Raw genomic sequence first — 112,643 nt, 5'->3', positions numbered from 1 at the left:
CCAGGGTCAGCAAATGTCCCTCGGGCGACAGGCGGGCCGGACCGCGCGACGCCTGCAGCAGCATCAGTGCCCATAGCCCCTGCACTTCCGGCTGGCCGGGCTGCAGGCTGTCAAGCAGCCGCCCCAGGCGCAGCGCCTCCGCGCACAGGTCGGCGCGCAGCAGGGTGTCGCCGCCGCTGGCGCAATAACCCTCGCTGAACACCAGATAAATCACGTGCAGCACTTGCGCCAGCCGTTGCTGCAATTCTTGCTCAGGTGGCAACTCGAAAGGAATGCGCGCTTCGGCGATCTTGCGCCTGGCGCGCAATAAGCGCTGCGACAGGGCCGCTTCCGCCACGCCGAAGGCGCGCCCGATCTCGGCCGTGGACAAGCCACACAGAGTGCGCAGGGCCAGCGCCACCTGCGCCTCGGGTGCCAGCGCGGGATGGCAGCAGATGAACAGCAGGCGCAGGCGGTCGTCCCCGATGGCGTGCGCTTCTTCAATCACGGCCGCCGGCAGGCAGGACAGCACGGCTTCGGCCTCGCTGACGCTCTTGCCTGCCCGGCGCACGTGATCGAGGCCCGCATTGCGCGCCACGGCACTGAGCCAGGCGGCGGGATTATCGGGGATGCCCGTCCGCGGCCACAGTTCCAGCGCCTTGCGGCACGCTTCCTGCAACACATCTTCCGCCAGACCCAGGTCGCCGAAGCGCCGCATCAGGCCGGCCAGCACCCGGCCCTTTTCCCGGCGAAAGACGTGCTCGACGGCCGCAATGGCGTCGCCGGCCATGTTTATGCCGTGACAGGCCGCACTTCGATGGTGCCCAGGGAGGCGGCCGGACAGCGCCCGGCCCAGGCCAGCGCCTCGTCCAGGTGGGCGCAATCCAGCAGATAATAGCCGCCCAGCTGCTCCTTGGTTTCCGCGAACGGCCCATCCGTGATGACAGGCTTGCCGTTTTGCACACGCACGCTGGTGGCGCTGCGCACGGGCGCCAGTTCCGCGCCCCCCCGCAGCACGCCGGCGGCCTCCAGGTCTTGCGTATAGCTGGCAAAGTCGGCCATCAGGCTGGCCATCTGGCCCTCCTCCATGGCTTCATAGCGCGCCTCGTCGGCGTAGATCAGGATCATGTATTCCATAGTCTCTTCTCCAAAAGAAAAATGCCCGCAAGCGCGGGCATTCATACGACGAATGGATATGCGGCAATCCGACAAGCTTACCGCATTATTTTTTTGATTTAGTGTTTGTGCCCGCAGCTGGGTCCATGGACGTGTCCGGAAGATTGCTTGACCGTCATGTCGGCCTTGGCGTCGCGGCCGCTGTCGCCCGGATAGCCGGCTGCCGTCAGGCGGTCCAGATAATCCTGCCACAGGGTCGCCTGCTCCGCGCCCAGCTTGTACAGATAAGCCCAGGTGTACAGGCCGGAATTGTGGCCATCGCTGAAGGTGGGCTGCACGGCGTAGTTGCCGACCGGCTCCAGGCCCGTGATGCCGACCAGGCGTTTTCCTAATTGCAAGGTTTCCTGGCCCTTGCCATGGCCTTGCACTTCGGCCGATGGCGAGTACACGCGCAGGTATTCGAACGGCAGCGCAAATTCGCTGCCATCATCGAAAGCCACGTCGAGCACGCGCGACTGGTTATGCACGGTCAAGCCGGTGGGTTGGGGCGTTGCTACTTTTTCAGTCATGACAATACTTTATGCGGATAAACGTTGAATGATGGCGTCGCGCAAGGCCGGCAACAGGGCGCGGCGCGCGGCCAGCACCTCGGGCGCCGTCTCGCGCTGGATCACCGCCCAGCTGGGATTCGGAAAATGCGCGTCGTCGCGGTAGCGGGGAATCACATGCCAATGCACGTGCGGCGTCATGTTGCCAAAACTGGCCACGTTGACCTTTTCCGGCTGCATCACTTCCCGCACGGCCAGTTCGACTTGCCACACGACTTCCATCACATAGTTGCGCTCACCGGGCGTCAGGTCCGTCATTTCCTTGACGTGCTTGTTCCAGATCACGCGGCAAAAGCCGGGATAGGCGGCGTCATCAACCGCCACCACGGACAGGCGCTCGCTGCGCCATAGCAAGGCTTCACAGCCCTGCTTGTTGGCAAAGCCGTCGAGCAGTGTGCACAGATCGCAGGTCACACCAACACCCGTTCAATGCCGCCGTCATTGGCGCGTTTCACGTAATCCGGCATCCAGTTCTCTCCCAGCAAATGTTTGGCGATCTCGACGACGATGTAGTCGGCCGTCGTGCCCGAATCGTCATTGTAGCGCGACAAGCCTTGCAGGCACGACGGGCAGCTGGTGAGGATCTTCACGTCACCCGTGAAACCGTCGCCGCGCAGCTTGTCGGCGCCCTTGACCATCTCTTCTTCCTTGCGGAAACGCACTTGCGTGGAAATGTCGGGGCGCGTGACGGCCAGGGAACCCGATTCGCCGCAGCAACGGTCATTCTTCTCGATCTTCACGTTATCCACCGTGCTGATCAGGGAATTGATGGTCTTGCCCGATTCCTGCAGCTTCATCGGATTGTGGCATGGCTCGTGGTACATATAACGGGTGCCGTTGACGCCTTCCAGCTTGACGTTTTTCTCCAGCAGATACTCATGGATATCCATGATGCGGCAGCCAGGGAAAATCTTTTCAAACTGGTAGGTGGCCAGCTGGTCGTAGCAGGTGCCGCACGAGACGAGCACCGTCTTGATGTCCAGGTAATTGAGCGTGTTGGCCATGCGGTGGAACAGGACGCGGTTATCCGTCATCATCTTCTCGGCCTTGTCGAACTCGCCCGCGCCCCGCTGCGGATAACCGCAGCACAGGTAGCCCGGCGGCAAGACCGTCTGCACGCCCACTTCCCACAGCATCGCTTGCGTGGCCAGGCCCACTTGCGAGAACAAACGTTCCGAACCGCAACCAGGGAAGTAGAACACGGCTTCCGTATCGGCCGTCGTCGTCTTCGGATTGCGGATGATCGGGATGACCTTGTCGTCTTCGATGTCGAGCAGCGCGCGCGCCGATTTCTTCGGCAGGTTGCCCGGCATCTTTTTGTTGATGAAATGGATCACCTGCGCCTTGACGGGCGGCTTGCCCGTCGATGGCGGCGGCGCCTTGGTTTGCTTCTTGGCAAACTTCTTCAGCAAGTCATGGCCCAGGCGCTGCGCCTTGTAACCCCAGCCGATCATGACCTTGCGCGTGGCGTTGATGGTCACGGGATCGGTGGCGTTGAGGAACATCATCGTTGCCTTGGTGCCCGGATTAAAGCTCTTCTTGTCCATCTTGCGCAGCAAGTTGCGCATGTTCATCGACACGTCGCCGAAGTCGATATTGACGGGGCAAGGCGTGACGCACTTATGGCACACCGTGCAATGGTCAGCCACGTCTTCGAACTCTTCCCAATGCTTGATGGAAATACCGCGGCGCGTCTGCTCTTCGTACAGGAACGCTTCGATCAGGGACGAGGTCGCCAAGATCTTGTCGCGCGGCGAGTACAGCAAATTGGCGCGCGGCACGTGGGTCGAGCACACGGGCTTGCACTTGCCGCAACGCAAGCAATCCTTGACGCTGTCGGCGATGGCGCCGATATCGCTTTGCTGCATGATCAAGGATTCGTGGCCCATCAGGCCGAACGATGGCGTGTAGGCATTGCGCAAGTCGGCGCCCATGCCCGGCAGGTTCAACAATTTTCCCTTGTTGAAACGGCCTTCCGGATCGATGCGCTGCTTGTAGCTGCGGAACTCGCCGATCTCTTCTTCCGTCAAGAATTCCAGCTTGGTGATGCCGATACCGTGTTCGCCGGAAATGACGCCATTGAGCGAGCGGGCCAAAATCATGATGCGGCCCACGGCTTCATGGGCGTCCTGCAGCATTTCGTAATTGTCCGAGTTGACGGGCAAGTTCGTGTGCACGTTGCCGTCGCCTGCGTGCATGTGCAGCGCGACAAAGACGCGCGAACGCAGGATGCGCGCGTGGATGGCGGTGGCCTCATCGAGGATCAGCTTGAACGCGGCGCCGTTGAAGATCTGGCGCAACTGGGCGCGGATTTCCTGCTTCCAGGTGATGCGCACGGTGCGGTCCTGCACCACGTCGAACAGGGTGGCGTCGGGCTGCGTTTCCAGGCGCGCATCAAACACGGGCAGCAAGCGTTCCATGCCCAGTTCGGCCAATTCACCCTTTACGTCCGCCAGCGGACGGTCCAGCTGGGCCAGCAGATAGGTCCAGCGACTCGTCACTTGCGCCAGCAACTGCTGTGCCTGCTCGGCGCGGTCGCCCAGCATTTCCGCATCGTCGACCCGGTCGTCCGATGCATCGTCGCTCTTGCCTACTGGCAAATTACCCTTGCCAAAGAATTCGCTCAGGGCATCCGCCAGTTGCAGCTTGTTCTTGATCGACAGCTCGATATTGATGCGCTCGATGCCATCCGTGTATTCGCCCATGCGATTGAGCGGAATCACCACGTCTTCATTGATCTTGAACGCATTCGTGTGCTTGGCGATCGCCGCCGTGCGAGCCCGGTCGAGCCAGAATTTCTTGCGCGCTTCCGGGCTGACGGCAACAAAACCTTCGCCCACGCGGGTGTTGGCGATGCGCACCACTTCCGACGCCGCTTGCGCGACGGCGTTTTCATCGTCGCCGACGATGTCGCCAAACAGGGCCATCTTCGGCAGCACGCCCCGCTTCGACTTGGTGGCGTAGCCGACGGCGCGCAGGTAGCGCTCGTCCAGGTGCTCCAGACCCGCCAGGCGGATGGTCGTGTACTGCTCGCCCTTGGCCGGCAAGCCATCGAGGTAATCCTTGATTTCCACGATCGACGGGATCGCATCGCGCGCCTGGCCGAAGAATTCCAGGCAGACGGTACGGGCGAACTTCGGCATCTTGTGCAGAATCCAGCGCGCCGACGTGATCAGGCCATCGCAACCCTCTTTCTGGATGCCCGGCAAGCCGGCGAGGAATTTGTCCGTCACGTCCTTGCCCAGTCCCTCTTTACGGAACTTGCGGCCAGGAATTTCCAGGATTTCCGTCTTGAACGGTGCGTTCGGCTTCGTCGCGTCGCGCGTGCTCGGGTGGCGCCATTCCAGCTGGAAACGTGCCAGCGCGATATCGTGGATCTTGCCCAGGTTATGGTCGAGGCGCGTGACGTCGAGCCAGTCGCCGTTCGGGTCGACCATGCGCCACGAAGCCAGGTTATCCAGCGCCGTGCCCCACAGCACGGCCTTCTTGCCGCCCGCATTCATGGCGACGTTGCCGCCGATGCAAGAGGCGTGCGCGGACGTCGGGTCGACGGCAAACACGAAACCGGCCTTCTCGGCCGCTTCCGACACCTTGTTCGTGATCACGCCCGCGCCCGAATTGATCGTCGCGTATTCGTGCGTGAGGCCCGGCAAGACCGTCATTTCCACAGCGCCCAGGGTAATGAGTTTTTCCGTGTTGATGACGGCCGACATCGGCGTCAATGGAATCGCGCCGCCCGTGTAGCCGGTGCCGCCGCCGCGCGGGATGATGGTCAGTCCCAGCTCGATACAGCCTTTCACCAGGCCGGCCATTTCCTCTTCCGTGTCGGGCGTCAGGACGACGAACGGGTATTCCACACGCCAGTCGGTGGCGTCCGTCACGTGCGACACGCGCGTCATGCCGTCGAAGCGCACATTGTGTTTTTCCGTGTAGCGGCCCAGCACCTTGACCGTGCGCTTGCGCAAGTCGTAGGTCTTGCGGAATTCGTCGCCAAAGTCGGCCACGGCCTTGCTGGCCGCTTTCAGCAGCAACTCCACATTGGCGCTACGCGCCTTGGCAACTTCGGGCGATTCGCCACTGGCGGCCACGTCGCCGCCGGCCGCATCGATGGACAGGCGGCGCTTGTCGACTTCGGCCAGGCGGTGATGCAAGGCATCGATCAAGCCCTGGCGGCGCTTCGGGTTGTCGAGCAAGTCATCTTGCAGATACGGATTGCGGCGCACGACCCAGATATCGCCCAGCACCTCGTACAGCATGCGGGCCGAACGGCCTGTCTGACGGGCGCCGCGCAGCTCGTCGAGCAGGCGCCAGGAGTCCTCCCCCAACAGGCGTATGACGATCTCGCGATCGGAAAACGACGTGTAGTTATACGGGATTTCGCGCAGGCGGCTTGCTGCGGGACCATTCGGCGTTTCTGCCAGTAAAGCTTGGATATGTGCGGGAGCGTTCATGGAGTGTGGTGACGATGTGGACTGGACCCTAAAGGCCCATTTTATCTTATTGCGCCGCACCATGCCGGAACAGCCTTAGGCCGCCTAAGGTTTAAACACCCCATCCGCTACCATAGCAAATACGGAAAAGCCTTCTTTTGCATGAATAAAAAATCAGTCTTGGTGATTTTTTGACGCAAAAATGCCAAGAATCGGACTCTGCTGCAAACTATCGAACTGCCCAAAAATGGGGCAAACTGGCGTTGCATTACGCCCGTTTGCCTGCCGTTTACGCCAGCATTTGTCCAATCCTGTGCCATACGCCATCGGGCACGTACAGCAGCAAGCCCGTCATGGTCAGGTAGCGCGCGCACTTGCCGACGGCCATGTAGGCCACGCTGGGCCAGAACGGCAGCTTGAGCCAGCCGGCCAGCGTGCACAGGGGGTCGCCCACGAGCGGCAGCCAGGCCAGCAGCATGGTCTTGGCCCCATAGCGGGCCAGCCAGCGGAACCAGCGCGTGTCGCGCTCCTTGGCAAACGCCTGCTTGGCCCGGTAGCCCATCCAGTAGTCGACGATACCGCCCAAGGTATTGCCCAGGGTGGCGACGCCGATGGCGGCCCAGAACAGCGCGGGATTGGCCTTGATGACGGCAAAGACGGCCGGTTCCGAGCCGAGCGGCAACAAGGTGGCGGAAATAAAGCTGATCAGAAAGACCGATGTCAGCCCGACTTCCGGCGCTGCGATCAGTTGCAGCAGCCAGGCGATTGCGGATTCGATCATGGAACACTTCGCGATGCAGTAAGGCTCTCCATTATAATGAAGAGCAGCTTGCGCGCCGCACAATCCGCGCCGGCCGGCAAAGGCCTACCCGCCCGCAGTTCCATAGAGCATTATTGTCGCCAGGCTATCCGCCGCCGCGCCGCCGCTATCGCCCGACACGTTCCAGACCCTTTCTGGCCCAGAATCACTTGCTTGCAGACTATGAACATCGACTACCTCAAGAAAATCCTGACCGCCCGCGTCTATGACGTCGCTACCGAAACGCCACTGGAACTGGCCCCTGCCCTGTCGCAGCGCCTGAACAACCAGATTTACTTCAAGCGCGAAGACATGCAAAGCGTGTTCAGCTTCAAGATTCGTGGCGCCTACAACAAGATGTCCAAGCTGAGCGAAGCGGAACGCAAGCGCGGCGTGATTTGCGCCTCGGCCGGCAACCATGCCCAGGGCGTGGCCCTGTCGGCCGCGCGCATGGGTTGCCGTGCCGTCATCGTCATGCCGACCACCACGCCGCTGGTCAAGGTCGAGGCAGTCAAGGGCCGCGGCGGCGTGAATGTGGAAGTGGTGCTGCACGGCGAGTCCTACACGGATGCCTACAACCACGCGCTGACCCTGGAAAAGGAACAGAAGCTGACCTTCGTGCACCCGTTCGACGATCCGGACGTGATCGCCGGCCAGGGCACGATCGGTATGGAAATCCTGCGCCAGCACGCCGGCCCCATCCACGCCATCTTCGCACCCATCGGCGGCGGCGGCCTGATCGCCGGCATTGCCGCCTACGTGAAACAGATCCGTCCCGACATCAAGATCATCGGCGTGCAAAGCGTCGATTCGAACGCCATGGCCCGCTCGCTGAAAGCGGGCGAGCGCGTGACCCTGAACGACGTGGGCCTGTTTGCCGACGGCACGGCCGTGCGCCTGGCCGGCGAGGAAACTTTCCGCCTGGTGCAGGCGTATGTCGATGAAATCATCACCGTCGACACGGACGCCATCTGCGCCGCCATCAAGGATGTGTTTACGGATACGCGCAGCATTCTGGAACCGTCCGGCGCGCTGGCCATCGCCGGTGCCAAGGCCTATGTGGAACGGGCCAGCCTGACCAAGCATCCCGTCAACAATGAAACGCTGGTCACCATCGCCAGCGGCGCGAACATGAATTTCGACCGTTTGCGCTTCGTCGCGGAACGGGCCGAACTGGGCGAATTCCGCGAAGCCGTGTTTGCCGTCACCATGCGCGAACAGCGGGGCAGTTTTAAACGTTTCTGCTCGCTCATCGGCGCGCGCAACGTGACGGAATTTAATTACCGCATCAGCGATGAAAAAGCCGCGCACGTGTTCGTCGGCATCCAGATTGCGGACCGGCATGAATCGAGCGTGCTGGCAAAGACCTTCGAGGAACACGAATTCAAGACGCTGGACCTGACCCACGACGAGCTGGCCAAGTCGCACATCCGCCACCTGGTGGGCGGCAAGAGCCGGCTGGCGCAAGACGAGCTGCTGTACCGCTTCGAGTTCCCCGAGCGCCCGGGCGCGCTGATGCGCTTCCTCGACAGCATGGCGCCGAACTGGAATATTTCACTTTGCCATTACCGCAGCCAGGGCGGCGACGTGGGCCGCATCCTGATCGGCTTGCAAGTGCCGCCCGATGAAATGGGAGAGTTCGCCCGCTTCCTCGATACCCTGGGGTACCGTTACTGGGATGAAAGCAGCAATCCTGTGTATAAGCTGTTCCTGGGTTAAGCATCACCTCCCGGCGGCGGCTACTCGCCGTCGGGGGAATTAGGCTACCATGCGTGCTTGACTGAATTCACGCCACACGACCATGACCACCACCAACGACCTCGCCGAACAATCCCCCTTGGGAAAAAGCTCCGCCTACCGCACCGATTACGCGCCGGAACTGCTGTTTCCCATTCCGCGCCAGGGCAAGCGCGACGAGCTGGAATTGCACGGCACCTTGCCGTTTTTCGGCCTCGATATCTGGAATGCCTATGAACTGTCGTGGCTGAACCAGCGCGGCAAGCCGCAGGTAGCCATCGCCAAGGTCAGCGCGCCGGCCGATTCGCCGAACATCATCGAGTCGAAATCATTCAAGCTGTACCTGAACTCCTTCAACCAGACCAAACTGGACAGCCCGGATGCGCTGGTGGCCTTGCTCAAGCAGGATTTATCGAACGGTTTCGGCGCGCCCGTGCAAGTGGAACTGACTTTGCAGGAAGATTTCGGCAAGCTGAAAATGGGCGAATTCGATGGCGTGCTGCTGGACCGCCTGGACCTGGAAATCACGCAATACACGCCCTCGCCGCTGCTGCTGAAGGCAGCGCTGGACGAAGCGCCAGTGGAAGAAAAACTCGTCTCGCACCTGCTCAAATCGAATTGCCTGGTGACGGGCCAGCCCGACTGGGGCAGCGTGCAGATCGAGTATGCGGGACCGCAGATCGACCAGGAAAGCCTGCTGCGTTACCTGATCGGTTTCCGCGAGCACAATGAATTCCACGAACAATGCGTGGAACGCATCTTTGTCGATATCTTGCGTCAGTGCAAGCCGCAAAAACTGTCCGTGTATGCGCGCTATACGCGCCGCGGCGGCCTCGATATCAATCCTTGGCGCAGCAACTTCAGCACGGGAGCGATGCCGGGCAATCTGCGCAACGCCCGTCAGTAACATTAGGCAACACCGCGCAACACCATGAAACCATGCCAACAGGAATGTTGGCTGTGTTTTAAAACAACGTTGCAGTAGTGCCGCAGAGCATGTCAAAGACGCTGAAAAATCGGAAAATCGGCATTCGGCGGCGGAAAAACCGGCGCGCCGCGTGTTTTTAATCAAGAAATAGCCGATACACGCCGATGTTATTTTTTTGCTAAAATGATGGTGACATGGGCTGTAGCGCCCACTGCGCCCGCAGCGGGCGTATACTGTTGAGAATTGGCGTTACAGGCCGCGGAAACAGGCCTATAATTCGGCTCGCAAGCCCTCTGCGCATTGCACCATTTCATTGAGTGTCATGACTAATCTTAGCAAAATACTATCCCTCGAAAACGTCCTGCTGGACCTGGAAGTCTCCAGTAAAAAACGTGCCTTCGAGCAAGCCGGCCTGATCTTCGAAAACAATTACGGCATCGCCCGCTCTACCGTCTCGGACAATCTGTTTGCCCGCGAACGCCTGGGCTCGACTGGTCTGGGCCATGGCGTGGCCGTGCCGCATGGCAGGGTCAAGGGCAGCAAAACCTTGAAATCGCCGCTGGGCGCCTTCGTCCGCCTGGCCGAGCCGATTCCGTTCGAGTCGCCCGATGGCAAGCCTGTCAATCTGCTGTTTTTCCTGCTGATTCCCGATCATGTCACCCAGCAACATCTGGAAATCCTGTCGGAAATCGCTGAAATGTTTTCCGATGACGCCTTCCGCACGGCACTGGCCACGGATCCGGAACCGAAATCCGTACATTCGCGCATCGTCAATTGGCAACCTAGTCTGCAAGCGGCGGGTTAAACTTCAGGTATTCCTCCACTCCTGAAGAAGAAGACTGCCATGTTGCAAACGCCACTGACGATACAACGCCTGTACGACGACAATCGTGAAAGTCTGCAACTGGGCTGGTTCGCCGGCTTCCCCGGCGGCGAGCGCCTGATCTCGGGCGATGTCTCGTCGGCCGCCGACCAGGTGGGCCACTTGAACCTGATCCATCCGGGCCGCATCCAGGTCTTCGGCCACCAGGAAATCAATTACTACCAGCGCCTGAAGGTCAACACGCGCACCCACGTGATTGGCGAGCTGATCGCCGGCGGTCCGCCCGCGCTGATCATCGCGCAAGGACTGGAAACGCCGCCCGACATCCTCGCCATCTGCGACGAGCAAAACATTCCCCTGTTCTCCACCCCGCTGCCGGCCGCGCAAGTGATCGACTTCCTGCGCGTCTACCTGTCCAAAAAGCTGGCGCAACGCATCATCATGCATGGCGTGTTCATGGACGTGCTGGGCGTGGGCGTGCTGATCACGGGCGATTCGGGCCTGGGCAAGAGCGAACTGGGGCTGGAACTGATTTCGCGCAGCCACGGCCTGGTGGCCGACGACGCCGTCGAATTCTCGCGCATCGCGCCCAACATGATCGAAGGCCGCTGCCCGCCTTTGCTGCAAAACCTGCTGGAAGTGCGGGGCCTGGGCTTGCTCGATATCAAGGCCATCTTTGGCGAAACGGCCGTGCGCCGCAAGATGCGCCTGAAACTGATCGTGCATCTGGTGCGCCGCAACGCGCTGGAAGAGGAAGTCGAGCGCCTGCCTTTCCTGTTCCCCACGGAAGACGTGCTGGGTTTGCCCGTGCGCAAGGTCGTCATCCCCGTCGCCGCCGGCCGCAACATCGCCGTACTGCTGGAAGCGGCCGTGCGCAACACGATTTTGCAATTGCGCGGCATCGATACCTTGCAGGAGTTCATGGAGCGGCAGAGGTTGGCAATGAGTGGCGATTAGCAAGTAGGTCGGATTAGCGCGGCAACGCCGTGCGTAATCCGACGACATTGTTGGCCCATGCCGCAGTGTCGGCTTACGCGCGACGCGCTAAGCCGACCTACGGTCGTGACGAGAGCGCCCTGCCAATCCCGGCAATATCACATTCCAAATTGCAATAATTTGTAAAGATAATTGCCTTGGAAGCAGAGCGCCGATCTTTATTGTATGATCGGCGTATGCATATCGTCCTTATCACCGGAATATCCGGCTCCGGTAAATCCGTTGCGCTCAATGTGCTGGAAGATACCGGCTACTATTGTGTCGACAACCTGCCGCCGGCCTTGCTGCCCAGCCTGGTGCAGACCCTGCTCGACGAAGGTACACCGCAACTGGCCGTCGCCGTCGATGCGCGCAGCGCCGAGTCGCTGACCAGCCTGCCGCACAATGTGGCCCTGCTGCGCGACCAGGGGCATGACGTCAAGGTCATGTTCTTGACGGCCACCACGCATTCGCTGGTGGCGCGCTTCTCGGAAACGCGGCGCAGCCATCCGCTGTCGCACGAATTGCGTCCGAACCAGAATCCGGCCAGTCGCCGCACGCTGATCGAGTGCATCTCGGAAGAACGCGAACGCCTGTCAGCCATCGAACAGCTGGGCCATGTGATCGACACGTCGGAACTGAGCGCCAACAAGCTGCGCGCCTGGATCAAGGATATCGTCGCCTCCGAACGCGCGCCGCTGACCCTGTTCTTCGAATCGTTCGCCTTCAAGCTGGGCGTGCCGCTGGACGCCGATTTCGTCTTCGACGTGCGGGCCTTGCCGAATCCGTATTACGACCTGGCGCTGCGCCCGCTCGACGGCCGCGATGCGCCCGTGATCGCCTTCCTCGACGCGCAGCCGAGCGCGCTGGAACTGCTGGCCGACATCCGCGCCTTCATCGAGAAATGGTTGCCGTCATTCAAGTCCGACAACCGCAGCTACCTGACGGTGGCCCTGGGCTGCACGGGCGGCCAGCACCGCTCCGTGTACATGGCGGAGCGGCTGGCGCAGTATTTCGGCCCGAATGAACGCGTCGTCCTGCGCCACCGCGAACGCAGCTAATTAGTCGAGGTGGCACAGCGGATGCGCCGCGGCTGGCCAGACGGGGGCAAAGAAGCGCGCCACCATGGCCGCATCGACGTCGTCCAGGCTGGCAGGGTTCCAGCGCGGTGCATTGTCCTTGTCGACCACCAGCGCGCGCACGCCCTCGAGCACTTCGCCATGTTCGAAATTGTGGCGCACCACCGTGCGCTCCATGCGCAGGCAATCGGCCACGCCCAGGTGGGCGCCCCGCTGCAGCAATTCCAGGGTCACCGACATCATCAAGGGCGAACGCAGGCGCATGGCCGCCAGCGCCTTGGCCGCGAACGCGCTGTCATCCTGCGCCAGCGAGGCCATGATGGCGGCCACGGAAGGGGCGCCGAAATGGCGGTCCAGCGCCGCGCGCGCCGTGGCCAGGGGAGACACCCCCGCCTCGGCCTGGAAAGGCGCCGCCAGCGCCTTGATGGCCACAGGCAAGGCCTCGCCCCGCGTCGATTCGAACAGGTCCAGCAGCGCCCCCATCTGCGCCTCAGGCAGGTAGACATCGGCCAGCCCCGTGTACAGGGCATCGGCCGCGTTGATCGTCAAGCCCGTCAAGCCCAGGTACAGGCCCAGCTGGCCCGCCAGGCGGGATAGAAAATAACTGCCGCCCACATCGGGAAACAAGCCGATATTGACTTCCGGCATGGCCATGCGCGTGCGGCCCGTCACGATGCGCAGGCGGTTGCCCGGCCCGGCTTGCGCCACGCCCATGCCGCCGCCCATCACCACGCCATCCATCACGGCGATATACGGTTTTGGGTAGAAATGAATTAAATGATTTAAAGCATATTCTTCCGTAAAGAAATCTTCCAGCATGGCGCTGCCGCCTTGCGGCGTGGCCAGGCCCGCATCGTAAAAGAAACGGATATCGCCGCCGGCGCACAGGGCTTTTTCACTGCTGGAGCGGATCACCACGGCGTCCACCTGCGGATCGTCGCGCCAGGCCAGCAGGACCGCGCTCAGGGCGCGCACCATCTCCAGCGACAGGGAATTCAAGGCTTTCGGACGGTCGAGCACGATATGGCCCGTGCGGTTGCGGATGGAAGTCTGGACGAAGTCGCTCATGGCAGGCAGGAAAGAAGTGAAAGTGCAAACATTTTAGCCCCTGCGCGGCGAACATTGCGCTCAAAAGGTCCAGGCGCAAAAAAGGGCGCAAGATGTGCGCCCTTAGTTGATCACAACTGCTGGAAGCGGGTGGCCTTAGACGGCGACGACGGCTTCTTCCTCGGAGTTGTCTGGCAGATGCTTGATCGCCTCTTTACCGTGCCCTTGCACTTTGGTTTTGTATTTCATCACTTGCCTATCGAGCTTGTCGATCAGGGTATCGATCGCGGCGTACAGGTCGTGCGCCAAGCTTTCCACATAGACAGTCTTGCCGCTCAAACGCAGGTTGACTTCAGCCTTTTGACGTTTTTCTTTCTCTTTGAGGTTATCCACGGTCAGAATCACGGCGATATCGATGACTTGATCGAAATGACGTTTCACGCGCTCCAGCTTCGTTTGTACGTATTCACGGATGGCTGGTGTCACTTCGAGATGATGTCCGCTGATGGTGAGATTCATACACACTCCTAAAGATGATCGGGTTCGTGCGGTCCATCCTATCCGGCCCGCAGAGGAACCGAAAAAAACTTACAAACACTTACGCAGGCTCACTGGCGGAATTTTCAACGCTTCCCGGTATTTGGCAACAGTACGTCGCGCAATCACCATGCCTTGTTCCCCCAGCATGTCCGCAATCTTACTGTCGGATAAAGGATTTTTAGGGTCTTCTGCTCCTGTCAGTTGCACGATCAATGCCCGTATCGCCGTCGATGACGCTTCGCCCCCCGCTTCGGTGGCGACGTGGCTACCAAAGAAATATTTCAACTCGAACATGCCGTGCGGGGTCAGCATGTACTTTTGAGTTGTTACCCGCGAGATAGTACTCTCGTGTAAACCCAGTGTATCAGCTATTTCACGGAGCACAAGGGGACGCATGGCAACGGCCCCATGCGAGAAAAAGCTCTTTTGTCTTTCTACTATCGCCTGCGCCACGCGCAGGATCGTGTCGAAGCGCTGGCGCATATTCTTGATCAGCCACTTGGCTTCCTGCAACTGTGCGCCCATGGCGCCCTCACCCTTGCCCTGCTTGAGCAAGTTGGCGTACATGGCATTGACGCGCAGGCGCGGCATGACATCGTTGTTCAACGTGACTTGCCAGCCATTGCGCGCGCGCTTGACGACGACGTCGGGCACCACGTAATCGGACACGTCCGAGGCGAACACGGCACCCGGATGCGGATTGCACTGGCGAATCACCGTCTGCGCTTCGCGCAAGTCTTCATCGTCGCAATCGAGGGCTTTTTTCAGCTTGTTGAAATCGCGCTGGGCAAACCAGGCCAGGTGCTTTTCCACGATGACGAGGGCCATGCGGCGCGTCACCATGGCGATGTGCGGCAAGCGCTTGATTTGCAGCGCCAGGCATTCGGAGGCATTGCGCGCGCCCACGCCAGGCGGATCGAAACTTTGCAAGAGAGACAAGGCCGTGCGCATCTCGTCCGCATCGATTTCCAGCTCTTCCGGCAGGCGCGCCAGGATGTCCTCAAGCGACTCTTCCAGGTAGCCATTGTCGTCGAGCGCATCGATGATCAGCTCGACCAGCGCGCGGTCGCGCAATTCGAGCACCGTCACGCGCATCTGCTCCATCAGGTGTTCGCGCAGGGTGCAGTGATGGGCTTCGAGTTGCGGGCGCGAATCCTCGTCGTCGGGCGCCTTGCCGCGGCTCGCCTCGCTCCAGTCGCTGTCGCCGCCATCCGCGGCGGCCGGCCCCTCGCCGGCATCGCCATCAAAGGTTTCCGCTTCGGCAGGCGCTGCGGGCGCTTCCTGGCCTGGCGGCTGGGGCGGCGCTTCGGCCGGTGCAGCCGTGGAACTCAAGGCGCCGTCGGAAAGCAGGCGCAACGAACGGTCGAGCGGGTCATCGAGGCGTTCGAGCAAGGGATTGTCCGTCAGCAATTGCTCTAGTTCCTGATGCAATTCCAGGGTAGACAATTGCAACAGGCGTATCGATTGCTGCAACTGCGGCGTCAGTGCCAGGTGCTGCGAAGTGCGCAGCTGCAATGATTGTTTCATTGGCTTACATGCGGAAGTGTTCGCCCAGATAGACCCGGCGTACCGACTCGTTCGCGATGATGTCGTCGGGGCGTCCCGACGCCAGTACCGAGCCCTGGTTGATGATGTAGGCACGGTCGCAGATACCCAGCGTCTCGCGCACATTATGATCGGTGATCAGCACGCCGATATTGCGCTCCTTCAAGAACCGCACGATGCGCTGGATCTCGATCACGGCGATCGGATCGACGCCGGCGAACGGTTCGTCGAGCAGCACGAAACGGGGATCGGTGGCCAGCGCGCGGGCGATTTCCACGCGGCGGCGCTCACCGCCCGACAGGGACAGGGCCTGGTTCTCGCGCAGCTTTTCAATCTGCAAATCGGCCAGCAATTTATCCAGGCGCACCTCGATCTCGGCCTTCGTCAGCGGACGGCCTTCGACGGTCTGGATTTCCAGCACGGCGCGGATATTGTCTTCCACCGTCAGCTTGCGGAAGACGGACGCTTCCTGCGGCAGGTAGGACAGGCCCATCTGAGCGCGGCGGTGGATCGGCAGGCTGGAGATGTCCACGCCGCTGATATCGATGCTGCCGCCATCGGACGGCACCAGGCCGACGATCATGTAGAACGAGGTGGTCTTGCCGGCGCCGTTCGGGCCCAGCAAACCCACCACTTCGCCGCATTCGACTTGCAGCGAGACATCATGCACGACTTGCCGCTTGCCATAGGTTTTTTGCAGCCCGCGAACGATCAGGGTGCTGCCGCAACGAGTATTATCCATTATTTCTTTCCTGGCGCAGGCGTGGCCGGCGCTTTCTCCGCCGCCGGTGCCTTGGTTTTCGGCTGGATCACCATGCGCACACTGCCGCCATCCGGGGTGCTGGTGCCGCTGTTGGAATTTTCCATCGCAAACACTTCCTTGCGGCTGTCATACGAGATGAAGGCGCCATTGGCCACGTCGGTCACTTTCGTGCCTTCCAGGCGCGTCAGCTTGGCCCGGGAAAACAGTTTCACCACTTCCGTCTTGTTGTCGTATTCCACGCGCTCCGCTTCGCCTTCCACCCACAGGTCGCCCGCGCCATCGCGCTTCTGGCGGAAGGTGGCGAGCTTGCCGGGATCGGCCCAGAAGGTAATGAACTGGTAGCCTTGCGGATCTTCCGTGATCACGGCGCGACCCGCCTTCATGGTCAGGGTCCCCTTGACCAGCACGACGTCGCCCGTCAGGGTGCGCACCTGCTTGATATCATCGACGTGGCCGCTACGTGCCGTGATAACGGCTTCCTTCTCGGAATCGGCCTTCTCGGCATGCGCCACGCCCATGATGGCCAGGGAAAATACGGTCAACAGCAAGATGTTCTTCATAGTATGGTTTCCTTGTTTCATTCTTTCATTTTGCCGCCGCGGCCGGGTGCGGTTTCGGCGGGAGGACCATGCGCAGCGCATTCTGCACTTCCACCACGCCGGTGGCGTTATTGGCCTTCATGCCGATGCCATTGAGGCGCGAGGTGCCCGTCAGGATATCGACAGGCACGTCCGTCTCCATTCTTTCCTCATCCGGGAACACCGTCAGCGCTTCCGTCTTGACCGTCAGGTTCTGCGCCTTCGGACTGGCCACGCGGTCGATCACGACATTGCGGTGCAGTTGCAGCCGGGTATTGTCCTGGTCGATATGCGCCAGTTCCGCATTCATGTTCATCGGTGGCATGCCTGGCGTGAGCTTGCGCACGAAGGGCCGGTCGATGTCGGACGAATCGTCCAGCGGATAATGCGTGAGCTTGGTGCCCGACACGATATAGCTGGGTTTTCCCGTCAAGTCCATGCGCACCAGGCTGAAATTGGTGATGAAATAGTCGGGCTCATCCAGATGCTTGCTGGCCGTGATGTCCTGGCTATTCTTGTTCATCACCTCGAGCAGCCAAAAGCTGCCCAGCGCGACAACAACCGCGCCCAGCACGGTAAAAATCATGCGCCAGCGATGGGCGCCTCCTGGCTTACGCATAGGGCTTCACTCTTTCAAATGTCACTGGCGAGGCGGCGCGCCTCACTCCAGGAACGGCGCCATGACGCGCGCATAATTGTCCTGGGCACGCAGCAGGAATTCGCAGATCTCGCGCACCGCGCCGCGGCCGCCGCCGGCCTGCGTCACATGGTGGGCCAGGCCCTGCACTTCCGGGCGTCCGCCCGGCACGCTGACGGCAAAGCCGACGCGTTTCAGGATGGGCGCATCGATGACGTCGTCGCCGATATAGCCGCATTGCTCTTCCGTCAAGCCCGTCAGCGCCAGCAGTTCGCGAAACGGCGTCAGCTTGTCGTGGCCGCCTTGGTGCACGTGGGTAATGCCCAGGTCTTGCGCGCGGCGCGCCGTGATGGCCGAGCGGCGCGCGCTGATGATGGCCGTCTGCACGCCCGATTCCTGCAGCAGCTTGATGCCCAGGCCATCATACACATTAAACGTTTTCATCATCTCGCCGTCCGGGCCGAAATGCAGGCTGCCGTCGGTGAGCACGCCATCGACGTCAAAGATCATCAGTTTGACCTTGGCCGCGCGTGCCAGGTTGTCCGCGACGCTATCCATCAGATCACCTTCGCTTGCGTCAGATCATGGATATGCAGCGCGCCCACCAGTTTGCCGTCGGCATCGACGACCAGCATCTGGTTGATGCGGAACTGCTCCATCACGGCCACGGCGTCCACGGCCAGGCGTTCGGGCGCGATGCTGCGCGGCTGCGCATGCATGACGTCGCGGATCGCCACTTGCGTGAAATCCTGCACGCGCTCGAACATGCGGCGCAAGTCGCCATCCGTAAACACGCCCACGGGGCGGTTGTCCGCGTCGACGACGGCCGTCATGCCCATGCCTTTCTTCGTCATTTCTTCCAGCGCCTGCAGCAAGGAAGCCTGCACGGGCACTTTCGGCACGCGTTCGCCGCTGCGCATGACATCATGCACGTGCGTGAGCAGGCGACGGCCCAGGGCGCCGCCCGGGTGCGAGCGGGCAAAATCTTCTTCCTTGAAGCCGCGCAAGTCGAGCAAGGCCACGGCAAGCGCGTCGCCCAGGGCCAGAGTGACGGTGGTGCTGGCCGTCGGCGCCAGGTTCAGCGGACAGGCTTCTTTCTCAACAGAAATATCCAGGTGCACGTCGGCCAATTGCGCCAGGCTCGAATTCGGCTTGCCCGTCATGGAAATCAGCACGCCACCCATGCGCTTGACGACGGGCATGATGGCCATCAGTTCCGACGATTCGCCGGAGTACGATATGGCAATAAAAGCATCTTCCGAGGTGACCATGCCCAGGTCGCCATGGGCCGCTTCGGCCGGATGCACGAACAGGGCCGGCGTGCCGGTGGAAGCGAGGGTGGCGGCAATCTTGCGCGCGATATGGCCGGATTTGCCGATGCCGGAGACGACGACTCTTCCTTTGCATTGCAACAACATCGCCACGGCGCGGCCCACGCTGTCGTCCGTGGCCAGGCGCGCGTGCAGCGCAACGATGGCGTCGGACTCGATCTGCAAGGTGGTGCGGGCCAGCGCGACGGCGCGCTCGGTCGTCGCTTGCATGTCAATTCGATCAAAAGCTTTCAGCATTGTTTTTTCATGGGTTACACTCATGCCCAAAGTATAAACGAATTAGGAAAGCAAAAAACTTGCCAGTCACAACAAACAACGATTTCCATTGACCGCACCGGGCAACCCATGTTTTCCTCGCTTGAACTGACCCTGATGTTACTCGGCAGCGCCGTGCTGGGCGTGGTCGCTTTCAGAATGTTGCATTTGCCGCCCATGCTGGGCTACCTGGCCGTCGGCATCGTCATCGGCCCCCACGCGCTGGGCCTGGCGGCTGAAAACGAGGCCAGCCACACCCTGGCCGAGTTCGGCGTCGTCTTCCTGATGTTTTCCATCGGGCTCGAGTTTTCCCTGCCCAAGTTCCTCGCCATGCGGCGCATCGTCTTCGGCCTTGGCATGGCGCAGGTGGTCACCACCATCATCGCCACCGTCTTCTTCGGCTGGTTCGTCGGACATTACCTGTCCGCCTACATCCACCTGAGCTGGCAAGCCGCCTTCGCCCTGGGCGGCGCGCTGGCCATGTCGTCGACGGCCATCGTCTCGAAAATGCTCACGGAACGGCTGGAACTCGAAAGCGAACACGGCCGCAAGATCATCGGCATTCTGCTGTTCCAGGACCTGGCCGTCGTGCCCCTGCTGATCCTGATTCCCGCCCTCACGCGCGATTCGGACAACTTGGCCGAAACCCTGGCCTGGGCCGGCGGCAAGGCCCTGGTGGTGCTGATCTTGCTGCTTTTCATCGGCCAGAAGCTGGTGCGCGGCTGGCTGACCATCGTCGCCAAGCGCCGCTCGCAAGAGTTGTTCATGCTCAACCTGCTCCTGATTACCCTGGGCGCGGCCTGGATCACGGAACGGGCCGGACTGTCGCTGGCCCTGGGAGCGTTTGTTGCCGGCATGCTCATTTCCGAGACGGAATTCAAGCATCAGGTGGAAGAGGATATCAAGCCCTTCCGCGACGTGCTGCTGGGCCTGTTCTTCATCACCGTCGGCATGCTGCTCAATATCCGTGTGGTGTTTGAGAACTGGTGGCTCGTCCTGCTGCTGCTGTGCGGCCCCGTGCTGCTGAAATTCGCCCTGATCGCGGGCCTGGCCCGGCTGTTCGGCTCCAGCAACGGCGTGGCCTTGCGCACGGGGCTGGGACTGGCGCAGGCGGGCGAGTTCGGCTTCGTGCTGCTGAACCTGGCTGGCGGCATCAAGCTGATGGACCCGTTCGTCGTGCAGGTGGTGCTGGCGTCGATGGTGCTGTCGATGCTGGTGGCGCCCTTCCTCATCGCCAAGTCCGACGCCATCGTCATGAAACTGGCGGCCAACGACTGGATGATGCAATCGTTGGCACTGACCAAGATCGCCACGCGCACCATGGCGTCGCAGAAACACGTGCTGATCGCCGGCTTCGGGCGCAGCGGACAAAGCCTGGCCACCCTGCTGGCGGAAGAAAAGATCGAATACCACGCGCTGGACCTGGACCCGGAACGGGTGCAGGAAGCGCAGCTGGCCGGCGCCCACGTGTCGTATGGCGACGCGGGCCGGCGCGAAAGCCTGGTGGCGGCCGGCATCTACCGGGCCAGCGCCGTGGTGATCACGTATGCGAATACGCCTTCGGCACTGAAGTTATTGCATTTGCTCAACGAAATGGCGCCAACCCTGCCCGTCATCGTGCGCAGCCACGACGATACCGACCTCGACCAGCTGAAGAAGGCGGGCGCGGCCGAAGTGGTGCCGGAATTGATGGAAGGCAGCCTGATGCTCGCTTCGCATGCGCTGATCATGATGGGCGTGCCCCTGCGCCGCGTGGTGCACCGGGTGCAGGCGGCGCGCGAAGAACGCTATGCGTCCTTGCGCGGCTATTTCCATGGTTCCAGCGACGCGGGCGACGATGCCGAACTGGAACGCCTGCATACGGTCACCGTCAACGAGGGCGCGCACTGCGTGGGACTGCCCTTGAGCACGATCGACGTAGCCGGCTGCGGCGCGTTTGTGACCGCCATCCGCCGCGGCCGGGGCCGCCTTGATGTCACCCCGGAGACGCAGCTGGCCAGCGGCGACGTGGTGGTGCTGCGCGGCACGGCAGACGCCGTGGCCAAAGCAGAAACCTTGCTATTGAAATAATTAGCCGGGCTGCGCCTGCCAGCTGACGACCTTGTTGCGGCCATCGGCCTTGGCCTGGTACAGGGCCTGGTCGGCGTGCGCCACCAGCTGCTGCGCCACCGTTTCGATGGGGAGTAGCGCCGCGTCCGCTTCCAGGCTGGCCACGCCGATCGACACGCTGACCCACGCTTGCGCGCTGCCCGGCAAGTCAAACATGGTGCCGGCGATGCTGGCGCGAATGCGTTCGGCAACAAAGGTCGCGCTATCGAGGTCGGCGTCGATCAGCAGGACGACGAATTCCTCGCCGCCGAAACGGCCCAGCGCATCGGAGCGGCGCAATTCCGTGCGGATGCGCGTGGCAACCTCGCGCAGCACTTCATCGCCGCCCTGGTGGCCATGCGTGTCATTGACCAATTTAAAATGGTCGATGTCGATATACATGCATGAGATGCAATAATTCTGGCGCCGCGCGCGGGCGATTTCTTCCAGCAGCCGGCGGTCGATATAGCGCCGGTTGTAGACGCCCGTCAAGGAATCGGTCAAGCCGATGTATTTGAGCATTTCATTGCTGATCACGTTTTCCAGGCATATGGCGATGATGGACGCCATGTGCTTGATGAAATCCGTGCCCAGCGCGGGCGTAAAGCGCGTCACGTCGCTGCTGGCCAGGTTCAGGCTGCCAATCAGGCGCTTGTTGCGCAGCAAGGGCACCAGCGCCACGCTGCGCAGGGCGTCGATCTGCGGAAAACGCGGGCCATGCACGGCCGCGTCGAAGGCACCCAGCAGCGGCAACGGCGGCAAGGCCGCCTCCCCCTCGGCCACGGACGCCGGCGGAGCAAAACCCAGCTCCGCCACGGCATGCACAAACAGCAACTGCGGGAAGGCGCTGAAATCGACGCCCAGCTTTTCCATCACCAGCACGATATCGTCATCCTCGTCGAGCAGGCTCAGGGTGACGCCGTCGAGGTCGGAAATCACGGGCAAAGTGCGGAAGATGGTGCCGATCAATTCGGGAAAGGTGGACGCGCTGACGATTTCCAGGTCGAACGCCTGGTGCCGGCACATGATGTCGTGGTTGCGCTCGACCTGTTCCAGCAGGAAGGCCATGCGCGCGCGCAAAGCCTGGTTTTCGGCTTCGAGGCTGGCAATGCGCGGGTCCGGCGGTATTGCTTGATTCATAGAAACCTTAAACCCTTGTGTGCGGGCGCCATGCTTAAAATGCCAGTTCGAAACCGATGTCCTGCCCCACCACGATACGCTCATCGCCGCCTTCGGTGACGATGGCGTTCATGCCGAAGCAGATGGCGCCGTCGAGCTCGGGTTTGGCGCGATAGCCATGCATGACGTCGAGCGGGTCCGGGCCGGGCACGCCCGTGGCCTGGTCCACCGACGGGATCGGGCAGCGCGAACACGGCTTGACGGGTTTCAAGGTGGTCGCGCCGAATTGCAGGAAGTCCGCGTAGTCTTCCTCGAAGGCGCCGATGTCGCCAATGACGAGGTTGGGACGGAAACGGTTCATCGGCAGCGCTTCACGGCCGGCGGCGCGCAGCTTGTCATTGACATCGGCTAGCGAGGCGGCACCGGCGATCAGCACGGGATAGCCATCGGCAAACATGGTCGAGGCAGCCACGCCATCCGTCCATTTGGTGCTGGTGGCGCGCACCACGTCCGGGTGAAAGCGCGCCAGGCGGCACGGCACGCCGATGGCCTTGGAAAACCACGTGGCCGTGACGTCGTCGCAATCGTAGGCGCGCACGGTATCGTCCCACACTTGCACGTCCAGCATCGGTGCCAGTTGCGGGTGCGGCAAGCCCAGCTCGATTTCCAGGCGCAGCATGCCCGGCGCGCGTAATTCCAGGGTCGTGGCCTTGATGGATGGCACGATCAGCGCCATGCGCGGATATTCGCGCTGGGTCAGGAAGCGGCCTTGCGCATCCACCACCATCCATTCGCGGTCGAACACGTGCTCGCTCATCAGCCCGGAGCGCGTCAGGACGGCCTCGCGCAAATGGATGCCGGCGCACGATTTGATCGGATACAGAATGATGTCGGACAGGATAGCCATGGACAGGGGAGAAGGAACAGTATTGCTGCTTCTGCCAGGAAATTATTCAGAAGCGAAGTATGGCAGCAAAGCGGGCAAGCGTAAATCTACCAGGCCCAGCCGAAGCGACCGGGCCGGCGTGACAGCGATCAATAGGTATAGAAGATACGCTGGATTTCTTGCGTGCTATTCGTTTTGGTCAGGGCCAGCATCAGCAGGATGCGGGCTTTTTGCGGGTTCAGGGTGTCGGATACGACACTGTCGAGTTCATCGTCGTTGGCTTCGCCATTGCGCGCCACGATGCCCTGGCCGACGCGGCTCGAACGCACGATCAGCACGCCCTTCTGGCGCGCTTCCACCAGGGCCGGCTTCATTTGCGCGGCCACGCTGCCATCGCCCACGCCCGCGTGGATGATGCCCTTGGCGCCGGCAGCAATGAAGGCATCGATGCCGACACGGTTCATGTTCGCGTAGCCGTAGACGATGTCCACTTGCGGCAGAGCATCGAGCTTGCTGATGTCAAATTCCGATTCCAAGGTGTGCTTGCGCGTCGACTGGCGGTAAAAGAAGGCCTTGCTGCCCTGGATATAGCCGAGCATGCCCAGTTCCGGCGACTTGAAGGTGTCGGTGGTGGACGTATTCGTCTTTGTCACTTCGCGCGCCGCGTTGATCTGGTCGTTCAAGGCCACCAAGACGCCCTTGCCCACGGCTTCCTTGCTACCCGCCAGCATCACGGCGTTGTACAGGTTGATGGGGCCGTCAGCCGAGATGGCCGTCGATGGACGCATGGCGCCCACGACCACCACCGGTTTGTGGCTTTTCACGGTCAGGTTCAGGAAGTACGCCGTTTCCTCGATGGTGTCGGTGCCGTGCGTGACGACCACGCCATCGACATCGTTCGAGGCCAGCAGCACGTTGATGCGCTTGGCCAGGGTCAGCCAGTGGCTGTTGCCCATGCTTTCGCTGGCGATCTGGAACACTTGCTCGCCTTTCACATTCGCCACTTTCTTCAATTCCGGCACGGCCGCGATCAGGCGCTCGACGCCCACGGTGGCCGAGGTGTAGCCGACGGTGGTGGTGCTGTCGGCGCCGCTGCCGGCGATGGTGCCGCCCGTGGCCAGGATCACCACATTCGGCAATTTGACGGCTGCCTGCTGCGCTCGCGCCGGGGAGGCGGCGATAAAGCCCATCAGCAAGGTAGCCAGCATCAGCTGTGCACAAGAATGGAATTTGCGTGAAAACATGGTGCTCCCGTGAAGTGTACTGTCAAAAATAACAAAGTCGTGTGCAAATTATATGTCATCCATGCCGGGGCAAATCCCGAATTCATGCGTATCGCGCAAACGTGCGCGCCTTCCCATGCGCTACAGTGGCGCCATGTCCACACTGCTCCCCTTCCGCTCTTGCCTCGTCCTGCCGCTGGTCTTGATGACGCTGGCAGCCTGCGCCACGCAGGTGGAACTGCGCATGGCGGCGCAGCAGGAGCAGTTCGGACGCGAGGCGGCCAGCCAGGGCGACTGGGCGCAAGCCATGCGCAGCTACGCGGACGCCGTCGGGAATGTCGAACTGGGCCATGGCGATCTCGCTTGGCAGGCGCGGCTGCACCACCAGGCGGGACGCGCCGCCAGCGGAGCCTGCCGCTACGATGCGGCCGAATTTCATTTCCGCCAGGCCATCGCGCTGGCGCAACGCAGCAAACAATCGAGCGCCCTCAGCTACAAGGCGCTGATCGACCAGTATGAACGCCAGGGCAAGGCGACGGAAGCCTTGGCCGTGCGCAATGAACTGGGCTGGCATCAATCGCAGGCGCTGGGTGCCTTTGCCGACCTGGAATCGCTGCCGGAGGGCAAACCTTGCGGAGTCCCCCGATGAATATCGCACGCACCTTGCTGGCCGCCACCTCCCTCTGCACTGCCATGGCGCCGGCGCGCGCCGCCGAAGCACCGCTGCCCTTATGGGAAGCGGGCGTATTTGGCGGCACGGCCGTCACGCCCGCCTATCCCGGCGCCAGCGAACGCTCGACGCGCAGCCTGGCCCTGCCCTATCTGATTTATCGGGGGAAAGTGCTGCGCGCCGACCGCTCCGGCGTGGGCGCGCGCCTGCTCAACACGGATCGCCTCGACTTCGATATCGGTTTTGCCCTGTCCTTGCCGGCCCGCTCCAGCGACGTGCCGGCCCGGCGCGGCATGCCGGACCTGGGCACCCTGGTGGAATTTGGTCCGCGCCTGAAAATCAAGCTGGCCGAGCCGACGCAGCACAGCCGCCTGGGGCTGGAATTGCCCTTGCGCGCCGTCATCGAAGCGCGCGGCGGCCTGCGTCGCCAGGGCGCCACGTTCGAGCCCCGCTTCGTCTACGCGCTGCAAGGCGGGCAGCAGGCATGGCATGTCGATGCCAGCCTGGGCGCCGTGCTGGGCAATGCCGCCATCAACGATTACTTGTATGGCGTGCGCCCCGCGTTTGCCACCGCTCAGCGCCCGGCGTATGCGGCAAAAGGCGGGCTGATGCTCACGCGGCTGGGCCTCGGCGGTTCGTACCGGCTGCACCCGGACTGGCGCGCCTTTGCCTTTGTACGCTACGATACTTACACAGGCGCCGCCAACCGCGCCAGCCCCCTGTTGCGCCAGAACAGCGGCACCTCGGCCGGCATCGGCCTGATGTGGACGTGGCAACGTTCAAGCAGCCTGGCACGGGGCCCGGACGAATAGGCTTAAAACTCCGTCGTGGCCGACAGCATGACGGTACGCGGCGCGCCCAGGCCCAGGCTGGTCCATTGCGGCAGTGCCCAGTACGCCCTGTTGCTGACGTTCGTCACGCTGGCGCGCACGGTCAGGGGCCGGCCAGCCGCCTGAGTCGCATAGCGGGCGCCCACGTCAAACACGGTACGGCCCGGCACGGACATCGAATTGTCGGCATTGATGTATTGCTTCGATGCCGCCGTCGCGTTCGCGGTCAGGGTCACGCCGGGAATGGCAGGCGTATCCCATTCGACACCGAGCTTGGCTTGCAGCTTGGGCACGCCCGTGGCCTGTTTGCCCTGGTTGGCGCCGCCCACCGTCTTGCTCAAGACGGGATCGACATACGCCACGCCGCCCATCAGGCGCACGTCGCGCAAGGGCGAACCGAAGAAGCCCCAGTCGATGCCGCGGTTGCGCTGTTCGCCGCCAAAGGAAAAGATATTGCTGACCGGGTCGATATAGCTGCTGGGCCGCTTGATTTCATACACGCTGACCGTATGCGCGAACTCGCCCAGGTCGACCTTGAAGCCCAGTTCCGCCTGCTTCGACTTGTACGGCGCAAAGACCTCGCCCGAATTGGCCGCCGTCAACGGCGCCGTGGCGCCCTGGCTCAAGCCTTCGATGTAGTTGCCGTACAGGGAAATCGTCTTGCTGGCCTTGACCAGCACGGCGACGGCCGGCGTGGTGGCGCCTTCGTCATAGCGCGAGGTGCGCGCGCCCGTCTTGATGTTGAAGTTATCACTGAGCACTTCCTGGCGGCGCAAGCCCACCGTCAGCTGCACGGTGTCTTGCGCAAAAGAAAGCGTATCGACCAGGCCGACACTGGTCAGGCGCAGTTCTGCCTTGGAAATCTGCGGCGCCTCGAAGCGCGTCGCCGGACCCCAGACGGGGTTGTAGATATTCGTGATCCAGTCTTTCGCCAGGGTATTCCTGCGGCCGTACTGCTTGTCCGTATGGTGATAATAGGTGGCGTTGACGGCCCATTGATGGCCGATATCGCCCGTGCGCAGCTTGCCCCGCAAGCCCGCTTCCGCCGATTGCTTTTCCACGTCGAAGCCCAGGTCGGCGACGTTGGTGCGGTAATCGCCGGCCGTGTTGAATACCTGGATCAGGTAGGCGCCCGTCGACTGGTAGTCGGCCCGGCTGGCGCCCACGGCGGCATACGCCATCATTTGCGCGTTCAAGTCCAGCTCACCGCGCAGCATGGCGCCCTTGTCCCTGGTATCGTAGAACGCCCAGCTGGGATTTAATAAGGTTTCCGCTTTCGGCGGACGCGGCACGGGCAAGCCGGCGGCCAGGTTGACGCCCCGGTTCAAGCCATCGGCGCGGTCCTCGCTGTGATACAGGTCGGCGGACAGGCGCGCACCGTTGCCACGCCAGTCCAGGCCCACGGAGACGAGCTTGGTCTTCTTTTTCTGATGGTCGATGGCGCCGTCGCCATCGCGGTAGACGCCGTTGACGCGGATGCCGAACTGTTGATGCTCGCCGAACCGTTGGCCCAGGTCCACATGGCCGCCCCATTGCGCGTCCGACATATACGACGCCGTCACCCGCGCCAGCGGCGCATCGCCCGCGCGCTTGGGCACGAGGTTGATGCTGCCGCCCACGGAACCGCCCGGCGGCATGCCATTGAGCAAGGCTGACGGTCCCTTCAGCACCTCGATGCGCTCGAACATTTCAGGCGAGGTGCGGTAGTAGGGCGAGATGCCGTACAGGCCGCCAAACGCGACGTCGCCGATATTCGAACTGAAGCCCCGTATCGAATAATTCTCACCGATGATGCCCGTCATGCCGCTGCTGAAGACGGTGGGGTCGGTGGCGGAAATCACATCGGTGATGTCGCGCGCCTGCCGGTCTTCGATGAATTTATCCGTATAGCTGATGGTGTTGAACGGGGTTTCCATGAAGTCCTTGTCTCCCAGGAATCCCACGCGGCCGCCGGACGCCACTCGGCCGCCTGCGTAGGCATCCGTCACCGCATTGCCCTTGCCCCATACCGTCACGGCCGGCATGGTGGCGGCAGCCTCGGCGGCGGCGCTATGTGCCGCTTCGCGGCGCACCGTGTAGCTGCCATTACCCTCGCGCACGGCTTGCAAGCCGTGGCCGCGCAGCAATTCGTAAAAGCCTTCAGGCACGCTGTAGCTGCCGGACAGGCCGGTGCTGCTCTTGCCTTGCAGCAGGTTAGCCTCGACCGTCAATTCAACGCCCGCCTCGGCGGCAAAGGTATTGAGGGCCAGGCCCAGTGTACCGGCCGGCACGTTGAACGCTTGCCGGGCCTGGCCCGCCCCCGCTTGCGCGTAGGCTGACGGGGCCGCCACGCCCAACGCCCCTACGGTCAAGCCCGTGATAAGCGCCAGTTGCACGGCGGTGGCGATGCGGCTCAGGTTCAAGGCGGGAAGGTGGCGCGTTGCCATGCGTTGGGTCATACAGTAAATCCTTTCAGATGGGATGATTGCTTGCTCTCACCCTATCTCCCGAACGAAAAGGCAAAACCCTCAATGCAAATACGAATCATTACGAAAACTATTGATTACTGATAGCCCTTCAGCACATCGTCGATCACCCGCTTCAGCGACGTCACGCTGGCCGCCGTGATGTACCAGGCGTCGGCATCGACAAAGACCACGCGGCCATTCTTCCAGGCATTGGTCTGGCGCAGTAGCGGATTGGCCATCTGCTCGGCCGTCATGACGGGACGGTGTTCCATCACGGCCGTGCGGTCCACCACATAGATGATGTCGGGATTGGCTTGCTGGATGAATTCGCTGGAAATCGGCTGGCCATGCAAGCCCGCCTCGACGGCTGTGCTGGCAGGTTTCACGCCCAGCGCATCGAAGACAAAACCGTAGCGCGACTGCACGCCGAACGCGCTGAAGGCGCCATTGTTGTGCAGCACGATGAGCGCCTTCTCGGGACGGTCCTGAATCACCTTGCGCGCGTCCGCCACCTTGGCGTCGAGCTCCTGCGCTTTCCGGCTGGCGATATCTTCCTTGCCGAAGATGCTCCCCAGGGTCAGCAAGTGTTGCTTGACCACCTCGATGTGCTTGCTCTCGCTGTTCTGGTAATCCACGTCGAAATGCAAGGTGGGCGCGATCTGGCTCAGTTCCTTGTAGTGGTTGGCCTGGATCGACGTCATCAGCACCAGATCGGGCTGGAGCGCATGGATGTGCTCGAGATTCGGCTGCACGATGGCGCCCAGGTCGCGGATACCCTGGTCTTCCTTGTAGCGCGTGAGGAAATGCGGCACGTAATCCTTCACCATGCCGGCCACGGGCACGCCCAGCTGGTCGAGAAAATCAACTTCGTTCATGTCGAGCACGGCCACCCTCTGCGGACGATGTGTGAGCACCGTCGTGCCCAGCTTGTGCTCGATGGTGATGGGGGTAAATACCTGCTCTGACGCGGAAGCGGCGGGCGCTGGCGGCGCCGTGGCCGCCTTGTCGCTGCAGCCTTGCAGGGCGGCCATGGCGGCGAGCAGCACGGCCAGCGCGCAGCGGGATTTGTTCCAGATCATCTCAAGCTCCTGTGGGGGTAAAGTAATTGCAGACACAGCCGCGCTCGTTGCGCACGATGTGAAAATCGATGTCGTACAGCGCCCGCAAGCGCTGTTCCGTCACGACCTCGTGGGCGGGACCGGAAAAGCGCACGGCGCCGCCCTGCATGGCGACGATGTGGTCGGAATAATTGGCGGCGAAATTGATGTCGTGGATCACCAGGACCACGGTGCGGCCCTGCTCGTCGCACAGGCGCCGCAGCGCGCGCATGATCTGCACGGCGTGCTTCATGTCGAGGTTGTTGAGCGGCTCGTCAAGCAGCAAAATGTCCGTCTGCTGGGCTATCGTCATGGCCAGGAAAGCCATCTGCCGCTGGCCGCCGCTCAACTCATCGACATACGCCAGGCGCAGATGCTCCAGCGAAAGGAAGGCGATGGCGTCATCGATGGCTTCCCGGTCTTGCGGCGTCAAGCTACCTCGGCTGTAAGGAAAGCGCCCGAAGGCGACCAGCTCTTCCACCGTCAGGCGCAGATGAAAATCGGGCGACTGGCGCAGGGTGGCCACCAGTCGCGCATAGTCCTGGATCTTGATGTGCGCGATGCTGCGCCCGTCTATCGTAATCTCGCCGCCATGCGCTTCCTGCAGGCGCGCGATGAGCATCAGCAAGGTCGTCTTGCCGGCGCCATTCGGGCCGATCAAGGACGTCACTTTGCCCTTGGGAAACTGCGCGCTGACGTTGTCCAGCACGCGCCTGGCGCCGTAGCTTTTTTCGATATGGTTGACGTGGATCATGCGGTGCCCCGGGTTCGGACCATGAGCGCGAGGAAATACGCGCCACACACCAGGTTGACGAGGATGCCAACCGTGGTCCGGTAGTTGAAAACGTGCTCGACCAGCAGCTGGGCGGCCAGGAAGATGGCGATGGCGATGGCGCAGCCCAAGGGCAAGGTGACGCGATGGCGTGCCGTGCGGGCCAAGGCGTAAGTCGTGTTCGCTACAAAGATGCCCATAAAGGCCGTGGGCCCCAGCAAGCTTGTCGATACGGCCACCAGCACGGCGATCAGCGCCAGTTGCAGCCGCACCATGCGCCGGTAATCGATACCGAGCGAGATGGCCTGCTCGCGCCCCAGCGCCAGCACGTCGAGCGCCGGCAGGGTTTTCACCACCGCCACGCAGGCAGCGCCCACCAGCAAGGCCGAGTACAGCAATTGTGCGGGCTGCGCCTTGTTGAACGATGCCTGGCTGAAACCCTGCAAAATGGCAAATTCACCGGGACTGATGCGCAGCTGGATGAACTGGGTCAATGTGCCGATCACCATCGTCAGCACGAATCCCAGCAGCAACAGGAAATACACGTTGTTCTTGCCATCACGAAACAACCAATAGTGGATGGCCCAGGAATACGCGAGCATCAGCGCGATGGACAGCACGAAGTTGCCGTTCTGCCCCAGCAGCACCACGCTGTGCATGCCCATCGCGAGGATCAGCAGCGATTGCAACAGCAAATACACGGCTTCATAGCCCATGACGGCCGGCGTCAGGATGCGGTTGCCGGCGATGGTCTGGAACACAATGGACGACACGGCCACGCAGACGCCGCCGATGACGATGGCGGCCAGGCGCGATAATCGCTTCGGGATGACGTAATCGAAGTCGAGATTTGCGCCGATGAAGAGGAAAGCGAGCCCCAATGCAAACACGGCCAGCCACAGCGTCCGTTGCTTCAATACACGCCTCATCGCCGCCCCCGGATGATCAGGACAAGGAACAGCACCCCGCCCACGCCGCCCGCCGTCAGGCCGATCGGCACTTCGAATGGATAGATCAGCAGGCGCCCGGCGATGTCGCAGGCCAGCAGCAGCGCCGCGCCGCCCAGCGCCACGATGGGCAGGGTGCGCGCCAGGTTGTCGCCGTAACGCAAGGCCACCAGGTTGGGAATGGCCAGCCCAACAAACGGGATCGCCCCCACCGTGATCACCGTGGCCGCCACCGTGACGGCCACCAGCATCAAGCCCAGCGCCACCGTACCCGCATAGTTCAAGCCCAGGCTGGTGGCCATGCCCTCGCCCATGCCCAGCACGGTAAAACGCTGCGCGTACACATACGTGAGGGCAACGATGGGCAGGGTCAGATAAATGATTTCATAATTGCCCTGCACGATGCGGGAAAAATCGCCGAGCAGCCAGCCCTGCATGCTTTGCAGGATGTTGTGGCGGTAGGCATAGAATTCGGCCAAGGCGCTGAGCACGCCGCCATACACGAGGCCGATGACGGGGACGAGGATCGTGTTCTTGAAGCGGATGCGGCGGATCAGGGCAACGTACAGTACGCTGGCGGCAAAACAGAAGGCCAGCGCGAACGCCATCTTGCCGGCAGTGCCCGCCGCGGGCGCCATGGTCAGCGCCACGAGGATGCCCAGCTTGGCCGCGTCGAGGCCGCCCGAGGTGGCCGGTTCGACGAATTTGTTGCGCACGATGTGCTGCAGGATGACGCCGCAGACAGCCAGGCCCACACCCGTCAGCACCAGCGCTGCCAGGCGTGGCAGGCGGCTGGCCGTCAGGGTCAACCAAGCATCGGCGGACAGCGCGTCGGACGAGGACAACAGCTGCGCCCACTCCATCTGCCTTGCACCGACCAGCAAGGACGCGCAGCACAGCAGGAAGAACAGGCACAGCAGACTCGCGCGTGTCAAATCGTCATCCCGTTCATTGCTGCGGCGCGGCGGAGGCGATGCGCCAGCCCTTGGCCGCCTGGCGCTGCGCCAGGAAGTGCGCATACAGGCCGTCCTGCGCGCGCAAGGCGCTTGGCGTGCCATGCTCGCAAATCGTGCCACCGTCCAGCACGACGATCTGGTCGGCCATGGCCACCGTCGACAGCTGGTGCGCGATGACGATCACCGTGCGCCTGCCGCGCAGCCGCGCCAGCGCTTCGGCGATGGCGGCCTGGTTTTCCGCGTCGAGCGCGGCTGTCGCCTCGTCGACGAGCAGAATCGGCGCATCCTTGACCAGCGCGCGCGCAATCGCGATACGTTGGCGTTCGCCGCCGGACAGGCGCGCGCCGCCCTCGCCCACCAGGGTATCGAGCCCCTGCGGCAAGCGGGCGATGATTTCGGTCACACCCGCCTGCCGCGCCGCTTCCAGCACCTCGGCATCGGTGGCATCCGACTTGCCGATGCGGATGTTGTCGCCGATGCTGCCCTGGAACAGATAACTGTCCTGGAAGATCTGGCTGATCTGGCCGGCCAGTTGCTCGCTGGACATGTCGCGCACATCGACGCCGCCCACCAGCACCGTGCCGGCACTGGCGTCAAAGAAGCGCGCGATCAGGCGCACCAGGGTCGTCTTGCCGGAGCCGGAGGCGCCGATCAGCGCCGTCATGCTGCCCGGCGCAATCTGCAGGTTGATGTCCGTCAATACGTCGGTCTGATCCTGTGCATAGCGGAAAGCCACGCCGCGCAGTTCAACGGAACCATCGCGCGGCGCCTGCGGCTTGTGTGCTTCCGGCAAGGGCTGCACGGCGAAAATCTCGCGCGCCGCGTCCAGCGGGCCGCGCGCGCCGCGCAGCACTTCGCCATAGCTGGCCACTTCCTGCAGCGGGTCGACAAAGCGCACCACCAGCAGCAAGGCCACGATGACGGCGATGGAGTCTTGCGCAGCGGCGGCTCCGCCCGGCAGACGATTGAAGCACAGCGCGGCGGCGGCCAGCAAGGCGGCGAAGATGGCTTGCACGGTCCAGGCGTTAAGCACGGACGACAGCGCCGACAGATAAATGAGCCGCGTGCCCGCGTGGCGCTGCGCGTCGATGGCTTGCTGCAGGAAACGCGTGCCGCCGTCAGCCGCACCACCGCCGTTACCATTGAAGGCGCGCAACACCGATTGCGCTTGCGCAAACTCCACCAGGCGCTGGCTGGTCTGGGCAAAATGATGGTGGTAGGCATCGTCGGCGCGCTGGCCCAGGTATGCCGTGAGCCGCAAGGCGCCGGCCAGCAGGGGCAGCGCCAGCAACGCGATGACACCCAGCTGCCAGTGCAGCGCAAACAGCGCGGCAAGCATCACCACGGGCGTGACGGCACCGCAGATGACAGGCGTGAGCACGTGGGCGGGCAGCTGCGCCACATTCATCATGCCTTGCGTGATGACGTGGCCCAGCTTTGCCGTATTCTCCGGCGTGAACCAGCCGACGGGAAGGCGCGCCACGTGGTCGCCCAGGCGCTGGCGCGCCCCTTGCAAGACCGTCACGCCCACGCGCACGCCGGCTTTTTCCACCTGGCGCCGCCAGGCCCAGCAAGCGACCAGCCCGGCCAGCAGCACGATTAGCCACAGGGCCGCACCGCCCGTATCGCCGGCCAGCAAGCGTCCCAGGGCCAGCACCAGCGCCGTGATCGTCAGCCCGCTGAGCACGCCGTACGCAAGCGCCATGGCAACATAGCGGCGAAACACGGGCGCATCGTCGCCCAGCAGTTGAATGAATGTTTTCAGCATGGAAGCACCGTTTCTTTCGAGGTGTCTTGATAGCCGCCCAGCGCCCACAGTTGCGCATAGCGGCCCTGGTGGGCAAGCAAGCCGGCATGGCTGCCCTGCTCGACGATGACACCGTTCTCGACAACGACGATATTGTCGGCATGCATGACCGTGTCGAGCCGGTGCGCGATCACCAGCAGGGTGCGGCCTTGGGCAAAGCGCGACAGCGCGTCCTGGATCGCCACTTCGTTTTCCGCATCGGCCGCGGCCGTCGCCTCGTCGAGCACCAGCACGGACGGGTCGAGCAGCACGGCGCGCGCGATGCTCACGCGTTGCAACTCGCCGCCGGACAGTTGCGCATCCTCGCCGATGACGGAATCGTAGCCGCGTGGCAAGGCCAGGAGGCGCTCGTGAATGTTCGCCAGGCGCGCCGCCGCTTCAATTTCCTGCAAGCTGGCCGACGGCCGGCCCAGCCCGATGTTCTCGCGCACGCTGGCGTGGATCAGCCGCACTTCCTGCAGCACAAAACCGATGCGCCGGTACAGCTCGGGCGTGGCGATGTGCCGCAGGTCGACGCCACCGAGGGTGATGCGTCCTTCGGTCGGGTCGAAAAAGCGCAGCAGCAACCGTGCCAGGGTCGACTTGCCGGAACCGGAGGCGCCGACGATGGCCGTCACCGTGCCAGGACGCAAAGTGAGCGTGATGTCCGACAGCACCTTGTTGTGTCCATCGTAGGCATAAGCGACGCCTTCCAGGCGAATCTCGGTGCCAGCTGGCAATTGCTGCTCATCCGGTGCCGGCTGCGCCAGTACGGACGTGTCGAGCAAGGCTTGCACGCGCTGGGCGGCACCCGTGGCATTGTTGAGGTCATGCGTCAGGTAATGCAGCAATAGCATGGGCGCGGACATGCCGGGTGCCATCAGGGCGAACGGCAGGATATCCACAGGCGCCATCGCCTCCAGCGCCACGAAGGCCGTGCCGGCAATCACCACCACGCCCAGCACGGCGACGGGCGCGATCAGGGCATTGGCATTCGCCATCGAGCCGACCAGCGGACGCGTAAACGCGGCGAATGCCGCGGCAAACGCATCGACGGCAGTGCGGTAGCTGCCATGCGCGCGTCCCGTGGCGCCAAAGGCCTTGACCACGGGAATGCCGTTGACGAACTCCACCACGGCATTGTTGATGCGCCCCATGCCGGCGACGAATTGTTCCATGTTGCCGCCGCTGGCTTTCATGGCACGGCCAAAGAACAGGAAGAAGCCTGGAAATGGCAGGATGGCAATGAGGGCCAGGCGCCAGTCCATGGCGAACAGGTAAATAATGGAGATGGCGATGGCGCCCACGGCGCGCCCCGTCGTCGTGTAGAAGTGCGCCGTGAGGCTGTGCAGGGTATTGATGTCGTCCTGCATCGCCTGCTTGACCTCGCCCGAAGCGCGGCTGGTGAACCAGCCCAGCGGCACTTGCCCCAGGCGCTGCATGGCTTGCAGGCGCAGTTGATGGGTGAGGCGGTTGTCGGCCAGGTGCGCGGCCAGCTCGCCCAGCGAGATCAGGGCCATGCCGGCAAACAGGCAAGCGACGCTGGCGATGATGATCTGCCATACATCGCCTCGCGCCAGCGCGGGATTCAGGGCGATTTGCGCGATCTGCGCGATGCCTGCCAGCGGTACCAGGGTCAGCATGGAACCAGCGCCGGCCAGCACGGCGGCGGCGATCAGGCGTCCGCGGATGGGCTGGAGTATCCGGCTGATCGGGCCGGCCTGGCGGCTTGGGCTACTCATGGGAAAGGCGGGGGAAAACGTGCATAAGGTCAATGATTAAAGGTGGCTCTCACCCTATATCCCGAACGAGAATGTAAAACCCTCAATCGGGCCCGCGAAATTGTCAGGCAGAGGTTAGGGTATGGCTTGCACCGTCACCCAGTAGCGCGTGCGCGCAACGATTTGCACGGGCAAGGCCAGCGCCAGGTTGTGCAGCGCGCGGTCCGTGTCGCGCAGGGAAAATACGCCATTGACGCTCAAGCTGGCCACGGCAGGGTCGCAGCGCAGCAGGCCGGGGCGATAGCGGGCCAGTTCCGCAAGCAGCTCGTCCAGGCGCATGTTGTCGGCCACCAGCACGCCCTTGCTCCAGGCCATGGCGCTGGCCGGCACGGGTGCTGCCGATTGCACGATGTCGGCCGAGAAGATGGCGCTGTAACCCGTGTCGATGCGCACGGCCTGGCCAGGCGCATGCGCGAGGCGCACTTCGATGGCGCCCTCGAAGACGGCCACGCGCGACGTGTGTTCGTCTTGCCGCAATGTAAAACGCGTGCCCAGCGCCCGCACCGTGCCGTGGCGTCCCTGCACGCGGAAAGGCCGCTGCGCCGGATCGGGATCGTGCGCCGTCGTGACGAGGATTTCGCCGCTGCGCAGGATCAGCAAGCGCTCGCTGGCGTCGAAGCGCACGTCGATGGCGGAAGCGGAAGCGAGCATCACGCGCGTGCCGTCAGGCAAAGTAATCTCGCGGATCTCGCCTGTGCCGGTGCCGTGGCCGGCCGTGGCCACTTGCCAGGCATCCGTGCCGCGCAGCAGGTACGCCATGCCGCCCACGGGCAGCAGCACGGCCAGCAGCTTCAGGGCACGGCGGCGGTTCAGGTAGGCGGCCGGCGCCGGTTCGCGCAGCGCATGCCGGGCCGCATCGCGCGGCACGCTGTGCAGCTTGCCTTCGAACGCTTGCAAACGCTGCCAGGCGAGGTCGTGGTGCGGATGGGCGGCACGCCAGCGGGCACAGGCAGCCCGGTCTTCCTCGCTGGAGTCATCGGACCACAGGCGCGCCATCCACTGGGCCGCCTGCTGCACGATGGCCGGTGCAATCACCACCTCCATGGCTCAGGCGTCCGGCGCATGCATGGCCTCGTAGCAGGCCAGCAAGCCGGCGGCGATGTATTTTTCGACGGAGGACACCGAGACGTCCAGTTCGGCGGCGATGTCGCGGTAGCTCAGGCCATCGAGTTTGCACAGCAGCAATGCCTTGCGCGCCTTGGCGGGCAGCCGGTGCAGCACGGCATCGATTTCCGTCAGTGCCTCGATCACCAGGGCGCGCTCTTCCTCGGACGGCGCCAGCGCTTCGGGCACCAGGGCCAGCACTTCCAGGTAGGCCGCTTCGATCTGGCGGCGGCGGTACAGGTCGATGACCATGCCGTTGGCGATCTGCGTCAGGTGACGGCGCGACTCCCCGGCCGGCGGCACCCTGCCCGTCTTCATCAGGTGCAGGTACACATCGTGCGCCAGGTCGGCCGCATCGAAGGCATTGCCGAGTTTACGGCGCAGCAAGCCACGCAGCCAGTGATGGTGGTCGGTGTAAAGACTGCTGACTTGCTGCTGAAGCGCTAACTCGGCGGTGCTCACGATACCCTTCCTGTCGCCAACGGCCGGCAAGAACAGGCGCATCGGATTATAAATGAGAATTATTCTCATTGTACGCGGAGTAACAAGGAAAGCGCAACACGGCGGCGGGCAGCAAATGCTGTCAGCCCTGCTGCCTGGCCGGCTTGAGCAGCCTGAAGGCGGCCCATAGCGAAGGCCGATAGACGTGCAGTGCGGCCGCCAGCAGCACGCCCCACGCCAGCGGAGCAAGCAGCCCCAGGCGCTGGGCAAAAAGGGCATGCCCCATCGCCAGTAGCGACAGCACGATGGCGTTCTGGTACAGCGAACGGCGCGGCAGCGGACGCCAGACGCGCATGCCCAGTTCCGTCTTGACGACAAAATACACGAGGAAACCCAGCAGCTGCGCCACGGCGGCGCCCGTGGCGCCACAGCGCGGCACCAGCACGGCGCCCGCCAGCAAGGTGCCCAGCAAGCCTGCCGCGAAAGCGGCGATGGATAAGGAGGGACGGCGGGCCAGGCTGATGCCGACACCGCTCACTTCCGCCAGGGCGTACAGCAGCGGCTGGCCCACGGTGGCCACTGCCAGGTAGGCGACGCCATGATAATTGGGAGGCAATATCCATCCGATCAGCCAGGCCAGGGCGCCCGCCAGGCAAAAGCCCACGACCACGATGGCCTGCGCATGGCGGCAAATGGCGGCAATATTCGACAGGTCGCCACCGGCGGCGGCCCATTTGTGCACTTGCGGCACCCAGACAATCGTGAAAATCGACTGCACCAGCCAGGCGCCGGCGGCCACGCGCATGGCCAGCGCATAAATACCGAGTTCCTCAAAGCCGGCAAAGAAACGCAGCAAGCCCATGCCGGCCGACAGCATGGACAGGTAGAAAATGCCGCTCACCAGCAGGGGCCCCGCCTCGGAAAGCAAACGCCGCAGCAGCACGCGGTCCATGGCGGCAGCCCAGGCTTGCGCCAGCGATACGCGCGCATGCCACAGCAGCCATAGCGTGACCAGCCAGGTGGCGGCCACGACCAGGGTTGCCAAGTGCACGAAATTGCGCTGCGGATCCCACCACAGGACAGGCAGCAGCAACAGCAGCGTCATTTTTGGCAGCACCTGCGCCAGGCTGAATATCCAGGCGCGCTCCTGCATGCGAAAGAGTTGCGCGATCAGGCGATTGGCCAGGGCGCTCAGCATGCCTGCCGCGAACAAGACGGCCAGTGCGGGTTGCGCAACGTCAAATAACAGTTGCGCTACCGGCGCGGCAAACAGCAGTATCACGGCCAGCGCCACGGGAGCCAGCAGCACGGCCGGCAACAGGCACGCCTTCAGCAAGCCGCTACGCACGGTGCTGTAATGGTATTCATGCAGAAAGGCCTTATCCAGCCCCAGCGACAGCAGCAAACCGGCCACCGTGCACGCGGTCATGAAGAAATCCAGCTTGCCGATGTCGGCAGGCGGAAACAGCCAGGCCACGGCAGGCACGGTGGCAAGGCTGCACAGCAGCGACAAGATGGGGCCGGCTGAAAAACCCGCGAGACGGGTTAGGCGCATCATTCAGCCGGGCAGGGCATTTCAGCCATGCCTGTCGTTGGAGAAACGATACGGCACCGTGTCCGAATCGGCCGGCACGCGCCAGTGGTCCGGCGCATCATAGCGATACGCATGGTCCACCGCATTGACGAGGATGGCTGGCGTGCTGCAGTAATTCTGCACGCCATGCCAGACGCGCGGCGGCACGACGAGCAGGCCGGGACGCTTGGTGCCCAGCTTGAATTCGTTGAGCATGCCAAAGGTGGGCGAATCTACGCGCGCGTCGTACAGCACCACGCGCATCTGGCCCGCCGCCACGAACAGGCGGTCCGTCGTGATGGCATGCGCATGCCAGGCGCTCAGCCCGCCCGGCTCCAGGGTCGAGGCGAATATCTGGCCTATCTGCGCCGCATCGGGCACCCATTCAGTACGGAAAATTTCAGTCAGGCTACCGTACGCCGTCAAGACAGGCTTGATTTCCTGAAAAATCACGCCATCGATCAAGGAAGGTGTCGTCGGCTTCCATTCCTTGGTAATGCTTTCGCCATCCTGCTTCGCGCCAGCCAACAACCAGTTATCTTTCTCAGCCACCAGATTACCCCCAGAAATTTTATAAAAATGCTCTTATGTATTGCAACCGTATTATCTATCGCCGCGGCAGGTCCTTCAATCCCCGGCGGCGGCGCAATTCGCGTATAAACGTTCCTTTACGCCAATATTTAAGCCAATAACTGGGTTGTGGCGGCCACATGCCAACGCTATATAACATTCGGCGCGACAACGCTTTCATGGCAGTGACCACACATTGAAGCGGTGCAATGCGACGCTCATGGCCCACCTTGCCGTACAGCGTGGTGACAGCCTGCAGAATATTTAACGGATCTTGCATCTGTTCCCACCAGAACGCATGCTCGGCGTGTTGCCGGTCCAGGTAGGAATTGCTGCGGCTGCCAGACTGGATCAGTATGGCGCCGATGCGGGGATGGGCCAGCATCGGTCGACCCGCGCGGTACACGCGGTGCAACCACGCCTGCGACGGCCAGCAGCGCACTTCCCATGACGGCTGCCATGGCCCGATCTGCAGGGCCAGCTCACGCCGCATGACCCACAGCGTGGCCGGTACGTCCATCCACGGACGGTATGGTTGCACGCCGTCCGCCACCGCCCCCACCATGTGATATCCCTCCGGCAAGACTACCAGTCCCTGGCCAAAGACCAGGTCAGCGCCGGCGCGCTCGAGGACATCGATACTGCTTTGCAAATGATCGGGCAACCACAGGTCATCATGGTTCAGGAATGCCAGATAGGTGCCACGCGCCAGGCTGACACCGAGATTGTTGGGTCCCGTCTGCTCGCCGTAATTGGTGTCCAGGTTCACAAAGCGGATGCGCGCGTCGCCGAACGCGGCTACCACCTCGGCAGTGTCGTCGGTGCAGCAATCGCCGACGATAATCAGTTCCCAATCCTGCACGGTGCTGGCGAGTGCCGATTGAATCGCATACCCGAGGATATTGCTCCGGTTATACGTGGCCATGACAATGGAAACGAGCGGGTGTTTCTCTGACTGCATGGCAAGCCTTTCACATCACAGACAAAAAAATGCCGCCCAAATACATTGAGCGGCATTTCGCAATGGACGAATGCAGTATGTTGCTGGCGCTCGCCAGCAAGCATCTGTCCTTAGACGTTGAACAGGAAGTTCAGCACGTCGCCATCCTTGACCACGTATTCCTTGCCTTCGGCGCGCATCTTGCCCGCTTCCTTGGCGCCCGCTTCGCCCTTGTAGGCGATGAAGTCGTCATAGGCGATGGTTTGCGCGCGGATGAAGCCGCGTTCGAAGTCGGTGTGGATCACGCCGGCCGCTTGCGGTGCCGTGTCGCCCACATGGATGGTCCAGGCGCGCACTTCCTTCACGCCAGCCGTGAAGTAGGTTTGCAGGCCCAGCAGCTTGTAGGCGCCGCGGATCAGACGGTCCAGGCCTGGCTCTTCCATGCCCATGTCGGCCAGGAAAGCGCCCTTGTCGGCATCGTCCAGGTCGGCGATTTCCGCTTCCAGCGCGGCGCAGATGGCGACGATGGGCGCGTTTTGCGATTGCGCGTAGGCCGTCAGCTGGTCCAGCAACGGGTTATTCGTGAAGCCCGTGTCGGACACGTTGGCCACGAACATGGCCGGCTTGGCCGTGATCAGGCACAGCGGCTTGATCAGTTCCATTTCGTCGGCGTCCAGGCCCATGGCGCGCACGGGCTTGGCATCGTTCAGGTAAGGCATCATGCGTTCCATGATGGCCAGCAGCTTGGCCGCGTCCTTGTCGCCCGAACGGGCTTTCTTGTTTTCGCGGTGGATGGCTTTTTCCACGGTGCCCATGTCGGCCAGCGCCAGTTCAGTCTGGATGACTTCGATATCGTCGAGCGGATTGATCTTGCCGGCCACGTGGATGACGTTGTCATCTTCGAAGCAGCGCACGACGTTGACGATGGCGTCCGTTTCGCGGATGTGCGACAGGAACTGGTTGCCCAGGCCCTCGCCCTTCGATGCACCGGCCACCAGGCCGGCGATGTCGACGAATTCCACGATGGCGTTGACCATGCGTTCCGGCTTGACGATGGCGGCCAGCGCATCCATGCGCGGATCCGGCACTTCGACGACGCCGACGTTCGGCTCGATGGTGCAGAACGGATAGTTTTCAGCCGGGATGCCGGCTTTCGTCAGTGCATTGAACAGGGTGGACTTGCCGACGTTCGGCAAGCCGACGATACCGCATTGGAGACTCATGGAAAACCTTTAAATAATCAATATTGCCGGCAAGCGGCTGGTGCAAAACGGCCGTTGCGGGCGTTTTCTGGATAATCTTGCTGTATTAATGCTTGTAAGGGTCAATTGTACCTCTATGCACCCTACTCTTCAAAAAAACCGCCCTCTGTGCCGCTAACTGTCGCCATCCCCGTCGTCCGGCTGCGACGCATCGAATTCCAGGATGTCGCCGGGCTGGCATTCGAGCATCTCGCAGATTTTCGACAGGGTATCGAAGCGCACGCCGCGCACCTTGCCCGACTTTAAGAGGGACAAATTCTGTTCCGTGATGCCGATGAAGGCCGCCAGTTCCTTCGATTTCACTTTTTTCCTGGCCAGTACCAGGTCGAGGCGCACGACGATGCCCATCAGATAAACCCGCTGTTTTCATCGGCCAGGCGCTGGCCTTCATGCAGGATTTGCGCCAGCGCAAGGAAAACCGTGCACAGCAGCAAGGTCCACAAGTCGCCGCCCGTGATGTCGATGACCAGGCGCAACTGGCTCGTCCCCTCGTCCAGCAAGCCAAACAGCATGCCGCGCACGGTCGGCTCCAGCAACGTCAACACCGTTCCCAGCAGCAAGCCGCCGGCAAAACGGCGAAAGTGTCGCGCCACCTGCGGCGTAAAAAACACGCCCTGCTCGAACTGGCGCAAGACCACGGCCAGTTGGCGCACGGCGTCGCCCAGCACCAGCAAGGCTGGCAAGGCCAGCGCCAGGCCCAGACCCCGCTGCCACAAGGACATGGCCGCCAGGCGCTCGAATGGCTGGCTCTGCAATTGCAGCAACAATTCATACATGCCCGCATCGCCCAGGCTGCCATGCGCGGCTGGCGCGGGCGCCAGCCAGCCCAGCACCGTCAGCAGCAGGTACAGCACAAAGAACGCGGAGACGCCGTAGCGCACGCGCCGGCTCAGCGCCGCCGGTCCCTCTGGATTTTTTTTCATATTTAAAAGTATACGAAAGCGTCAAGTCTCGCTAGAATAAATTATCGTAAAACAATAATTAAATCATGTTTTGCGACCATTTTAACATGTTCGCTCACCCCTATCGACTGGAGACACGATGAAAACCCTGCTTGCCTCACTCGTTTGCAGCACCGCCTTTTTGCTCAGCGGCGCCGCCCGCGCCCATGACTTGCATGCCATGCTGCAGCAGGCGCTGGCCGACAAGAGCGTGCCGGCCATGGGCATTCTCGTCATCCGCGACGGCAAGATCGAGGCGCAAACGCAAGCGGGCGTGCGGGCCAATGACGGGCACGATAGCGTGCGCGCCGATGACGTGTGGAATATCGGCTCCGACGGCAAGGCCATGACGGTGACCCTGATCGCGCGGCTGGTGGAACGGGGCGTGCTGTCGTGGGATGCGCCGCTGTCCAGCATGCTGCCCGCGCTGGCCGGCGGCATGCGCGCCGAGTACCGTGACGTCAACCTGAAGGATCTGCTGTCGCACCGCGCCGGCCTGCCGCCCAATCCCGATGAGGCATGGATCAATTCCACCTATACGGACACGCGGCCATTGCCCCTGCTGCGCCTGGAATACGCGCAGCGGGCGCTGGCCGATGTGCCGGTAGCCGCGCCGCGCGGCGAATCGCACTACTCGAACAGCGGCGCCATGATCGCCGCCGCCATCGCCGAGCGGGTCACGGGCAAGACATATGAGGAACTGATGCAGGCGGAGGTGTTCGGCCCGCTGGGCATGCGGGCCGCCTTCGGCCCCACCGTGCGGGGACAAAACCTGGGCCACAAGGAAAACAAGCCGATCGCGGGCTTGATGGCCAGCAATCCGCTGATGATGGCGCCCGATGGGGAAATTCACCTGAGCATGCAAGACTGGGCCAAATTTGCGCTCGATCAACTGCATGGCGAGCAAGGCAAGGGGAAACTGCTGAAACAGGAAACGTATGTGTTGCTGCACACGGCGCAGGGCGACACAAATGCGGCATTGGGCTGGGGTGTGATGCACTTTCCGCCCCAGGCCCCGCAGCGCGTGCTCACGCACCTGGGTTCGAACGGCTACTGGCACGCGCTGATCGCGCTGGCGCCCGGCAGCGGCGACGGCTTGCTGATCGCCGCCAACGCGGGCGAAGGCAGCAGCGCCCAGGCCAGCCAGCAGCAGATGGCGAAAACCATCATGGCCGGCTTCGGCAAGGCGGGGAAATAATTACGCGGTGTGCAACTTCATCGTGGCCGCCTCGAACTTGCCCTCGACGATCTGCGGCATCACCTGCAAGGATTTGTCGATCGCCTGCTCGATCAGCTCCTGATCTTCGCGGCGCGGGCGGTGCAGCACGAAATCGGCCACCTGCTGCTGCAGGCTCAAGGTGCGCGGATGGCCGATGCCCAGGCGCAAGCGCCAGTAATCCTGCGTGCCAAGCGCGGCCGTAATGTCTTTCAAGCCATTGTGACCGCCGGCCGAGCCACCCTTCTTCAGGCGCGCGACGCCAGGCATCAGATCGAGTTCGTCGTGCACGACGAGCACTTCATCTGCGGCAATCTTGAAGAAGCGCGCCAGCGCGCCCACGGACTGGCCCGAGCGGTTCATGAAAGTCAGCGGTTCGAGCAGCCAGACTTCATTGCCGCCGATGGAAGCCTTGGCCAGCATGGCGTTATAGCGCGAATCGCGCTGCAAGCGCGTGCCGGGCAAGCTGTTGGCGAGGTTGTCCACCAGCCAGAAGCCGGCATTGTGGCGGGTTTGTTCGTATTCGGGTCCCGGGTTGCCGAGGCCGACGATCAGGCGTATGGGCATGGCTGTGTCTGCAGTGTAAAAACGTATTATCGGTGAAAACAGGCAGAAAAAAACCCGTCCGGAGCGAACCGGACGGGTTTTTCCTTGCGACTACCGCATAGCTGCGGCGGCAAAATTACTTCTTGTCAGCAACAACTTCAGCAGCAGCGGCTTCAGCAGCAACGTGGCCAGCCGGTACCGAAGCGGTAGCGATGGTCAGGTTGGCGCCGTGGGTGACAGCGGTCACGCCAGCTGGCAGGACCAGGTCGCCAACGTGCAGCGAGTGACCGACGTCGATGTTCGACAGGTCAACGTTGATGAATTCTGGCAGTTGGCCTGGCAGGCACGAAACTTCGATTTCGTTGGCTACGTGGCTGATGGTCGCGCCGTGCAGTTTGACTGCTGGGGAAACGTCAGCGTTGACGAAGTGCAGCGCCACTTTCACGTGGATAGCTTGCTTCGAGTCAACGCGCTGGAAGTCAGCGTGCAGAACCAGTTGTTTGTATGCGTGGACTTGGAAGTCGCGCAACAGAACTTGCTGGGAAACGCCGTCGATTTCCAGGTCCAGGATCGACGAGTGGAACACTTCTTTTTTCAACGCGTGGTACAGGGCGTTGTGATCCAGCGAGATCAGCACCGGGGCTTCAGCGCCACCGTAGACGATACCAGGGGTTTGGCCGGAAATGCGCAGGCGGCGGCTCGCTCCGGAACCTTGCAATTCGCGTTTAAATGCGATAACTTTCATGTGAAACTCCAAGAAGAACAAGGCTTGCGCCTTGTGTTATGAAGACTCCCGCGACCAGGAATCCTCGAAAATGGGGTGCAAAACACCCCGAAAATGAAAACACTGCGGCGCAACAGGCAAAAAGCCGGTCGCGCCGCAGGCATTACGTCTGTTGCTGCTCTTGTCGAATTAATCGATAAAGAGGGAAATAACCGAATCACCCTTGATGATGCGCTTGAACGTCTCGGCCAGCAGCGGCGCGCACGTCAATTGACGGATCTTGCCGCAGGCCAGGGCCGCTTCGGACAGGGGGATCGTATCGGTCACGACCAGCTCATCGAGTGGCGATGCCGAAATACGGTCAATCGCCGGGCCCGACAGCACCGCGTGCGTGCAATACGCCACGACTTTTTTCGCGCCGCGCTCTTTGAGCACTTCGGCAGCCTTGGTCAGGGTACCTGCCGTGTCGACCATGTCATCCATGATCACGCAGTTGCGGCCTTCGACTTCACCGATGATGTTCATCACTTCGGACACGTTCGCTTTTGGACGACGCTTGTCGATAATGGCCAGGTCGCAGCCCAGGCGTTTTGCCAGGGCGCGCGCACGTACCACACCGCCGACGTCCGGCGACACCACCAGCAGGTCCTGGTAGTTTTTCTTTTGCAGGTCGCCCAGCAAAATTGGCGAAGCGTAAATATTGTCGACTGGAATATCGAAGAAACCTTGAATCTGGTCAGCGTGCAAGTCCATGATCAGGACGCGCTCGACACCGGCTTCTTCCAGCATGTTCGCCACCACCTTGGCCGAAATCGCCACACGCGCGGAGCGTGGACGACGGTCTTGGCGGGCGTAGCCGAAGTAAGGAATTGCGGCGGTGATGCGGCCAGCGGAAGCACGTTTCAAGGCATCAACCATCAGCATGATTTCCATCAGGCTGTCGTTGGTTGGAGCACAGGTGGATTGCAAAACAAAAACATCCTTGCCGCGCACGTTTTCGTTAATCTCGACCATTACTTCGCCGTCGGAGAATTTCGAAACGTTTGCTTTACCGAGAGGGATGCCGAGGTTTTTTGCGACCCCCTCTGCCAACGCTGGATTCGCGTTGCCGGTAAAAACCATCAGGTTTTCGTAAGCCATGGGAGTCCCAAGAGGTGATATAGAAGTCTTGAAAAGCACTAACCGGGCATAGGCCCGGTCAGTCATTGTTTAGAATATGCCGCGTGGCAACATATCTGCTTTTTCCCGCACTGGACGCCAACTTCGCATCGACAGACTACGGTGAAATGGTGGCAGGGGAAGAAGGATTCGAACCTTCGCATGCTGGAATCAAAATCCAGTGCCTTAACCAGCTTGGCGATTCCCCTACGTTACTGACTGCTTGCCGTCATGTTGGCCAGTATTATACCGACTATTTGACGCTAAGCAAAATCTTTTTTTGCTCTCTACAACATGGTGAGCATCGGGTGGCGGCTCAGCGCTTTTGCCTTCCAGGCGATCCAGACTGGTGGCACATTGCTGAGCACCGCATCCGCTTCTTCCTGACTGCCAAACGCACTGAATACACAAGCACCGGAGCCAGTCATCCTGGCCTCACCGTAAGCACCCAGCCATTCTACCGCATCTGCTACCGGCTTGAAAAGACTGCATGCCACTTGCTGTAAATCATTCTTGCCAAACCCGCCCGCATCGTTTCCTTCTGCGAGGTGCCTGGAAAAGTCCGCTATTGTGACGGGTTCGGTATTTCTCGTCAAGCCTTCCGCGCAAAAAATTGCGGCGGTCGGCACTTGCACGCCCGGCTCGATCACCACGTACCAGCATTCGGGCGTGGCGACGGGCTGCAAGGCCTCGCCCACGCCTTCGGCAAAGGCGTTTTCGCCAAAGATGAAAAACGGGATATCGGCACCCAGCGGCAAGCCCAGCGCCATCAATTCCTCGCGGCTCAAGCCCGCCTGCCACAGGCGGTTCAATGCCATCAGGGCCGTGGCCGCATCGGATGAACCGCCGCCGAGTCCGCCCCCCATGGGCAGCACCTTGTCGATGGCGATATCGACGCCACGCGGCAAGGCGCCCGTGCGGCGCAGCGCTTCCGCCTGCAGCAGCTTGGCGGCGCGGATGATCAAATCCTGTTCTTCCGGCACGCCGGCCAGTGCCGTCACACGGCGGATCAGCGCGTCGTCGCGCAGCGCGAAGTGCAAGGTGTCGCCATGGTCGAGCAACTGGAACACCGTCTGCAGCAGATGGTAGCCATCGGCGCGGCGGCCGTTGACGTGCAAAAAGAGGTTCAGCTTGGCGGGAGCCGGGCAGTTATTCAGGGTAGTCAACGTCATTGTGCTTGAGCGGATGGGGCGGGATCGAGCACGATGCGCAGCGAGACGGCATCGGCCTGCGCGCTGGCATTGCGTTCGGCATCGATACGCCGCGGTTGGGGCAAGGCGCCCGGTGTCTTGTCGGCCGCATTTTGCCCTACTTCTTGCCACGACACATAGCGCAAGCGCCAGCCATCTTTCGTGGTGACGCTGTCGTTCGCCGGCGAAGCGACGAAACGCTTGCCATCGGCGCCCACGGCATAGCCTTGCAGCCAGTCGCGCAAGCCCGACACGGGCAAGGACCAGCCCAGCATCTGCGCGCTCAGGGTATCGACATCGGGCGCGCTGCGCGGCGCCTTGCCGCTCTGCGTCAATACGGCTTGCTGCGGCGTGACGGCAATCGTCGCCAGCGTACTGCCGACAGGCGAATACAGGGTCACGTCCGTGCGCTGCGCCGTCTGTTGCCAGTTGAAATTGACGGTGGCCGATTCAGGCTTGTCATCCTTCTGGTACACGACGTTCAGGCGGCCCGTCAGTTCCACCTGTTCGCGGTAAGGCGCGACGGCATTACCGGACGGCGCGGCGCCGGACGAAAAGGGGGAAGTCAGGGTCGAGCAGGCCGAGAGGGACAGGCACAGGACGGTCAGGGGCAAGAAATGTTTGAACATGGGCAAAAGGAAAAACCAGCGCCATGGCGCTGGTTTTTTATAGTTGAGTTAATCGATTCAATCACAAACTGACATTCAAGCGCGCCAGCGTACTTTTCAGCGCATCGTTTTTCGGGTCCTTGCCCTGCGCCTCGCGCCACAGCTTTTGCGCTTCGGCCTTGTCGCCCTTCTGCCACAGCACTTCGCCCAGGTGGACGGCGATTTCCGGATCGCTGCGTACGGCATAGGCGCGGCGCAGCGCATTTTCCGCAGCAGCCAGGTTGCCCATGCGGAACTGCACCCAGCCCATGCTGTCCATGATGAACGGGTCGCCCGGCGCCATCTGCAAGGCTTTTTCGATCAGCGCATGGGCTTCCTCAAGGCGGATGCCCCGTTCGGCCAGCGAGTAGCCCAGGGCGTTATACGCATGCTGATTGTCGGGCGCCAGCGCCATCACGCGGCGCAGGCTCGCTTCCATCAGCTCGAGTTTATCCAGGCGCTCGGCCAGCAGGGCGTAGTCGTACAGCAGTTCCGGATTGTCGGGGAAGCGCAGCAAGGCGTTTTCCAGCACCGTGTAGGCGCTTTGCACATAGCCGGCATCGCGCAGGAATTGCGCGTCGACCAGCAGCACCTGCGCCTGGCTTGCCGGATCGTCCGTTTCGATTTCCGTCAGCGCCTTGCGTGCCGCATCGAGATTGCCGCCGCGGGCGATCAGCTGGGCGCGGCGCAAGCGCGCCTCGACATAGCCGGCGGAAGCGCTGTTGTCGACCTTGTCCAGCCAGGCGATGGCGCCGGCCGTGTCGCCGCGCGTCTCGGCGATCTGCGACAGTATCATCAGGGCCTTGAACGGATCGCGCGCGTCGCCAGGATTTTTATCCAGCACGGCCAGGAAGCGCTTGAAGTACTGCTCCGCACCCTTGGTGTCTTCCAGCTGCAGCGCCACGATGCCCAGCGCATACAGGCCCCCCACGTTATCGGGCTGGCTTTTCAGCAGCAGCAGGAACTGGTCGCGCGCCGGCTCCAGCTGTTTTTGCTCGACCAGCAGGCGCGCATACGCGCCGCGCACTTCGACGGCATCGGGATTCTTTTGCAGGAAAGTGGCCAGCACCTTGCCTGCCGCCTCGGGCTCGCCCGTCACCTGCGCCAGGGTCAGCGCGGCCAGCTCGGAGTTCGGCTTGATGGCCAGCGCCTTGTTCGCTTCGCCGATGGCGCGCTCGCGCTCGCCGAGCGACAGGGCGCCCTGCGCCAGCACCAGGTGGGCTTCGAACATGTCCAGGTAGGGCTGCACCAGGCGCGTCACCATCGCGTAGGCATACAGCTTGTCATTCGCCCGCGACAGGATCTGCTGCATCTGGAACAGGGCCACGCCGCGCGCGCCCTGCGGCGCATTGGCCAGGCGCTCGGCAAAAATCGGTTCCGCTTCTTCGATCTTGTCCGTCAATACGACGAAGCCGAGGAAGAACTGGGTCGCCTCATCGGATTCGGGCGCCAGGTCGCGCCACAGGCGGATGGCCGCCAGCGCCTCGCCGCCCTGCTTGGCGGCCAGCGCCATTTCGGCAGCGCGGCGCGCCAGGCGCGGGTCGCGCGTCTGCTGCGCCGCCACCATCATCGTCACGTACGGCCCTTGCCACTGGCCGCTCTTGAATTCCATTTCCGCCTTGGTCAGCTTGTACAGCAAATCGCTGCTCAACTCGACCTTGGGCAGCTTCTCGCCCTTGGCGTCGTCGCCGGACTCGGTACCGGGCGCTTGCGGCGCAGCGGCCGCAGCGGGACTGGCCGCCCCATCGACAGGGGCAACAGGCGTCTGTGCCATGGCATGCGTGGCCATCAGGGCGGACAAGGTTACAATGGCGAAAGCGTTTTTCAAAGGCTGATCCTGGCTGAACGGCAAAGTTTGATTCTACGCCCAACGCGGCTATCGCGTACTTCACGTATGTAACGAAATATATACGTCGTGGCGGCGTAGCGCGCCCGGGCCCGCCGTCCGCCGGCAACCCGCCTGTTTTTTTACCCGGTTTTCCACCATTCGAGCCCTATGCCAGAATTGCCAGAAGTCGAAGTCACACGGCGCGGTGTCGCGCCCCATCTCGAAGGCCGCGCCGTGCGCTCCGTCGTGCTGCGCCGCGACGGCCTGCGCTGGCCCTTCCCCCCTGCCCTGGGCGAACAACTGTCGGGGCAAACCATCGGCCTGACGGGGCGGCGCGGCAAATACCTGCTGATCCACTTCCGCCACGGCACCCTGATCATCCACCTGGGCATGTCGGGCCATCTGCGCGTGCTGCCGACGGGGACGGAGGCGCAAAAGCACGACCATTTCGACCTCGTCGTGGAAGACGCGGAAGGCGGCAGCCAGGTGCTGCGCATGACGGATCCGCGCCGCTTTGGCGCCGTGTTGTGGCACGACGAGGCCGACGGCCCGCTGGACGGCCACACGCTGCTGCGCGGCCTGGGCACGGAACCGCTGGAAGGCGGCTTCACGGGCCAGCTGCTGTTCGAGAAAACGCGCAACAAGGGTACCAATATCAAGCAGGTGCTGATGGCGGGCGACATCGTCGTCGGCGTGGGCAATATCTATTGTTCCGAAAGCCTGTTCCGCGCGGGGATCAACCCGAAGACGCCAGCCCGGCGCATCGGCCTGGCCCGCTATGAAAAACTGGCGCAATCGATCCGCGACGTGCTGGCAGAAGCCATCGTGCAAGGCGGCAGCACCCTGCGCGACTTCATCGGCGTGAACGGCCAGTCCGGCTACTTCCAGCAGACGTATTTCACGTACAACCGTGCGGGCAAGCCATGCCGCGTGTGCGGCGCGCCGATCCGCCAGATCGTCCAGGGACAGCGTTCCACGTTTTACTGCGTGAATTGTCAAAAGTAACGTAACCACACTCACACTCACGGAGGGAGCCAGATGGTCAGGGACCTGGAACAATACAGCGCATGGCGGCAGGACGTACAGGCCGCCTTGCAGGCATACCGGCAAGCCGCCAGCGCGGCGGGCCTGGTCGACGGCGCCTCCGCGCTGCGCCTGGCGCGCTGTGGCTCCCGCCTGGCCGATGACCGTTTATCGGTCGCCTTCGTGGCGGAATTCTCGCGCGGCAAATCCGAGCTGATCAACGCCATCTTCTTTGCCGGCTACGGCCAGCGCATCCTGCCCTCGGGCGCGGGCCGCACCACCATGTGCCCCACCGAGCTGCTGTACGACGCGGCCTGGCCGCCATCGATCCGGCTGCTGCCCATCGAGACGCGCGCGCAAAACCTGTCGACCAGCGACTACCGCGACCTGCCCGCCGCCTGGACCGTCCTGCCCCTGAATATCGAGGCGGGCGGCGACATGCAGGAAGCCATCCGCCAGGTCAGCCTGACGAAAAAAGTCGGCATCGAGGAGGCGGCACGCTACGGCCTGTACGACGCCGACGATGCGGACGCCCACGCCATGCTGGACGAGGACGGCCAGGTGGAAATCTCCATGTGGCGCCACGCCATCATCAACTTCCCCCATCCGCTGCTGAAGCAGGGCCTGGTGATCCTCGACACGCCGGGCCTGAACGCCATCGGCACGGAACCGGAACTGACCCTGAACCTGATCCCGAATGCGCACGCGGTGCTGTTCATCCTGGCGGCCGACACGGGCGTCACGCGCAGCGACATCGAGGTATGGCGCAACCATATCGGCGCCGGCGCGGGGCGTCTGGTGGTGCTCAACAAGATCGACAGCATGTGGGATGAGTTGCGCGGCGATGCCGAGGTGGCGCAAGCCATCGAACGCCAGCAGGCCAGCGTGGCGCACCTGCTGATGCTGGATGCTGGCCAGGTGTTTCCCGTCTCGGCGCAAAAGGCCCTGGTGGGCAAGATCAACCAGGACGCGGCGCTGCTGGAAAAGAGCCGCTTGCAGGCGCTGGAGACAGCCCTGTTCGAGGAGCTGATCCCCGCGCGCAAGGACATCATCCGGCGCCAGCTGGCGTTCGACCTGGATGCAATCGAAGCGGCGCAGCAGGTGCAGGCGGCGGCACGCGCGCGCGGCATCGCCGAGCAGTTGCACGAGCTGCACAGCCTGCGCGGCAAGAACCAGAGCGTGATCGCGCACATGATGCGCCGCATCGATATCGAGAAGAAGGAATTCGACAGCAGCCTGTTCAAGCTGCAAGCGACGCGCGCCGTGTTTACCCGCCTGTCGACAGAGCTGTACACGAGCCTGGGCATGGATATCGTGCGCGACGATATCGATGGCGTGCGCACGGCCATGCAGCGCAGCCGCTTTTTCACGGGCTTGCGCGAAGCCGTGCGCCAGTACTTTGAGCGCATCGGCAGCAACCTGGACCGCTCGGAAGGCAAGACGGCCGAGATCACGGAAATGATGAACGTGATGTACCGCAAATTCGCCACCGAACATGGCCTGGCGCTGGCCTTGCCGATGCCGTTTTCGCTGGCCCGCTACCGCCAGGAAATCGCCGACATCGAAGCCGTCTACCATAAGCAGTTCGGCACGGCGACCCTGCTCACCACCAGCCGGGTCGTGCTGATGGAGAAATTCTTCGACACCATCGCCTCGCGCGTGCGCCGCAGCTTCACCAACGCCAACGACGACGCCAGCGCCTGGCTGAAAGTCATCATGGCGCCGCTCGAAGCGCAGATCGTCGAGTACAAGGAACAGCTGAAACTGCGCTTTGCCTCGATCCAGCGCATTCACGACGCCACGGGCAGCCTGGAACAGAAAATCGCCGGCTTTGAAGCCAGCCTGGCGGCGCTCGAACGCGACAAGGCCCAGCTGGCGCAATTGCTCGCTGCCTTGCGCGCCGCCAGCGCAAGCTGAGCGCAACATCAGCAACATCAAACAACAGAACACTGGAACCCTGCATGAAACGTCTGCTGCATCCGCTCTCGCCCGCCACGGGCGCGGCACCTTTAGAAGACTATATCGACCCTAGTTTTTCCGCCACCGTCATCGCCTGGCAAAAGCAGCATGGCCGCCATGCGCTGCCATGGCAAAACACGCGCGACGCCTATTTGATCTGGCTGTCCGAAATCATGCTGCAGCAAACGCAGGTCACCGCCGTACTCGGCTACTACGCGCGCTTCCTCGAACGCTTTCCTACCCTGCGCGATTTGGCGGCAGCCCCCGTGGAAGACGTGATGGCGCAGTGGAGCGGCCTCGGTTACTACACGCGGGCGCGCAACCTGCACAAGTGCGCGCAGCGCGTGGTCGCCGAATACGATGGCATCTTCCCCAGCGACCCGGCCCTGCTGGCCGACCTGCCCGGCATCGGCCGCTCGACGGCGGCCGCCATCTCCGCGTTTTCCAGCGGCACGCGCGCAGCCATCATGGACGGCAACGTCAAGCGCGTCTTTGCGCGCACGTTTGGCATCGACGCCTATCCCGGCGAAAAACGCGTCGAGGAAGCCATGTGGCGCCGCGCCGAAGCACTGCTGCCCGCAGCGGGAATAGATTCAGGCATCGAAGCCTACACACAGGGCCTGATGGACTTTGGCGCCACCCTGTGCACGCGCAGCAGTCCCGATTGCGGCCGCTGTCCGCTGCAGCCGCGCTGCGTGGCCTACGCCACCGGCCGCACCAAGGATCTGCCCGTGCGCAAACCGAAGAAAACCAGCCCGGAAAAACACGCCGTCATGCTGGTCATCATCGACGACGGCAAGGTGCTGCTGGAGCAGCGCCCGGGCTCGGGCATCTGGGGCGGCTTGCTGTCCTTGCCCGAACTCGATGGCCACGTGCTGGCCGGCGAGGACTGTCCGCGCGACATCGACCAGGATGCGCTGGCGCGCGCCGTGGCGCCATTCGGCCAGATCGAAACGCAGGAACGGCTGCTGCCCATCGTGCACGTGTTTACCCACTACAAGCTGCACATCGTTCCCTGCCGCATCACCCTGGCGCGGCGCCTGGCGCTGGCCGGAGAGTCCACGCACGTCTGGTACGACGGCGCGAAAATCGCGGACGCGCCACTGCCAGCGCCCATCAAGAAACTGCTGCTGGACCTGTTCGGCGATGCGCGTTCGGCGCAGCGCAGCATGTTCTAGTGCGGCGTTTTTTACTCTTCGCACTGACGGCGCTGTGTCTGCACGGCGCCCACGCGGCTGACGAGCTACCGGAGGTACGCATCGGTGTACTGGCCTACAAGGGCGGCGACGCCGTGCAGCAGGACTGGTCGTACGTGACGCGCCACCTGCAGGCCAGCATTCCCGGCATCCGTTTCATCCTGGCCGACTACGACCAGGCGGGCCTCACGCGCGCCGTGCAGTCGCAGGCCATCGCCTTTGCCATCACCAGCAGCGGCCATTACGTGGCGCTCGAACACAGCGACGGCGCCAGCCGCATCGCCACCCTGGAATCGCCGTGGACGGATTCTCCGCGCCAGGCCATCGGTTCGGCCATCGTCGTACGCAGCACCTCGCCGCTGCACGATCTGGCCGACCTGGCGGGCAAGAACGTGATGGCCGTGGCGCCCGACGCCTTCGGCGGTTACCAGATCGCCGCGCGCGAATTGCGCGAAGCGGGCATCGATCCCACGCATGATTTTGCCAGCCTGCGCTACAGCGGTTTCCCCTCGCAGCAGATCATCGACGCCGTGCGGTCAGGGCACATGGATGGGGGCATCGTGCGCACCTGTTTGCTGGAACAGATGGTGGCGCGCGGCGAAGTGCGGACCGATGAACTGCGCGTGATCACCACGCGCCCGATTCCCGGGTTTCGCTGCGCCAGCTCGTCGCGGCTGTATCCGGACTGGCCCTTCGTGGCCCTGCGCCAGACGCCGCCCGCGCTGGCGAAAAAAGTGGCGCAGGCCCTGCTGGCCATGCCGCGCACAGATGAAGGCTACAGCTGGACGGTGCCCAGCGATTACCAGATCGTCGATGAGCTGTTCCGCGACTTGCGCATCGGCCCCTACGCTTACCTGGACAAGCTGACGTTCGAGACGGCGCTGCGCCGCTACTGGGGCTGGATGCTGCTGGTGCTGGCCCTGCTCGTGGCCTGGGCCGTGCACACGGTGCGCGTGGAATACCTGGTCAGCCGGCGCACGGAGCAATTGCGCGCCGCCCAGCATCAGCAGCGCGCGCTGGAAGAGCAGGCACGCCAGCGCCAGGCCACGCTCGACCACACGGCGCGCCTGGCGATCCTGGGCGAGATGGCCAGCGCCATCGCGCACGAATTGAACCAGCCGCTGGCAGCCATCGGCAATTTCGCGCGCGGCATGGCGCGCCGCATCACGGCGGGCCGGCTCGATGCGGCGCCCCTGCTCGACGGCGCGCAGGAAATCGCCACGCAAAGTGAACGCGCGGGCGCCATCATCCGCCACATCCGCGCGATGGCGCGAAAGCGTCCCGCGCACAGCACGGCCTTCGCCCTGGCCGACGCCGTCGAGCAAGCGGTATCGCTGTTCCGCGCGGCCCATCCGCAAGCGAGGATAGCCTGGCGCCACGAGACGGTCAGCGCCGCACCGCGCGTGCTGGCCGACCCGCAGCAGGTCCAGCAGGTGCTGCTCAATCTGCTCAAGAATGCGCTCGATGCGCAGGTAGAAAACGGCAATCCGCAGCACGCCATCGGCGTGCTGCTGCACCGCGAAAACGGCGCCTGCACGGTGGCCGTGCGCGACGCGGGCTGCGGCCTGCCGACGGCGCAGATGGCGCGCCTGTTCGAACCGTTTTTTACCACCAAGGCCGAAGGCCTGGGACTGGGCATGTCGCTCAGCAAAAGCATCATCGAATCGTTCGGCGGCAGCCTGTCGGCACATGCCAATGCCGATGCGCCGGGCTTGACGGTCTGGTTCCGCCTGCCCGAAGATACCGGCATGGACGCACACAAGGAAATACAAGAGGAAACACCATGAATGAAAGCGATGCGATCATCTTTGTCGTCGACGACGACGCCGCCATGCGCCGCTCGCTGGCCTATCTGTTCGATTCGGCCGGCTGGCAAGTGCAGACGTTTGAATCGGCACGCGATTTCCTGCAGCGCTACGATGACCATGTGCCCGGCTGTCTGCTGCTCGACGTGCGCATGCCCCTGATGAGCGGACTGGAACTGCAACAGGAGTTGAATAATAAGACCGGGCACGCCATATCGCTGCCCGTGATTTTCCTCAGCGGCCACGGCGACCTGGCCATGGCCGTGCAGACGATGAAGGCGGGCGCCTGCGATTTTCTGGAAAAGCCGTGCAAGGACCAGGTATTGCTGGACGCCGTCTCGCGCGCCGTGGCCCGCAGCGTGGAAGAAAGCCGCAGCGCCGCCAGCGCGAATACGGCGCAATCGGCGCTGGCCAGGCTCACCGCGCGCGAGCGCGAAGTGGCACTGCTGATGGCCGAAGGCAAAGCCTCGAAAGTCATCGCCCGCGAGCTGGGCATCAGCGACAAGACGGTGCAGGTGCACCGCCATAACACGATGGAAAAACTGGGCCTGCATTCGGCAGCCGAGGTAGCCCGGCTGCTGATGGCAGGTGGCCAGATCTAGGCCCGCACGATGCGCGCCGGCAGTCCCTGCCGCACCGACGTGCCCGAGACAGGATCGACAAACACGTTCTTGTCGCCGCGGCTCGGGTCCGTCAGCCCCAGGTCGTTCAGGTTGATGCCAGCGCCGATGGCCGGCTCGTCGGGCTGGCGCAGCTTGCCGATGCGGTGCGCACGCGCGCCATGCTCCTTGTGGCCGAAACCGTGTTCGATGGCGATCACGCCCCGCTGCACGCCATGGCGCAGCATCACCGTCGCCCTGGCCCTGCCGCCCGGCGTTTCCAGATAAATCTCGTCGCCATTTTCCAGCTTCAGCCGCGCCGCGTCGTCGGGATGCACGGCGACGGGGTTGTCCGGATGGATGCCGCGCAAGCGCCGCGCGCCTATGCTGTAGGAGTTCTGCAGCGCCGATTTAAAGCTGATCAACTCGAACGGCCACTCGCTGGCCGGATAGGTTTTGCGCACGGGCGTGCCGTCGGCAAACGCCGCCACTCTCCACGCGGGCGTGCCGGGGAAACGCTTGCCGCTCAAGCTGTTCTTGCTCACGCCCAATCCCTCGTTGTACAGCATCATCGGTTTCAGATAGCGGTGCGTGGACCAGTCCTGCGGATACGGCGTCTCGTCGATCACGGGTGCAGGCGCTGCCGGCGCCTTGGGATTCGCCGGCGGCGGCAAACGCAGGCCGAACATCTCGCCATAGCTCTGGTAGCGCCCTCCCCGCGCCAGCATGAAGGCCACCTTGCGCCACTCTTCCGGCTTCAGGGTGCGCTCCAGTTCAGGGCGGATGCGCGCCACGCCGGACAAATCGATATCGTCGTCGCTGGCCTCCGGCACGGATGTTTTGCCTTGCCAGGCGATGTTGGCGCCGCCGCGCAGATACCAGTCTTCCGCGCGCAGCAAGGGGAAGCGCTGGCCATCCATGTCCTGCAAGGCTTCCGGGCCGAAGCCGGGCAAGGCCATCGTCTTTGCCAGCGCGATGAAGAACGATTCCATGCAGATGGTCTGGCCGTCCGGCGTCTTTTGCACGCGCGGTTCGACCACGGGCCAGCGCGCCGTGCTCATTTTGACAGGCATGCCGCCCCAGGCGCCGGCCCAGCCCCAGCTTTCATACAGCAAGGTGTCGGGCAGCAGGTAGTCGGCAAAGGCCGAGCTTTCATTGATGAAGGGGTCGATGGCGACGATCAGGGGGATCTTCTTCGGATCGGCCAGTTCTTTGCCGATCTGCGCGCGCAAGCCCGTGATGCCGTAGACAGGATTACAGCTCCACAGGATCAGCGCCTTCAGGGTGTACGGGTAGCCGTTCATGGCGCTGGTGAGCCATTCTGTCGCCAGCGCGGGCGCGTTCGGATACCACGGCGCCTTCGCCGGATACGCCTTGCCCGCTTCTTTCTTCAGCTTGAATTCCGAGGTTTTTTCATATGGCACATTACGTCCGATCGGCATGCCGGCCGCCTTGATCTCGCCGTCGAAACTCTCAAGGTTATAGCGCGGACCGGGTCCCGCATCCTTGAAGCTGCCGCCGTTGACGAGAGTGCCGCCCTTGCGGTTCAAATTGCCGATCAGGGTGTTGAGCATGACCAGCGCGTACGCGTTATAAAAGCCGGCGCCCGACATCATGCCGCCGTGCGCATTGACGGCAGCGCGCTTGCCATGGCTGGTCAGTTCCTGCGCCAGGCCTTCGATGATGTCGCGCGCGATGCCGCAGGCGGCCGCATAATCATCCATGCTGTGGCGCTGCGCTTCCTCGTTGAGCATCGTCATGGCCGTCTTCAGGTGCAGCGGCGCGCCGGCCACGTCCAGCGGGCCCTCGAAGAACAGGCGCGCTTCGCCCTTGGCGGCATTGTGCGGCACGATGGCTTGGGTGGCGGCGTCGATTACGCAGAAGGCGTCACCATCCTTGTAGCGCTCTTCTTCCGCCAGTTCCACCGCACCGATATCGGACGCGCGCAGGTAGCGGCCATCGCGCGGATGGCCCTTCTCGTTGATGATCAAATGCGTGGCGTTGCACCAGGCGGCTTCGCCCGCCGCTTCCGCCACCTTCAGGTTCGGCTGCACGAGGAAGTTGCGGTCATAGCGTTCGTGCTCGATGATCCAGCGGATCATGGCCATGGCCAGCGCGCCATCCGTGCCCGGCTTGATCGGTACCCAGCGGCTGCGGTCGCCCGCGGCCAGGCTGTCCGCATTCGTCAGCACGGGGTCGACGACGACGTAGCTGAATTCGCGCTTGCCCGAGCGGGCTTTCGCGATCAGGGTGCCCTGGCGCTTGAACGGGTTGCCCGCATTGCCCGGCGCCGTGCCGACGAAAATGCAGAACTCCGTGTTTTCCAGGTCCACTTTCGCGTGCGGCATTTTCTTCATGTCGCCGAACATGGCGCCCGAGCCGCTGCGGTAGGCGCCGCCGCAATACGAGCCGTGATTGACCAGGTTCAAACTGCCGTACGACTGCTTGAAAAAACGCGTGCCAAACGCCAGGCGGCCATCGTCGGTGCTGCACATCAGGCCCACCTGGTTCACTTGCGGGCCCAGTTCCGGCTGCGCCGGATCGATCGGTTTTTCCAGCTCGCGCAAGGCGCGCAGCCCCTGCACGTGGCCTTCGCCAAACAGGTCGCCGCCTTCCGTCACTTCCTTCACCAGCTGGTCGAAGGCGATCGGTTCCCACTGGCCGCCCCCGCGCGGTCCCACGCGCTTCATGGGCGCCAGCACGCGGAACGGCGACTCCATCTGTTCCAGCACGCCATTGCCGCGGCCGCAAGCCGTGGAGCGCCCTTTCAAGCCCTGCTCCTGGAAGCGCGACAGCGAGACAAAGCTGTCGCGTACCGAGGTTTGATATGGCAGCGCCGGGTCGGCCGACAGGGGGCTGTAGGGATTGCCCGCCACGCGCAGCACCTTGCCGCTTTTCTTGTCGAGGCGCACGCGCACGCCGCAAAACGTGGTGCAGCCCATGCACATGGTGTAGCTCACCTGCTGGTCGGGATTGACCGTCAATTTCCCCGTCGCCGTGTCGACGGAAAACTCGGGTTGCAGGGAATTGCCATGCAGTTTCTGCACGGGTTTATCCTTGCCCAGCGCATGGTCGACCATGCGGCCGGCCGTGGTGGAAAAGCTGGCGGCAAATGCGGCCAGCCCGCCGCCGATGGCGCCGTAGCGCAGCAGCTTGCGGCGTTTTTCGTTCTCGTCTTCAGGGACGTCGTTGTGTATGTGTTCGTTCATTGTTGACTCCTCAGTGCGTGGCCATGGCAGGACGGGGGCGTGCAGCGACGACGCGTCCGGCCCATGGCAAAAATTCCAGCATCAGCAACAGCAGCGCGATCCACAGGCCGGCCGTGCCGATAATCCCCATCAAGCCATCGTTCCCCATCGGCAAGTGGTAGTCGTACAGGCCCGCGCCCGTCTTCGGGATCGTCTGGCCGCCGATGAAAATCGTCCAGCGCATCATCCAGGCGCTATGCAGCGCGATCAGGCCATTGACCAGGCCACTGCTGGCCGGGCGCCAGATGGCCAGGGCCATCGGCACGATGGACGACAGCACGGCCCAGACTGCGGTGAACTGCCATTGCGGCATGCCCGCCACCTGGGTGAATGCCATGCTGTGGCTGGCGCTCACGCCGGAAAGGCTGACGAACAGCCAGCCGCCGCCCAGCGCCAGCACCAGCGCCAGCGACAGGGCCAGCGCGCGGTTCAAGGACACCTCCAGCGCCTGGTCGCGGCCCGGCAGGAAGCGGTTGAACAGCAGCGCCAGGCCCACCGCCCCGACAAAGGCCGTGGCGGCAAATTGCGCCGGCAGGAAAGGCGTGAACCACAGGGGCCTGGCACGCACCACCATCACTTCCATGCCCGTGTACAGGCCCACGACAAAGGCGGCCAGCAAGGTGAAGGCGGCAGCGGCAATGATGGCCTTGCGCGATGCGGCGCCACCGCGCCCCAGCAGGCGATAGGCAAAGGCCAAACGGTCCTGGCCCTGTCCCCGCGCAGCGAAGTCCACGCGCAGCGCCAGCCACGCGTACAGCATCAAACAGCCCAGATACAGGGGAATGAAGAACGCGCCCCACGACATCCACGACTGCGGCTGGAAGTAAAGATAGAAGTGATAGAAGCGGCCCGGCCCGTGCAAGTCGGCCAGCAGCGCCACGGGCGCCGTCATGCCGCAGACGAGGGACGCCAGCAGCGCTATGCGCCCCAGGCGTTCGTACGCCTTGCGGCCGAAGACGAAGTACGGCAAGGTCAGCATGAAGCTGCCATAACTGAGGCCGATGAGGAAAAAATACTGCACCGCCCACGGCAGCCATGCCGCTTCGCGCGTGACGTTAACAATTTCGGTGATGTGGCTGTCCATGGTTTATTTCCCGTGTTTGCTCGGTTGCCAAAGAGTCGCTTCGCCCTCGACGTGGCCGGCGAAGCGCGTATCCAGTCCCAGGTAGAACACGTGGGGCTGGGTGCCCTGCTCGGGTTTCAGCACCTTCACCTTGTTCTCGGTGAGCAGCTGGTGCACCAGGCTTTCCGGATCATTCAAGTCGCCGAAAATGCGCGCGCCGCCCACGCAGGTTTCCACGCAGGCCGGCAGCAAACCTTCGTCGACCCGGTGCGCGCAGAACGTGCATTTGTCGGCCTTGCCCGTCTCGTGGTTGATGAAACGCGCGTCGTACGGGCATGCCTGCACGCAGTAGGCGCAGCCCACGCAGCGGTCGCCGTCGACGACGACGACGCCGTCCTTGCGCTGGAAGGTGGCGCCCACGGGACAGACGGGAATGCAGGGGGGATTGGCGCAATGGTTGCACAGGCGCGGCAGCATGTAGGTGCCGCAACGGTTCTCTTCCTTGACTTCATAGGTCGAGACGACGGTGCGGAAGCTGTTTTCCGGCACGGCGTTTTCCATGATGCAGGAGACCGTGCAAGCCTGGCAGCCGATGCACTTCTGCACATCGACCACCATCGCCCAGCGCTGGCCGCCTTCGCCCTTGGTGGCCGCCTTGCTGGGCAGCGGCGCGATGGCCGCCCCGATGGTTACGGCTGGCAAGGCGCGCAAGAAACTGCGGCGCGATTCAATCATGGCACTCTCCTTGACTATGGGCGGCAAGCCCTTGTTGACTTGCTGCCATGATAGAAAAGAAGGCGCTGCGGGGGTATTGGGGTGATAGTGCGGGGACCTAGATGATCATGCCAATTGACAGGACCGGAAATGCGGAGTAGGTCGGATTAGCGGGGCCGCCGAGGCGCGCAGGCGCGTAATCCGACAACCTTGTTGGCAGGGATAGTGGTGGTGTCGGGTTACGCCGTTCCGGCTAACCCGACCTACAACTCATCCAGAGAATACAGCCGGCGGTGCTCGCGGATCGCGTAGCGGTCCGTCATGCCGGCGATGTAGTCGGCGATCTTGCGCGCCTGCTGCGTGACGTCGCCATCCCTGAGTTGATAGTCGGGCGGCAGCAGGGCCGGCTCGGCCATGAAGCTGTCGTACAGTTCGCGCACGATGCGGCTCGCTTTGACGCGCATGCGGTTGACCTGGTAGTGGCGGTACAGGTTCGCCCTTAAAAAGCGTTTCAGCTCCGTCGCATCACGGCGCATGGCATCCGAAAAACGGATCAACGGGGGACTGGCGCGCACTTCGCTGACGTCGCGGGGAGCGGCGTCACCAATCAGGGCATTCGACGTGACGATCAGATCGTCGGCCAGCGCCGTGATCAGGCGGCGCAGGGTTTCATAGATGGCGCGGCGGCCCGACAGGCCGGGAAACGCCTGCTGCACCTCGCGCCACAGGCGGCCGAAGAATTCCACCTCTTCCAGCTGGTCGATGGTGATCAGGCCGGAACGCAGGCCATCGTCGATATCGTGGCTGTTGTAGGCGATTTCATCGGCCAAGTTGGTCAGCTGTGCTTCCAGGGTCGGTTGCGTGCGGTCGATGAAGCGCTGCGCCACGGGTCCCAGTTCGCGCGCATGCGCCAGCGAGCAGTGTTTCAATATGCCTTCGCGCGTCTCGAACATCAGGTTCAAGCCGTCGAAGGCGCCGTAGTGCTCTTCCAGTGTGTCGACCACGCGCAGGCTTTGCAGGTTATGTTCGAAGCCGCCATGCTCCTGCATGCACTCATTGAGCACGTCCTGGCCCACATGGCCGAACGGCGTGTGGCCCAGGTCATGCGCGAGCGCGATGGCTTCCACCAGGTCTTCATTGAGGCGCAGGTTGCGCGCGATGGAGCGGCCGACCTGCGCCACTTCCAGGCTGTGCGTCAGGCGCGTGCGGAATAGGTCTCCCTCGTGATTGAGGAAAACTTGGGTCTTGTATTCGAGGCGGCGGAAGGCCGAGGAGTGGATGATGCGGTCGCGGTCGCGCTGGAACTGGCTGCGCGAGGCGTGCGGCGCCTCGGCAAAGCGACGTCCCTGCCCCTGTGCCGAGTGAGCTGCGTAGGGAGCAAGGAAGTCTTCTGGCAGCATGTTATTGCACTCCGGCGGCCAGGGTGGCCAGCACCAGTTCGTGCGGCGCGGAGGTGATGTTCGGGCTGCCCAAGGGTTTGAGCAAGATGAACTTGATGGCGCCGCCCTCGTTCTTCTTGTCCACTTCCATCAGTTCCAGCCAGCGCTCGACACCGAGGTCCGGCGCCTTGATCGGCAGGCCGGCGGCGGCGACGAGCTTGCGCACGCGCTCCACGGCCGCCTGGTCGATATAGCCCATGCGGCAGGACAGGTCGGCCGCCATCACCATGCCGCAGCCGACGGCTTCGCCGTGCAGCCAGTGGCCGTAGCCCAGGCCCGCCTCGATGGCGTGGCCGAAGGTGTGGCCGAAATTCAGGATGGCGCGCAAGCCGCCTTCGCGCTCATCCTGGCGCACCACGTCGGCCTTGATTTCGCACGAGCGGGCGATCGCATACGCCAGGGCGCCCTTGTCGCGCGCCATCAGCTTGGCCATGTTCGCCTCGATCCAGTCGAAGAAGGCCGCATCGATGATGGCGCCGTGCTTGATCACTTCGGCCAGGCCGGCCGACAGCTCGCGCGCCGGCAGGGTTTCCAGGGTCGAAGTGTCGGCGATCACGGCGCGCGGCTGGTAGAAGGCGCCGATCATGTTCTTGCCCAGCGGGTGGTTGATGCCCGTCTTGCCGCCAACGGATGAATCGACCTGCGCCAGCAGGGTGGTGGGCACCTGCACGAAGCCGATGCCGCGCATGTAGCTGGCCGCAGCATAGCCGGTCAGGTCGCCGATCACGCCGCCGCCCAGCGCCACGAGAGTGGTCTTGCGGTCGCATTTGTTGGCCAGCAGCGCGTCGAAGATCTGCATCAGGCTGGCCCAGTTTTTATATTCTTCGCCGTCCGGCAGGACGATGCTGATCACTTCGCGGCCATCGCTGGCCAGCGCCGCCTGCAGGCGGCCCAGGTACAGGGGGGCGACGGTGGTGTTGGTGACGATGGCCACCTTGTGGCCGCTGATATGGCGCAGCAGCGCGTCGGCGTCGGCCAGGAGGCCAGGACCGATAGCGATCGGATAACTGCGTTCGTCGAGGTCTACGCTCAACAACATTTTGGATTGCTCGTTCATCGAAGGCTCTGCATGAATGACGCAGTTGGGCGAGGCCTCGCATTCGAGGCTGGCCAGCTGCATCAGGATGGTCTGGACCATCGATTGTACGTTAGGACGGCCCGTGTCGATCACAATGTCGGCCACTTCCATGTAATGGGGCTCGCGCTGCGACGTCAATTCTTCCAGCTTGCCGCGCGGGTCCGCCGTCTGCAGCAGGGGTCGGTTCTTGTCGTGGCTGGTGCGCGCGAGGATGTTGCTGACGCTGGCGCGCAGGTAGACGACCGTTCCCCGCTCCTTCAGGTAGGCGCGGCTGTCGGCGTTGAGGATGGCCCCGCCGCCCGTGGCCATGACGATGCCTTCCTGGGCGCTCAGGTCGCGGATGACCTCGGCCTCGCGCCGGCGAAAGCTGGCCTCGCCCTCGATTTCAAAGATCCACGGAATGGTCGCTCCCGTGCGTGCCTCGATTTCGTGGTCGGAATCGACAAAGCGCAAGCCCAGCTTGCGGGCCAGGATGCGCCCGATCGTGGTTTTGCCTGCGCCCATGAGGCCGACAAGAAAGATATTACTGTTGGAAATTTCGGACACTATTTGCATTTCACTCAGGCGACAACCCTGTCTTGCTGTTGTCGCCCTGTGACTCCATTATTGGCATGTGAACGTCAGTTTAAACGGATAGCTGGTAGTTAGTAAATGCGGCGTGGTGATATTGACATTGAATGTCGCCACCCCGGGAGTACATGGCACGCCCGACGGGCTGCTGATGGTGACGAGATGACTCGTGCCCTGATACAGGGGCGGCGCACTGGCAGTTGAGGGGAAGGTCTTTTGCACGGTCGATGGCGAGACGCCGCCACTGGCCGCGCGCACGATATTGGCCACTTCCACCGTGGTACCGCTGGGCATGGGATTGTTGTTAATGTCATTGATCTGCAAGGTAAACACCTTGGGTACGTTCCAGTTCACGTCGCCCAGGTCGTTGATATCATTTCCCGTCGTCAAAGTCCGGTTGCCGTTCAGGATGGTCGTCGCCGGACGGCTGCCACTGATAAAGAAGTTGATTTTGGCAAAGATGGGGGTGGCGCTGCCGTCGCTGGTGCTGGCGCAGATAGTACCCACGCCAGCGCGGGTGCTGTCACTGCTGCCCAGCGGGCCGTTGCAGACGGTGGCTGGCGTATTCGGCGTTGGCACGCGCGGTTGCTGCGCACGGAAATCCACCGAGCAAGCGCCGTTGACGGAATTGCAGCCGCCCTTGCTTGCGCTGCCCACCACGCCCACGTTGGCCTGGAAGGCAACGGGCGTGCCGTCGGCCACGGGATTGCCAAACTTGTCGCCCATGGCCACCGTCACGGAGGCCGAGGCCGCGCTGCCGTTGGCGTCGACGTCCAGGCCTTCGACATTGCTGTCGCTGATGGATAGCGAAAACGCCTTCTGCACCGGCGTCCCCGTCGAGACCACGATGGAATCGGACAGGGTCGACACGCCCTTGCCGTCGAGCGTGGCACGGATACGGAAAGACAAGGGGGTAGAACGGGAACTGACGCTGGTAGTCACTTCACCATTGGCATCGGTAGTACCCGAAACGGGGTTGAGATCGACTTCCGCATTCGGATCGGCTTTCGAGAACGATACTTTCAAGCCCGGCAAGGGATTATTGAAGGTATCGAAAACACGGAATTTCAAGGTGGCCGTTTCACTGCGCAAGAGGCCGCCCTCACCCTTGATGACGATGGACTTGTCGGCAGGAATGGCCGAATAGAACTGGACCGAGGCCGCCTGTGGCGCCGCGATCGGCAGCACCGCGCTGCGGCTGCCCGAAACGCCGCTGGCAGTGGCGGAGATGACATCGTTGACGCCACAACCGAGATCGCGGTAGACGGCGCGCGCACTGCCGTTGGCCGTTTGCACCACGGGCGCGAAGGTGGCCTTGCCAGCCGTGACACAGGAGGAAGTGAAGTTCACGGCCAGGCTCTGGTCCGTATATTTCACGCTTCCAGACAACACATCCAGCGATACCTGGGTCGAACCATATGCCTCCAGGGACGGCGTTTCAAAGACAATGTTGCCAAATGTCAGGGTTGTTGCGCCCACGACATAGTTGATGGCACTGGTCGAAGTCGTGCCATTCATGACGACGGCCGCCGTCAGGGTGCCCGCGCCGCCCACTGCCAGGCTGACTGGCCGCAGGATCACGCGCGCCTCGCCCTTGGCATCGCTCAGGGTCGTGCCGGCAGAGGGCGACAGCGTGGCCAGGGCATTATCCGTTGCAAACACCACCAAGGCGTCCGGCAGCGGCTTGCCATCCTGGTCCTTGACGATGGCCACCGCCGTCAAAGGAGCGGAACTCGACAATGCGTTGCTGGCACTGCCCGAGGCAGTCAGCAAGGCGATACCGATGCTGGCCTTCGAGGCCACGCTGGACGAAATCTGATAGTTGGCTTCACCGCTGACAGTGACTGCGGCGGTGGTCACGCTGGCAGTCACTTTTCCAGCGCCGCTGGCCGCGCTAGTGGCGGGGCGCATGGTCACGCTGGCAATACCCTTGGCATCGGTCAAGGCGGTAGCTGGTGCCAGCACAGCCAGCGAACTATCCACCGCGAACGTCACCAGGGCATTTGCCACGCTCGCACCATTTTTGTCGAGCACCTGTGCCCGGGCGGTCAAGGGCGCGTTGACGCTGACGGTACTGCTGGCCTGTCCATTCGCATTGAGCAAGCTGACGCTCACTGTCGCCGGTACGCCACCCGTCGTGCCGCCACTGCTGCCGCCATCGATGGTGGGATCGCCGCCACCGCCGCCACACGCGGCCAGCAAGGTGCCCAGCGCCAGCAAGACCAGCCAATTCGATACCCGACTCCAATAAGTGTTGCCCCAAGATACATTCCGCATAGTCGCCATCAGTCCGCTTTCGTTTGCATTGTTACTTAAACGTAAAGATGTGACATTAACGTGTTGCTGGCCGATCTGCCACTATTTTCGGCGTAATAAACACCATCAGTTCCGTTTTTTCTTGACTGCGGCCCGTGCTGCGGAAAAAAACACCGAGCACGGGGATGTCGCCCAGCAGCGGCACCTTGCTGTCCGTGCCCCGTTCGGATTGCTGATAGATGCCGCCCAGCACCACCGTGCCGCCGTCTTCCACCATCACCTGCGTGCGCACGTGCTTGGTGTCGATGGCGAAGCCGGAACGGGTTTCCTGGCCCACGCTATCCTTGTTGACATCCACTTCCAGCACCACGTTGCCGTCCGGCGTGATCTGCGGCGTCACTTCCAGGCGCAGGTTCGCCTTGCGGAACGTGATCGACGTGGCGCCGCTGCTGGTGGCCACCTGGTACGGCAGTTCGATGCCTTGCTCGATCAGCGCCAGCACCTTGTCGGCCGTCACCACGCGGGGGCTGGAAATGATCTTGCCCCTGCCGTCCGCTTCCAGCGCGGACAGTTCCAGGTTCAGGAAGCGATTGGCGGCCGCCGAAAACAGGCTCAGGGCGAAGCTGGCCGGCTGCAAGCCATTGATGCTGGCGGCTGGCAAGTTGACGAATTGCGTGTTCGGCACGAAGACGCCGCTACCTGCCACCGTTTGCCCCGTCGCCTCGCCCACGCCCTGGTAGCTGCCGCCGATGGCCGCGCGGCGCCCGCTGCCGCCCAGGGAAAAACCGGGCAGCTGGCCCGCCGCCAGGCGCTGGTCCGTAAAGCCCAGGCGCGCGCCCAGGTTGCGGCTGAAACTGTCGTTCGCCTCGACGATGCGCGCCTCGATCATTACTTGCCGTGTCGCAATATCTGTCTTGGCGATCAGTTGACGGATCTGCTCCAGGCGCGCCGGCACGTCGGTGACGAACAGCTGATTCGTGCGCGGCTCGATCAGCACGCTGCCACGGCGCGACAGCAGCCGGCTGCGCCCTTCCCCCGCGTCCAGGCCGAACACGGTGCGGAACGCTTCGGCCTTCTGGTAATTGAGCTGGAAGATGGCCGACTGTAACGGCTCCAGTTCCGCGATCTGCGCGCGCTGTTCCAGTTCCAGTTTTTCGCGCGCCAGCATTTCCTCGCGCGGCGCGATCCACAGCACGTTGCCATTGCGCCGCATGTCCAGGCCCTTGGCCTGCAGCAGCACGTCGAGCGCCTGGTCCCACGGCAAGTCACGCAGGCGCAGGGTCACATTGCCCGCCACGCTATCGCTGGCGATGATGTTTTGGCCCGACGCATCGGCCAGGATATGCAGGGCCGCGCGCACGCCCACGTTCTGGAAGTCGACGGAAATCTTCTCGCCCGCATACAGGCGCGGGGCCGACACGTGCACCACGGCCTCCCGGGCAAACCCGCAGGCATGCAGACACAGCAGGGCGGCCAGGAGCATGCGGCGCGGCCTCATGGCGCCGCCTCGGGCACGCTGGCCTTCGGCCCCGCCCCCGCCAACTGCAAGGCCAGGCTGCCGCGCCGCTCGCGCCAGGGACCATCCGCCTCGCGCAGCAATTCACGGTACTGCACAGCCTGTTCACTGATACCCGTCACCACGCCGTGATCTTGCCCCAGGTACTGGCCCACCGCTACCCGGTACACGCGCTGGCCCGCCAGCAGCAGCGCGCTCAGACGCCCGTCCTGCTGCACGCTGCCGACCATGCTGATGGCCGTCAAGGCCACGCTTTCCAGCGCTTCGCGCACACGGCGTGGGTCGGGCCCAGCCACGCCACCCCGCTGACCGGGCTCGGACGCTGGTGGCAATGCATTAAAAGGATCGGGCAAGGCGGCGGCCTCGTAGGGATGCGGCGCGACAGCGGCAAGCGGACGCCATGCCGGCGCCGCTGCCGGCGCGCCGGCCTTGGGGGCCAAAGCCGCTTGTGCCAACCGCTCCCCCGCTGCGGGCAAGCGATACGCGTGCAGCACGGCATCGAGGGTCAGCAAGCGATCCTTGCCGAGGGTCAAGGCCAGCCCATGCACCGTGACGATGCGCGGCAGGCGCGCCAGGTCCGCCAGCAGCGCGCCCATGGCGTGGTAGCCGCCGCGCAACTGTATGGCGATCGGCAAGGCGACATAGGGCGCTTGCGGCTGGGCCGCACCGGGCTTGAACAGGGAAAATTGCAGCCCGCGCGACTGGCCTGCGGCATTAATCTGCGTCAACAGCAACGCCATCGCCTGCTGGTCGGGCAGTTGCTGTTCCAGCAGGGCCAGTTCGGCGCCGGCCTGGCGCTGCTGTGCGCGCCATTGCGGCAACTGCATCGCCCTGGCCTGCGCCGACAGATAGGCGGCGCGCAAGCGGGCCTGCTCGCCTTGCGCCGCCTGCACGGCAACACTCAGGCCATCCAGCCATGCAAGGTGCAGTACGGCCGCCACCAGCGTACCGGCCAGGGCAGCACAAGCGAGGCGCGCAGGTAGCGGCCACAGCGATGCAGTCTTCAAGCTCAGCATGATCAACCTCCAGGACTAGGTGCCAAAGCCAGCCGTACCGTCCATTCCACGGCGCCATCGGCCGCGCCGCGCACTTCCAGTCGCACTTCCACCAATTCCGGCCGGGACCAGGGCGCCGCCTGTTCCAGCGCCAGCAGCAGGGCCGCGACCTTGTCCTGCGACGCAGCCTGCCCCTGCAGACGCACCATCGCCGCTTCCTGGCGCACGCTGTGCAAGGCCACGCCGGCCGGCATCGCCCGGGCCAGCGCGTCCAGCATGCGCACCCAGGCATTGCGTTGTTCTTGCAAACTGGCAATGGCCTGCTGGCGCAGCAGCAGCGCCGCCGTCTCGCCCTGCACCCGCTTGCTGGTGGCAAGGACGGCATCGACTTGCTGCATGGCACTGCGCCAGCCCTCCTGGCGGCGCAGCTGCGCGTCGAGCTCGTGCCGCTGCCAAGCGCCTGTCGCCAGGGCCAATAGCAATCCCAGCAGCGCCCCGCCCGCCAGTTGCCCCAGCAGCAGCTGAATACGCCTGCGCCGTGCCGCTGGGCGATACGGCAACAGGTTGATGCGCTGGACTTGCCCCCGGACCGTCATCGGGCGTACCGGTGCAAGGCCAGGCCCCAGGCCAGCTGGTACGCCACGCCACCGTCGGGCAAGGCTTGCCAGCCACCCTGCGCGAGCGCCGCCTGCAAGGCCAGCGCCTCGCTATCCATGACGACGGCCAGCAGGCCCGCCGCCCTGGCCGCATCGAGACGGCGCTGCACGCTGGCGCGCCGTGCCGCCACCAGCAGCACGTCGACCTCCTTGCCTGCCGTGCCGGGCAGCGGCGGCGCGGGGCCGAGAATGAAAAAATCCAGGCTGGCGTCTTCCAGCGCGAACGGCATGTATTGCGCCGCTTCCAGTTCCACGAGGATTTCCAGCTGTTCTTCCGCCAATCCGGCGGGCAAGCGGATCGCATGCGTGATCAGGGCCGTGGCCGGCATGGCCAGCGCCACCCGCGTGCAGGCGCTGCCACTGTCGCGGTGTGCCTGGCGCAGGGCATCGGCCAGGCCCAGCATGTCCTCGACATTACCTTCCAGTATCACGCCGGGCGCCAGCGTGGCGGCGCCGCAATGCCGGCACGACAGCTTTCCCCGCCGGCGCCTCAACTCGACGACGCGCACGGCATCGTCGGCGATGTCGACGCCCAGCAAGCTGGTGCCAAGAAAATTGCTGATGGACATGTTTTTCATAGAGAAACGTCCGCGTGGGAAGGGTTCCTGCCATCCGAAAGCCTAGTCCCGGCAGCGCTGGCTTGTAAACGGATTTCACGCCGGAGTGTGCTGCGCGCGGCGCCTATCTGGCCGGGCCGTGATCTGGCGCAGAATAATTGTTACCAAATCCTGGTTGCCAGCGGGCCAATACACGCTTATATAGAGTATCGGCAAGTTTCGACACTCCCCCCGGCAAGCGCCACAGCGCGCTGCCACCCCGGCAAGCTCGCTTATAATTGGCCGGCATAATTAACCGAAAGACATACGACGCATGACATCTTCAAAATCCGCTGGCCCCGCTGGCTCGAAGCCGCCCACCAAGGGCAGCAAACCCAAACGTTTCCTGCTGATGGCCCTGGCATCGCTGCTGGGCCTGGGCATCGTCGGCGTCTTGCTGGTGGTCTTTGGCCTGGCCATGGCCTATCCGAACCTGCCGGCGCTCGATACCTTGACCGATTACAAGCCAAAGATGCCGCTGCGCGTGTTCACGTCCGACAGCGTGCTGATCGGCGAATTCGGCGAGGAGCGCCGCAACATGGTGCACATCAAGGATATTCCCGATGTCATGAAGAAAGCCGTGCTGGCCATCGAGGATGACCGCTTCTATGAACATGGCGGCGTCGATTACCTGGGCATCACCCGCGCGGCCCTGCACAACCTGACGGGCGGCGCCAAGCAAGGCGCCTCGACCATCACGCAGCAGGTGGCGCGCAATTTCTTCCTGTCCAGCGAACAGACCCTGAAGCGCAAGGCGTATGAAGTCTTGCTGGCCTGGAAGATCGAGAAAAATCTCAGCAAGGACCAGATCCTCGAAGTGTATATGAACCAGATTTATCTGGGACAGCGCGCCTACGGCTTCGCTTCGGCCGCGCAAATCTATTTCGGCAAGAACATCCAGGACCTGACCGTGGCCGAAGCGGCCATGCTGGCCGGCTTGCCGAAAGCGCCGTCGGCCTACAATCCCGTCGTCAATCCGAAACGCGCGCGCATGCGCCAGCAATACATCCTGCAGCGCATGGCGCAGCTGGGCTACATCACGCCAGAGCAATACACGGAAGCCAAGAATGAAGAGCTGAAAGTGAAAACCGACAGCAGCGCCTTTGGCGTGCACGCGGAATACGTGTCGGAAATGGCGCGCCAGCTGGTCTACGAGCAATTCAAGGAAGACACCTACACGCGCGGCCTGAATGTCTACACCACCATCACCAAGGCGGACCAGGACGCCGCCTACATCGCCTTGCGCAAGGGCGTGATGGATTACGAGAAACGCCACGGCTACCGCGGCCCGGAAGCGTATATCGAGATTCCGAAAACCAAGGCCGAAGCGGATGACGCGATCGAGACGGAACTGGCCGACCACCCGGACAGCGACGACATCATCGCCGCCATGGTGCTGCAAGCGTCGCCCAAATCGCTGCAGGCAGTCACGTCGGCCGGCGAGGAAATCACGATCACGGGCCCCGGCCTGACCTTCGGCGCGGCCTGGCTGTCGGAAAAAGCGGCGCCGAACCGCCGCATCAAGCGCGGCGCCGTGATCCGCGTCATGCAAGAAGGCAACGCCTGGGTCTTGACGCAAATGCCGGAAGTGCAATCGGCGTTCGTCTCGGCCAGCACCACGGACGGCGCCATTCGCGCCATGGTGGGCGGCTTCGATTACAACCGCAACAAGTTCAACCACGTCACGCAAGCGTGGCGCCAGCCAGGTTCCGCCTTCAAGCCCTTCATCTATTCCGCTTCGCTGGAGCGGGGCCTGTCGCCGGCCACCATCATCAACGATGCGCCGATCTCGTTCGACGCGGGCCAGACGGGCGGCCAGGCGTGGGAACCGAAGAACTACGACAGCAAATACGATGGTCCGATGACCATGCGCAAAGGCTTGATGAAATCGAAGAACATGATTTCCATCCGCATCCTGCACAAGATCGGCGCCAAGTATGGCCAGGAATACGCGACGCGCTTCGGCTTTGACGCGGACAAGAACCCGCCGTACCTGACCCTGGCCCTGGGCGCCGGCAACGTGACGCCGCTGCAGATGGCGGGCGCGTATGCCGTGTTCGCGAATGGCGGCTACAAGATCAACCCGTACCTGATCGCCAAGGTGACCGATAGCGACGGTAATGTGTTGTCGCAAGCCAAGCCGGACCTGGCGGGCGAGGAAGCCAACCGGGTCATCGACGAGCGCAACGCCTTCATGATGAACAGCATGCTCAACGACGTCGTGCGCTTCGGCACGGCCAACAAGGCCATGGCCTTGAAGCGTCCCGACCTGGCCGGCAAGACGGGCACGACCAACGATTCCATCGACGCGTGGTTCGCCGGCTACCAGGCCAAGCTGGTGGGCATCGCCTGGATCGGCTACGACCAGCCGCGCAACCTGGGCAACCGGGAAACGGGCGGCGGCCTGGCCTTGCCGATCTGGATCAGCTACATGGCGAAAGCCCTGAAGAGCATCCCCGTCGAGGAACGCGCCGTGCCGGAAGGCCTGATCCACGTGGGCGACGAGTATTACTATGCGGAAAATCCACCGGGCACGGGCGTGGGCAGCCTGGAAGGCGCGGCGCGCGGCACGCCGGAGGAAGAGAAGGCGAAAGAGGCTGTGAAGAACGAGCTATTTTAAACACGTAGGCCGGGTAGGTCGGATTAGCACGCAAGCGCGTCATCCGACAACATCGTTGGCGCCGGTGGTGGTGTCGGGTTACGGCCTGCGGCCTAACCCGACCTACCCGAGACTGGACCACAAAAAATGGGCAGCCCGCAAAGGCTGCCCATTTTTCATGCATCACTTCAAACACTTACTTCAATACAACTGCCGCCCCCGCCTGCTCGCTGGCCATGGCCGACAAAGCCGCAAACAGTTCCGAACTGTCGCGCGTGTTGATCCACTCGTCGCCCACGCGCTTGTAGTGGAAACCGCCGGAACGGGCGGCCACCCACATTTCGCGCATGGGGGCCTGGCTGTTGACGATGATTTTCGTGCCGTTATCGATGAACTCGATTTCCAGCACATTGCCGCTACGGCTGCATTCGACGTCGAGCACGTCTTCATCGTTCAGCCGGTCCAGCGCCGCCTCGATCTGGGTCAGGGTGGCTTCGGCCAGGGCCAGGAATTCCGATTCGCTCATGCTACACTCCAAAGATCTTAATCAAACCGTGATTCTAATCGTGAAGTCATCCTCAGCGTTTTATATCGGCACCGCCATTGTGGTTTCTAGCGTCCTGGCCGGCTGCGGCCAGCCTGGCCCCCTGTACCTGCCCAAGCCGCCAGCGGCCAAGGGCGCGCCAGCCAAAGGCCCGGTCGAACCGGCGCCCGTGCCGCCGCCACCGGTGATCGTGCCAGCAACCTAAGCCGAGCGTACCGGGGTGGCAGCCTTGGCCGCCCTGGCGCTCTTCTCCCGCTTGACCCAGGCGAAATACACGCGTATTAACAGCAGTAGCGCGACGATGCTGCCGAACAGGATCGGTTGCGCGAAATTATTCTTGCCCGCCTTCATCCACCAGAAGTGCAAGATACCCAGCAGCGCGATGACATAGATCAAGCGGTGAAGCCACTGCCAGCGCTTGCCCCCCAGGCGTTTCACCATGCCGTTCGTGCTCGTCACGGCCAGCGGAATCAGTAGCACGAAAGCGATGAAACCCACCGTGATGAACGGACGCTTGAGCACATCCTTCCACATTTCCTGCACATCGAAAAAGTGATCAAACCATAAAAAAGTGGTGAAGTGCAGCGCCGCGTAGAAAAAGGCGAACAGGCCCAGCATGCGCCGCAGCTTGATCAGCCAATTCCATTGCGTGAGGCGCCGCAAGGGCGTGACAGCCAGGCTGATACACAGGAAATACAGGGTCCAGTCGCCCGTGCCGCGCGTGATGAATTCCAGCGGCTCCACCAGTTGCCCCGTGTACGTCAGCCAGACCATGCGCGCGAACGGCAGCAGCGCCAGCAAGAAGATCAGGCTTTTGAATAGCGACAATTGTCTCGGCGTGGGGTTGAAGGCCATGGTCTTTCCTTAAAAGAACTTCTTCAAGTCCATGCCCGCGTACAAGGAAGCGACATCGTTGTAGCCATTGAACATCAGGGTCTTGCGCTTGCGGGTGAGAAAACCGTCTTCGCCGATGCGCCGCTCGGAAGCTTGCGACCAGCGCGGATGATCGACGTTCGGATTCACGTTCGAGTAAAAACCGTATTCGGACGGCGCCGACAGATTCCAGGAGGTGCGCGGCTGCTCCTTGACGAATCGGATCTTGACGATGGATTTGGCGGATTTGAAACCATATTTCCACGGCAACACCATGCGCACGGGCGCGCCATTCTGATTCGGCAAGGTTTCGCCATACATGCCCAGGGTGAGCAGCGCCAGCGGATGATTCGCCTCATCGATGCGCAAGCCTTCCGTATAGGGCCACTGCAGCACGCGGCTGCCCACGCCTGGCATCTGCTTCTTGTCGGCCAGGGTGATGAATTCCACGTACTTCGCATTGCCCGTCGGCTCGACCTTCTTGATGATTTCCGAGAAGGAATAACCGACCCACGGGATGACCATCGACCAGCCTTCCACGCAGCGCAAGCGGTACACGCGTTCCTCCAGCGGCGCCAGCTTCAGCAGCGCGTCGAGGTCCAGGGTCATGGGCTTCTTGACTTCGCCCTCGATGCTGACGGTCCATGGCCGCGTGCGCAAGGTGCCCGCGTTTTGCGCAGGGTCGCTCTTGTCCGTGCCGAACTCGTAGAAATTGTTGTAGCTGGTGGCGTCTTTATACGCCGTCTGCTTTTCCAGCGCCGAATAGGCGGGATTCAGTTTGGCGGCCAGCTTGGGATTGGTGCCTTGCGCGAACGCTTCGCGGCTGGCCATTTCCAGCAAGGCCGCGCTGGACACGGAGCCCAGGGCGATTTGCTTGATGAAGCTGCGGCGCGATTCAAACACGGCACGCGGCGTGATTTCGGAAGAATACGGCAACTCAATGCCGTTGGGACTGCGCTTGATCAACATGGCGGCTCCGGGAAAAGGTGATTGTTTGTACCTTACACCAGTTTTCCCGGGCCGTTCATGACGCTTCTGTCATGCAAAAAACAATTAAAGCTTGCCGTAAGAATGTAATCCAGAAAGGAACATATTCACGCCCAAAAACGCGAAGGTCGTCACAAGCAAGCCCACCAGCGCCCACCACGAGGCGACGCGGCCGCGCAAGCCCGTCATCAGGCGCATGTGCAGCCAGGCTGCATAGTTGAGCCAGACGATCAGCGCCCACGTTTCTTTCGGGTCCCACGACCAGTAGCCGCCCCACGCCTCGGCCGCCCACAGGGCACCCAGGATGGTCGCTACCGTGAAGAAAGCGAAGCCCACGGAAATGGCCTTGTACATGACGTCGTCGAGCACTTCCAGCGACGGCAGGCGGTCGACCAGGTAGCCGCTCGATTTGAGCAAATACGCCGCCGCCACCATGGCCGACAGGGCGAAGGTGCCGTAGCCGATGAAGTTGGCCGGCACGTGGATCTTCATCCACCAGCTTTGCAGGGCCGGCACCAGCGGCTGGATCTCGGCCGCGTCGCGCGTGACCGTGTACCACATCAGGAACACGACGGCCGCGGAAATGACCAGCATGACGAAGGCGCCCAGCTGGCGCGTCGCGTAATGCTGCTCGTAGTACAGGTAAAACATGGCCGTGATCAAGGAAAACAGGATGAACACTTCATACAGGTTCGACACGGGAATGTGGCCCACGTCGGCACCGATCAGGTAAGACTCGTACCAGCGCACCAGCATGCCCGTCAGGCCCAGCACGACGCCGGCCCAGCACAGCAGGGAGCCGACGGACGAGCCGAATTCCGAGCGCGCCACCAGGCCGATCCAGTAGAACAGGGTCGACAGCACGAACAGGGTGCCCATCCACAAGATGGCGGATTGGCTCGACAAGATATATTTCAGGAAGAATTTCTGGTTCGCCATCTCCAAGTGGCCAGCGTACAGCTCGATGGCGAACAGCGACAGCACGGCTGCCACGGGGATCAGCCAGCGCACGGGCTTCCAGTACCAGCCCAGCCACGCGAACGTGGGCGCCGCGGCCAGCAAGATGGCTTTTTCATAGATATCCATGAAGGCGCCAAAGCGCACCAGGCCGAACAGGGATGCGGCCAGCAAGCCGGCGCCATACAGCCAATCGATCAGGCTCAGGCGCTTGAAAAATCCCGGTTCCTGCGTATATATTTGCTTGTTTGCCAATTCCATCATTTTCTCCATTGCAGGCGACGCGCAAGCGTCCCAGACACAGCGCAGCTTACGCCGATTGCGGCAGCTTTGCCTTCAAGTTCTCAAATTCTTTTTCAAAATCCAGCGTCTTGCGTTGCGTGCTCATGGCCATCAAGGCATCGCTGCCGCCCTCGCCATCCTTGATCCACACCCACAGGCGGCGCTCGCGGATATAAAACATGGAAAACACGCCGATCACGAGGAACAGGCAGCCGAGGTAGACCACGCTCTTGCCCGGCGAACGCGTCACCTGCAGCACGGACGCCTTGATTTCCGTGAAGTCGTCGAGTTGCAGATACACGGGCGCGCCATAGAAGAAGCTGTCGGACAGCGCATTCGTGGCCAGTTGCAGGAAGCGGCCATGCTTGTCATCGGCCTCGATGGCTTTCAAGCCATCCTGGGCGCGCGCCGCCTGCCACAAATCCCACAGGCTGCCATTCAGTATCTTCATGAAGATATCGGCCGCTTTTTCTTGCTCGGCGGCAGGAATTTTCTCCAGGAAGCGCGAAATGGCGAGGAAGCCGCCCTCTTGCCCATTGCCGGCAAAGATGCCCAGGCTTTTCGCCGCCGATTCCTGCAACTGGCCGCGCAGGGCTTCCGCGCCCGGTTGCGGCATGGCTCGCGCCGCATAGCGCGTGGCGGCCTGCTGGCGCAGCGCGGGATCTTGCAGCGCGGCACGCAAGCGCATCCATTCGTTCACGCTGTAATTGTCATCGGCGGGAATGCGCAGATAGCTGAACGGGTCGCTGGGGTTGACGCGCATGCCGGCCAGGAACACCGTCGTGCCATCCACGGTGACCGGCTGCATGTAGTTCTGGTACTCGCGCGCCTGGCCCGTCTTGTCGCGCAATTTGTATTGCACCGAAGGACCGACGTTCTTGAGATCCTTGTTGTTCGCGTTTTTCGCAGCCGAACCGAGGCGCTTGTCCAGGCCGACGGCAAACTTATCGTTGAAACTTTCCGCCTTGCTGACGGCCCGCACGTCCTGGCCGGCGCTGAGGTTTTCCACGTTGAACGGGCGGAAACCCGACCATTCCACCGTGTAGGAATTGCCATCGCTGCGCTCGAGCGGCGTGCTGCCACCCACTTCGCCGCCGATATCGAAGCGTTTCGTCGTCTTGCCCGTCATGGGAAAGCCCGTCAACTTGAGCTTGCTGCCGCCATCTTCAAAGCTGGACTGGTACAGGGCCAGGCCCTTGTACAGCAGCGGCTGGTTGACTTTGATGGTTGCCGGGAAACTTTTCCCTGTTTCATGATCCGTCACTACGACATCGCTGGCGAACAGTTTCGGCATGCCCGTGCTGTAGAAATCGATGTGGAATTTTTTCAGCAGGATGGTGATGGGCAAATCCTGGATCAGCACGCCATCGGCCTGGGGAATGATGGCCGTGTTGCTCGACGCGCCTTCCGGGATCATGGTGTTGCCGCGGAAAGTGGGGTTCGACAGGCTCAGGCGGTGCTGGGCGGGAATGTCGGCGATCACGCCGCTGCCGGAAAACGGCGTCTTGCCAAAGAACCATTGCTGTACGCGGATCGGCATTTCCGAATCGAGCAAGCCTCCCACGCAGATGATGACGATGGCGCCGTGGGCAAAGATATAGCCCCATTTATTGGCCGCGCCCCGCTTGGCGGCGACCAGGGTGGCGTTGTCCTTCTCGACCACCTTGGCCGCGTAGCCTGCGTCTTTCAGGCGCATCACCATCTGCTGCGCCAGCACGGTGCGCGGCAGCGGCGCCTGCCATTCCGCCTTGTGATGGAAATTGCGCAGGGATTGTTCGCGCACATTGTCGCGCCAGCTGCGCATATCCTTGAGCATCTTCGGTGCATTGCGCACGATGCACAGCGAAGTCGAGGCGACGAGGAAACCCATGATAACCAGGAACCACCAGGCCGAATACACGGAGTACAGGCTCAGCTTGTCGAAGACGGCGAACCAGAACGGGCCGAACTGGTTCACATAATTGGGCATGGGCTCATTTTGCTTGAGCACGGTGCCGATGATGGACGCTACGGCGATCAAGGTCAGCAGGCTGATGGCAAAGCGCATCGACGAGACCAGCTCGACGAATTCAGCCAGGCTGCGGCGTTGGGTCTTTAACTCGATTCCGGTCGTGCCTGTGCTCATACGTTGATACTCATACGGGATATGCAATCTTCAAGAAAATTTAGGCATGGAGCAGATAGTTTCTCCGCGCAAGGCGGCAGCATACTCCTGTTTGGCCCCTGCCATAAAAAAGGGCAGCCTGTCGAGACGGCCGCCCTGGTTCATGCGCGCTGGTGCGCCTGGCAATCTCTTGCCACTATGAAAACTTACTTCAGGCCGGCGATGTAATCGGCAACGGCGGCGATCTCGTCATCCGACATGCGGGCGGCGATGGTGTGCATTTGCGCGCTGTTCTTGCGGGCATCAGCCTTGGTGCTGCGGAACATGGCCAGCTGGGCCACCGTGTAGTCCTGGTGCTGGCCGGCGATGCGCGGATACTGGACGGGAATGCCATTGCCCGTCGCGCCATGACAGCTGGCGCAGGCGGCAACTTGCTTGGAAGCAATTCCACCACGGTAGATTTTCTTGCCCAGGTCGATCGTGTCCTTGTTTTTCGCGGCGCCCGGCTTGGACAGCTGCGCGCCCAGGTAGGCGGCGATATTCTTCTTGTCGGCGTCGCTGAGCATCTTCGCGTACGTCGTCATGACGGGCTGGTTGCGCTCCGGCGTGGTGAAATCGACCAGTTGCTTGTAGATATAGCTTTCGTGCTGGCCGGCCAGCTTCGGATTGACCGTGATGGTCGAATTGCCGGCCGCACCATGGCAGGAGACGCAGGCAGGCAGGCCGCGTGCCGCATCGCCATCGGCGTACAGGGTAGCGCCCTTGGCCGCGTCGACCTTGACGGCCGGTTTCGCTGCTTCGACCGCAGAGGCAGTTGCCGATACAGCCAGCAAAGCGAGCAGCATGGATTTGATAAACGGTGAAAACGCACGATTCATTCAGGCACCCTGAGACAGTGAGAAATTAGTGGTGGACATTGCCGCGCCCTGTGGATTTTTGCTTTATTTTCAGGGCCGCAAGCCGCATCGCTGCTACGCCGGCAACAATAAACAACCCCTTATTGTACAATAGCTTCTTGGCGTTATCGCTCCCTTATCGCTCCCTTTTGTTGCTTTACTACTCCCATGTCAAAACTCTGGCAAGCCCGCTTCTTTACGACCGTCAACCAATTGCGTGACCTGCCCGATACCACGGTGCCGGAAATCGCCTTTGCCGGCCGCTCCAATGCCGGTAAATCGACCGCCATCAACATCTTGTGTAATCAGAAAGGCTTGGCGTTCGCCTCCAAGACACCTGGCCGTACCCAGCACATCAACTACTTCTCCATCGGCGGCGCCCACGTGGCGCAGCACCGCAAGGATGCCACCATCGTCGAAGAGATCGAATGCCTGCTGGTCGACTTGCCGGGCTACGGCTACGCGGAAGTCTCGGGCTCGGCCAAATTGCACTGGCAGCGCCTGCTGGGCGACTATGTGCAGCGCCGCGAGCAATTGGCGGGCTTGATCCTGATCATGGATTCGCGCCGTCCGTTCACCGACCTGGACATTCAAATGCTGGAATGGTTCGCCCCGACGGGCAAACCGATCCACTGCATCCTGACGAAAGTCGATAAGCTGAACCGCAATGAATCCGTGAATGCCTTGCGCCAGGCGAAAGCCAAGCTCGACAGCTACGTGGATGAAGACGGCGTCGGTTTCCCGTTCACCGTGCAACTGTTCTCGGCCCTGAAGCGCGTCGGCATCGACGAAGCCAACGACAAGATCATGGAACTGGCCGGCATCAGCGAAGATGGCGCGGCCCAGATGGTCGAACTGATCGACATGGAAGACGATGTCGAGCCGGAAGCAGGAACTGACAAACCGGCTTGATCGAGATCAACGCTGCGTAAAAAAAGGCTGCCCGTTCACAAGGTGCAGCCTTTTTTATTGCCCTCAGTTTTACGAGCGCCTAGCGCCGTCCCGGCCCTGGCCGTTTCTCGGAAAAGAATTCCTGGCGCAGGAAGGCCATCAGCTCGGCCGTGTCTTCCACGCGGGCGCTGAGGTTGACGTTGCGCCCCAGGCGGCGCGATTCCCAGACGAAATCACCGGGCTTTTCGGCACGGATCAGCTGGATCATCTTCTTCAAGATGGCCGTTTCGATATCGGGCTCATTGCCCAGCTCGACTTTTTCCTGCTTCAGCCAGTTGCGCTTGAAGTTGCCGTTCCAGCCCTTGAACTTGACTTCGGCACTGAACGAAGTCTGGTTGACGATGGAAAACACGCCGCCCGAATCCTCGCGGTCGCTGCCGGAATTACGTCCCTGGGCGCCGGCGATATTCGCCTTGGCCACGCGCATGGCGCGGTCGTTTTCGCTTTCCTCGGCCGGCGGCGCGGGGTTTTGCGCCTCGCGCTGCTTGCGGCGCTGCTCGATCATCGAACTCATGTCTTCAGCCGGCGGCGGCGGCAACGGCACCTTCGACACCAGCGGCGGCGTGAATGTTTCCAGTTTTGGCTTGTCGCGCGGCACGTCTTTTGTGACCACGCGCTTGCTCGGCGCCGGTGGCGGTTTGACCTTGGCCACCTTCGTGTCCTTCGGCTTCGGCGTGGGTTTCGGCTGCGGCTGCGGCTGCGGCTTGTCTTTCAGCGGCGCAATGTAGACCATCGCGCTTTCCTTCTTCGGCGGCGGGATCTTTTCGATCGTATCGCTGCGAAACAATGCATACGCCGCCAGCAGCACGTGCAGCAAGACGGACACGCCGAGCGCCACCTTGCGCATGGTGCTGGTCGTGGACCCGTAGGCCGGTGGTGGCTGGATCACTTGCCCGCAGGTGGGGCAAACATCGGAATCGGCAGCCATCAAATGGGTCGTGTCATGCAAAATGAATCGTGCTTTCTGTGTAGCGACAAAAGTAATCTGACAGGGCAGCCATAGTGCCAGAGTCCCTTGCTTTTGGGAACACTTCCTCGGCATATCCAACCCGAAGCGTACAGGATAGCGACATTCCTTGCAGCGGTAACCAGAGTACCCGAGCCGTCGCTTGACGGTTGTTACCGTATGTATCACGGCCCATACAAAACCGGCGCCGCATTCACTGAAGAACGGGGCGCCGGTGCTGGCCGTGTGGCGGCTCAGGCCTTGTTGTCGAGCGCCACCAATTGCTCGTCCGTCAACGGTCCCGTGCCGCTGTACTTGTCCAGGAACAAATAGATCACGGGGGTGATGAACAGGGTGATCACTTGTGAAAACAGCAAGCCGCCGACCACGGCCAGACCCAGCGGCTGGCGCAGCTCGGCGCCGGCGCCCAGGCCCAGGGCGATCGGCAAGGCGCCCATCAAGGCCGCCGCCGACGTCATCATGATAGGGCGGAAGCGCAGGATGCACGCCTGGCGGATGGCCTCCGCCGGCGCCAGCCCGTCGTTGCGCTGCGCATGCAGGGCGAAGTCGATCATCATGATGGCGTTTTTCTTGACGATGCCGATCAGCATCAGGATGCCGATGATGGCGATCATGGTCAGGTCCATGCCGAACAGGCGCAGGGTCAGCAGCGCTCCCACGGCCGCCGATGGCAAGCCGGCCAGGATGGTCAGCGGGTGGATATAGCTTTCATACAGCACGCCAAGCAGCACGTAGATCACGGCCAGCGCGGCAATGATGAGGATGATCTGGCTGGACTGCGAGCTCTGGAACACGGCCGCGTCGCCGCCGTAGCGCGTGATGATGGAGGCAGGCAAGCTCATGTCCTTGGCCATCGCGTCGATCTTGCCCGTGGCGATGCCCAGCGGCACGTCCGGCGCCAGGTTGAAGGCGATGGTAACAGCCTGCAACTGCCCCTGGTGATTCACGGAGGTAGGCCCAATCGTGCGTTCCACGTAGGCAATACTCGACAGTTTCACCAGTTCGCCCGTCTTGCTGCGCACGGACACGCGCGTGAGCGCATCGTCATACTGGCGGTCTGCCGTGGCCGCTTCCAGGATCACGTAATAGCTGGCTGCCGAGGAATAGATGGTCGACACTTGCCGCTCGCCAAAGGCGCTGTACAGGGCCGTGCGGATGTCGGACATTTGCACGCCCAGCAGGTTGGCCTTGTCGCGGTCGATCCTGAGCGATGCCTGCAAACCCTTGATCTGCGAATCGCTGGTGACGTCGCGGAAGGCGGGATCCGTGCGCATGCCGGCAATAAACTTTTCCGCCCAGTCATTCAAGGCGTCGGGACTGACGCTTTGCAAGGTGTACTGGTAGCGGCTCTTGCTCTGGCGCCCGCCCAGTTGCAAGTTTTGCACGGGCCGGAAATACACGGCCATGCCTGGCACGGTGCCCGCCGCGCGGCGCAGGTTTTCCAGCACCACCGGCATTTTCGGCCGCTCGCTGCGCGGTTTCAAGACCATGAACATGCGGCCCGTGTTGCCGCCGCCGACGAACGACGTCACATCCTGCACGCTGGGGTCCGCCTTGAGCACGGCCGCCACGCGGGCTTGCAAATCCTGCAGTGCCGCCGAGGAAATATCTTCCGACGCTTCCGTATTCACCTGGATCTGGCCCAGGTCTTCTTCCGGGAAGAAACCTTTCGGTATCGTCGCGTACAGCAGCACCGTCAGCGCAAAGGTACACACGGCAACGAACAGCACCACGTTGCGGTGCGCCAGGGCCTTGTCGAGCAGATGCACATAACCGTTGCGCAATTTTGTGAAACCCGCTTCGAAATGGCGGCCGATGAAGGTTTTTTCGCCATGGCTGGGGTCACTGTCATTGTGCTCGCGCGAATCGGCCGGCAGGAAGCGGCTGGCCAGCATCGGCACCAGGGTCAGCGACACGACGGCCGACACCAGCACGGCCAGCGAGACGACAACGGCGAATTCATGGAACAGCAAGCCGATCACGCCCGGCATGAAGAAGATGGGGATGAACACGGCCACCAGCGAGACGGAGATCGAGATGATGGTAAAGCCCATCTCTTTCGCCCCTTCCAGCGCCGCGCGTATGGGTTTCTTGCCCATCTCGATATGCCGCACGATGTTTTCCAGCACCACGATGGCATCGTCGACGACGAGGCCCACGGCCAGGGTAATGCCCAGCAGGGAAACGTTGTCAAGGCTGTAGCCGAGCCAGTACAGCAGGGCCAGCGCGCCGAGCAGGGAAATCGGCATGGTGACGGCAGGAATGAAGGTGGCCGCCGCGCGGTGCAGGAACAGGAAGATCACCAGCACCACCAGCACCACCGTCAGGGCCAAGGTCAGATTCACGTCGTGGATGGCTTCGCGGATCGACAGCGAACGGTCGTTGACCAGGCTGATCTGTATCGACTGCGGCAATTGTTCCTTGAAGCCCGGCAGCAAACGGCGCACACCATCGACCACTTGCACGGTGTTGGCGTCCGGTTGGCGCTGCACCATCAGGCTGATCGAGCGCTCGCCATTGAAACTGCCGACGGCCTTGATCGATTGAAAGCTGTCTTCCACCTCGGCCACGTCTTTCAGGCGCACGGGCTGGCCGTTGCGGCTGGCGACGATCAGTTCGGCAAAATCGGCCGCCTTCATCATTTGCGGATTGCCCTGGATGGTCAGGGTCTGGCTCGGGCCGTCAAGAATGCCCAGCGGGGAATTCGTGTTCGAGGTGCGCAAGGCGGTGGCCAATTCGTCCATCGTCAGATTGCGAGCATTCATCAGGTCGGCACGGGCGCGCACACGCACGGCAAAGCGCTTCTGGCCATTGACGATGACCTGGGCCACGCCCGGCAAGGTCGACAGGCTGGGGGCGATCAGGTTTTCCGCGTAATCGTTGAGGTCCGACAAGTTCAGCGATGGCGACGTCATCTGGATGAACAGCACCGGCGCATCGGCGGGATTGACCTTGCGGTAGGACGGCAAGTCCGTCATTTCCGTCGGCAACTGGCGCTGCGCGCGCAGCAGGGCCGCCTGCACGTCGACAGCCGCCTCGTTGACATTGATGCTGGCGTCAAATTCCAGGGTCAGCGAGGTATTGCCCAGCGTACTCGTGGAGGTGATCAGGCTGAGGCCGGAAATCGTGGAAAATTGTTTTTCCAGCGGCAAGGCCACCGACGAGGCCATGGTTTCCGGGCTGGCGCCGGCCAGGTCGGCGCTGACGTTGATGACGGGCGTGTTATAGCTCGGCAAGGCCGCCACGGGAATTTGCAGGTAGGCCAGCACGCCGGCCAGGATGATGGAGAGGGACAGCAGCACCACCATGACGGGGCGGCGGATGCTCAGTTCGGACAGGTTCATGCTGGCTTGCCCTGCGGTGCGGCGGCGCCATCGGCAGCCTTGTGTTTTTCCACCAGGCGCACCTTGCTACCTGGACGCAAGTTCTGCTTGCCATCGACGATGACTTTTTCATCGCCCGCCAGGCCGGTAACGACGGCGTTCGGTCCGAATGCATACACTCGCGTCACCTTGCGCATCTTGGCCGTGTTGTCCGCTTCCATCGAATACACGAAGGTGCCGGCGGTACTCGTGATGATGGCGTTTTGCGGGATCACCAGCGCATCCTTGAGGGTGCGCACGGTCAGCTGCGTATTCACGTACTGGCCGGGCCACAAATCGATGCCGCCATTATTGAAACGGGCCTTGATCCTGATCACGCCCGTGGCGGGATCGACGGCATTATCGATAAAATTCAGTTTGCCATCGAGCTGCTTGCCGCCCGCATCGGACAGCAGCGCCGTGACAGGCACCTCGCCCGCCTTTTGCGCCGCCAGCAAGCCGGACAGGCTGCTTTCCGGCAAGGTGAACGACACGTCGATCGGGTCGAGCTGGGTGATGCTGGTGAGCGACGTGGTCGGCTGCACCAGGCTGCCCGCGTAGACATTGATGGCGCCCACCCTGCCCGCCTGCGGGGCGCGCAGGACGGTGTAGCTGGAGTCGACCTGGGCCGCGCGCAAGGCGGCTTGGTCGGCAGCCAGCAAGGCGCGTGCCGCGTCGAGCTGGCTTTGCAGGGTATCGACGGCGCCCTGGGCGATGAAATTCTTGCTCAGCAAATCCTGGTTGCGCTTGAGCTGGCGCTCGAAGTCCTGCACCGAGGCGCGGTCGCGCAAGACCTGCGCCTGCGCCTTGTCGACATTCGCATGCTCGCTGCGCGCGTCCAGCGTAAACATCAGCTCGCCCTGCTTGACGAACTGGCCTTCGCGGATATGCACCTTGGTGATCGTGCTGGTCGTCTGCGGGTGCAAGTCCACGCTGCTGATGGGCATCACGCTGCCATTGGCTTGCAGCACCATCGGCACATCCTGGCGCACCGGCGCGACCACGCTCACGGTCGTCGGCGCCTGTCCGCCCTTGCCCCCTTTGCCATCCTGCCCACTGGTCGCCGCGCCGGACTGATGATTGAAATACCAGATGCCGCCACCGATACACAGGGCCGCACCCACGAGGATTGCCAGACTAGTCTTTTTCATTGTTCTGTCACGCTGTTGCAGCGCAGGGCTGCAGGTTGAATGTAGTTGCCAGGGAGGCATAAAGCACAATATTGTCGCACGGAAATGCTCACTTTCCTGCGTAATACTCTGGCACGATGAGGGTGACTTCCAGTCCACCGTCGACGTGATTGAGCAGTGAAACCGTGGCGCCGTGCTGCTCGGCGATATTGCGCGCGATGGTCAGGCCCAGGCCCGTGCCGCCCGATTCGCGCGAACGCGACGTCTCGATGCGGTAAAACGGTTCGAACACTTTAGCCAGTTGATCTGGCGCAATACCCGGCCCACCGTCGCGGATGCAGATGCGCGCGGCACCGGCGATGCGCTCGACGGTGACCTGCGCGTACAGGCCATATTTGACGGCATTGTCGATCAGGTTCACCAGGCAGCGCCGCATGGCAATGGGGCGCGCCATCAAGGCCATGCCCGCCTGTCCACTGAGGGTGACTTTCTGGCCGGCATCGGCCGCGTCGGAGCAGACGCTATCGAGCAGGGAATCGAGATCGAGCGCCTGCATCGCTTCCGTGCTGTCCATCGAGCGGGCCAGGTCCAGCCCTTCCTTGACCATGCTTTGCATGGCCGACAGGTCGCCCACCAGGCGGTCATACAATTCCGTATCCGCCACTTTTTCCAGGCGCAGCCGCAAGCGCGTCAGCGGCGTCTGCAAGTCGTGCGTGATGGCCGCCAGCATCTGTGTCCGCTGGGAAATATGCTGGCGGATGCGCGCCTGCATGGCATTGAAGGCGGCGCTGGCCTGGCGGATCTCGCTGGCGCCCGACAGGGTCAGCGGCGGATGGTTGATGTCATTGCCCAGGTCTTTCGCCGCCTGCGCCAGCTGCTTGAGCGGGCGCATGGTCATGCGCGTGACCAGATAGGCGAGGATGGCGATGCTGATCAGGAAAGGCAGCAGGGTCATCCAGTCGTTATGTTCATTGAACGGTGGCTGCTGGCGCGGCGGCAAGACCATCAGGCGCAGCACATGGCCATCCTGCATGCGCACGTCGAGGTTTTCGCAGGTGCCGCCCCATGGCTTGGCGGAAAACATACCCGGAGACTGGCGCGGCTTGACGCAGGCGGCCGGACGTTCGGCCAGCGCGCTGACCTTGAAGCCTTCGCCCAGCTTGGCTTGCAGGGCGGTGGAAAATTCCGTCGGCGCACCGGGCCTATGTTCCGTATCGGGACGCAATTCCAGGCGCACGCTGCCCTTGTTGGCCACTTTCAGGTAGGCGGCGCGCGAGGCCAGCGGCACCATGTCGGCCGCCATCACCAGCTGCTCGGCCCGCTCGACGGCGTGGTAGTCGCGGTATTGCTCGATGGCGCGCTGGCGTTCGCCCACGGCCAGCCACTGCGTCAGCGCGGCCGAAGCGACGATGCCGATCAACAAGAACATGAAGACACGGCCCGTCATCGAGCCCAGGAAGGCCTTCACGCGTGCGGCTCCACATTGACCTGGCCAGCCAGCACATAGCCGCCGTTGCGCACGGTCTTGATAATTTGCGGCAAGCGGGCATCTTCACCGAGCTTTTGCCGCAGACGGCTGATCTGGATATCGATCGAGCGGTCGAACGGGTCGGCGTCGCGGCCCTGCGTCAGATTCAGCAGCTGGTCGCGGTTGAGCACGCGGTTCGGGTGTTCCAGGAAGACGCGCAGCAAGCGGAATTCCGCGCCCGACAGCATGATCACCAGGCCGCTGGGATTGAGCAGGTGGCGCGCCGTCAGGTCCAGCGTCCAGCCGGAAAAGCGGATTTGCTGCGCCTTGTCCGACGGCACGTTCGACGGCATGGCATGGCTGCGGCGCAGCACGCTGCGTATGCGCGCCAGCAATTCGCGGGGCTCGAACGGTTTCGGCAAGTAATCGTCGGCGCCCATTTCCAGGCCCAGGATGCGGTCCAGCGGCTCGTTGCGCGCCGTCAACATGATCACCGGCACCGTCGATTGGGCGCGCAGCTTGCGGCACAAGGTCAGGCCGTCATCGCCAGGCAGGTTCAAGTCGAGCACGATCAGGTCGGGCCGCGTTTCATCGAGGATTTTCCACATGGCCGTGCCATCCGCCGCACCCAGGGTGCGGTAGGCGTTCGTTTCCAGGTAGTCCGCCAGCAAGCTGCGGATATCGCGGTCGTCGTCGACGATGAGAATTGTAGAAGTGGGTTCCATGGTACGAATTATCCCCACTTCCCCCGCCCTTGCACAACGCATTTGTATCGTCTTGTATATAGAAGACCCGAAGAAACATATAGATACAAACTGTCTGGCAGCGGACACTTCGGGGAAACATGGCGCGTCCAACATGGATTCATGTGCAGCAACATGTACATCCCTCACTTTTACAAAGGAATCCAGATGAACGCCTCAATGACAACCTTGCGCAAGAACTTGATCATCGCCATGAGCGTACTCGGCATGGGTGCGGCATCGCTGACCGTCCACGCCCAGGAAGCGGCCGCCAGCGCGCCTGCCGCCAGCACCAAGATGCAACATGACGGCCACCGCGGCCAGCACCGCGGCGGCAATCCTGCCGAGCGCATGGCCAAGTACCAGGCCCGCCTGCATGACAAGCTGAAGCTGACGGCCGCGCAGGAACCGGCCTGGGCCACATTCACGGCCGCCAACGCGCCGAAAAAACCGATGGGCGACTGGAAGGCCAAGCGCGAAGCGATGGCCAAGCTGTCGGCGCCGGAACGCATGGAGCAATGGATCGCCATGTCGAAGGAACGCATCGCCAGCCAGGAAAGCCGTCTGGCCTCGCTGAAAACCTTCTACGCCGTGCTGACGCCGGAGCAAAAGAAAGTGTTTGATGACAGCGTGCCTGGCGGCAAGCACGGCGGCCATCGCGGCGGCCACCATGGCATGCATCAGCAGCCGAAAGCCGGGTAAGTCGGATTAGGTCCGCCGGCCCGTAATCCGACAACTTTGTTGGCGTGTATGGTGGTGTCGGGTTACGCCCTTAGGGGCTAACCCGACCTACCCGGCCTACTCGTCGAGCTTGCGCAAGGAGGCCAGGAAGGTGGCTGCATTCTGGAAGCCGATCACGCGCGACTGGGCAATTTCCTGCCCTTGCGGGTTGAACATGATGATGCCCGGCGGGCCGAACAGCTGGAAACGTTTCAGCATGGCCTTGTCGTCCGCGTCATTGGCCGTCACGTCCACTTGCAGCAGTACGGCTTGCCCCATCTTCTCGCGCACGGCGGGGTCGACGAAGGTCAGTTTTTCCATCTCGATACACGACACGCACCAGTCCGCATAAAAGTCCAGCAGGGCCGGCTTGCCATTGAGCTGCGCCAGCGCCGCGTCCAGCTGCGCCACGGTCTTCACGCGCGTAAACGGTTGGGCATGCACTTGCCCGCCGCCCAAGTGGGCCAGCGGCGCCAGCGGGTCGCGTCCACCGCTGGCCACGCCCACCAGTTGCATCGCGCCCAGCAAGGCAAACACGAGGCCGAAGGCCTTCGCTACCCAGGCGTTCTTCGCGCCGCTCTTGCCCACCAACAAATACATGCCATAGCCGACGAACAAGACCATCCAGCCCAGCATCTGCACGGCGCCCGGCAGCACTGGCGAGACCAGCCACCAGGCCACGCCCAGTTGCAGCACGCCAAAGAAGCGCTTGACGGCATCCATCCAGGCGCCGGCACGGGGCAGCAAGGTGCCAGCCGACACGCCCACCAACAGCAAAGGCACGCTCATGCCCACCGCCATGGCAAACAGGGCGCTACCGCCGATGACGACGTCGCGCGTCTGGCTGATGTACAGCAAGGCGCCGGCCAGCGGCGCGGCCACGCATGGCCCCACGATCAGGGCGGAAATGGCGCCCATGACGAACACGCCCGCCAGGCGGCCCGAAGATTGCTGGTTCGATACGGACGTCAGCTTGCCTTGCAGGAAAGCCGGCACTTGCAGTTCATACAAGCCGAACATCGACAGCGCCAGGCCCGCCATCAGCAGGGCAAAGAAACCCAGCACCCACGGGTTTTGCAGCTGGGCCGCCAAGCCTTCGCCCGCCAGACCGGCCGCCACGCCCAGCGCCGTGTAGACGATGGCCATGCCCAGCGCGTACGTCAGCGACAGCAGCAAACCGCGCGAGCGGCTGACCTTGGCGCCATCGCCGATGATGATCGACGACAAAATCGGCACCATCGGCAGCACGCACGGCGTAAATGCGAGGCCCAGGCCCAGCAGCATGAACAGGGGCACGATGACGAGCAGCTTGCCGCCCTTCAGGGCCGCTTCGATCTTGCCCATCTCGCTTTGCGCGGGCGCGGGGCTTGCCGCCACGGGCGACGCCGCGACCGGCTCGGGCGTGCTGGTGATGTCGGCCTGCGGAATGCTCATCACGGACACGCCAGGCGATGCCTGCGCCTGCGGGCCGTTGACGGCCGCCGTGTCGACTGCGGGCGCGGCCGGCAAGGCAAACTTCGACGGCAAGCCGCCCGGCGCCATGCTCTGGCCGCCGCCACCGCCCACCAGCTGGGCTGTCGCATCCTGCGGCGCATAGCACAGGCCCTTGTCGGAGCAGCCCTGTCCCGTCGCCTTCAGGGTAAACGGCCCGGCAGCTTCCACGGGAATCGTGATGGTGAGGGTCTTGCGGAAGGTTTCCACGTTCTTCTGGAAGGTATCGTCGAACTTGACCTTGCCAGCCGGATACACCGGCGTGCCCAGCTTGGCGCCCACGGCCTCGAACTTGAAGCGCTCGTGGTACATATAGTAGCCATCGGCAATCACATACGTGACGGCGATGGTGGCCGGATCCTGCATGCGGGCGGAAAACTTGAAGGCCAGCTCGGGGTCGAGGAATTCATCGTCGGCGCGGGCTTGACCCGTGCCAAAGACGGCCATGGCCAGCAGCAAACAGGTGGCAAACCAGATCAGCAGTTGATGTAGGGGAGCGGCGCGCGCGGTGGCGCTGGAGGGGAAACGGGACATGAACTACCTTTTCAACCATTCGACAGAGGACGCGCGGGGCGTGCAGTGGCTGCAGGGCCGGCGCGAAAGAAGAATAGTACACCGCAGCAAGGATAGCTGCAGCAGAAAACAAAAAAGCCAGGCTAGGCCTGGCTTTCATTGAAGCAATTACTGGGATTACTCGCCAGCAACTTCAACTGCTTCGGTCGTATCTGGACGATCCATCAGTTCAACGAACGCCATAGGAGCGTTATCGCCGACGCGGAAACCCATTTTCAGGATACGCACATAACCACCGTTACGGTTGGCGAAACGTGGGCCCAGTTCAGCGAACAGTTTGACGACCATTTCACGGTCGCGCAGGCGGTTGAAGGCCAGACGCTTGTTTGCCAGGGAGTCGGTTTTGCCCAGGGTCAGAATTGGCTCGACAACGCGGCGCAGTTCTTTTGCTTTTGGCAGGGTGGTTTTGATCGCTTCGTGACGCAGCAGCGATACTGTCATGTTGCGCAGCATTGCCAGACGGTGGGACGAGGTACGATTCAGTTTACGGAGGCCGTGACCGTGACGCATGATAAATCCTTTCGGTGAGTGTTTAAATTCCAGTTCTTCGATCAGCTGAGTGGGAAACCCCTTACAGCCGCGGACCGGTTTGGTACTACAAAATAAAAGCCTGGGACACCTGTCCCAGGCAGTTTGCTACAACTTGCTTTTACCGCGATTACTTTTCCAGGCCGGCAGGCGGCCAGTTTTCCAGCTTCATGCCCAAGGTCAAGCCGCGCGATGCCAGCACTTCCTTGATTTCGTTCAGGGACTTGCGGCCCAGATTTGGCGTTTTCAGCAGTTCGTTTTCCGAACGTTGGATCAGGTCGCCGATGTAGTAGATGTTTTCCGCTTTCAGGCAGTTCGCCGAACGCACGGTCAACTCCAGGTCGTCGACTGGACGCAACAGGATAGGATCGACCAGCGGAGCGCGCGATGGCGCTTCGGCGGCGGCTTCCGTGCCTTCCAGGGCAGCGAACACATTCAACTGGTCCACCAGGACGCGGGCCGACTGGCGGATCGCTTCTTCCGGCGAGATCACGCCGTTGGTTTCGATGTTGATGATCAGCTTGTCCAGGTCGGTACGCTGTTCAACGCGGGCCGATTCAACGAAGTACGATACGCGGCGCACTGGCGAGAACGACGCATCCAGAATGATGCGGCCGATGGTCTTGTTCGTGTCTTCCGACAGGCGACGCACGTTACCAGGAACGTAGCCGCGGCCTTTCTCAACCTTGATCTGCATGTCCAGCTTGCCACCAGCGGTCAGGTGGGCGATCACGTGGTCAGGGTTGATCAGTTCGACGTCATGCGGCAGGTCGATATCGGAGGCCAGGATCGCTCCTTCGCCTTCTTTTTTCAGGGTCAGGGTTACCGAATCGCGGTTATGGACTTTGAAAACCACACCCTTCAAGTTCAGCAACAGATCGACGACGTCTTCTTGCACGCCATCGAGGGAGGAATATTCGTGGACGACGCCAGCGATCGTCACTTCGGTCGGCGCGTAGCCTACCATCGACGACAGCAGAACGCGGCGCAACGCGTTACCCAATGTGTGGCCATAGCCGCGCTCGAACGGTTCCATCACGACCTTGGCGTGACCTGCACCGAGAGCTTCAACATCGATAATACGTGGCTTCAACAAACTGTTTTGCATGAAATGTCCTTTTCAATACCCTCGGCTCATTACACCGATAAGGCTGATGGCATTAGTAAAACGCCCACCCGAAAGAAAACGAGTGGGCGGTGATGGTGCTAACTGCTATTAACGCGAGTACAGCTCGACGATCAGCGATTCGTTGACGTCGTTAGCGATTTCGTTACGCTCTGGCAGGGACTTGAAAGTACCTTCCATTTTCTTGGCATCAACCGAAACCCAGCTAGGCATACCAACTTGTTCAGCCAGCGACAGTGCTTCAACGATACGCACTTGCTTTTTCGATTTTTCACGAACAGCAACGATGTCGCCAACTTTGACTGCGTACGAAGCGATGTTCACAACGATACCGTTCACGGTGAACGCTTTGTGGCTGACCAATTGACGCGCTTCAGCGCGGGTCGAGCCAAAGCCCATGCGGTAGCAAACGTTGTCCAGACGCGTTTCCAGCAACTTCAACAGCGTTTCGCCGGTGTTGCCTTTACGACGGTCTGCTTCAGCGAAGTAGCGGCGGAATTGACGTTCCAGCACGCCGTACATGCGCTTGACTTTTTGCTTTTCGCGCAGTTGGTTACCGTAGTCCGAGGTGCGGGCGCCGGATTTGACACCGTGTTGGCCTGGCTTGACGTCCAGTTTGCACTTGCTGTCCAGCGAGCGACGTGCGCTCTTCAGGAACAGGTCTGTACCTTCACGGCGGGAAAGTTTTGCTTTAGGTCCGATATAACGTGCCACGATACTTCCTTTTTTTAAATGATAACGCCCCAGCCACATGCATGATCAAACACACTGATGCGGTTAGGCGCTAGTCTGATTTGGTTTCAATCAGACGGTGGCTGAAAACGAAAAACCCGTCAAACAGAATTTGACAGGCAAGAACAGCCGGGCAGTATAACCGTTTCCGGCTCCCTGCTCCAGCGTTTTCACACAACTGTACTGAGTTACAACAGACAGCAAAGCAGCTGGCGCCGAAGCGCCCTCTGCAACACTATCTTAGATACGACGACGTTTCGGTGGACGGCAACCGTTGTGCGGTACCGGCGTCACGTCCTGGATCTCGGTGATCTTGATGCCCAGGTTGTTCAGCGCGCGAACGGCGGATTCACGACCAGGACCTGGGCCCTTGATACGTACTTCCAGGTTCTTCACGCCACACTCAACAGCCACTTTACCAGCGGCTTCCGCGGCGACCTGCGCTGCGAACGGGGTCGATTTACGCGAACCCTTGAAGCCTGCACCGCCGGAGGTAGCCCACGACAAGGCATTGCCTTGACGATCGGTGATGGTAATGATGGTGTTATTGAACGAAGCGTGGACATGTGCGATGCCTTCAGCGACGTTCTTTTTAACTTTTTTACGCACGCGTGCTGATGCGGCGTTATTTTGCGACTTAGCCATAATTATTCCCTAGCGGATTATTTTTTCAGCGATTGAGCGGCTTTACGCGGTCCCTTGCGGGTACGTGCGTTCGTACGCGTACGCTGGCCACGGCAAGGCAGACCCTTACGATGACGCATGCCGCGGTAGCAACCCAGATCCATCAAACGCTTGATGTTCATGGACAGTTCACGACGCAGATCGCCTTCGACGATGAATTTACCTACTTCATCGCGCAGCTTTTCCAGTTCGCTGTCATCCAGATCTTTGATCTTTTTGTTGGTTGCTACACCGGTCGATGCACAGATTTTCTCTGCGCGTGGACGGCCCACACCGTAGATGGCCGTCAGGCCGATAACGGTATGCTGATGATTTGGGATATTAACCCCTGCAATACGTGCCATTTGTTATTCCTCGATTAACCTTGACGCTGCTTGTGACGTGGTTCCACGCAGATAACGCGGACTACGCCTTTGCGCTTGATGATCTTGCAGTTGCGGCAGATCCGCTTGACTGATGCGAGAACTTTCATTTTTGGGCTCTTTCTTTCGCTTCTTTGGTTTGATTCAGTGTGTTACTTGGTACGGAACACAATGCGGGCTCGGCTCAGGTCGTACGGCGTTAACTCCACCGTCACCTTGTCTCCAGGGAGAATGCGAATATAGTTCATCCGCATTTTACCTGAAATATGCCCGAGCACCACGTGTCCGTTCTCCAGCTTCACTCGAAATGTTGCATTTGGGAGATTCTCAAGAATCTCGCCCTGCATCTGTATGACGTCGTCTTTTGCCATTCGGTATGTTTACCGCGCTTAACGCGTCGGAATTCCGCCCTTGAAATTTGCTTTGCGCAGCAGCGAATCATATTGCTGCGACATCACGTAGTTCTGTACTTGCGCCATGAAATCCATGGTGACAACTACAATAATCAATAAAGAAGTACCGCCGAAATAGAATGGTACTTTCCACTGGGCTTGCATAAATTCCGGCAATAAACACACCAGGGTGATGTAGACTGCGCCGGCAAGTGTCAAGCGTGTCAGGATCTTGTCGATGTAACGGGCTGTCTGCTCGCCTGGACGGATCCCGGGAATGAACGCACCGCTTTTCTTCAAGTTATCCGCTGTTTCCTTGCTGTTAAAGACCAGCGCTGTATAGAAGAAACAGAAAAACACGATCGCCACTGCGTACAACAGCGCATGGATAGGCTCACCAGGCCCCATCGATGCTGCCAAATCTTTCAAGAACCGCACCGCAGGGTTAGCGTTGTCGGCGCCCTTTGAAAACCAGTCCACGATAGTGGCCGGGAACAAGATGATCGAAGAAGCAAAGATCGGCGGGATCACGCCGGCCATGTTCAGCTTCAACGGCAAATGGCTGGTTTGACCGCCATAAATCTTGTTGCCTACCTGGCGCTTCGCGTAATTGACCAATATTTTGCGCTGACCACGTTCAACGAATACAACGAAGTACGTTACCAGTGCTACCAGGATCACGATGAAAATCGCGCTGAAGCTGCCGATCGAACCATTCGACACCTGAGTGAACAAGCCACCCAACGCCGACGGCAGACCTGCTGCAATCCCGGCAAAAATGATGATCGAGATGCCATTCCCCAAGCCACGCTCGGTAATTTGCTCACCCAACCACATCAAAAACATTGTTCCGGTCAACAAAGTGACGACCGTCACGAAGCGGAATGCAAGACCAGGTTCCAACACCAGACCAGCTTGCGACTCCAGTGCGACTGCAATGCCTAACGCTTGGAACAGTGCCAGGGCAACCGTGAAATACCGGGTGTACTGGGTGATCTTGCGACGACCTGCTTCGCCTTCTTTTTTCAACGCTTCCATCTGCGGTGACACGATCGACAGCAATTGCATGATGATCGAGGCCGAGATATAAGGCATGATACCCAGCGCAAACACTGTAAAACGAGACAAGGCACCGCCCGAGAACATGTTGAACATGCCCAGGACGCCGCCTTCGTGCTCCTTGAACAGCGAGGCTAATTGTGTCGGGTCAATCCCGGGAACCGGGACGTGAGCACCGATACGATAAACCACCAATGCGCCAAGCAAAAACCAGAGCCGTCCCCAAGGGAAACCGGCCGCTGCACTTTTAGCAAGTTGTGGATTAGTCGCCAATTTTCGCTCCGATCAAGCTGTTAGCGGTCAACTCAGGCTACCGAGCCGCCGGCTGCTTCGATGGCTGCTTTCGCGCCAGCGGACACTTTCAAGCCCTTCAAATTCACCGCTTTGGTGATTTCGCCGGACAAGATCACGCGCACGTCACGGGCCAACACGCCCAGAACGCCAGCTTGCTTCAAGACCAGAATGTCGACATCGCCAACAGCCAGGTTGTTCAGATCGGACAGGCGCACTTCAGCTTTGAAGGTTGCGTGCATCGATTTGAAACCGCGCTTAGGCAGACGGCGTTGCAGAGGCATCTGACCGCCTTCGAAACCGACTTTATGAAAGCCGCCCGAACGCGATTTCTGACCTTTGTGACCACGACCCGAGGTTTTACCCAGGCCGGAGCCGATACCGCGACCGACGCGACGCTTGTAGTGCTTAGCGCCTTCGGCTGGTGCAATAGTATTCAATTCCATGATTTGCTCCGTTCGTGTAAGCCCGAAGGCTTACCCGACAACTTTAACGAGATACGATACTTTATTGATCATGCCGCGTACGGATGGGGTGTCTTGCAATTCGGAAACCGAATTTACACGACGCAGACCCAGACCGCGCACGGTAGCGCGATGCGATTCGCGCGTACCGATCAAGCCCTTGACCAATTGCACTTTGACTGTGTTTGTCATTTTGTCCACCTTAAGCCAGAATGTCTTCGACCGACTTGCCGCGTTTGGCAGCGATATCGGAAGCAGTGCTCATTTTCGACAGGCCGTCCAGCGTAGCGCGTACCAGGTTGTATGGGTTGTTCGAACCGGTGGATTTCGCCACCACGTCCGTCACGCCCATCACTTCGAAGATAGCGCGCATTGCGCCACCAGCGATAACGCCAGTACCAGGCTTAGCTGGGTTCATCAGGACCTTGGAGGCGCCGTGACGACCAACAACCGTGTGATGCAAGGTACCGTTTTTGAGCGGTACTTTGATCAGGTTGCGACGGGCTTCTTCCATTGCCTTCTGCACGCCAACTGGCACTTCTTTCGATTTGCCCTTGCCCATGCCGACGCGGCCATCGCCATCACCAACTACGGTCAGCGCGGCGAAACCCATGATACGACCACCCTTGACCACTTTGGTCACGCGGTTGATCGCGATCATTTTTTCGCGCATGCCATCATCCGGCTTGTCGCTTTGCATTTTTGCTTGCATTTTTGCCATGATTGATCCTTAGAACTTCAGACCGGCTTCGCGTGCGGCTTCTGCCAACGCTTTCACACGGCCGTGGTAACGGAAACCGGAGCGGTCAAACGCAACTTCGGTAATCCCTGCTTTCAACGCTTTTTCAGCGACGCGCTTGCCGATCAAGGCTGCAGCAGCGGCATTGCCGCCTTTGCCGGATTGGCCTGCCAGTTCAGCGCGAACTTCCGCTTCAGCCGTCGAGGCCGAAACCAGGACTTTAGCGTCCGGGCTGATCAGGTTGGCGTAAATGTGCAGGTTGGTGCGATGCACCGACAAGCGATTTACTTTCAATTCCGCAATCTTGATGCGGGTTTGGCGTCCGCGGCGAAGCCGTGATTCTTTCTTATCCATCGTCAGCCCCTAATTACTTCTTCTTGGTTTCTTTAAGCTTAACCACTTCGTCCGCATAGCGAACGCCCTTGCCTTTATAAGGCTCAGGAGCGCGGTAAGCACGAACTTCAGCGGCTACCTGGCCAACCTGTTGACGGTCGATACCTTTAATCAGGATCTCGGTCGGGGTTGGTGTTGCGCAGGTAACGCCGGCTGGCATGTCATGCACTACAGGGTGCGAGAAACCCAGGGACAGATTCAACTTGTCGCCTTGAGCTTGCGCCTTGTAACCCACGCCTACCAGGTTCAGCTTTTTCTCGAAACCCTTGGTGACGCCAACAACCATGTTGTTGACCAGTGCGCGCAGCGTGCCGGACATGGCATTGGCTTCGCGGCTGTCGTTCGCCACGTCGAAACTCAGGGTTCCTGCATTGTTTTCCACTTTGACCTGGCCGGTGAGGGCCTGGGAAAGTACGCCCAGCGGGCCTTTTACGGTGATCGCTTGTGCGGAGATGGCGACTTCGGCGCCAGCTGGCACTACGATAGGCATTTTAGCTACTCGAGACATGTGTAACTCCTTAAGCCACGTAGCAAATAACTTCGCCGCCGACACCGGTAGCGCGTGCTTTGCGGTCAGTCATGACGCCTTGCGGAGTCGACACGATCGCCACACCCAAGCCATTCATCACAACAGGGATCTCGTCTTTACCCTTGTAGACGCGCAGACCCGGACGGGACACGCGCTCCAAGCGCTCAATAACGGGACGGCCAACATAATACTTCAAACCGATTTTCAGTTCCGCTTTGCCACCAGCTTCGGCAACAGCGAAATCTTCAATGTAACCCTCGTCCTTCAGGACGCTGGCAATCGCAATTTTGACTTTCGACGATGGCATGGCCACGGTCGTCTTTTGCACGCCTTGTGCATTGCGAATGCGGGTCAGCATATCGGCGATAGGATCGCTCATACTCATTGCATATTCTCCTATTACCAGCTTGCTTTTGTCATACCCGGAATTTCACCACGCATGGCGAATTCACGGAGCTTGATACGACCCAGACCGAATTTACGGAATGTGCCGCGCGGACGACCAGTGATGGCGCAACGGTTACGTTGACGCGTCGGGTTCGAGTTACGTGGCAGCGCCTGCAATTTCAGGCGAGCTTCGTAGCGCTCTTCTTCCGATTTCGATTGGTCATCGACGATGGCCTTGAGAGCTTCGCGCTTAGGGGCGAATTTCGCCACCAGGTCAGCACGCTTGATCTCACGATTAATCAGTGACAGTTTGGCCATGATCAGTTCCTGAAAGGGAATTTAAAGGCGGCGAGCAAAGCTTTGGCTTCGTCATCGGTCTTAGCGGTTGTCGTGATGCTGATATTCATACCGCGCAACGCGTCAATCTTGTCGTATTCGATTTCAGGGAAAATGATCTGTTCCTTGACACCGATGTTGTAGTTGCCACGACCATCAAATGCACGGCCGTTCACACCACGGAAATCGCGTACGCGCGGCAGAGCCACGGTAATGAAGCGATCCAGGAACTCGTACATGCGAGCGCCGCGCAGGGTGACCATCGTACCGATCGGGTAACCTTCACGGATTTTGAAGCCTGCGATCGCTTTGCGGGACTTGGTGGTCACTGGCTTCTGGCCGGCGATCTTGGTCAAGTCAGCAACTGCGTGCTCGAGAACTTTTTTATCCGCGATAGCCTCACCAACACCCATGTTCAGGGTGATCTTGGTCAGGCGTGGAACTTCCATTACCGACTTGTAACCAAACTTGCTGGTCAGGTCGGCAACGACTTTTTCTTTATAGAATTCTTGGAGACGTGCCATGATTTCTTAAGCCTTCACTACTTCGCCGGAGGATTTAAAGATGCGGACTTTCTTGCCGTCCACTTCTTTGAAACCCACGCGATCTGCCTTGCCAGTCGCTGCATTAAACAATGCAACGTTGGACACGTGAATTGGCATGGTCTTATCGACGATACCACCAGTTACGCCAGTCATCGGGTTTGGCTTAGTCGCTTTTTTAGCGATGTTAATGCCGTCAACCACGATATGTTCAGCATCGATACGCTGCTGTACCACACCACGTTTGCCCTTGTCTTTCCCGGTCAGAACGATGACTTCGTCGTTTTTACGAATCTTATCCATTACGACTCCTTACAGGACTTCCGGTGCCAGGGACACGATTTTCATGAACTTCTCAGTGCGCAGTTCGCGCGTGACAGGTCCAAAAATACGGGTACCGATCGGTTCCAGCTTGGCGTTCAACAGAACGGCGGCATTGCCGTCGAACTTCACCAGGGAACCGTCTTGGCGGCGAACACCTTTAGCGGTGCGCACAACCACGGCGTTATAAATTTCACCTTTTTTGACACGGCCACGTGGCGCAGCAACCTTAACGGTTACCTTGATCACATCGCCAATGCCAGCATAACGGCGCTTGGAGCCGCCCAATACCTTGATGCACATTACTTCTTTGGCACCGGTATTGTCAGCCACTTCGAGCCGGCTTTCAGTTTGAATCATAGTATTCTCTTTCCCAACTTAAGCCGAAGAATCCACACAATGTAGACCCACGGTCAGTCTTGGTCCCGCCAGAGCCGCCCTGCTGGGCTTCACTGTTTGGGTGCATGACCTTCATACATCAACTGACCGCGAATGCTACTGTCTGTGGCCAGACACTTTGCGGCGTTACATGAACGAAGCCCGCAAGTATTACATACAATTTGCGGGCCTGCAAGTACTAATTAAAACCCACCGCCGAAACGGTGGTTTTTATTTAAACGGTTGGTGCGGCTTGAACCACACGTGTCACCGTCCATGCCTTCGTTTTGGAGATCGGGCGACCTTCCTGGATCTCGACCGTATCACCGGCCTTGACTTGGTTGGTCTCGTCATGCGCGTGATACTTGTTCGAGCGCATGATGATCTTGCCATACAAAGGATGTTTTACGTGGCGCTCGATCAGAACGGTAACGGTCTTGTCCATCTTGTCCGAAACCACTTTACCGATCAGCGTGCGCTTGAGCGACTGTTTCACTGGTTCGTTCATTTGGCTTCCTTCAGATTCATTACCGTCTTCACACGCGCGATATCGCGGCGTACCTTCTTGAGCTGCGAAGTGTTGCTCAGCTGCTGCGTAGCGATTTGCATGCGCAGGCCGAACTGTGCCTTCAACAGGTCATTCAGCTCTTTTTGCAGAGCTGGCTGGTCCTTGCCGCGGAGTTCAGATGCTTTCATATACAACTCCAATTATTGGCCGACTTGGCGGATGACAAACGTCGTCGCCAGTGGCAGTTTAGCGGCGGCAAGACGGAATGCTTCCCGTGCCAGCGCTTCATCAACGCCATCCATTTCGTACAGTACTTTGCCTGGCTGAATTTCAGCGACGTAGTACTCAGGATTACCCTTACCGTTACCCATACGGACTTCAGCCGGTTTGTTCGAAATCGGTTTGTCCGGGAAAATACGGATCCAGATACGGCCACCGCGCTTGATGTGACGCGTCATTGCACGACGCGCCGCTTCAATTTGACGCGCAGTGATACGACCGCGCGCAACTGCCTTCAGACCGAATTCGCCAAACGACACGGCGGTGCCGCGGCTGTGCGAAATACCGGTATTACGGCCTTTCTGCTCTTTACGATACTTTCTGCGTGCTGGTTGCAGCATGATTATTCTCCTGCTTTCTCAGCTGGTGCTGCTGCGGCGGCCGGTTTAGCGGCGGTACGCACACGTGCACCTGGTGCTGTGGATGGTTTCGCACCGGCACCGGCTGGACGTGGACGGCCAGCTGGCTTGCCATCGTCACGGCGTGGGCCGCGGCTTTTCTTCTCGTCAGCTGGGGTATCGATGACTGGTGCATCGCCGTTAGGCGCGCGGTCACCTTTGTATACCCACACCTTGACACCGATGATGCCGTAGGTGGTCGACGCTTCGCTGGTACCGTAGTCGATATCGGCGCGCAGGGTATGCAGAGGCACGCGGCCTTCGCGGTACCACTCTTTACGCGCGATTTCGATACCGTTCAGACGGCCGGACGACATGATCTTGATACCGAGAGCACCCAGGCGCATTGCATTTTGCATTGCACGCTTCATGGCGCGGCGGAACATGATCCGTTTTTCCAGCTGCTGAGCGATCGAATCGGCGATCAGTTGCGAGTCGATTTCTGGCTTGCGAATTTCTTCGATGTTCACGTGAACAGGTACGCCCATGATCTTGGTCAGCGCCGACTTCAGTACTTCGATGTCTTCGCCTTTTTTACCAATGACCACGCCTGGACGCGAGCTGTAGATCGTGAAGCGCGCGTTCTTGGCTGGGCGCTCGATAACGATGCGGCCAACGGAAGCGTTCTTCAGTTTCTTTTTCAGGTAAGCACGTGCTTTCAAGTCTTCGTTCAGCATGGCAGCGAAATTACCGTTGCCTGCATACCAGCGCGAAGCCCAGTTACGGGTGACCGCCAGACGGAAACCGGTTGGATGAATTTTCTGACCCATCGTGGCTCCTTAGTTACCGACAGTCACGTAAACGTGACAGGATTGTTTCGAAATACGGTCGCCACGGCCTTTTGCACGCGCGGTGAAGCGCTTCAGGACCGGGCCCTTTTCGACGTAGATCGTTTTCACGAACAATTCGTCGATGTCCGCGCCATCATTGTGCTCGGCATTCGCAATAGCGGATTCCAGAACGCGTTTGATGATCGCAGCACCTTTTTTCGGGCTGAATTGCAAGATGTTGAGTGCAGCGTCAACTTTCTTGCCACGGATCAGGTCAGCAACCAGGCGGCCCTTTTGGTCCGACAGGCGCACACCTTTGAGGATAGCTTTAGTTTCCATTATTTCTTAGCCTTTTTGTCAGCTGCATGGCCCTTGAACGTACGGGTCAGTGCGAATTCGCCGAGCTTGTGACCAACCATGTTTTCGGAAACATAAACCGGCACGTGCAGCTTGCCGTTATGAACCGCGATCGTCAGGCCGATAAAGTCAGGCATGATTGTCGAACGACGCGACCAGGTTTTGATTGGCTTTTTGTCTTTGGCTGCTTGCGCGGCTTCAACTTTTTTCACCAGGTGGGCGTCACAGAACGGCCCTTTTTTCAATGAACGTGTCATGTGCTACCCCTTATTTCTTGCCGCGGCGCGAGACGATCATGGAAGTAGTACGCTTGTTGCTGCGTGTTTTCTTACCCTTAGTCTGTTGGCCCCAAGGCGAAACTGGATGACGACCAGCTGCTGTTTTACCTTCACCACCACCGTGCGGGTGATCGACCGGGTTCATGACCACACCGCGAACGGTAGGACGAACACCGCGCCAGCGCATCGCACCAGCTTTACCGATTTTACGCAGGCTGTGCTCGGCATTGCCGACTTCACCAACCGTTGCACGGCACTCGATGTGCACGCGACGTACTTCACCCGAGCGCAGACGCACTTGAGCGTAGGTACCTTCACGTGCCATCAGCACAACGCCAGCGCCAGCGGTACGTGCCATTTGGGCACCTTTACCTGGCAGCATTTCGACGCAATGCATCACGGTACCGACTGGGATGTTACGGATTGGCAAGCAGTTACCCGATTTGATCGGTGCTTCCGAACCGTTCATCACGCTGTCGCCAACGGCCATGCCTTTGGTTGCGATGATGTAGTGACGTTCGCCGTCGGCGTAGCACAACAGAGCGATATTCGCGGTGCGGTTTGGATCGTATTCGATACGTTCCACTTTCGCTGGAATACCATCTTTGGTGCGCTTGAAGTCGATCAAGCGATAGTGTTGCTTATGACCACCACCGATATGACGGGTGGTGATGTGACCGTTGTTGTTACGACCAGCGGTCTTGGATTTCTTTTCAACCAGGGCAGCGAACGGACGACCTTTGTACAGGTCGGCATTCACCACCTTCACCATGCCGCGACGGCCTGGCGAGGTTGGTTTCATCTTAACGAGTGCCATTATGCAGCCTCCTCGGAGAAGTTGATTTCCTGGCCAGGCTTCAGGCACACGAAAGCACGCTTGGTATGGTTACGACGACCGTTGAACTTGCCGGTGCGTTTTTGCTTACCTTCGCGGTTTGCAGTTTGCACGGACAGAACTTCAACCTTGAACAGCAGTTCGACCGCTGCCTTGATTTCAGGCTTGGTTGCATCCGGCAGTACGCGGAATACAATTTGCTCGTTCTTTTCCGCGACCATGGTGGCCTTTTCGGAAATCACGGGCGCCAACAGCACCTTCATCAAGCGTTCTTCGCTATGTTTCAAAATCGCGCTCATGCCAGCATCTCCTCAATCTTGGCCAATGCAGCTTTGGTGACCAGGATCTTCTTGTAGAACACCAGGGACATCGGGTCTGCGTGACGTGGCTCAACGACGAGTACGTTAGGCAGGTTGCGCGATGCCAGTTCCAGGTTTTCGTTCAGAACGTCGGTGATGATCAGAACCGAATCAAAGCCCAGGCCGTTCAATTTTTGCGACAACAGCTTGGTTTTTGGCGCGTCGATCGTCAGATCGTCGATGACGATCAGGCGCTCTTCGCGAGCCAGCTGCGACAGGATCGAGCAGATACCTGCGCGATACATTTTTTTGTTCACTTTGTGGGTGAAGTTTTCGTCAGGCGAGTTCGGGAAAATCCGACCACCGCCGCGCCACAGTGGCGACGACGACATACCAGCACGAGCGCGGCCGGTACCTTTTTGGCGCCATGGCTTTTTCGTCGTGTGGTGAACTTCTTCACGGTCTTTTTGCTTGCGGTTACCACTACGTGCATTCGCTTGATAAGCGATGACGACTTGGTGGATCAGCGCTTCATTGTAGTCACGGCCGAAAATCGTATCGGCTGCAGCAACGTTCGAGGCGGCTTGACCTTGCGCATTCAGAAGCTTGAGTTCCATCGTTTAAGCTCCCTTCTTGGCTTTGGTTTTGATGGCTGGCGAGACAACTACCTGGCCATTTTTCGCACCTGGAATCGCACCTTTGACCAGCAACAGCTGACGGTCGGCATCGATACGGGCGATCACGAGGTTCTGGATCGTACGGTTAACGTCACCCAGATGACCGGTCATGCGCTTACCAGGGAAAACGCGACCTGGATCTTGTGCCATACCGATGGAACCTGGAACGTTGTGCGAACGCGAGTTACCGTGCGTTGCACGGCCAGAAGCGAAGTGGTAACGTTTGATAACGCCTGCATAGCCTTTACCGATGGTAACGCCTTGCACGTCGATCTTTTGACCGACTTCGAACAGGGAAGCCGCGACAACATCGCCAGCTTTCAGTTCAGCGGCTTTAGCAGCGTCGACACGGAACTCTTTCAACAGAGTACCGGCTTCAACACCAGCTTTAGCGTGATGACCAGCAACAGCTTTGGTCACGCGGGAAGCGCGACGTTGACCGAATGCGACCTGAACAGCGGAGTAACCATCTGTTTCAGGGGTTTTGATTTGCGCAACACGGTTGTTCGATACGTCCAACACGGTGACCGGGATCGAATCCCCTTCATCCGTGAAAATGCGCATCATACCAACCTTGCGACCGAGAAGGCCTAGGCTCATTTTTTCTCCATTCCCACCTGCGATTGGGCGGGGCTTGTTTAACTACAAAGTAACGTAGGACTCAAAAAAGACGAATCCATACCGAAGCCGGCTAGTATATAGCACAAAAACCCTTGACGCAACAAGTTAACACGAGGTATGTCAAAGTGTTGCGCGACGCCCCTGCGGGAGTTATCGGCGGGCCTGAAAAACGCTGCCACAAGGCAATTAGACGGGCGCAAAGCACGGCGGCATGCGCCCTGGCGGGTGACGCCAGAAACATACAGGGCGCGCCGCGGCGTGCGCCCCCTGCCCTTCCCCATCCCGGGCGCGATGCCCGGGAAGCTTACTGCTGGCAGTTGCTCAGGCAATGCCCGTACAAGTCCTCGCAGATGGGGCTGCCACCGAGGTGCGCCCGGCAATTGGCCACTTTCTGTCCGCACTCGCTGTAGCACTGCGGGACATCGCCGGCAGCAAATGCATACGAGGCGCTCAGGCCCAGCGCAAACAGGAAAGCCATCGTTTTCTTGATCATATTTCATCTCCGTTTTATCAGATGGAAGAACAACCAGGACGACACGCCATCCTCGCACCGCCCCGGGCAGACGCCGCGGCGCCTGCCATTACTTAAAAAGCAATGCCAATAGAATACCGTAAACAATACCAACCAACTACCAATTATCGGTGCCGCCCGTGTCCCACCAAAAAAAACAGCCCGGACACATCACCGTCCGGGCTGGCTGCAAGCATCGCGGCGCATGGCGCCCGCATAGCCCCTACTCTTGCGGTACTCCCTTCCCAATCTGATACCAGTCCACCTTGCGCGTTGCCACCATGATGACGGCCAGCACGGCGAACAACAGAATGCTGCCCATCACCAGCGCATTGTTTTCCGAGCTGAGCAAGCCATACAGGGCGCCATACAGCAAGGTCAGGGCCACGCCGAAGCCGATGCCGCGCCACATGTTGTGCAGCACGTGCACCAGATAGAAGCTGGTCAGGGCGATACAGGCGGCGCTGGCGGCCAGATAGGCGGCGAGGAAGGCGATGTGCTCGGCCAGCCCCACCAGCAGCAGGAAGAAGATCACCAGCGACAGGCCCACCAGCAAATACTGCACCGGGTGGATCGGCAGGCTCTTCAAAATTTCAAAGATGAAGAAGGCGGCAAAGGTCAGCGCCACGAACAGCAAGCCATATTTCGTGGCCCGGTCCGATTGCGAATACACGTTCACCGGCTCGATGAAACCGACACTGAAGCGGTCCACCTGGCCCAGCGGCGCACTGTCGGGCACCTTGAATTCTCCCTCGATGGAGCTTAGCTGCGTTTGCGCATTGGTGGCCAGCGACGAGATATTCCACGCCACATTGAAACCGTGGGCATCGATCTGGCGATTCTTCGGCGACGGCAGGAAGCGCCCGCCAAATTGCGGATGGGGCCAGTTCGACTTGATCTGAATCTGGCTGTTCTTGGCCACCGGCACGAAGTGCTGGCGTTCGATGCCATCGAGGCCCAGGTCAAAGCTGAAGCGCACCTGCTGCGCCGCCGCCAGTGGCATGGCACCCAGCGGCGCGTGCAGGCCGCTGCGGAAGGCAAACAGGTCGGTACCCTGCTCGAACTCGATCTTTTGTCCGCCCCAGTCAATTTTCGGGATATTGCGGATGCCGCGCACGTCCTCGATGGACAAGGCCACGAAAGGCGCACCGACGGTCACGCGCGAGTCCGGCGACTTGCGCGGCAGCTGGCTGCTGGCCGGCACCGTGAAGTCACCCTTGAAGGCGTGCTGGCCGCTGTAGACCAGCACCTGGTGGATGCCGCGGTAGCGGCGGTCCGTCTCGATATTGCCGTTGATCTGCAGGTCGTTCGGATACACGAGCAAGCGGCGCTGCACCGTGCGGCGCAGCAACTCCGTGCGCACGGGTAACTTCACTTCCTTGTCATCGCCCTTGGCCACCTCCACGCGCTCTTCATACTGCTCCGTGTAGGGAATCACCAGAATGGGGCCGATGATGGTTTGTTCGCGTACCGAATCGGCGGCGATGCTGTTGACGGCTTCCTGGCGGAATTCCATCCGCTCCTTGATCGTTTCCTGAATCATCAGCAAAGGCAGGCCGATCAGCAGCATCAGGCCGAACACGATCAACGCTTTGACTAAGAGAGTTTTTTGCATGGCGCATCCTTGAAGTAAGGTGGCCAGTGTAAAAAAACTGTATGCGCTAACGATGCAGTCCGTGTGAAGCCGGCAAATAAAAAGCGCTAGGCTATTGGCAGGCACAGGCGCGCGCAGGCGCCGCCTTCCGCATGATTGAGTACCTCGACCGTGCCGCCATGCAGGGAAGCCACTTCGCGCACAAAGGGCAGGCCCAGGCCCGTGCTCTTGCCGGCGCTCGGGCGCGGCAAAGAATAAAAGCGCTCGAAGACGCGCTCGATCGCATACGCGGGGATGCCCTCGCCCCGGTCGCGCACGGCAATTTCCACCTGGATGCCCTGGCGCCGCGCCGTCAGGTCGATGCAGCTGCCCGGTGGCGCAAAGCCGACCGCGTTGTCGAGCAAGTTACCCAGCGCCTGGCGCAGCAGCAGGGCATCCCCGGCCACATTCGCCTCGTCGGCCTGCAGCTGCAGGCGCACGCCGCGCGCCGCCAGGGTGGCGGCCGCGTCCTGCGCCACTTGCGCCAGCAGGGGCGCCAGCGCGATGCGCTCGGGGTTATCCAGGCGCTGCTGCTTTTCCACGCGCACGAGGGCCAGCAGCTTGTCGATCAGTTGCCGCTGGCGCGCATTCTGTTCCAGGATACTGGCCAGGAAGCGGCGGCGCTCGGTCGGCGGCATGTCTTCCTGCAGCAGCTCGGCCGAGGCCTGGATGGCGGCGATCGGGCTTTTCAATTCATGCGCCAGCGTGTGCATCAATTGCTCCACATATTCCTTGCCCTCCAAGCGCGTGCGCATCGCCTCCAGGGCGCGTCCCAAGGTGCCGATCTCGTTCTTGCCCAGCGCCGGCAGCGCCACCTTGCGGCCCGCCTCCACGTCGCCGATGTAATGCATCAGCTTGCCCAGCGCATGGTGCAGCCACCAGGCGAATGCCAGGCCGATCAGCAGCGACAGCAGCAACAGCACGGCGCCACGCTGCAGTATCTTGCGCTGGCTACGCTCGACAAAGGCTTGTACGCTGGCATTCGGCTTGGCCACCGTCAGCACGCCGATCACCACATTGCCGTCGCGAATCGGCGCGGCCACGTGCATCACCGTCGACATCTCGTCATCCGGCCGGCTGCGCGTGCTGCGCGCGCCATACTTGCCCTGCAAGGTGAGATACACGTCATTCCAGCGCGAATAGTCGCGCCCCACGTCGCGCCCGCTGGAATCGAACAGCACGATGCCGTGCCGGTCCGTGATGGTGATGCGGTAATCGAGCGTGCGCTTGCGCACGCCATTGATATTGACGTCCACGCCATGGCGCGCGTAATCCTGCATGCGTTCGGCCACGGGCGACTGCGCCAGCGTGCCCGCCTTCAGGTCGGGCGCCACCAGGCTGGCCAGCAGTTGCGAGGTATCGACCAGCGTGTCTTCCAGGGTCGAGCGCACGCCAGGCTTGACCTGCTCCATGAAGACATTCAGCAGGAACCACGCGGCCAGGCCGACGATCAGGAAGTAGCCGAGCAGGATGCGCAGGCCGATCTTCATGCGCCAGCCAGGCTGTAGCCGAGGCCACGGTGGGTGTGGATCGGGTCGACCTGCGCATCGACGGCGCGCAGCTTGGCGCGCAAGGATTTGACATGCGCATCGACGGTACGCTCGAGCGTGTCGGGCGCACCGCTCCACACGCGCTCCATCAGCTGCGCGCGCGACAGCACGTGGCCCGGATGCTCGAGCAGGGTTTTCAACAGCAGGTATTCATAGCGGGTCAGGTCCAGCGGCTGGCCGTGAAATAGCACTTTCGCCTCCAGCGCGCGCAATTCAAAGCGTGCCGGCACGGTCACGGCAGCGGCTATCGTCATGCCAGTCTCGCGGGGCACCTGAACGACGCCGGCGCGGCGCAGGATGACGCGGATGCGCGCCACCAGTTCGCGCGGCGAAAACGGTTTGGTGACGTAATCATCGGCGCCGATTTCCAGGCCGACGATGCGGTCGATCTCGTCGCTCCGGGCCGTCAGGAAGATCACCGGCACCTCGGAAAACTGGCGCAGCCGGCGGCACACTTCCAGCCCGCTCATGTCGGGCAAGCCCACGTCGAGCACCACCAGAACGGGCATCTGCGCGGCTTCGCCGGGCGTTGGACGCAGCGCGGCCAGGGCGTGCTCGCCCAACATCACATGGCGCGGCGTAAAGCCGTCCGTGCGCAAGGCATAGGCGATGCTGTCGGCAATCGCCTGTTCATCTTCCACGATCAGGACAGTCTTGGACATGGCGGCGGCACGCATTAATGGACAGACCCGGAGTATCCCTGAAGCACGCAAGCGGCGTCAATCGCGCGCCTTGCCGCGCGCCGGCGAAAAGCCGCCCAGCCCCAAAAAACTTATAGTATATTTATCATGGCATGACTCCACCGATACACCGTGTTTGACACCCGTCCGAGGAGACTATGAAGACCCATACCATCAGCCTGCTATGCGCTGTCAGCCTGCTGGCCGCCTGTGCGGCACCAGCGACGATCACCACCTCAAATGAACAGCAAGACGCCTGCAACGCGGCCGAACTCAAAGGCCAGCTTGGCGAAGCAGAGCTGGCTTGCGTAAAAGCGCTGCAGAGCGCCGAGCAAGCCGGGGCCAGCGCGGATATCCTCTCGCAGCGCCAGTACAACCTGGGCCGCGTCAAGCGCTTGCAGGGCAAGAATGCCGAAGCGGAGCAGCTGTACCGGCAAGCGCTGGCCACGGAAGAAACGGCGCAGCCACGCAGCGATGCGCGCGTCGGCCGCCGCATGGTGGAACTGGCGTCGGCGCTGGCCGCGCAAGGCAAATGGCAGGAAGGCACGGGCTATCTGGAACGCGTGCTGCCGCTGCTGCCGAAGCTGTCGCCCGCCTCGCGCACGTATTCGGCGGAAGTGCTGCGCCAGTACGCCAAACAGCTGCAAGGCGGCCCGCAGGCGGCGCTGGGCAATCGCTTCGACGCGGTGGCGGCCAGCCTGCAATAAGCAACTCCCGGAGCCCGGCCTACGGCTGGGCGACGTGGATGCTGGCCTTGATGTGCTTGAGGTGGGCCACGATGGTGAACGTCATCACCACCAGCAGCGACCATGAACTCCATTTGCTGACATGCACCACCGACCAGGCGCCAAGCTGGTTCGGATAGCGCCACACGCCCCAGAAGGTGCTGATGTTTTCAGCCAGCCAGATAAAGAAGCCGACCAGCACGAAACCGAGCAGCAAGGGCATGCTGCGGTCGCGGTCGAGCGGGCGGAACACCACGGTGGTGCGCGCATACAAGCCCAGCGCGCAGGCAGCCAGGTACCAGCGGTAATCGCCGATGTAGTGATGCGTGAAGAAGTTGGCGTAGATCAGCAGCGCGATCAGCACCGCCATCCAGTACGGCGGATGGTGGCGGATCCGCATGTCGAGCAGGCGCCAGGTCTGGATGATGTAGCTGCCGACGGCCGCATACATGAAGCCGGAAAACAGGGGGACGCCGAACACCTTGCTGTAGGCAAAGTCGGGATAACTCCACGACTGGATCGTGCCCGACACCTTGAACACCTCCAGCGCAAAGCCGACCGCATGAAACAGGCAGATGGCTTTCAGTTCATCCCACGTTTCCAATCCGCTCCACAGCATCGCGCCCTGGATCGCCAGCGCCGCCAGCAGCAGCACGTCATAGCGCGGCAGGCCGAACAGGCCGGCGCGCGGCACCAGGAACACGGCAGCGAAAAACAGTCCCACGAACAGGCACGACCTCGCCTCCTTGATGCCGAAATACAAAAATTCGGTCAGGAAGCGCGGCCAGCCGCGCAAGCGCTGACGGGGCGTCGCGTTTAACAGGTGGGTATCGAGGGCATTAAGCATGCAGCAACTTTATCGGCCGCCCGCGGCACTGTAAAGCGATTTTGCACACATGCGCCGGGGCCGCCCGTGTTGGGCATGCACCAATAGCAATGGGGCCGGGCGCACTCACGATCGTGAGCAGGCCCGGCCCCATCATCAGGCAGCGGGACACCCCGCCGGCCTGGAACAGCTGTCAACACCTGATGCTAGGGTATTGTCAGCTGCCCTTGAAACTATTATTGCAGTTTGATTTCGACATCAACACCAGCTGGCAGGTCCAGCTTCATCAGCGCGTCAACGGTTTTGTCCGTTGGGTCAACGATGTCCATCAGGCGTTGGTGCGTACGGATCTCGAACTGATCGCGCGAAGTTTTGTTGACGTGCGGGGAACGCAGCACATCGAAACGCTGAATACGGGTAGGCAGTGGTACTGGGCCTTTGACGACAGCGCCGGTGCGCTTCGCGGTTTCAACGATTTCCAGAGCGGACTGGTCGATCAGTTTGTAATCGAAAGCCTTCAGGCGGATACGGATTTTTTGGTTTGGTGCCGACATGATATTTCCTTAAAAGAACGAACCGCGCGGTCTGCACGGCAATGAGGTCATACGGGAATTTCTGACGCAACAACCGTCAGGGTCGACATGATAGCACCAAAATGCTTGCCAACCCCGGCAGTTGAATAAAAAGAAGGGCGCCGGGCGACGACGCGTCTTCTTTTATGCAGGCTTAAGAATTAAGCCAGGATTTTTGCAACAACACCAGCGCCGACGGTACGGCCGCCTTCGCGGATAGCGAAGCGCAGACCTTCTTCCATCGCGATCGGGTTGATCAGCTTGACGGTGATCGACACGTTATCGCCTGGCATGACCATTTCTTTGTCTGCTGGCAACTCGATCGAACCGGTTACGTCCGTCGTACGGAAGTAGAACTGTGGACGATAGTTGTTGAAGAATGGCGTATGACGGCCGCCTTCGTCTTTCGACAGAACATAGATCTCGCCGGTGAAGTGCGCATGCGGCTTGATCGAGCCTGGTTTTGCCAGAACTTGACCACGTTGCACGTCTTCACGCTTGGTGCCGCGCAGCAGCAGACCAACGTTGTCGCCAGCTTGACCTTGGTCCAGCAGTTTGCGGAACATTTCCACGCCGGTGCAAGTCGTTT

113 protein-coding genes, 1 tRNA gene and 1 pseudogene (1 of these 115 running past the window's edge) are annotated in these 112,643 nt (G+C 61.5%); 19 read left to right on the top strand and 96 right to left on the bottom strand.

The genetic code is table 11. From position 1 onward, the window contains the following. The 6 genes from CSQ91_RS24595 to CSQ91_RS24570 form a co-directional block, all read right to left on the bottom strand. Nucleotides 1–769 carry the 5' portion of an RNA polymerase sigma factor gene (locus CSQ91_RS24595; protein WP_099389883.1) on the bottom strand. Its footprint begins 473 nt before the window's first position, so only the first 769 of its 1,242 coding nucleotides appear in the window; the start codon lies at nt 767–769; the stop codon falls past the left edge of the window. 2 nt (nt 770–771) lie between these two features. Further along, nucleotides 772–1,116: a YciI family protein gene (locus CSQ91_RS24590; RefSeq protein ID WP_034778403.1), complete on the bottom strand. Its 345-nt coding sequence runs from the start codon at nt 1,114–1,116 to the stop codon at nt 772–774. 98 nt (nt 1,117–1,214) lie between these two features. Further along, nucleotides 1,215–1,664 carry a gamma-butyrobetaine hydroxylase-like domain-containing protein gene (locus CSQ91_RS24585; protein ID WP_034778401.1) on the bottom strand — a complete coding sequence of 150 codons (450 nt, stop codon included), beginning with the start codon at nt 1,662–1,664 and terminating at the stop codon, nt 1,215–1,217. Nucleotides 1,665–1,673: 9 nt separating this feature from the next. Then, the gene (locus CSQ91_RS24580) at nt 1,674–2,117 is read right to left on the bottom strand and encodes an HIT family protein (RefSeq protein ID WP_070278972.1); all 444 of its coding nucleotides are present in this window, start codon (nt 2,115–2,117) and stop codon (nt 1,674–1,676) included. Beyond that, nucleotides 2,114–6,154: a DUF3683 domain-containing protein gene (locus CSQ91_RS24575; RefSeq protein WP_099389882.1), complete on the bottom strand. Its 4,041-nt coding sequence runs from the start codon at nt 6,152–6,154 to the stop codon at nt 2,114–2,116. Before CSQ91_RS24575 ends, CSQ91_RS24580 begins: the two co-directional genes overlap by 4 nt. Before the next feature lie 268 nt (nt 6,155–6,422). Continuing rightward, a complete protein-coding gene (locus CSQ91_RS24570; protein WP_034778395.1) occupies nt 6,423–6,914 on the bottom strand; it encodes a YqaA family protein in 492 nt (163 codons plus the stop codon). A 201-nt stretch (nt 6,915–7,115) separates the two neighbouring features. On the opposite strand from CSQ91_RS24570, the gene ilvA reads away from it, so the two are divergent. The 5 genes from ilvA to rapZ all read left to right on the top strand — a co-directional run bounded on the left by ilvA (nt 7,116) and on the right by rapZ (nt 12,456). Beyond that, the gene (gene ilvA / locus CSQ91_RS24565) at nt 7,116–8,651 is read left to right on the top strand and encodes a threonine ammonia-lyase, biosynthetic (RefSeq protein WP_034753344.1); all 1,536 of its coding nucleotides are present in this window, start codon (nt 7,116–7,118) and stop codon (nt 8,649–8,651) included. Between the two features lie 82 nt (nt 8,652–8,733). Next, nucleotides 8,734–9,576: an NADPH-dependent 7-cyano-7-deazaguanine reductase QueF gene (gene queF, locus CSQ91_RS24560; RefSeq protein WP_070278970.1), complete on the top strand. Its 843-nt coding sequence runs from the start codon at nt 8,734–8,736 to the stop codon at nt 9,574–9,576. A gap of 343 nt (nt 9,577–9,919) precedes the next feature. Continuing rightward, nucleotides 9,920–10,402 (top strand): PTS sugar transporter subunit IIA, encoded by a 483-nt coding sequence (locus CSQ91_RS24555; RefSeq protein WP_034753339.1) that lies wholly within the window; start codon nt 9,920–9,922, stop codon nt 10,400–10,402. A 39-nt stretch (nt 10,403–10,441) separates the two neighbouring features. Next, nucleotides 10,442–11,377 carry an HPr(Ser) kinase/phosphatase gene (gene hprK / locus CSQ91_RS24550; protein ID WP_034753337.1) on the top strand — a complete coding sequence of 312 codons (936 nt, stop codon included), beginning with the start codon at nt 10,442–10,444 and terminating at the stop codon, nt 11,375–11,377. A 215-nt stretch (nt 11,378–11,592) separates the two neighbouring features. Continuing rightward, nucleotides 11,593–12,456, top strand: coding sequence for an RNase adapter RapZ (gene rapZ, locus CSQ91_RS24545; protein WP_035824128.1), 864 nt, complete (start codon nt 11,593–11,595; stop codon nt 12,454–12,456). Here rapZ and CSQ91_RS24540 read toward each other — a convergent pair whose 3' ends face one another. The 8 genes from CSQ91_RS24540 to CSQ91_RS24505 all read right to left on the bottom strand — a co-directional run bounded on the left by CSQ91_RS24540 (nt 12,457) and on the right by CSQ91_RS24505 (nt 19,176). After that, nucleotides 12,457–13,542: an enoyl-CoA hydratase/isomerase family protein gene (locus CSQ91_RS24540; RefSeq protein WP_099389881.1), complete on the bottom strand. Its 1,086-nt coding sequence runs from the start codon at nt 13,540–13,542 to the stop codon at nt 12,457–12,459. Between the two features lie 135 nt (nt 13,543–13,677). Next, complete coding sequence (gene hpf / locus CSQ91_RS24535) at nt 13,678–14,040, bottom strand: ribosome hibernation-promoting factor, HPF/YfiA family (protein ID WP_034778388.1); 363 nt, start codon at nt 14,038–14,040, stop codon at nt 13,678–13,680. 69 nt (nt 14,041–14,109) lie between these two features. After that, complete coding sequence (locus tag CSQ91_RS24530) at nt 14,110–15,588, bottom strand: RNA polymerase factor sigma-54 (protein ID WP_099389880.1); 1,479 nt, start codon at nt 15,586–15,588, stop codon at nt 14,110–14,112. Nucleotides 15,589–15,592: 4 nt separating this feature from the next. After that, complete coding sequence (gene lptB, locus CSQ91_RS24525) at nt 15,593–16,348, bottom strand: LPS export ABC transporter ATP-binding protein (protein ID WP_034778383.1); 756 nt, start codon at nt 16,346–16,348, stop codon at nt 15,593–15,595. Beyond that, complete coding sequence (gene lptA, locus CSQ91_RS24520; RefSeq protein ID WP_034778381.1) at nt 16,348–16,929, bottom strand: lipopolysaccharide transport periplasmic protein LptA; 582 nt, start codon at nt 16,927–16,929, stop codon at nt 16,348–16,350. Before lptA ends, lptB begins: the two co-directional genes overlap by 1 nt. Before the next feature lie 25 nt (nt 16,930–16,954). After that, entirely contained in the window at nt 16,955–17,566 is a 612-nt protein-coding gene (lptC, locus tag CSQ91_RS24515) for an LPS export ABC transporter periplasmic protein LptC (protein WP_257217465.1), read from the bottom strand. Nucleotides 17,567–17,608: 42 nt separating this feature from the next. Further along, entirely contained in the window at nt 17,609–18,142 is a 534-nt protein-coding gene (locus tag CSQ91_RS24510; protein ID WP_034778379.1) for a KdsC family phosphatase, read from the bottom strand. After that, nucleotides 18,142–19,176 carry a KpsF/GutQ family sugar-phosphate isomerase gene (locus tag CSQ91_RS24505; RefSeq protein WP_070259613.1) on the bottom strand — a complete coding sequence of 345 codons (1,035 nt, stop codon included), beginning with the start codon at nt 19,174–19,176 and terminating at the stop codon, nt 18,142–18,144. Before CSQ91_RS24505 ends, CSQ91_RS24510 begins: the two co-directional genes overlap by 1 nt. An 84-nt stretch (nt 19,177–19,260) precedes the next feature. Here CSQ91_RS24505 and CSQ91_RS24500 point away from each other — a divergent pair, with 84 nt between their 5' ends. Then, nucleotides 19,261–21,240 (top strand): monovalent cation:proton antiporter family protein, encoded by a 1,980-nt coding sequence (locus CSQ91_RS24500; protein ID WP_034778378.1) that lies wholly within the window; start codon nt 19,261–19,263, stop codon nt 21,238–21,240. Here the strand turns inward: CSQ91_RS24500 and CSQ91_RS24495 are convergent, their stop codons facing one another. The 3 genes from CSQ91_RS24495 to CSQ91_RS24485 all read right to left on the bottom strand — a co-directional run bounded on the left by CSQ91_RS24495 (nt 21,241) and on the right by CSQ91_RS24485 (nt 24,507). Further along, complete coding sequence (locus CSQ91_RS24495; RefSeq protein WP_070259586.1) at nt 21,241–22,398, bottom strand: GGDEF domain-containing protein; 1,158 nt, start codon at nt 22,396–22,398, stop codon at nt 21,241–21,243. Between the two features lie 34 nt (nt 22,399–22,432). Continuing rightward, a complete protein-coding gene (locus CSQ91_RS24490; RefSeq protein ID WP_099389878.1) occupies nt 22,433–23,284 on the bottom strand; it encodes an MOSC domain-containing protein in 852 nt (283 codons plus the stop codon). 128 nt (nt 23,285–23,412) lie between these two features. Continuing rightward, nucleotides 23,413–24,507, bottom strand: coding sequence for a type II asparaginase (locus CSQ91_RS24485; RefSeq protein WP_070259582.1), 1,095 nt, complete (start codon nt 24,505–24,507; stop codon nt 23,413–23,415). A gap of 133 nt (nt 24,508–24,640) precedes the next feature. On the opposite strand from CSQ91_RS24485, the gene CSQ91_RS24480 reads away from it, so the two are divergent. Together CSQ91_RS24480 and CSQ91_RS24475 are read left to right on the top strand one after the other, a co-directional pair. Next, the gene (locus CSQ91_RS24480; protein WP_143451091.1) at nt 24,641–25,135 is read left to right on the top strand and encodes a hypothetical protein; all 495 of its coding nucleotides are present in this window, start codon (nt 24,641–24,643) and stop codon (nt 25,133–25,135) included. Beyond that, nucleotides 25,132–25,968: a MipA/OmpV family protein gene (locus tag CSQ91_RS24475; protein WP_092609085.1), complete on the top strand. Its 837-nt coding sequence runs from the start codon at nt 25,132–25,134 to the stop codon at nt 25,966–25,968. The genes CSQ91_RS24480 and CSQ91_RS24475 overlap by 4 nt, the downstream gene beginning before the upstream one ends. A gap of 2 nt (nt 25,969–25,970) precedes the next feature. On the opposite strand, the gene CSQ91_RS24470 is transcribed toward CSQ91_RS24475, so the two are convergent. The 15 genes from CSQ91_RS24470 to CSQ91_RS24400 form a co-directional block, all read right to left on the bottom strand. After that, nucleotides 25,971–28,424, bottom strand: a complete 2,454-nt coding sequence (locus CSQ91_RS24470) for a TonB-dependent receptor (RefSeq protein ID WP_099389876.1) — start codon at nt 28,422–28,424, stop codon at nt 25,971–25,973. Nucleotides 28,425–28,528: 104 nt separating this feature from the next. After that, nucleotides 28,529–29,512 (bottom strand): siderophore ABC transporter substrate-binding protein, encoded by a 984-nt coding sequence (locus tag CSQ91_RS24465; RefSeq protein ID WP_099389875.1) that lies wholly within the window; start codon nt 29,510–29,512, stop codon nt 28,529–28,531. A 1-nt stretch (nt 29,513) separates the two neighbouring features. Beyond that, a complete protein-coding gene (locus CSQ91_RS24460) occupies nt 29,514–30,284 on the bottom strand; it encodes an iron ABC transporter ATP-binding protein (RefSeq protein WP_099389874.1) in 771 nt (256 codons plus the stop codon). Next, nucleotides 30,281–31,231: an iron chelate uptake ABC transporter family permease subunit gene (locus CSQ91_RS24455; RefSeq protein WP_099389873.1), complete on the bottom strand. Its 951-nt coding sequence runs from the start codon at nt 31,229–31,231 to the stop codon at nt 30,281–30,283. Before CSQ91_RS24455 ends, CSQ91_RS24460 begins: the two co-directional genes overlap by 4 nt. Beyond that, nucleotides 31,228–32,184 (bottom strand): ABC transporter permease, encoded by a 957-nt coding sequence (locus tag CSQ91_RS24450; RefSeq protein ID WP_257217464.1) that lies wholly within the window; start codon nt 32,182–32,184, stop codon nt 31,228–31,230. The genes CSQ91_RS24455 and CSQ91_RS24450 overlap by 4 nt, the downstream gene beginning before the upstream one ends. 13 nt (nt 32,185–32,197) lie before the next feature. After that, nucleotides 32,198–33,973, bottom strand: coding sequence for an ABC transporter ATP-binding protein (locus CSQ91_RS24445; RefSeq protein WP_099389871.1), 1,776 nt, complete (start codon nt 33,971–33,973; stop codon nt 32,198–32,200). Next, nucleotides 33,967–35,733 (bottom strand): ABC transporter ATP-binding protein, encoded by a 1,767-nt coding sequence (locus CSQ91_RS24440; RefSeq protein ID WP_099389870.1) that lies wholly within the window; start codon nt 35,731–35,733, stop codon nt 33,967–33,969. Before CSQ91_RS24440 ends, CSQ91_RS24445 begins: the two co-directional genes overlap by 7 nt. A 114-nt stretch (nt 35,734–35,847) precedes the next feature. Next, nucleotides 35,848–36,816, bottom strand: coding sequence for a FecR domain-containing protein (locus tag CSQ91_RS24435; RefSeq protein WP_099389869.1), 969 nt, complete (start codon nt 36,814–36,816; stop codon nt 35,848–35,850). 3 nt (nt 36,817–36,819) lie between these two features. Further along, on the bottom strand, nt 36,820–37,338 hold the full coding sequence (locus tag CSQ91_RS24430; RefSeq protein WP_099389969.1) for a sigma-70 family RNA polymerase sigma factor: 519 nt from the start codon (nt 37,336–37,338) through the stop codon (nt 36,820–36,822). A gap of 121 nt (nt 37,339–37,459) precedes the next feature. After that, nucleotides 37,460–38,875, bottom strand: a complete 1,416-nt coding sequence (locus CSQ91_RS24425) for a lipopolysaccharide biosynthesis protein (RefSeq protein ID WP_099389868.1) — start codon at nt 38,873–38,875, stop codon at nt 37,460–37,462. 18 nt (nt 38,876–38,893) lie between these two features. Next, complete coding sequence (locus tag CSQ91_RS24420; protein ID WP_083299562.1) at nt 38,894–39,442, bottom strand: dTDP-4-dehydrorhamnose 3,5-epimerase family protein; 549 nt, start codon at nt 39,440–39,442, stop codon at nt 38,894–38,896. Nucleotides 39,443–39,497: 55 nt separating this feature from the next. Next, nucleotides 39,498–40,421 (bottom strand): glycosyltransferase family 2 protein, encoded by a 924-nt coding sequence (locus CSQ91_RS24415; protein WP_099389867.1) that lies wholly within the window; start codon nt 40,419–40,421, stop codon nt 39,498–39,500. Nucleotides 40,422–40,531: 110 nt separating this feature from the next. Then, complete coding sequence (gene ychF / locus CSQ91_RS24410) at nt 40,532–41,623, bottom strand: redox-regulated ATPase YchF (RefSeq protein ID WP_034778348.1); 1,092 nt, start codon at nt 41,621–41,623, stop codon at nt 40,532–40,534. A 153-nt stretch (nt 41,624–41,776) separates the two neighbouring features. Beyond that, a complete protein-coding gene (locus CSQ91_RS24405; RefSeq protein ID WP_034778346.1) occupies nt 41,777–42,010 on the bottom strand; it encodes a helix-turn-helix domain-containing protein in 234 nt (77 codons plus the stop codon). Continuing rightward, nucleotides 42,010–42,585: a DUF2975 domain-containing protein gene (locus tag CSQ91_RS24400; protein WP_099389866.1), complete on the bottom strand. Its 576-nt coding sequence runs from the start codon at nt 42,583–42,585 to the stop codon at nt 42,010–42,012. Before CSQ91_RS24400 ends, CSQ91_RS24405 begins: the two co-directional genes overlap by 1 nt. 118 nt (nt 42,586–42,703) lie before the next feature. On the opposite strand from CSQ91_RS24400, the gene CSQ91_RS24395 reads away from it, so the two are divergent. Beyond that, the gene (locus CSQ91_RS24395) at nt 42,704–43,801 is read left to right on the top strand and encodes a serine hydrolase domain-containing protein (protein ID WP_099389865.1); all 1,098 of its coding nucleotides are present in this window, start codon (nt 42,704–42,706) and stop codon (nt 43,799–43,801) included. On the opposite strand, the gene pth is transcribed toward CSQ91_RS24395, so the two are convergent. The 7 genes from pth to CSQ91_RS24360 all read right to left on the bottom strand — a co-directional run bounded on the left by pth (nt 43,802) and on the right by CSQ91_RS24360 (nt 49,912). After that, entirely contained in the window at nt 43,802–44,386 is a 585-nt protein-coding gene (pth, locus tag CSQ91_RS24390) for an aminoacyl-tRNA hydrolase (protein ID WP_099389864.1), read from the bottom strand. It lies immediately after the preceding gene. 115 nt (nt 44,387–44,501) lie between these two features. Continuing rightward, nucleotides 44,502–45,110 carry a 50S ribosomal protein L25/general stress protein Ctc gene (locus CSQ91_RS24385; RefSeq protein ID WP_034778340.1) on the bottom strand — a complete coding sequence of 203 codons (609 nt, stop codon included), beginning with the start codon at nt 45,108–45,110 and terminating at the stop codon, nt 44,502–44,504. Nucleotides 45,111–45,278: 168 nt separating this feature from the next. Further along, nucleotides 45,279–46,229, bottom strand: coding sequence for a ribose-phosphate pyrophosphokinase (locus CSQ91_RS24380; protein ID WP_034753270.1), 951 nt, complete (start codon nt 46,227–46,229; stop codon nt 45,279–45,281). Between the two features lie 150 nt (nt 46,230–46,379). Continuing rightward, nucleotides 46,380–46,456 (bottom strand) — tRNA-Gln (locus CSQ91_RS24375). Nucleotides 46,457–46,534: 78 nt separating this feature from the next. Then, nucleotides 46,535–47,419, bottom strand: a complete 885-nt coding sequence (ispE, locus tag CSQ91_RS24370) for a 4-(cytidine 5'-diphospho)-2-C-methyl-D-erythritol kinase (protein ID WP_099389863.1) — start codon at nt 47,417–47,419, stop codon at nt 46,535–46,537. Then, a complete protein-coding gene (locus tag CSQ91_RS24365; RefSeq protein WP_099389862.1) occupies nt 47,416–48,066 on the bottom strand; it encodes an outer membrane lipoprotein LolB in 651 nt (216 codons plus the stop codon). The genes ispE and CSQ91_RS24365 overlap by 4 nt, the downstream gene beginning before the upstream one ends. Before the next feature lie 61 nt (nt 48,067–48,127). Beyond that, nucleotides 48,128–49,912 (bottom strand): tetratricopeptide repeat protein, encoded by a 1,785-nt coding sequence (locus tag CSQ91_RS24360; protein WP_099389968.1) that lies wholly within the window; start codon nt 49,910–49,912, stop codon nt 48,128–48,130. A 168-nt stretch (nt 49,913–50,080) separates the two neighbouring features. Here CSQ91_RS24360 and mutM point away from each other — a divergent pair, with 168 nt between their 5' ends. Genes mutM through CSQ91_RS24335 form a run of 5 tightly spaced genes read left to right on the top strand, consistent with a single transcriptional unit; the run spans nt 50,081 to nt 56,497 of the window. Then, entirely contained in the window at nt 50,081–50,917 is an 837-nt protein-coding gene (mutM, locus tag CSQ91_RS24355) for a bifunctional DNA-formamidopyrimidine glycosylase/DNA-(apurinic or apyrimidinic site) lyase (RefSeq protein ID WP_070278940.1), read from the top strand. A gap of 33 nt (nt 50,918–50,950) precedes the next feature. Continuing rightward, nucleotides 50,951–52,852, top strand: a complete 1,902-nt coding sequence (locus CSQ91_RS24350) for a dynamin family protein (RefSeq protein WP_099389861.1) — start codon at nt 50,951–50,953, stop codon at nt 52,850–52,852. A 44-nt stretch (nt 52,853–52,896) separates the two neighbouring features. Continuing rightward, entirely contained in the window at nt 52,897–54,072 is a 1,176-nt protein-coding gene (gene mutY, locus CSQ91_RS24345; protein ID WP_099389860.1) for an A/G-specific adenine glycosylase, read from the top strand. Next, nucleotides 54,072–55,877, top strand: coding sequence for a sensor histidine kinase (locus CSQ91_RS24340; protein ID WP_180278506.1), 1,806 nt, complete (start codon nt 54,072–54,074; stop codon nt 55,875–55,877). Before mutY ends, CSQ91_RS24340 begins: the two co-directional genes overlap by 1 nt. Next, nucleotides 55,874–56,497, top strand: a complete 624-nt coding sequence (locus CSQ91_RS24335) for a response regulator transcription factor (RefSeq protein WP_099389858.1) — start codon at nt 55,874–55,876, stop codon at nt 56,495–56,497. The genes CSQ91_RS24340 and CSQ91_RS24335 overlap by 4 nt, the downstream gene beginning before the upstream one ends. On the opposite strand, the gene CSQ91_RS24330 is transcribed toward CSQ91_RS24335, so the two are convergent. From CSQ91_RS24330 to pilM, 10 genes and pseudogenes are all read right to left on the bottom strand, one after another. Further along, nucleotides 56,494–59,703: a molybdopterin dinucleotide binding domain-containing protein gene (locus tag CSQ91_RS24330; RefSeq protein WP_099389857.1), complete on the bottom strand. Its 3,210-nt coding sequence runs from the start codon at nt 59,701–59,703 to the stop codon at nt 56,494–56,496. The two genes, CSQ91_RS24335 and CSQ91_RS24330, sit on opposite strands and share 4 nt — an antisense overlap. A gap of 10 nt (nt 59,704–59,713) precedes the next feature. Further along, entirely contained in the window at nt 59,714–60,826 is a 1,113-nt protein-coding gene (nrfD, locus tag CSQ91_RS24325) for an NrfD/PsrC family molybdoenzyme membrane anchor subunit (protein WP_099389856.1), read from the bottom strand. Nucleotides 60,827–60,829: 3 nt separating this feature from the next. After that, entirely contained in the window at nt 60,830–61,540 is a 711-nt protein-coding gene (gene dsrO / locus CSQ91_RS24320) for a sulfate reduction electron transfer complex DsrMKJOP subunit DsrO (protein ID WP_051991383.1), read from the bottom strand. A 242-nt stretch (nt 61,541–61,782) separates the two neighbouring features. Next, entirely contained in the window at nt 61,783–62,919 is a 1,137-nt protein-coding gene (locus CSQ91_RS24315) for a deoxyguanosinetriphosphate triphosphohydrolase (RefSeq protein ID WP_034778315.1), read from the bottom strand. A 1-nt stretch (nt 62,920) separates the two neighbouring features. After that, a complete protein-coding gene (gene aroKB / locus CSQ91_RS24310) occupies nt 62,921–64,540 on the bottom strand; it encodes a bifunctional shikimate kinase/3-dehydroquinate synthase AroKB (RefSeq protein ID WP_034778314.1) in 1,620 nt (539 codons plus the stop codon). Between the two features lie 99 nt (nt 64,541–64,639). Beyond that, a complete protein-coding gene (locus tag CSQ91_RS24305; protein WP_180278505.1) occupies nt 64,640–66,883 on the bottom strand; it encodes an Ig-like domain-containing protein in 2,244 nt (747 codons plus the stop codon). 55 nt (nt 66,884–66,938) lie between these two features. Further along, a pseudogene (locus CSQ91_RS24300) lies at nt 66,939–68,264 on the bottom strand (type IV pilus secretin PilQ); the annotation flags it as partial. A 92-nt stretch (nt 68,265–68,356) separates the two neighbouring features. Then, entirely contained in the window at nt 68,357–69,394 is a 1,038-nt protein-coding gene (locus CSQ91_RS24295; protein ID WP_099389854.1) for a pilus assembly protein PilP, read from the bottom strand. 2 nt (nt 69,395–69,396) lie between these two features. After that, a complete protein-coding gene (locus tag CSQ91_RS24290) occupies nt 69,397–69,969 on the bottom strand; it encodes a PilN domain-containing protein (protein WP_092609160.1) in 573 nt (190 codons plus the stop codon). Then, nucleotides 69,966–70,598, bottom strand: coding sequence for a pilus assembly protein PilM (gene pilM, locus CSQ91_RS24285; RefSeq protein WP_176381619.1), 633 nt, complete (start codon nt 70,596–70,598; stop codon nt 69,966–69,968). Before pilM ends, CSQ91_RS24290 begins: the two co-directional genes overlap by 4 nt. 301 nt (nt 70,599–70,899) lie before the next feature. On the opposite strand from pilM, the gene CSQ91_RS24280 reads away from it, so the two are divergent. Beyond that, nucleotides 70,900–73,245 carry a penicillin-binding protein 1A gene (locus CSQ91_RS24280; protein WP_046681678.1) on the top strand — a complete coding sequence of 782 codons (2,346 nt, stop codon included), beginning with the start codon at nt 70,900–70,902 and terminating at the stop codon, nt 73,243–73,245. A 175-nt stretch (nt 73,246–73,420) separates the two neighbouring features. Here CSQ91_RS24280 and cyaY read toward each other — a convergent pair whose 3' ends face one another. Beyond that, on the bottom strand, nt 73,421–73,750 hold the full coding sequence (gene cyaY / locus CSQ91_RS24275) for an iron donor protein CyaY (RefSeq protein WP_034778305.1): 330 nt from the start codon (nt 73,748–73,750) through the stop codon (nt 73,421–73,423). Nucleotides 73,751–73,790: 40 nt separating this feature from the next. Here cyaY and lptM point away from each other — a divergent pair, with 40 nt between their 5' ends. Next, entirely contained in the window at nt 73,791–73,973 is a 183-nt protein-coding gene (gene lptM, locus CSQ91_RS24270; RefSeq protein WP_034778304.1) for an LPS translocon maturation chaperone LptM, read from the top strand. Here lptM and CSQ91_RS24265 read toward each other — a convergent pair. The 5 genes from CSQ91_RS24265 to CSQ91_RS24245 form a co-directional block, all read right to left on the bottom strand. Further along, a complete protein-coding gene (locus tag CSQ91_RS24265; protein ID WP_099389852.1) occupies nt 73,970–74,623 on the bottom strand; it encodes a sulfite oxidase heme-binding subunit YedZ in 654 nt (217 codons plus the stop codon). The genes lptM and CSQ91_RS24265 overlap by 4 nt on opposite strands. Before the next feature lie 9 nt (nt 74,624–74,632). After that, complete coding sequence (gene msrP, locus CSQ91_RS24260; RefSeq protein WP_034778301.1) at nt 74,633–75,610, bottom strand: protein-methionine-sulfoxide reductase catalytic subunit MsrP; 978 nt, start codon at nt 75,608–75,610, stop codon at nt 74,633–74,635. 84 nt (nt 75,611–75,694) lie between these two features. Further along, nucleotides 75,695–76,846, bottom strand: coding sequence for a c-type cytochrome biogenesis protein CcsB (gene ccsB / locus CSQ91_RS24255; protein WP_034778299.1), 1,152 nt, complete (start codon nt 76,844–76,846; stop codon nt 75,695–75,697). Nucleotides 76,847–76,895: 49 nt separating this feature from the next. Beyond that, nucleotides 76,896–78,992 carry a cytochrome c biogenesis protein ResB gene (locus CSQ91_RS24250; protein ID WP_034778297.1) on the bottom strand — a complete coding sequence of 699 codons (2,097 nt, stop codon included), beginning with the start codon at nt 78,990–78,992 and terminating at the stop codon, nt 76,896–76,898. Between the two features lie 185 nt (nt 78,993–79,177). Next, a complete protein-coding gene (locus CSQ91_RS24245; protein WP_034778295.1) occupies nt 79,178–79,849 on the bottom strand; it encodes a c-type cytochrome in 672 nt (223 codons plus the stop codon). A 186-nt stretch (nt 79,850–80,035) separates the two neighbouring features. Between CSQ91_RS24245 and yihA the strand changes: the two genes are divergently transcribed. Next, entirely contained in the window at nt 80,036–80,779 is a 744-nt protein-coding gene (gene yihA / locus CSQ91_RS24240) for a ribosome biogenesis GTP-binding protein YihA/YsxC (RefSeq protein WP_034778293.1), read from the top strand. A 79-nt stretch (nt 80,780–80,858) separates the two neighbouring features. On the opposite strand, the gene CSQ91_RS24235 is transcribed toward yihA, so the two are convergent. The 5 genes from CSQ91_RS24235 to CSQ91_RS24215 form a co-directional block, all read right to left on the bottom strand. Then, complete coding sequence (locus CSQ91_RS24235) at nt 80,859–81,746, bottom strand: hypothetical protein (protein WP_240317554.1); 888 nt, start codon at nt 81,744–81,746, stop codon at nt 80,859–80,861. Between the two features lie 272 nt (nt 81,747–82,018). Beyond that, nucleotides 82,019–85,129 (bottom strand): efflux RND transporter permease subunit, encoded by a 3,111-nt coding sequence (locus tag CSQ91_RS24230; RefSeq protein ID WP_034778288.1) that lies wholly within the window; start codon nt 85,127–85,129, stop codon nt 82,019–82,021. Beyond that, entirely contained in the window at nt 85,126–86,298 is a 1,173-nt protein-coding gene (locus CSQ91_RS24225; RefSeq protein WP_099389851.1) for an efflux RND transporter periplasmic adaptor subunit, read from the bottom strand. The genes CSQ91_RS24230 and CSQ91_RS24225 overlap by 4 nt, the downstream gene beginning before the upstream one ends. 88 nt (nt 86,299–86,386) lie before the next feature. Further along, on the bottom strand, nt 86,387–87,745 hold the full coding sequence (locus CSQ91_RS24220; protein ID WP_099389850.1) for an ATP-binding protein: 1,359 nt from the start codon (nt 87,743–87,745) through the stop codon (nt 86,387–86,389). Next, a complete protein-coding gene (locus CSQ91_RS24215; RefSeq protein WP_034753223.1) occupies nt 87,742–88,470 on the bottom strand; it encodes a response regulator in 729 nt (242 codons plus the stop codon). Before CSQ91_RS24215 ends, CSQ91_RS24220 begins: the two co-directional genes overlap by 4 nt. 186 nt (nt 88,471–88,656) lie before the next feature. Between CSQ91_RS24215 and CSQ91_RS24210 the strand changes: the two genes are divergently transcribed. Next, nucleotides 88,657–89,190 (top strand): Spy/CpxP family protein refolding chaperone, encoded by a 534-nt coding sequence (locus CSQ91_RS24210; protein WP_170846394.1) that lies wholly within the window; start codon nt 88,657–88,659, stop codon nt 89,188–89,190. 96 nt (nt 89,191–89,286) lie between these two features. Here CSQ91_RS24210 and dsbD read toward each other — a convergent pair whose 3' ends face one another. From dsbD to creB, 33 genes are all read right to left on the bottom strand, one after another. Beyond that, nucleotides 89,287–91,233, bottom strand: a complete 1,947-nt coding sequence (dsbD, locus tag CSQ91_RS24205) for a protein-disulfide reductase DsbD (RefSeq protein ID WP_099389849.1) — start codon at nt 91,231–91,233, stop codon at nt 89,287–89,289. Between the two features lie 156 nt (nt 91,234–91,389). Then, a complete protein-coding gene (gene rplQ / locus CSQ91_RS24200; protein ID WP_034753219.1) occupies nt 91,390–91,782 on the bottom strand; it encodes a 50S ribosomal protein L17 in 393 nt (130 codons plus the stop codon). Nucleotides 91,783–91,930: 148 nt separating this feature from the next. Next, on the bottom strand, nt 91,931–92,908 hold the full coding sequence (locus CSQ91_RS24195) for a DNA-directed RNA polymerase subunit alpha (RefSeq protein WP_008444343.1): 978 nt from the start codon (nt 92,906–92,908) through the stop codon (nt 91,931–91,933). A 108-nt stretch (nt 92,909–93,016) separates the two neighbouring features. Next, complete coding sequence (gene rpsD, locus CSQ91_RS24190; protein ID WP_010394478.1) at nt 93,017–93,640, bottom strand: 30S ribosomal protein S4; 624 nt, start codon at nt 93,638–93,640, stop codon at nt 93,017–93,019. Nucleotides 93,641–93,898: 258 nt separating this feature from the next. Further along, nucleotides 93,899–94,303: a 30S ribosomal protein S11 gene (gene rpsK / locus CSQ91_RS24185; RefSeq protein ID WP_010394475.1), complete on the bottom strand. Its 405-nt coding sequence runs from the start codon at nt 94,301–94,303 to the stop codon at nt 93,899–93,901. Between the two features lie 17 nt (nt 94,304–94,320). After that, complete coding sequence (rpsM, locus tag CSQ91_RS24180) at nt 94,321–94,686, bottom strand: 30S ribosomal protein S13 (RefSeq protein WP_046681666.1); 366 nt, start codon at nt 94,684–94,686, stop codon at nt 94,321–94,323. 14 nt (nt 94,687–94,700) lie between these two features. Continuing rightward, a complete protein-coding gene (rpmJ, locus tag CSQ91_RS24175; protein WP_010394471.1) occupies nt 94,701–94,814 on the bottom strand; it encodes a 50S ribosomal protein L36 in 114 nt (37 codons plus the stop codon). A 42-nt stretch (nt 94,815–94,856) separates the two neighbouring features. Beyond that, complete coding sequence (gene infA / locus CSQ91_RS24170) at nt 94,857–95,075, bottom strand: translation initiation factor IF-1 (protein WP_005663428.1); 219 nt, start codon at nt 95,073–95,075, stop codon at nt 94,857–94,859. Nucleotides 95,076–95,093: 18 nt separating this feature from the next. Further along, nucleotides 95,094–96,428: a preprotein translocase subunit SecY gene (secY, locus tag CSQ91_RS24165; protein ID WP_010394438.1), complete on the bottom strand. Its 1,335-nt coding sequence runs from the start codon at nt 96,426–96,428 to the stop codon at nt 95,094–95,096. 32 nt (nt 96,429–96,460) lie between these two features. After that, nucleotides 96,461–96,892 carry a 50S ribosomal protein L15 gene (gene rplO, locus CSQ91_RS24160; protein ID WP_034753211.1) on the bottom strand — a complete coding sequence of 144 codons (432 nt, stop codon included), beginning with the start codon at nt 96,890–96,892 and terminating at the stop codon, nt 96,461–96,463. A gap of 30 nt (nt 96,893–96,922) precedes the next feature. Then, the gene (rpmD, locus tag CSQ91_RS24155; protein WP_010394435.1) at nt 96,923–97,102 is read right to left on the bottom strand and encodes a 50S ribosomal protein L30; all 180 of its coding nucleotides are present in this window, start codon (nt 97,100–97,102) and stop codon (nt 96,923–96,925) included. Nucleotides 97,103–97,112: 10 nt separating this feature from the next. Beyond that, a complete protein-coding gene (gene rpsE / locus CSQ91_RS24150; RefSeq protein ID WP_010394433.1) occupies nt 97,113–97,631 on the bottom strand; it encodes a 30S ribosomal protein S5 in 519 nt (172 codons plus the stop codon). A 9-nt stretch (nt 97,632–97,640) separates the two neighbouring features. Beyond that, nucleotides 97,641–98,003 carry a 50S ribosomal protein L18 gene (gene rplR, locus CSQ91_RS24145; protein ID WP_010394431.1) on the bottom strand — a complete coding sequence of 121 codons (363 nt, stop codon included), beginning with the start codon at nt 98,001–98,003 and terminating at the stop codon, nt 97,641–97,643. Nucleotides 98,004–98,016: 13 nt separating this feature from the next. Then, nucleotides 98,017–98,550: a 50S ribosomal protein L6 gene (rplF, locus tag CSQ91_RS24140; protein ID WP_034778281.1), complete on the bottom strand. Its 534-nt coding sequence runs from the start codon at nt 98,548–98,550 to the stop codon at nt 98,017–98,019. A 10-nt stretch (nt 98,551–98,560) separates the two neighbouring features. Beyond that, entirely contained in the window at nt 98,561–98,956 is a 396-nt protein-coding gene (gene rpsH / locus CSQ91_RS24135) for a 30S ribosomal protein S8 (RefSeq protein WP_034753208.1), read from the bottom strand. Between the two features lie 14 nt (nt 98,957–98,970). Then, nucleotides 98,971–99,276: a 30S ribosomal protein S14 gene (gene rpsN / locus CSQ91_RS24130; protein ID WP_010394423.1), complete on the bottom strand. Its 306-nt coding sequence runs from the start codon at nt 99,274–99,276 to the stop codon at nt 98,971–98,973. A 2-nt stretch (nt 99,277–99,278) separates the two neighbouring features. Further along, nucleotides 99,279–99,818 carry a 50S ribosomal protein L5 gene (rplE, locus tag CSQ91_RS24125; protein WP_010394421.1) on the bottom strand — a complete coding sequence of 180 codons (540 nt, stop codon included), beginning with the start codon at nt 99,816–99,818 and terminating at the stop codon, nt 99,279–99,281. A gap of 6 nt (nt 99,819–99,824) precedes the next feature. Beyond that, nucleotides 99,825–100,139 (bottom strand): 50S ribosomal protein L24, encoded by a 315-nt coding sequence (rplX, locus tag CSQ91_RS24120; protein ID WP_034753204.1) that lies wholly within the window; start codon nt 100,137–100,139, stop codon nt 99,825–99,827. Nucleotides 100,140–100,148: 9 nt separating this feature from the next. Beyond that, nucleotides 100,149–100,517, bottom strand: coding sequence for a 50S ribosomal protein L14 (gene rplN, locus CSQ91_RS24115; protein ID WP_008444317.1), 369 nt, complete (start codon nt 100,515–100,517; stop codon nt 100,149–100,151). A 253-nt stretch (nt 100,518–100,770) separates the two neighbouring features. Next, nucleotides 100,771–101,043: a 30S ribosomal protein S17 gene (gene rpsQ, locus CSQ91_RS24110; protein ID WP_010394415.1), complete on the bottom strand. Its 273-nt coding sequence runs from the start codon at nt 101,041–101,043 to the stop codon at nt 100,771–100,773. Continuing rightward, nucleotides 101,040–101,231 (bottom strand): 50S ribosomal protein L29, encoded by a 192-nt coding sequence (gene rpmC, locus CSQ91_RS24105; RefSeq protein ID WP_010394412.1) that lies wholly within the window; start codon nt 101,229–101,231, stop codon nt 101,040–101,042. Before rpmC ends, rpsQ begins: the two co-directional genes overlap by 4 nt. 12 nt (nt 101,232–101,243) lie before the next feature. Next, a complete protein-coding gene (rplP, locus tag CSQ91_RS24100) occupies nt 101,244–101,663 on the bottom strand; it encodes a 50S ribosomal protein L16 (RefSeq protein ID WP_034753201.1) in 420 nt (139 codons plus the stop codon). A gap of 2 nt (nt 101,664–101,665) precedes the next feature. Continuing rightward, the gene (gene rpsC / locus CSQ91_RS24095) at nt 101,666–102,490 is read right to left on the bottom strand and encodes a 30S ribosomal protein S3 (protein WP_034753199.1); all 825 of its coding nucleotides are present in this window, start codon (nt 102,488–102,490) and stop codon (nt 101,666–101,668) included. Nucleotides 102,491–102,499: 9 nt separating this feature from the next. Further along, nucleotides 102,500–102,832, bottom strand: a complete 333-nt coding sequence (gene rplV / locus CSQ91_RS24090) for a 50S ribosomal protein L22 (RefSeq protein WP_170840583.1) — start codon at nt 102,830–102,832, stop codon at nt 102,500–102,502. Continuing rightward, entirely contained in the window at nt 102,829–103,104 is a 276-nt protein-coding gene (gene rpsS, locus CSQ91_RS24085; RefSeq protein ID WP_008444295.1) for a 30S ribosomal protein S19, read from the bottom strand. The genes rplV and rpsS overlap by 4 nt, the downstream gene beginning before the upstream one ends. Before the next feature lie 10 nt (nt 103,105–103,114). Next, nucleotides 103,115–103,942: a 50S ribosomal protein L2 gene (rplB, locus tag CSQ91_RS24080; RefSeq protein ID WP_034753198.1), complete on the bottom strand. Its 828-nt coding sequence runs from the start codon at nt 103,940–103,942 to the stop codon at nt 103,115–103,117. Continuing rightward, nucleotides 103,942–104,259 (bottom strand): 50S ribosomal protein L23, encoded by a 318-nt coding sequence (gene rplW, locus CSQ91_RS24075; protein WP_010394398.1) that lies wholly within the window; start codon nt 104,257–104,259, stop codon nt 103,942–103,944. The genes rplB and rplW overlap by 1 nt, the downstream gene beginning before the upstream one ends. Further along, nucleotides 104,256–104,876 (bottom strand): 50S ribosomal protein L4, encoded by a 621-nt coding sequence (gene rplD, locus CSQ91_RS24070; RefSeq protein ID WP_034753197.1) that lies wholly within the window; start codon nt 104,874–104,876, stop codon nt 104,256–104,258. Before rplD ends, rplW begins: the two co-directional genes overlap by 4 nt. Nucleotides 104,877–104,879: 3 nt before the next feature. Then, nucleotides 104,880–105,536 (bottom strand): 50S ribosomal protein L3, encoded by a 657-nt coding sequence (gene rplC / locus CSQ91_RS24065; RefSeq protein ID WP_010394393.1) that lies wholly within the window; start codon nt 105,534–105,536, stop codon nt 104,880–104,882. Nucleotides 105,537–105,861: 325 nt separating this feature from the next. Next, nucleotides 105,862–106,050 (bottom strand): hypothetical protein, encoded by a 189-nt coding sequence (locus tag CSQ91_RS24060; RefSeq protein ID WP_099389848.1) that lies wholly within the window; start codon nt 106,048–106,050, stop codon nt 105,862–105,864. Between the two features lie 241 nt (nt 106,051–106,291). Continuing rightward, entirely contained in the window at nt 106,292–107,683 is a 1,392-nt protein-coding gene (gene creD / locus CSQ91_RS24055; protein WP_034778274.1) for a cell envelope integrity protein CreD, read from the bottom strand. Between the two features lie 86 nt (nt 107,684–107,769). Further along, nucleotides 107,770–109,191, bottom strand: coding sequence for a two-component system sensor histidine kinase CreC (gene creC / locus CSQ91_RS24050; RefSeq protein WP_099389847.1), 1,422 nt, complete (start codon nt 109,189–109,191; stop codon nt 107,770–107,772). Continuing rightward, nucleotides 109,188–109,913, bottom strand: a complete 726-nt coding sequence (gene creB, locus CSQ91_RS24045; protein ID WP_070279010.1) for a two-component system response regulator CreB — start codon at nt 109,911–109,913, stop codon at nt 109,188–109,190. The genes creC and creB overlap by 4 nt, the downstream gene beginning before the upstream one ends. Nucleotides 109,914–110,089: 176 nt before the next feature. Between creB and CSQ91_RS24040 the strand changes: the two genes are divergently transcribed. Then, nucleotides 110,090–110,638, top strand: a complete 549-nt coding sequence (locus tag CSQ91_RS24040) for a tetratricopeptide repeat protein (RefSeq protein ID WP_099389846.1) — start codon at nt 110,090–110,092, stop codon at nt 110,636–110,638. Nucleotides 110,639–110,657: 19 nt separating this feature from the next. On the opposite strand, the gene CSQ91_RS24035 is transcribed toward CSQ91_RS24040, so the two are convergent. The 3 genes from CSQ91_RS24035 to CSQ91_RS24025 form a co-directional block, all read right to left on the bottom strand. Then, nucleotides 110,658–111,503, bottom strand: a complete 846-nt coding sequence (locus CSQ91_RS24035) for a DUF817 domain-containing protein (RefSeq protein WP_034778270.1) — start codon at nt 111,501–111,503, stop codon at nt 110,658–110,660. Between the two features lie 215 nt (nt 111,504–111,718). Beyond that, nucleotides 111,719–112,036 (bottom strand): 30S ribosomal protein S10, encoded by a 318-nt coding sequence (gene rpsJ / locus CSQ91_RS24030; RefSeq protein ID WP_010394389.1) that lies wholly within the window; start codon nt 112,034–112,036, stop codon nt 111,719–111,721. 179 nt (nt 112,037–112,215) lie between these two features. Then, on the bottom strand, nt 112,216–112,643 hold a 428-nt coding region (locus CSQ91_RS24025), incomplete at its 5' end, for an EF-Tu/IF-2/RF-3 family GTPase (RefSeq protein WP_099389845.1).

The sequence above is a fragment of the Janthinobacterium sp. BJB301 genome (genome assembly GCF_002735685.1).
GTDB classification, from domain to species: Bacteria; Pseudomonadota; Gammaproteobacteria; order Burkholderiales; family Burkholderiaceae_D; genus Janthinobacterium; species Janthinobacterium lividum.
Note: the sequence above shows the minus strand (reverse complement) of the source record. Positions and strands in the feature narration are given on the sequence as shown.

What these genes read in the sequence shown, in the direction of transcription:
- CSQ91_RS24590 (WP_034778403.1), bottom strand. Translation starts at nt 1,116, where the DNA reads ATGGAATACATGATCCTGATCTACGCCGACGAGGCGCGCTATGAAGCC.
- CSQ91_RS24585 (WP_034778401.1), bottom strand. Translation starts at nt 1,664, where the DNA reads ATGACTGAAAAAGTAGCAACGCCCCAACCCACCGGCTTGACCGTGCAT.
- CSQ91_RS24575 (WP_099389882.1), bottom strand. Translation starts at nt 6,154, where the DNA reads ATGAACGCTCCCGCACATATCCAAGCTTTACTGGCAGAAACGCCGAAT.
- CSQ91_RS24570 (WP_034778395.1), bottom strand. Translation starts at nt 6,914, where the DNA reads ATGATCGAATCCGCAATCGCCTGGCTGCTGCAACTGATCGCAGCGCCG.
- ilvA (WP_034753344.1), top strand. Translation starts at nt 7,116, where the DNA reads ATGAACATCGACTACCTCAAGAAAATCCTGACCGCCCGCGTCTATGAC.
- queF (WP_070278970.1), top strand. Translation starts at nt 8,734, where the DNA reads ATGACCACCACCAACGACCTCGCCGAACAATCCCCCTTGGGAAAAAGC.
- CSQ91_RS24555 (WP_034753339.1), top strand. Translation starts at nt 9,920, where the DNA reads ATGACTAATCTTAGCAAAATACTATCCCTCGAAAACGTCCTGCTGGAC.
- hprK (WP_034753337.1), top strand. Translation starts at nt 10,442, where the DNA reads ATGTTGCAAACGCCACTGACGATACAACGCCTGTACGACGACAATCGT.
- rapZ (WP_035824128.1), top strand. Translation starts at nt 11,593, where the DNA reads ATGCATATCGTCCTTATCACCGGAATATCCGGCTCCGGTAAATCCGTT.
- CSQ91_RS24540 (WP_099389881.1), bottom strand. Translation starts at nt 13,542, where the DNA reads ATGAGCGACTTCGTCCAGACTTCCATCCGCAACCGCACGGGCCATATC.
- hpf (WP_034778388.1), bottom strand. Translation starts at nt 14,040, where the DNA reads ATGAATCTCACCATCAGCGGACATCATCTCGAAGTGACACCAGCCATC.
- CSQ91_RS24530 (WP_099389880.1), bottom strand. Translation starts at nt 15,588, where the DNA reads ATGAAACAATCATTGCAGCTGCGCACTTCGCAGCACCTGGCACTGACG.
- lptB (WP_034778383.1), bottom strand. Translation starts at nt 16,348, where the DNA reads ATGGATAATACTCGTTGCGGCAGCACCCTGATCGTTCGCGGGCTGCAA.
- lptA (WP_034778381.1), bottom strand. Translation starts at nt 16,929, where the DNA reads ATGAAGAACATCTTGCTGTTGACCGTATTTTCCCTGGCCATCATGGGC.
- lptC (WP_257217465.1), bottom strand. Translation starts at nt 17,566, where the DNA reads ATGCGTAAGCCAGGAGGCGCCCATCGCTGGCGCATGATTTTTACCGTG.
- CSQ91_RS24510 (WP_034778379.1), bottom strand. Translation starts at nt 18,142, where the DNA reads ATGGATAGCGTCGCGGACAACCTGGCACGCGCGGCCAAGGTCAAACTG.
- CSQ91_RS24505 (WP_070259613.1), bottom strand. Translation starts at nt 19,176, where the DNA reads ATGAGTGTAACCCATGAAAAAACAATGCTGAAAGCTTTTGATCGAATT.
- CSQ91_RS24500 (WP_034778378.1), top strand. Translation starts at nt 19,261, where the DNA reads ATGTTTTCCTCGCTTGAACTGACCCTGATGTTACTCGGCAGCGCCGTG.
- CSQ91_RS24495 (WP_070259586.1), bottom strand. Translation starts at nt 22,398, where the DNA reads ATGAATCAAGCAATACCGCCGGACCCGCGCATTGCCAGCCTCGAAGCC.
- CSQ91_RS24490 (WP_099389878.1), bottom strand. Translation starts at nt 23,284, where the DNA reads ATGGCTATCCTGTCCGACATCATTCTGTATCCGATCAAATCGTGCGCC.
- CSQ91_RS24485 (WP_070259582.1), bottom strand. Translation starts at nt 24,507, where the DNA reads ATGTTTTCACGCAAATTCCATTCTTGTGCACAGCTGATGCTGGCTACC.
- CSQ91_RS24480 (WP_143451091.1), top strand. Translation starts at nt 24,641, where the DNA reads ATGTCCACACTGCTCCCCTTCCGCTCTTGCCTCGTCCTGCCGCTGGTC.
- CSQ91_RS24475 (WP_092609085.1), top strand. Translation starts at nt 25,132, where the DNA reads ATGAATATCGCACGCACCTTGCTGGCCGCCACCTCCCTCTGCACTGCC.
- CSQ91_RS24470 (WP_099389876.1), bottom strand. Translation starts at nt 28,424, where the DNA reads ATGACCCAACGCATGGCAACGCGCCACCTTCCCGCCTTGAACCTGAGC.
- CSQ91_RS24465 (WP_099389875.1), bottom strand. Translation starts at nt 29,512, where the DNA reads ATGATCTGGAACAAATCCCGCTGCGCGCTGGCCGTGCTGCTCGCCGCC.
- CSQ91_RS24460 (WP_099389874.1), bottom strand. Translation starts at nt 30,284, where the DNA reads ATGATCCACGTCAACCATATCGAAAAAAGCTACGGCGCCAGGCGCGTG.
- CSQ91_RS24455 (WP_099389873.1), bottom strand. Translation starts at nt 31,231, where the DNA reads ATGAGGCGTGTATTGAAGCAACGGACGCTGTGGCTGGCCGTGTTTGCA.
- CSQ91_RS24445 (WP_099389871.1), bottom strand. Translation starts at nt 33,973, where the DNA reads ATGCTGAAAACATTCATTCAACTGCTGGGCGACGATGCGCCCGTGTTT.
- CSQ91_RS24440 (WP_099389870.1), bottom strand. Translation starts at nt 35,733, where the DNA reads ATGAGTAGCCCAAGCCGCCAGGCCGGCCCGATCAGCCGGATACTCCAG.
- CSQ91_RS24435 (WP_099389869.1), bottom strand. Translation starts at nt 36,816, where the DNA reads ATGGAGGTGGTGATTGCACCGGCCATCGTGCAGCAGGCGGCCCAGTGG.
- CSQ91_RS24425 (WP_099389868.1), bottom strand. Translation starts at nt 38,875, where the DNA reads ATGATGCGCCTAACCCGTCTCGCGGGTTTTTCAGCCGGCCCCATCTTG.
- CSQ91_RS24415 (WP_099389867.1), bottom strand. Translation starts at nt 40,421, where the DNA reads ATGCAGTCAGAGAAACACCCGCTCGTTTCCATTGTCATGGCCACGTAT.
- ychF (WP_034778348.1), bottom strand. Translation starts at nt 41,623, where the DNA reads ATGAGTCTCCAATGCGGTATCGTCGGCTTGCCGAACGTCGGCAAGTCC.
- CSQ91_RS24405 (WP_034778346.1), bottom strand. Translation starts at nt 42,010, where the DNA reads ATGGGCATCGTCGTGCGCCTCGACCTGGTACTGGCCAGGAAAAAAGTG.
- CSQ91_RS24400 (WP_099389866.1), bottom strand. Translation starts at nt 42,585, where the DNA reads ATGAAAAAAAATCCAGAGGGACCGGCGGCGCTGAGCCGGCGCGTGCGC.
- CSQ91_RS24395 (WP_099389865.1), top strand. Translation starts at nt 42,704, where the DNA reads ATGAAAACCCTGCTTGCCTCACTCGTTTGCAGCACCGCCTTTTTGCTC.
- pth (WP_099389864.1), bottom strand. Translation starts at nt 44,386, where the DNA reads ATGCCCATACGCCTGATCGTCGGCCTCGGCAACCCGGGACCCGAATAC.
- CSQ91_RS24385 (WP_034778340.1), bottom strand. Translation starts at nt 45,110, where the DNA reads ATGAAAGTTATCGCATTTAAACGCGAATTGCAAGGTTCCGGAGCGAGC.
- CSQ91_RS24380 (WP_034753270.1), bottom strand. Translation starts at nt 46,229, where the DNA reads ATGGCTTACGAAAACCTGATGGTTTTTACCGGCAACGCGAATCCAGCG.
- ispE (WP_099389863.1), bottom strand. Translation starts at nt 47,419, where the DNA reads ATGACGTTGACTACCCTGAATAACTGCCCGGCTCCCGCCAAGCTGAAC.
- CSQ91_RS24365 (WP_099389862.1), bottom strand. Translation starts at nt 48,066, where the DNA reads ATGTTCAAACATTTCTTGCCCCTGACCGTCCTGTGCCTGTCCCTCTCG.
- mutM (WP_070278940.1), top strand. Translation starts at nt 50,081, where the DNA reads ATGCCAGAATTGCCAGAAGTCGAAGTCACACGGCGCGGTGTCGCGCCC.
- CSQ91_RS24350 (WP_099389861.1), top strand. Translation starts at nt 50,951, where the DNA reads ATGGTCAGGGACCTGGAACAATACAGCGCATGGCGGCAGGACGTACAG.
- mutY (WP_099389860.1), top strand. Translation starts at nt 52,897, where the DNA reads ATGAAACGTCTGCTGCATCCGCTCTCGCCCGCCACGGGCGCGGCACCT.
- CSQ91_RS24335 (WP_099389858.1), top strand. Translation starts at nt 55,874, where the DNA reads ATGAATGAAAGCGATGCGATCATCTTTGTCGTCGACGACGACGCCGCC.
- CSQ91_RS24330 (WP_099389857.1), bottom strand. Translation starts at nt 59,703, where the DNA reads ATGAACGAACACATACACAACGACGTCCCTGAAGACGAGAACGAAAAA.
- nrfD (WP_099389856.1), bottom strand. Translation starts at nt 60,826, where the DNA reads ATGGACAGCCACATCACCGAAATTGTTAACGTCACGCGCGAAGCGGCA.
- dsrO (WP_051991383.1), bottom strand. Translation starts at nt 61,540, where the DNA reads ATGATTGAATCGCGCCGCAGTTTCTTGCGCGCCTTGCCAGCCGTAACC.
- CSQ91_RS24315 (WP_034778315.1), bottom strand. Translation starts at nt 62,919, where the DNA reads ATGCTGCCAGAAGACTTCCTTGCTCCCTACGCAGCTCACTCGGCACAG.
- aroKB (WP_034778314.1), bottom strand. Translation starts at nt 64,540, where the DNA reads ATGGGCGCAGGCAAAACCACGATCGGGCGCATCCTGGCCCGCAAGCTG.
- CSQ91_RS24305 (WP_180278505.1), bottom strand. Translation starts at nt 66,883, where the DNA reads ATGCGGAATGTATCTTGGGGCAACACTTATTGGAGTCGGGTATCGAAT.
- CSQ91_RS24295 (WP_099389854.1), bottom strand. Translation starts at nt 69,394, where the DNA reads ATGCTGAGCTTGAAGACTGCATCGCTGTGGCCGCTACCTGCGCGCCTC.
- CSQ91_RS24290 (WP_092609160.1), bottom strand. Translation starts at nt 69,969, where the DNA reads ATGACGGTCCGGGGGCAAGTCCAGCGCATCAACCTGTTGCCGTATCGC.
- pilM (WP_176381619.1), bottom strand. Translation starts at nt 70,598, where the DNA reads ATGTCCATCAGCAATTTTCTTGGCACCAGCTTGCTGGGCGTCGACATC.
- CSQ91_RS24280 (WP_046681678.1), top strand. Translation starts at nt 70,900, where the DNA reads ATGACATCTTCAAAATCCGCTGGCCCCGCTGGCTCGAAGCCGCCCACC.
- cyaY (WP_034778305.1), bottom strand. Translation starts at nt 73,750, where the DNA reads ATGAGCGAATCGGAATTCCTGGCCCTGGCCGAAGCCACCCTGACCCAG.
- CSQ91_RS24265 (WP_099389852.1), bottom strand. Translation starts at nt 74,623, where the DNA reads ATGGCCTTCAACCCCACGCCGAGACAATTGTCGCTATTCAAAAGCCTG.
- msrP (WP_034778301.1), bottom strand. Translation starts at nt 75,610, where the DNA reads ATGTTGATCAAGCGCAGTCCCAACGGCATTGAGTTGCCGTATTCTTCC.
- ccsB (WP_034778299.1), bottom strand. Translation starts at nt 76,846, where the DNA reads ATGGAATTGGCAAACAAGCAAATATATACGCAGGAACCGGGATTTTTC.
- CSQ91_RS24250 (WP_034778297.1), bottom strand. Translation starts at nt 78,992, where the DNA reads ATGAGCACAGGCACGACCGGAATCGAGTTAAAGACCCAACGCCGCAGC.
- CSQ91_RS24245 (WP_034778295.1), bottom strand. Translation starts at nt 79,849, where the DNA reads ATGAATCGTGCGTTTTCACCGTTTATCAAATCCATGCTGCTCGCTTTG.
- yihA (WP_034778293.1), top strand. Translation starts at nt 80,036, where the DNA reads ATGTCAAAACTCTGGCAAGCCCGCTTCTTTACGACCGTCAACCAATTG.
- CSQ91_RS24235 (WP_240317554.1), bottom strand. Translation starts at nt 81,746, where the DNA reads ATGGCTGCCGATTCCGATGTTTGCCCCACCTGCGGGCAAGTGATCCAG.
- CSQ91_RS24230 (WP_034778288.1), bottom strand. Translation starts at nt 85,129, where the DNA reads ATGAACCTGTCCGAACTGAGCATCCGCCGCCCCGTCATGGTGGTGCTG.
- CSQ91_RS24225 (WP_099389851.1), bottom strand. Translation starts at nt 86,298, where the DNA reads ATGAAAAAGACTAGTCTGGCAATCCTCGTGGGTGCGGCCCTGTGTATC.
- CSQ91_RS24215 (WP_034753223.1), bottom strand. Translation starts at nt 88,470, where the DNA reads ATGGAACCCACTTCTACAATTCTCATCGTCGACGACGACCGCGATATC.
- CSQ91_RS24210 (WP_170846394.1), top strand. Translation starts at nt 88,657, where the DNA reads ATGAACGCCTCAATGACAACCTTGCGCAAGAACTTGATCATCGCCATG.
- dsbD (WP_099389849.1), bottom strand. Translation starts at nt 91,233, where the DNA reads ATGTCCCGTTTCCCCTCCAGCGCCACCGCGCGCGCCGCTCCCCTACAT.
- rplQ (WP_034753219.1), bottom strand. Translation starts at nt 91,782, where the DNA reads ATGCGTCACGGTCACGGCCTCCGTAAACTGAATCGTACCTCGTCCCAC.
- CSQ91_RS24195 (WP_008444343.1), bottom strand. Translation starts at nt 92,908, where the DNA reads ATGCAAAACAGTTTGTTGAAGCCACGTATTATCGATGTTGAAGCTCTC.
- rpsK (WP_010394475.1), bottom strand. Translation starts at nt 94,303, where the DNA reads ATGGCTAAGTCGCAAAATAACGCCGCATCAGCACGCGTGCGTAAAAAA.
- rpsM (WP_046681666.1), bottom strand. Translation starts at nt 94,686, where the DNA reads ATGGCACGTATTGCAGGGGTTAATATCCCAAATCATCAGCATACCGTT.
- rpmJ (WP_010394471.1), bottom strand. Translation starts at nt 94,814, where the DNA reads ATGAAAGTTCTCGCATCAGTCAAGCGGATCTGCCGCAACTGCAAGATC.
- infA (WP_005663428.1), bottom strand. Translation starts at nt 95,075, where the DNA reads ATGGCAAAAGACGACGTCATACAGATGCAGGGCGAGATTCTTGAGAAT.
- rplO (WP_034753211.1), bottom strand. Translation starts at nt 96,892, where the DNA reads ATGGAATTGAATACTATTGCACCAGCCGAAGGCGCTAAGCACTACAAG.
- rpmD (WP_010394435.1), bottom strand. Translation starts at nt 97,102, where the DNA reads ATGACAAACACAGTCAAAGTGCAATTGGTCAAGGGCTTGATCGGTACG.
- rpsE (WP_010394433.1), bottom strand. Translation starts at nt 97,631, where the DNA reads ATGGCAAAAATGCAAGCAAAAATGCAAAGCGACAAGCCGGATGATGGC.
- rplR (WP_010394431.1), bottom strand. Translation starts at nt 98,003, where the DNA reads ATGGATAAGAAAGAATCACGGCTTCGCCGCGGACGCCAAACCCGCATC.
- rplF (WP_034778281.1), bottom strand. Translation starts at nt 98,550, where the DNA reads ATGTCTCGAGTAGCTAAAATGCCTATCGTAGTGCCAGCTGGCGCCGAA.
- rpsH (WP_034753208.1), bottom strand. Translation starts at nt 98,956, where the DNA reads ATGAGTATGAGCGATCCTATCGCCGATATGCTGACCCGCATTCGCAAT.
- rpsN (WP_010394423.1), bottom strand. Translation starts at nt 99,276, where the DNA reads ATGGCCAAACTGTCACTGATTAATCGTGAGATCAAGCGTGCTGACCTG.
- rplE (WP_010394421.1), bottom strand. Translation starts at nt 99,818, where the DNA reads ATGGCACGTCTCCAAGAATTCTATAAAGAAAAAGTCGTTGCCGACCTG.
- rplX (WP_034753204.1), bottom strand. Translation starts at nt 100,139, where the DNA reads ATGGATAAGATTCGTAAAAACGACGAAGTCATCGTTCTGACCGGGAAA.
- rplN (WP_008444317.1), bottom strand. Translation starts at nt 100,517, where the DNA reads ATGATTCAAACTGAAAGCCGGCTCGAAGTGGCTGACAATACCGGTGCC.
- rpsQ (WP_010394415.1), bottom strand. Translation starts at nt 101,043, where the DNA reads ATGAACGAACCAGTGAAACAGTCGCTCAAGCGCACGCTGATCGGTAAA.
- rpmC (WP_010394412.1), bottom strand. Translation starts at nt 101,231, where the DNA reads ATGAAAGCATCTGAACTCCGCGGCAAGGACCAGCCAGCTCTGCAAAAA.
- rplP (WP_034753201.1), bottom strand. Translation starts at nt 101,663, where the DNA reads ATGCTGCAACCAGCACGCAGAAAGTATCGTAAAGAGCAGAAAGGCCGT.
- rpsC (WP_034753199.1), bottom strand. Translation starts at nt 102,490, where the DNA reads ATGGGTCAGAAAATTCATCCAACCGGTTTCCGTCTGGCGGTCACCCGT.
- rpsS (WP_008444295.1), bottom strand. Translation starts at nt 103,104, where the DNA reads ATGACACGTTCATTGAAAAAAGGGCCGTTCTGTGACGCCCACCTGGTG.
- rplB (WP_034753198.1), bottom strand. Translation starts at nt 103,942, where the DNA reads ATGGCACTCGTTAAGATGAAACCAACCTCGCCAGGCCGTCGCGGCATG.
- rplW (WP_010394398.1), bottom strand. Translation starts at nt 104,259, where the DNA reads ATGAGCGCGATTTTGAAACATAGCGAAGAACGCTTGATGAAGGTGCTG.
- rplD (WP_034753197.1), bottom strand. Translation starts at nt 104,876, where the DNA reads ATGGAACTCAAGCTTCTGAATGCGCAAGGTCAAGCCGCCTCGAACGTT.
- rplC (WP_010394393.1), bottom strand. Translation starts at nt 105,536, where the DNA reads ATGAGCCTAGGCCTTCTCGGTCGCAAGGTTGGTATGATGCGCATTTTC.
- CSQ91_RS24060 (WP_099389848.1), bottom strand. Translation starts at nt 106,050, where the DNA reads ATGATCAAGAAAACGATGGCTTTCCTGTTTGCGCTGGGCCTGAGCGCC.
- creD (WP_034778274.1), bottom strand. Translation starts at nt 107,683, where the DNA reads ATGCAAAAAACTCTCTTAGTCAAAGCGTTGATCGTGTTCGGCCTGATG.
- creC (WP_099389847.1), bottom strand. Translation starts at nt 109,191, where the DNA reads ATGAAGATCGGCCTGCGCATCCTGCTCGGCTACTTCCTGATCGTCGGC.
- creB (WP_070279010.1), bottom strand. Translation starts at nt 109,913, where the DNA reads ATGTCCAAGACTGTCCTGATCGTGGAAGATGAACAGGCGATTGCCGAC.
- CSQ91_RS24040 (WP_099389846.1), top strand. Translation starts at nt 110,090, where the DNA reads ATGAAGACCCATACCATCAGCCTGCTATGCGCTGTCAGCCTGCTGGCC.
- CSQ91_RS24035 (WP_034778270.1), bottom strand. Translation starts at nt 111,503, where the DNA reads ATGCTTAATGCCCTCGATACCCACCTGTTAAACGCGACGCCCCGTCAG.
- rpsJ (WP_010394389.1), bottom strand. Translation starts at nt 112,036, where the DNA reads ATGTCGGCACCAAACCAAAAAATCCGTATCCGCCTGAAGGCTTTCGAT.